This window comes from Rhizobium sp. LEGMi-198b (assembly GCF_054114205.1).
This window is the reverse complement of the sequence record NZ_JBSYVH010000006.1, coordinates 343,316-448,676: the sequence shown is the minus strand read 5'-3', so window position 1 is coordinate 448,676 and position 105,361 is coordinate 343,316. Positions and strand designations below refer to the sequence as shown.

At 59.7% G+C, this 105,361-nt stretch carries 76 protein-coding genes (1 of these 76 only partly in view); 31 read left to right on the top strand and 45 right to left on the bottom strand.

Going from position 1 to position 105,361, the window contains the following annotated elements; translation table 11 throughout:
- From ACXHXG_RS23715 to ACXHXG_RS23705, 3 genes are all read left to right on the top strand, one after another.
- Positions 1-135 (top strand): Rieske 2Fe-2S domain-containing protein (locus ACXHXG_RS23715; protein ID WP_457900909.1); only part of this gene is annotated, 135 nt, incomplete at its 5' end.
- 109 nt (positions 136-244) lie between these two features.
- The gene (locus ACXHXG_RS23710; RefSeq protein WP_457900898.1) at positions 245-802 is read left to right on the top strand and encodes an NADPH-dependent FMN reductase; all 558 of its coding nucleotides are present in this window, start codon (positions 245-247) and stop codon (positions 800-802) included.
- A gap of 129 nt (positions 803-931) precedes the next feature.
- On the top strand, positions 932-1,819 hold the full coding sequence (locus ACXHXG_RS23705) for a DMT family transporter (protein ID WP_457900897.1): 888 nt from the start codon (positions 932-934) through the stop codon (positions 1,817-1,819).
- Positions 1,820-1,920: 101 nt separating this feature from the next.
- Here the strand turns inward: ACXHXG_RS23705 and ACXHXG_RS23700 are convergent, their stop codons facing one another.
- From ACXHXG_RS23700 to ACXHXG_RS23665, 8 genes are all read right to left on the bottom strand, one after another.
- Positions 1,921-4,260, bottom strand: a complete 2,340-nt coding sequence (locus ACXHXG_RS23700; RefSeq protein WP_283054171.1) for a polysaccharide biosynthesis tyrosine autokinase — start codon at positions 4,258-4,260, stop codon at positions 1,921-1,923.
- Positions 4,261-4,344: 84 nt separating this feature from the next.
- Positions 4,345-5,250: a UTP--glucose-1-phosphate uridylyltransferase gene (locus tag ACXHXG_RS23695; RefSeq protein ID WP_260305025.1), complete on the bottom strand. Its 906-nt coding sequence runs from the start codon at positions 5,248-5,250 to the stop codon at positions 4,345-4,347.
- Between the two features lie 4 nt (positions 5,251-5,254).
- The gene (locus tag ACXHXG_RS23690; RefSeq protein ID WP_285168717.1) at positions 5,255-6,307 is read right to left on the bottom strand and encodes a glycosyltransferase family 2 protein; all 1,053 of its coding nucleotides are present in this window, start codon (positions 6,305-6,307) and stop codon (positions 5,255-5,257) included.
- Complete coding sequence (locus ACXHXG_RS23685; RefSeq protein ID WP_457900896.1) at positions 6,304-7,245, bottom strand: glycosyltransferase family 2 protein; 942 nt, start codon at positions 7,243-7,245, stop codon at positions 6,304-6,306. Before ACXHXG_RS23685 ends, ACXHXG_RS23690 begins: the two co-directional genes overlap by 4 nt.
- Positions 7,242-8,240 (bottom strand): glycosyltransferase family 2 protein, encoded by a 999-nt coding sequence (locus tag ACXHXG_RS23680; protein WP_260305028.1) that lies wholly within the window; start codon positions 8,238-8,240, stop codon positions 7,242-7,244. Before ACXHXG_RS23680 ends, ACXHXG_RS23685 begins: the two co-directional genes overlap by 4 nt.
- Positions 8,237-9,445: a glycosyl transferase family 1 gene (locus ACXHXG_RS23675; protein ID WP_260305029.1), complete on the bottom strand. Its 1,209-nt coding sequence runs from the start codon at positions 9,443-9,445 to the stop codon at positions 8,237-8,239. The genes ACXHXG_RS23680 and ACXHXG_RS23675 overlap by 4 nt, the downstream gene beginning before the upstream one ends.
- Before the next feature lie 107 nt (positions 9,446-9,552).
- Positions 9,553-10,356, bottom strand: coding sequence for an endo-1,3-1,4-beta-glycanase ExoK (gene exoK / locus ACXHXG_RS23670; RefSeq protein WP_260305030.1), 804 nt, complete (start codon positions 10,354-10,356; stop codon positions 9,553-9,555).
- A gap of 9 nt (positions 10,357-10,365) precedes the next feature.
- On the bottom strand, positions 10,366-11,478 hold the full coding sequence (locus ACXHXG_RS23665; RefSeq protein ID WP_260305031.1) for an acyltransferase family protein: 1,113 nt from the start codon (positions 11,476-11,478) through the stop codon (positions 10,366-10,368).
- 654 nt (positions 11,479-12,132) lie between these two features.
- On the opposite strand from ACXHXG_RS23665, the gene ACXHXG_RS23660 reads away from it, so the two are divergent.
- Entirely contained in the window at positions 12,133-13,092 is a 960-nt protein-coding gene (locus tag ACXHXG_RS23660) for a glycosyltransferase family 2 protein (RefSeq protein WP_260305229.1), read from the top strand.
- 88 nt (positions 13,093-13,180) lie between these two features.
- Positions 13,181-14,125, top strand: coding sequence for a polysaccharide pyruvyl transferase family protein (locus tag ACXHXG_RS23655; protein ID WP_260305032.1), 945 nt, complete (start codon positions 13,181-13,183; stop codon positions 14,123-14,125).
- A 12-nt stretch (positions 14,126-14,137) separates the two neighbouring features.
- Here ACXHXG_RS23655 and ACXHXG_RS23650 read toward each other — a convergent pair whose 3' ends face one another.
- Together ACXHXG_RS23650 and ACXHXG_RS23645 are read right to left on the bottom strand one after the other, a co-directional pair.
- The gene (locus tag ACXHXG_RS23650) at positions 14,138-15,148 is read right to left on the bottom strand and encodes a glycosyltransferase family 2 protein (RefSeq protein ID WP_457900895.1); all 1,011 of its coding nucleotides are present in this window, start codon (positions 15,146-15,148) and stop codon (positions 14,138-14,140) included.
- Positions 15,149-15,235: 87 nt separating this feature from the next.
- Positions 15,236-15,526 carry an exopolysaccharide production repressor protein gene (locus tag ACXHXG_RS23645; RefSeq protein WP_260305034.1) on the bottom strand — a complete coding sequence of 97 codons (291 nt, stop codon included), beginning with the start codon at positions 15,524-15,526 and terminating at the stop codon, positions 15,236-15,238.
- A gap of 749 nt (positions 15,527-16,275) precedes the next feature.
- On the opposite strand from ACXHXG_RS23645, the gene ACXHXG_RS23640 reads away from it, so the two are divergent.
- The 4 genes from ACXHXG_RS23640 to ACXHXG_RS23625 all read left to right on the top strand — a co-directional run bounded on the left by ACXHXG_RS23640 (position 16,276) and on the right by ACXHXG_RS23625 (position 20,612).
- Positions 16,276-16,956, top strand: coding sequence for a sugar transferase (locus ACXHXG_RS23640; RefSeq protein ID WP_260305035.1), 681 nt, complete (start codon positions 16,276-16,278; stop codon positions 16,954-16,956).
- 81 nt (positions 16,957-17,037) lie between these two features.
- The gene (locus tag ACXHXG_RS23635; RefSeq protein ID WP_457900894.1) at positions 17,038-18,312 is read left to right on the top strand and encodes a polysaccharide biosynthesis/export family protein; all 1,275 of its coding nucleotides are present in this window, start codon (positions 17,038-17,040) and stop codon (positions 18,310-18,312) included.
- Between the two features lie 9 nt (positions 18,313-18,321).
- Entirely contained in the window at positions 18,322-19,614 is a 1,293-nt protein-coding gene (locus tag ACXHXG_RS23630) for an O-antigen ligase family protein (protein WP_457900893.1), read from the top strand.
- Entirely contained in the window at positions 19,611-20,612 is a 1,002-nt protein-coding gene (locus ACXHXG_RS23625) for an acyltransferase family protein (protein WP_457900892.1), read from the top strand. Before ACXHXG_RS23630 ends, ACXHXG_RS23625 begins: the two co-directional genes overlap by 4 nt.
- Before the next feature lie 216 nt (positions 20,613-20,828).
- On the opposite strand, the gene ACXHXG_RS23620 is transcribed toward ACXHXG_RS23625, so the two are convergent.
- The 5 genes from ACXHXG_RS23620 to ACXHXG_RS23600 all read right to left on the bottom strand — a co-directional run bounded on the left by ACXHXG_RS23620 (position 20,829) and on the right by ACXHXG_RS23600 (position 27,255).
- The gene (locus tag ACXHXG_RS23620; protein WP_104826629.1) at positions 20,829-21,800 is read right to left on the bottom strand and encodes an ABC transporter permease; all 972 of its coding nucleotides are present in this window, start codon (positions 21,798-21,800) and stop codon (positions 20,829-20,831) included.
- Positions 21,801-21,839: 39 nt separating this feature from the next.
- Complete coding sequence (locus ACXHXG_RS23615) at positions 21,840-23,390, bottom strand: sugar ABC transporter ATP-binding protein (RefSeq protein WP_457900891.1); 1,551 nt, start codon at positions 23,388-23,390, stop codon at positions 21,840-21,842.
- A gap of 102 nt (positions 23,391-23,492) precedes the next feature.
- Positions 23,493-24,482 (bottom strand): ABC transporter substrate-binding protein, encoded by a 990-nt coding sequence (locus ACXHXG_RS23610; RefSeq protein WP_104826631.1) that lies wholly within the window; start codon positions 24,480-24,482, stop codon positions 23,493-23,495.
- A gap of 214 nt (positions 24,483-24,696) precedes the next feature.
- Positions 24,697-25,716: an aldo/keto reductase gene (locus ACXHXG_RS23605; RefSeq protein WP_457900890.1), complete on the bottom strand. Its 1,020-nt coding sequence runs from the start codon at positions 25,714-25,716 to the stop codon at positions 24,697-24,699.
- 33 nt (positions 25,717-25,749) lie between these two features.
- Positions 25,750-27,255: a UxaA family hydrolase gene (locus ACXHXG_RS23600; protein ID WP_457900889.1), complete on the bottom strand. Its 1,506-nt coding sequence runs from the start codon at positions 27,253-27,255 to the stop codon at positions 25,750-25,752.
- 252 nt (positions 27,256-27,507) lie between these two features.
- Between ACXHXG_RS23600 and ACXHXG_RS23595 the strand changes: the two genes are divergently transcribed.
- On the top strand, positions 27,508-28,434 hold the full coding sequence (locus ACXHXG_RS23595; protein WP_260305041.1) for a GntR family transcriptional regulator: 927 nt from the start codon (positions 27,508-27,510) through the stop codon (positions 28,432-28,434).
- 63 nt (positions 28,435-28,497) lie between these two features.
- Here the strand turns inward: ACXHXG_RS23595 and ACXHXG_RS23590 are convergent, their stop codons facing one another.
- From ACXHXG_RS23590 to ACXHXG_RS23575, 4 genes are all read right to left on the bottom strand, one after another.
- On the bottom strand, positions 28,498-29,265 hold the full coding sequence (locus ACXHXG_RS23590) for a response regulator transcription factor (protein ID WP_104826635.1): 768 nt from the start codon (positions 29,263-29,265) through the stop codon (positions 28,498-28,500).
- Between the two features lie 279 nt (positions 29,266-29,544).
- Positions 29,545-30,216, bottom strand: coding sequence for a Crp/Fnr family transcriptional regulator (locus ACXHXG_RS23585; protein WP_260305042.1), 672 nt, complete (start codon positions 30,214-30,216; stop codon positions 29,545-29,547).
- Positions 30,217-30,488: 272 nt separating this feature from the next.
- Complete coding sequence (locus tag ACXHXG_RS23580) at positions 30,489-31,754, bottom strand: polysaccharide pyruvyl transferase family protein (RefSeq protein ID WP_457900888.1); 1,266 nt, start codon at positions 31,752-31,754, stop codon at positions 30,489-30,491.
- Positions 31,751-33,178, bottom strand: coding sequence for a hypothetical protein (locus ACXHXG_RS23575; RefSeq protein ID WP_457900887.1), 1,428 nt, complete (start codon positions 33,176-33,178; stop codon positions 31,751-31,753). The genes ACXHXG_RS23580 and ACXHXG_RS23575 overlap by 4 nt, the downstream gene beginning before the upstream one ends.
- A gap of 174 nt (positions 33,179-33,352) precedes the next feature.
- On the opposite strand from ACXHXG_RS23575, the gene ACXHXG_RS23570 reads away from it, so the two are divergent.
- The 6 genes from ACXHXG_RS23570 to ACXHXG_RS23545 all read left to right on the top strand — a co-directional run bounded on the left by ACXHXG_RS23570 (position 33,353) and on the right by ACXHXG_RS23545 (position 50,268).
- Complete coding sequence (locus ACXHXG_RS23570) at positions 33,353-34,183, top strand: glycoside hydrolase family 16 protein (protein WP_260305045.1); 831 nt, start codon at positions 33,353-33,355, stop codon at positions 34,181-34,183.
- A 334-nt stretch (positions 34,184-34,517) separates the two neighbouring features.
- A complete protein-coding gene (locus tag ACXHXG_RS23565; RefSeq protein WP_457900886.1) occupies positions 34,518-36,431 on the top strand; it encodes an amino acid adenylation domain-containing protein in 1,914 nt (637 codons plus the stop codon).
- A complete protein-coding gene (locus ACXHXG_RS23560; protein WP_457900885.1) occupies positions 36,428-44,548 on the top strand; it encodes an amino acid adenylation domain-containing protein in 8,121 nt (2,706 codons plus the stop codon). Before ACXHXG_RS23565 ends, ACXHXG_RS23560 begins: the two co-directional genes overlap by 4 nt.
- Positions 44,545-47,022 carry a condensation domain-containing protein gene (locus ACXHXG_RS23555; RefSeq protein WP_457900884.1) on the top strand — a complete coding sequence of 826 codons (2,478 nt, stop codon included), beginning with the start codon at positions 44,545-44,547 and terminating at the stop codon, positions 47,020-47,022. The genes ACXHXG_RS23560 and ACXHXG_RS23555 overlap by 4 nt, the downstream gene beginning before the upstream one ends.
- Positions 47,023-47,069: 47 nt before the next feature.
- Positions 47,070-48,671, top strand: coding sequence for a glucosamine inositolphosphorylceramide transferase family protein (locus tag ACXHXG_RS23550; RefSeq protein WP_283054153.1), 1,602 nt, complete (start codon positions 47,070-47,072; stop codon positions 48,669-48,671).
- Between the two features lie 88 nt (positions 48,672-48,759).
- Positions 48,760-50,268, top strand: coding sequence for an arylsulfatase B (locus ACXHXG_RS23545; protein WP_457900883.1), 1,509 nt, complete (start codon positions 48,760-48,762; stop codon positions 50,266-50,268).
- Between the two features lie 63 nt (positions 50,269-50,331).
- Here the strand turns inward: ACXHXG_RS23545 and ACXHXG_RS23540 are convergent, their stop codons facing one another.
- Together ACXHXG_RS23540 and ACXHXG_RS23535 are read right to left on the bottom strand one after the other, a co-directional pair.
- Complete coding sequence (locus ACXHXG_RS23540; protein ID WP_457900882.1) at positions 50,332-51,102, bottom strand: 4'-phosphopantetheinyl transferase family protein; 771 nt, start codon at positions 51,100-51,102, stop codon at positions 50,332-50,334.
- Positions 51,089-52,273, bottom strand: a complete 1,185-nt coding sequence (locus ACXHXG_RS23535) for a DegT/DnrJ/EryC1/StrS family aminotransferase (protein WP_457900881.1) — start codon at positions 52,271-52,273, stop codon at positions 51,089-51,091. The genes ACXHXG_RS23540 and ACXHXG_RS23535 overlap by 14 nt, the downstream gene beginning before the upstream one ends.
- A gap of 215 nt (positions 52,274-52,488) precedes the next feature.
- On the opposite strand from ACXHXG_RS23535, the gene ACXHXG_RS23530 reads away from it, so the two are divergent.
- Positions 52,489-54,204: a GMC oxidoreductase gene (locus tag ACXHXG_RS23530; protein WP_457900880.1), complete on the top strand. Its 1,716-nt coding sequence runs from the start codon at positions 52,489-52,491 to the stop codon at positions 54,202-54,204.
- 31 nt (positions 54,205-54,235) lie between these two features.
- Here the strand turns inward: ACXHXG_RS23530 and ACXHXG_RS23525 are convergent, their stop codons facing one another.
- The 9 genes from ACXHXG_RS23525 to ACXHXG_RS23485 all read right to left on the bottom strand — a co-directional run bounded on the left by ACXHXG_RS23525 (position 54,236) and on the right by ACXHXG_RS23485 (position 65,183).
- On the bottom strand, positions 54,236-54,649 hold the full coding sequence (locus ACXHXG_RS23525) for a GFA family protein (protein WP_283054148.1): 414 nt from the start codon (positions 54,647-54,649) through the stop codon (positions 54,236-54,238).
- Between the two features lie 17 nt (positions 54,650-54,666).
- The gene (locus ACXHXG_RS23520; protein WP_104826647.1) at positions 54,667-55,146 is read right to left on the bottom strand and encodes an SRPBCC family protein; all 480 of its coding nucleotides are present in this window, start codon (positions 55,144-55,146) and stop codon (positions 54,667-54,669) included.
- A complete protein-coding gene (locus tag ACXHXG_RS23515; protein WP_104826648.1) occupies positions 55,143-55,472 on the bottom strand; it encodes an ArsR/SmtB family transcription factor in 330 nt (109 codons plus the stop codon). The genes ACXHXG_RS23520 and ACXHXG_RS23515 overlap by 4 nt, the downstream gene beginning before the upstream one ends.
- A 107-nt stretch (positions 55,473-55,579) precedes the next feature.
- Positions 55,580-56,401, bottom strand: a complete 822-nt coding sequence (locus ACXHXG_RS23510) for a methyltransferase, TIGR04325 family (protein ID WP_283054147.1) — start codon at positions 56,399-56,401, stop codon at positions 55,580-55,582.
- Between the two features lie 55 nt (positions 56,402-56,456).
- The gene (locus ACXHXG_RS23505) at positions 56,457-57,977 is read right to left on the bottom strand and encodes an oligosaccharide flippase family protein (protein ID WP_457900879.1); all 1,521 of its coding nucleotides are present in this window, start codon (positions 57,975-57,977) and stop codon (positions 56,457-56,459) included.
- A 436-nt stretch (positions 57,978-58,413) separates the two neighbouring features.
- Positions 58,414-59,106, bottom strand: coding sequence for a sugar transferase (locus tag ACXHXG_RS23500; RefSeq protein ID WP_104826650.1), 693 nt, complete (start codon positions 59,104-59,106; stop codon positions 58,414-58,416).
- A gap of 148 nt (positions 59,107-59,254) precedes the next feature.
- A complete protein-coding gene (locus ACXHXG_RS23495; protein WP_260305053.1) occupies positions 59,255-60,541 on the bottom strand; it encodes a glycosyltransferase family 4 protein in 1,287 nt (428 codons plus the stop codon).
- Between the two features lie 4 nt (positions 60,542-60,545).
- The gene (locus tag ACXHXG_RS23490; RefSeq protein WP_457900878.1) at positions 60,546-63,812 is read right to left on the bottom strand and encodes a nucleotide-binding protein; all 3,267 of its coding nucleotides are present in this window, start codon (positions 63,810-63,812) and stop codon (positions 60,546-60,548) included.
- A gap of 33 nt (positions 63,813-63,845) precedes the next feature.
- Positions 63,846-65,183: a polysaccharide biosynthesis/export family protein gene (locus ACXHXG_RS23485; RefSeq protein ID WP_457900877.1), complete on the bottom strand. Its 1,338-nt coding sequence runs from the start codon at positions 65,181-65,183 to the stop codon at positions 63,846-63,848.
- A gap of 318 nt (positions 65,184-65,501) precedes the next feature.
- Between ACXHXG_RS23485 and ACXHXG_RS23480 the strand changes: the two genes are divergently transcribed.
- The 3 genes from ACXHXG_RS23480 to ACXHXG_RS23470 all read left to right on the top strand — a co-directional run bounded on the left by ACXHXG_RS23480 (position 65,502) and on the right by ACXHXG_RS23470 (position 68,011).
- The gene (locus tag ACXHXG_RS23480; protein WP_457900876.1) at positions 65,502-66,731 is read left to right on the top strand and encodes a glycosyltransferase; all 1,230 of its coding nucleotides are present in this window, start codon (positions 65,502-65,504) and stop codon (positions 66,729-66,731) included.
- A gap of 68 nt (positions 66,732-66,799) precedes the next feature.
- A complete protein-coding gene (locus ACXHXG_RS23475) occupies positions 66,800-67,081 on the top strand; it encodes a type II toxin-antitoxin system RelB/DinJ family antitoxin (RefSeq protein ID WP_457900875.1) in 282 nt (93 codons plus the stop codon).
- Between the two features lie 120 nt (positions 67,082-67,201).
- On the top strand, positions 67,202-68,011 hold the full coding sequence (locus ACXHXG_RS23470; protein ID WP_457900874.1) for a phosphate/phosphite/phosphonate ABC transporter substrate-binding protein: 810 nt from the start codon (positions 67,202-67,204) through the stop codon (positions 68,009-68,011).
- 16 nt (positions 68,012-68,027) lie between these two features.
- Here ACXHXG_RS23470 and ACXHXG_RS23465 read toward each other — a convergent pair whose 3' ends face one another.
- Positions 68,028-70,271: a glycoside hydrolase family 2 protein gene (locus ACXHXG_RS23465; RefSeq protein ID WP_457900873.1), complete on the bottom strand. Its 2,244-nt coding sequence runs from the start codon at positions 70,269-70,271 to the stop codon at positions 68,028-68,030.
- Between the two features lie 224 nt (positions 70,272-70,495).
- Between ACXHXG_RS23465 and ACXHXG_RS23460 the strand changes: the two genes are divergently transcribed.
- Both ACXHXG_RS23460 and ACXHXG_RS23455 read left to right on the top strand, forming a co-directional pair.
- Complete coding sequence (locus ACXHXG_RS23460; protein WP_457900872.1) at positions 70,496-71,902, top strand: aminotransferase-like domain-containing protein; 1,407 nt, start codon at positions 70,496-70,498, stop codon at positions 71,900-71,902.
- A 225-nt stretch (positions 71,903-72,127) separates the two neighbouring features.
- Positions 72,128-72,547, top strand: coding sequence for a DUF983 domain-containing protein (locus ACXHXG_RS23455; protein WP_104826658.1), 420 nt, complete (start codon positions 72,128-72,130; stop codon positions 72,545-72,547).
- Between the two features lie 6 nt (positions 72,548-72,553).
- Here the strand turns inward: ACXHXG_RS23455 and ACXHXG_RS23450 are convergent, their stop codons facing one another.
- Positions 72,554-73,456, bottom strand: a complete 903-nt coding sequence (locus ACXHXG_RS23450) for an AraC family transcriptional regulator (protein ID WP_285168694.1) — start codon at positions 73,454-73,456, stop codon at positions 72,554-72,556.
- Between the two features lie 213 nt (positions 73,457-73,669).
- Here ACXHXG_RS23450 and melA (ACXHXG_RS23445) point away from each other — a divergent pair, with 213 nt between their 5' ends.
- The 7 genes from melA (ACXHXG_RS23445) (at position 73,670) to ACXHXG_RS23415 (ending at position 84,058) form a co-directional block, all read left to right on the top strand.
- Positions 73,670-75,136, top strand: coding sequence for an alpha-glucosidase/alpha-galactosidase (melA, locus tag ACXHXG_RS23445; RefSeq protein WP_457900871.1), 1,467 nt, complete (start codon positions 73,670-73,672; stop codon positions 75,134-75,136).
- Between the two features lie 137 nt (positions 75,137-75,273).
- Positions 75,274-77,361, top strand: coding sequence for an ABC transporter substrate-binding protein (locus ACXHXG_RS23440; RefSeq protein WP_104826661.1), 2,088 nt, complete (start codon positions 75,274-75,276; stop codon positions 77,359-77,361).
- Positions 77,362-77,520: 159 nt separating this feature from the next.
- A complete protein-coding gene (locus ACXHXG_RS23435; protein ID WP_457900870.1) occupies positions 77,521-78,531 on the top strand; it encodes an ABC transporter permease in 1,011 nt (336 codons plus the stop codon).
- A complete protein-coding gene (locus ACXHXG_RS23430; RefSeq protein ID WP_457900869.1) occupies positions 78,531-79,661 on the top strand; it encodes an ABC transporter permease in 1,131 nt (376 codons plus the stop codon). Before ACXHXG_RS23435 ends, ACXHXG_RS23430 begins: the two co-directional genes overlap by 1 nt.
- A gap of 13 nt (positions 79,662-79,674) precedes the next feature.
- On the top strand, positions 79,675-81,345 hold the full coding sequence (locus ACXHXG_RS23425) for an ABC transporter ATP-binding protein (RefSeq protein ID WP_457900868.1): 1,671 nt from the start codon (positions 79,675-79,677) through the stop codon (positions 81,343-81,345).
- 19 nt (positions 81,346-81,364) lie between these two features.
- Positions 81,365-82,735, top strand: a complete 1,371-nt coding sequence (melA, locus tag ACXHXG_RS23420) for an alpha-glucosidase/alpha-galactosidase (protein ID WP_283054134.1) — start codon at positions 81,365-81,367, stop codon at positions 82,733-82,735.
- Between the two features lie 180 nt (positions 82,736-82,915).
- Complete coding sequence (locus ACXHXG_RS23415) at positions 82,916-84,058, top strand: fumarylacetoacetate hydrolase family protein (RefSeq protein ID WP_457900867.1); 1,143 nt, start codon at positions 82,916-82,918, stop codon at positions 84,056-84,058.
- Between the two features lie 719 nt (positions 84,059-84,777).
- Here ACXHXG_RS23415 and ACXHXG_RS23410 read toward each other — a convergent pair.
- The 11 genes from ACXHXG_RS23410 to ACXHXG_RS23360 form a co-directional block, all read right to left on the bottom strand.
- Positions 84,778-85,254, bottom strand: coding sequence for a cyclic nucleotide-binding domain-containing protein (locus tag ACXHXG_RS23410; RefSeq protein ID WP_104826668.1), 477 nt, complete (start codon positions 85,252-85,254; stop codon positions 84,778-84,780).
- 52 nt (positions 85,255-85,306) lie between these two features.
- Positions 85,307-88,021 carry an ABC transporter transmembrane domain-containing protein gene (locus ACXHXG_RS23405; protein WP_457900866.1) on the bottom strand — a complete coding sequence of 905 codons (2,715 nt, stop codon included), beginning with the start codon at positions 88,019-88,021 and terminating at the stop codon, positions 85,307-85,309.
- 233 nt (positions 88,022-88,254) lie between these two features.
- The gene (locus ACXHXG_RS23400) at positions 88,255-89,412 is read right to left on the bottom strand and encodes a glycosyltransferase family protein (RefSeq protein ID WP_457900865.1); all 1,158 of its coding nucleotides are present in this window, start codon (positions 89,410-89,412) and stop codon (positions 88,255-88,257) included.
- Positions 89,394-90,653, bottom strand: coding sequence for a glycosyltransferase (locus ACXHXG_RS23395; RefSeq protein WP_457900864.1), 1,260 nt, complete (start codon positions 90,651-90,653; stop codon positions 89,394-89,396). The genes ACXHXG_RS23400 and ACXHXG_RS23395 overlap by 19 nt, the downstream gene beginning before the upstream one ends.
- A gap of 17 nt (positions 90,654-90,670) precedes the next feature.
- Positions 90,671-91,885, bottom strand: coding sequence for a glycosyltransferase family protein (locus ACXHXG_RS23390; RefSeq protein ID WP_104826671.1), 1,215 nt, complete (start codon positions 91,883-91,885; stop codon positions 90,671-90,673).
- A gap of 100 nt (positions 91,886-91,985) precedes the next feature.
- Positions 91,986-93,161 carry an ABC transporter permease gene (locus ACXHXG_RS23385; protein WP_104826672.1) on the bottom strand — a complete coding sequence of 392 codons (1,176 nt, stop codon included), beginning with the start codon at positions 93,159-93,161 and terminating at the stop codon, positions 91,986-91,988.
- On the bottom strand, positions 93,158-94,156 hold the full coding sequence (locus tag ACXHXG_RS23380; RefSeq protein WP_104826673.1) for an ABC transporter permease: 999 nt from the start codon (positions 94,154-94,156) through the stop codon (positions 93,158-93,160). The genes ACXHXG_RS23385 and ACXHXG_RS23380 overlap by 4 nt, the downstream gene beginning before the upstream one ends.
- Positions 94,149-96,065, bottom strand: a complete 1,917-nt coding sequence (locus ACXHXG_RS23375; protein ID WP_457900863.1) for an ABC transporter substrate-binding protein — start codon at positions 96,063-96,065, stop codon at positions 94,149-94,151. The genes ACXHXG_RS23380 and ACXHXG_RS23375 overlap by 8 nt, the downstream gene beginning before the upstream one ends.
- Positions 96,059-97,957, bottom strand: coding sequence for an ABC transporter ATP-binding protein (locus ACXHXG_RS23370; RefSeq protein WP_104826675.1), 1,899 nt, complete (start codon positions 97,955-97,957; stop codon positions 96,059-96,061). The genes ACXHXG_RS23375 and ACXHXG_RS23370 overlap by 7 nt, the downstream gene beginning before the upstream one ends.
- 162 nt (positions 97,958-98,119) lie before the next feature.
- On the bottom strand, positions 98,120-99,460 hold the full coding sequence (locus tag ACXHXG_RS23365) for an adenylate/guanylate cyclase domain-containing protein (protein ID WP_199773648.1): 1,341 nt from the start codon (positions 99,458-99,460) through the stop codon (positions 98,120-98,122).
- A 345-nt stretch (positions 99,461-99,805) separates the two neighbouring features.
- Complete coding sequence (locus ACXHXG_RS23360; RefSeq protein ID WP_104826676.1) at positions 99,806-101,011, bottom strand: DUF3095 domain-containing protein; 1,206 nt, start codon at positions 101,009-101,011, stop codon at positions 99,806-99,808.
- A gap of 134 nt (positions 101,012-101,145) precedes the next feature.
- On the opposite strand from ACXHXG_RS23360, the gene ACXHXG_RS23355 reads away from it, so the two are divergent.
- The gene (locus ACXHXG_RS23355; RefSeq protein ID WP_104826677.1) at positions 101,146-101,625 is read left to right on the top strand and encodes a class I SAM-dependent methyltransferase; all 480 of its coding nucleotides are present in this window, start codon (positions 101,146-101,148) and stop codon (positions 101,623-101,625) included.
- Positions 101,626-101,628: 3 nt separating this feature from the next.
- Here ACXHXG_RS23355 and ACXHXG_RS23350 read toward each other — a convergent pair whose 3' ends face one another.
- Together ACXHXG_RS23350 and ACXHXG_RS23345 are read right to left on the bottom strand one after the other, a co-directional pair.
- Positions 101,629-102,507 carry an FkbM family methyltransferase gene (locus tag ACXHXG_RS23350; RefSeq protein WP_457900862.1) on the bottom strand — a complete coding sequence of 293 codons (879 nt, stop codon included), beginning with the start codon at positions 102,505-102,507 and terminating at the stop codon, positions 101,629-101,631.
- A 28-nt stretch (positions 102,508-102,535) separates the two neighbouring features.
- Positions 102,536-104,260, bottom strand: coding sequence for an adenylate/guanylate cyclase domain-containing protein (locus tag ACXHXG_RS23345; protein ID WP_457900861.1), 1,725 nt, complete (start codon positions 104,258-104,260; stop codon positions 102,536-102,538).
- Positions 104,261-104,450: 190 nt separating this feature from the next.
- Here ACXHXG_RS23345 and ACXHXG_RS23340 point away from each other — a divergent pair, with 190 nt between their 5' ends.
- Positions 104,451-105,361, top strand: the 5' portion of a protein-coding gene (locus ACXHXG_RS23340; protein WP_457900860.1) for a glycosyltransferase family 4 protein. It continues 193 nt past the right edge of the window; only the first 911 of its 1,104 coding nucleotides appear in the window; the start codon lies at positions 104,451-104,453; its stop codon lies beyond the right edge, outside the window.

Here is a 105,361-nt window from a genome sequence, read left to right as displayed (position 1 = left end):
AACATCATCGAATGTCCCAAGCACAACGGCCGCTTCGACTACCGCACCGGCGAGGCCAAGGGCGCCCCCGTCTGCGTCAACCTCAAAACCTATCCCGTCAAGGTCGAAAACGGTGCCGTTTTTATTGATATCTGAGGGGCAGGCGATATTCGACTTGGGCTATCCGCATTCACATGACCATCGGTCCTTGACGAATGGTATCGAGCTATAAATCTCTCCCCATCCAATTCTTATGGGGGACACGATGAAAATTCTCGGCATATCGGGCAGCCTTCGCAAGGGCTCATTCAACACGGCACTGCTGCACGCCGCTGTCGCGCTCGCGCCGCCGGGCGTTGAACTCATCGCCGGGACGATCCATGGCATTCCGCTTTATGACGCCGATGTCGAGGCCGAAGGTATTCCGGAAAAGGTGAGCGAGCTCAAGGAGCTGGCCGCAGCCTCCGACGGCCTGATCCTGTTCACGCCGGAATACAACAATTCGCTTCCCGGCGTTTTCAAGAACGCGATCGACTGGATGAGCAGGCCGCCCAGCGATATTCCCCGCGTCTTCCGGGCAAAACCCGTCGCCGTTCTCGGCGCCTCGCCCGGCAATTTCGGCACGATCCTTAGCCAGACTGCCTGGCTGCCCGTGCTGCGCACGCTCGGCGCCAATCCCTGGTTCGGCGGCCGGCTGATGGTGTCGCGCGCCGGCAGCGTGTTCGATGCGGAAGGTCAAATCGTCGACGAGAAAGTGAAGCAGAACCTCGCCGCTTTCGTCGAGGGTTTCGCCGCCTTTATCGAAGGCACGCAAAAAAGCTGATCGACACATTTCGTGTAGTAAGGCAGATGCGGGAGCCTATGATCGAAAGATCGAATGGCCTATTATGATCGGCAGCGTCGGTTCGGCCGGCGCTTCCGGGGCCGCATACCATCCTTCCTTCGAGCCGAAATGAAATCCAATACTGCCGGTTATGTCTTCACGCTGTTGGCGATCAGCATATTCGCCATACAGGACGGCATCTCAAAACATCTGGTGAGTGCCTATCCGCCGCTCTTCGTGGCGATGATCCGCTACTGGGCCTTCATGCTTTTTGCCGTGGCGTTGGCGTCGCGCTCACCCGGCGGATTGCGTGTCGCCATCCGCACCAAACGGCCGCGCCTGCAGATCGCCCGAGGGCTGCTGCTAGCCGCGCAGATCGTGGTCGCCATCTCGTCCTTCGTCATCGTCGGCCTTGCCCGTTCGCAGGCGATCTTCTCGTCCGGACCATTGATGGTCGCGTTATTGTCCGTGCCGATCCTTGGCGAAAGGGTCGGTTGGCGGCGCTGGCTGGCAATCTGCATCGGCTTCGTCGGCGTGCTGCTGATCCTGAAGCCGGAAAGCGGCTTTTTCGACATTCGTTTCCTGCTGCCGCTTGCCGGTGCCCTGTTGTTTTCGCTGTATGTCGTTCTCACCCGCTATGTCAGCCGGGACGATTCCGCGATGACGAGTTTTCTTTACACCGGCGTCGTCGGCGCCGTTGCCATGAGCTGCATCGGACCGTTCTTCTGGGCACCGGTTGTGCCGTATGACTGGGCTTTCCTGGGTGTGCTCTGCCTCACGGGCATGTCGAGCCACTATTTTCTCATTCGCGCCTATGACCTTCTCGACGCGGTGGTGATCCAGCCGCTCACTTATCTGCAGCTCGTCTTCTCGGCGATCATCGCCGTCTCGATCTTCGGCGAGACGCTCAATGTCTATACTGTGATAGGAGCCATCATCGTCGTGGCTGCGGGCATCTTCACGATTTGGCGCGAACACGTCCTGGCACGCGCCGGTGCCAGGACGTTGAAAGCGTAGGGGAGAGCGGTTCAGCGTTTTACGGAATCGCTTTCCCGCTCTATCACTTTGTTTTTACGCATTCCGGACCGAAAACCGGTTCGCACTTTTCCTGGATTGCTCTAGGCGTCGATTTCTGCCTTCGGTTGTTCCTCGGTGTAGTAGCTGGTGTATTTCTGCCGGTAGCGCTCCGTGCCGCCGAAGTCGCTGTAGCGCGACAGTTCCGACATATCCGTCTTGTTGAGGATGACGCCGAGAACACGCGAATTGATCTGCGGCTCCTGTTCCAGCAAATCCCTGACGAGATTGGTCGGCGTCGCGCCCCACTCGGCAACAAAGAGGAAGGCGTCCACCTGCGGCGCGAATGCCTTGGCGTCGATGACCGGGCCCAGCGGCGCAAGGTCGACGACGATGTAGTCGAACATCTTCCGCGCGCTTTCCATCAGGTTCAGCATGCCCTGCGAAGACAGGAGCTCGCTGGTGTGCAGGAGATGATCGCGTAGAACCACCGGTAGAATAGCAAGCTTGGTGCGCGGATCGACCCTGACGGCACTTGCCCAGGGAATTTCGCCGAGAGCCGCCTCGATGAGGCCGGTCTGCGGCGGTGATTTCAGCATCCGGCTCAAACCGGGATTGCGCAAGTCGGCATCGATCAGCAGCGTGCGTTTGCCGCTGCTCGCGAGCAGCGCGGCAAAATTGGCGGCCGTCGTCGACTTGCCTTCGCCGGGCAATGCCGAGACAACACCGATCACGCGGTCAGCCCGTCCTTGCAGCATGACATCGCTGGCAAGCTTGGCGTTGCGCAGGGTTTCGGCGAATATCGAGCGCGGGGCCTCGACCGAGACACGCATGATCCGTTCGAAAGCGACACCGGTCTCGGCATCCTCGGCCGTTGCCGGCCCGACTTTGAGCTTGCGACCCTTCTTTTTCTTCTTGTCGAATGTCTGTTGGCCGAGCAGCGGCAAATAGCCCAGGAATTTGAGGCCGAGCGCTGCGCGCACATCGGCTTCGACCCGGAAGTACCGGTCGCGGAATTCCTGCAGCGCGGCAAAGGCACCGCCGGCCATCAAGCCGAGCACGATCGAAAGTGCCAGGACGAGTGTCTTTTTCGGGCTTGACGGCGCGGATGGCACACCGGCGGCGGAGATGACGCGGGCCTTGGCGATCGGGAAGGAGCGTTGCTGCGATGCCTCCTCATAACGGCTGAGATAGGATTCGTAGAGCGTCTTCAGCGCTGTCGCTTTCTGGTTCAGCGCATTCAATTGCACGAGGGATTTATTGGCCTCGGAGTTCTTGCCGACCACGCCTTCGATGCTGTTGCGCAGCGACACCGCACGCGATTGTGCTACGTCGAATTCATTCTTGTAGCTCGCCGTCAGTTGCTGCAGTTCCTGGTAAATCTGCCGCGTGATGTCTTCGCGCTCCGCCTTCAGCGCCACGGCCTGGGGATGACTGGCGCCGAAATTCTGCGTCACGTCCTGCTCGCGCTTCTGCACATTGAGATAACGCGTCTTCAGATCCTGCAATACGCTATTGTCGGTCTGACTGGACGAGATCGTCGCGTTTTTCACCGCATTGTCCGGTCCCTGATCGATGATCGATTTGTATTGATAATAGCGCGCCGAGGCGCTGGCAGTATCGGCCTGAGCGATGATCAATTGCTTGTTGAGATCGGAAATCTGCTGTTCCGACATCAGTTCGCCGCCGGTCGAGGTCAGACCGTTCTCGGCCTTATATTTTTCGACATCGAGCGAAGCCTGTTGCGAACGCTCGCGCAGGTCGTTCAGCCGCTCCTGCAGCCAGACGGATGCCCGCTCGGTCGCATCGAAATTGGCATTGAGCTGATCCGTCAGATAGGCGTCGGCATAGGCCGCAGTGACCTTGGCGGCCAATTGCTGATCGGTCGAGCCGAAGGATACGGAGACGACGGAACTGCGGGTGACGCGCTCCACCTTGAGAGCGTCCTGCAATGTCGCGGCGATTTGCTGACGTTGCGCCTCGCGCGCCTCTTCGGCAGTTAGCGGCGGCTTCGCCGGTTTAAAGGCGCTGGCAATCAGCTTCACGCCGGATTTGATCAGCGCTACCGGCGACTGCGGCGGATTGAGGATCGCGTCATTGTTGACGAGGCCCGCCGCATCGACGACGCGCAAGGCCATCTCGTTGGATTTCAGGATTTCGACAGCGCTGGCGATCTCCATGTCGGCCTGCTGGCTGCTGGCCTGCGGCGGCTGGTCCTCCGCATATTTGGTCATGGTTTCGTCGAGCAATATCTGTGTCGCTGACGTATAGGTCGAAGGTGCGGTCAGCAGATAAGCGACCGCCAGTGCGACGAAGATGACCACACCGGCGAGGATGGTGCGGATGCGACGGGTGATGACCGCCATCAGCCGGTCTAGGTCAATGAAACCATCCTGCTCCTCCTTTGGAAGAGCGCTGTGGAAGGTGAAATTCTTCTGATGCATGGCGACCACCTTGTCGGAGAAGCCTAAATGAATAGCGGCAATGGCCTGCGGCCATCGAGGCCGCAGGCGAAAGTGTGAAGCGGCTTAAGCTGCGGTCATCTGCGCTTCGTGCGAGAGAACCAGGCTTCGGATCGAGTCGTAAACGAGACCGCCAATGTCCGCGCGTGCCAGCGCGAAGGCGACGTTCGCCTCGATAAAGCCTTGCTTCGAGCCGCAATCGAAAGTCCGTCCGCTATAAGCCTGGGCATGGAAGTCCTGTGTTTGAGACAGGCGCAGCATGCCGTCGGTTAGCTGGATCTCGTTGCCAGCGCCGCGTTCCTGCCGCGCCAGGATGTCGAAGATCTCAGGCTGGAGAATATAGCGCCCATTGAGGTAAAAGTTAGAAGGCGCCTCCGACGGATGCGGTTTCTCAACCATTTTGGTCACACCGAAGCCGTGGCGAACCGGCGCTCCACGGCCGATAATGCCGTATTTCGAGGTCTCTTCCGGCGCACATTCCTCGACCGCGACGATATTGCCGCCGACTTCGTCATAGAGTTCCATTAGCCCGGCCATGCAGCCGCGCAGGCCATGGCAGACCATGTCGGGCAGCAGCAGCGCAAACGGCTCATTGCCGATCAGGTCTCGAGCGCACCATACGGCATGGCCGAGGCCGAGCGGCGCCTGCTGGCGGGTAAAGCTGACCGAGCCGGCCCGCGGCAGAAGACGCTCCAGTTCGGAAACCTGCTTTGTCTTGCCCGCTCTATGCAGCGAGGAGATCAGCTCCGGCGTATCGTCGAAATGATCCTCGATTGCCGATTTGTTGCGGCTGGTGACGAAGACGATGTGCTCTATGCCGGCCTCGATGGCCTCGTCGACGGCGTATTGCACCACCGGACGATCGACGATCGTCAACATTTCCTTGGGCATCGCCTTGGTGGCCGGCAGGAAACGGGTTCCGTTGCCAGCAACTGGGATGATTGCTTTTCTCACACGATGCTTAGGGTCCATAGCTCTATCCTTTGTTAGAGTGAGGGCCTGCGCCCAAACTGGGGAGGGAGGGGGAGATCGGGGACGCCGACGCGACTTCGCCGCCGCCCTGCAGGACGGTTGTCTCGCCGTTGCCCCGAAGAAGGGCGGCAAGACGACGCAGACGGGCCGCGATCGGCATGCGCAAATGACGAACCGCGCCCGGATTGCAGCAGGCAATTTTCAGCGCGTTCGGTAAGGAACCGTCCTTGATGCTGTCGACAAGCATTAGGAAGGATAGTGTTTCTTTCAGGTTGCGCGTCCGTCGCCGTTGGGCGGCCAGAGCGGCGGCACCGAAAGGATGTGTAGAGAAAAACTTCTGGTCGGCGGCAATCATCGCCTCGACATCTTGCCGCTTCAGCACGCGCGAGATCGAACCTTCGCGAATGTAATAGAGATAACCGGCTGTAGGTTCGACAGCGCAGACGCCGCCTTTAGCCAATGCGGAGGCGAGAAAAATATAGTCCTCGCCGATCCTGAGGGCCTCGTCGAAGCGCAGGTGGTGCTTCTCGAGAAAGGCGCGCTCGAAGACGGGCTTCATGTAGCCGAAATTATGCTCGGAGCGGAAAATCATGTTCGACATGATGAATTTCTGCAGCGTCAGAACCGGCAGACGCGCGAGCACGGCTTCCGGAAACATCGTGCCCGCCGCCTCATCCGCTCCCCTGATAACATCGAGATTGTCGACGACGATCTGGGCCTCGGCCTTTTCGGCCCGTGCAATCAGCCGTGCCATGCGGTCCGGGCGTAGCGCATCGTCGGAATCAAGCACGGCAACCCAACGGCCGCGAGCGGCGTCAAGGCCGGCATTGCGTGCCGCGGCGGGACCGCCGTTACGGGGCATGGCAACGAGCCGAACGCGCGGATCGGGGTGGTTGCCGGCAATCGTCGGGGTATTGTCGCTGGAACAATCGTCGACGACGATCACCTCCATGCTGACGGCACCCTGCGCCAACGCGCTGTCAATGGCGCGCTCCAGGGTGTCCTCGGCGTTGTAGGCTGCGATGACGAAACTGACATCAGGGATGAAATCCGTCATTGCGGTGCTTTCTCCAAATTTCCGTATTGTTCGATTTCGCGGACACCGAACAGGCCGCTGACGACGCCTGCGTGCATGATACCGCGCAGGCCGTAGCGGTGGCGCTGGACGGGGAAAGCGGCAAGAAGCGCAGCGGCGGCAAAGCAATAGCCGGATTTGGCGCCAGCAAGCGCGATCGCCTTCCACCGGCCAAGACCGGCCGACGTCTCCAGCAGCATCCGCCCATGCGTCTGCCCCATACGGAACCGCCGCTTCGTGAGCCAGGCAACCGTCGCCCGCCCGTTCGGCACGGGTTCGTAGACCATGGCATCCTCGGCAAAGGCGATCTTTCCGCCCGCCCTGTGCATGTGGGCGAAATATTCCGTATCCTCGCCACCGCTGCGCCCCAGCGCGATGTTGAAGCGGCGGCCGGCAAGCGACGGCGCGTTGCGCCGCAGCAGGACATTGCAGGTATAGCCCGTGCGGATATCGCCGGAGACCCAGACCGGCAATGTCGAATGGAAATCGCCGCGCCGCATCCAGCCCGGCGCACCGTTCGGATAGACGGCGCTGACGGGGCCGAGCACCGCGTCGGCTCCGGTGGTATCCGCGGTCACCAGTAATTCAGCCAGCCAATCCTCTGATGCGGTCTCGTCGTCGTCGATGAAGGCCACGAAATCGCCGGTCGCATGCTCGAGGCAGGCGTTGCGGGCGATCGAAATGTTCGAAGCGGGGCAATGCACATAGGCAATCTCGAAAGGCACCGCCGAACGCATGGCTTCGACGCGGTCGCGCGCACTTGGCATCACGTCATTGTCGGCAACGATGATACGGACAGTAACGTCCACAGGAACGGTCAAGACCGCCAGCGACAACAGCGTCTGGTCCAGTTCGGCGCGGCGATAGGTGCAGACAGCGATATCGATCCTCACGGATCGGCGCTCCGGGTTCCGCGTCATGACACCACCTTGCGTGCACGGAAGCTGAAGACTTCCATCCAGAAACCCATCGACCAGGCAAAATGCATGACCATGGCCGAGACGGCGGCGAGAGGTCCGTACGGATTGCGCTCGCCGAGCGCGATCCAGAAGCCATAGGCTACGCATGCAAAAGCCCAAAGGCTGATGGGAACGACCGCAATCCAACTGAGGATCGCCAGAAACGCGCCGACGAAGATCGGCACCACCGCCAGCGGCAGCATCTGGCGGACGCTCGGCATGCTGCGATGCTTGAGGATATTGCGCGCACGGCCGCGGCCATAGCCGAGATACTGTCGGAAAAGCGTCGGAACGCTGGAGCGCGGATAATAGGTCATTGCCGTCTTGTCGGTGAGCCAGATGCGATAACCGGCCTTCCGTAGGCGATAGTCGAGCTCGGCATCCTCATTGTGGCTGAAGGCTTCGTCATAGCCGCCGACGGCGCGGAAGGCAGAGATGCGCATCAGCGCATGGTGACCGTGATCGGCCCAATGCCCCTTGGCGCCTTCGCGGTGCTTGGAGCCGCCATTGCCGAGCTTGGAATTCTGCGCCACCGCCGTCGCCTTCTGGAAAGCGCTAAAGCCCATGGTACGCATGGCGACGACAACCGAATCCGCCCCAGTCGCCTGCGCCTCCTGCGCGAGGATCTGGCAGTAGTCGCTGGGATAATCGCCATGGGCGTCGATGCGAATGAAATAGTCGTAGTCGCGGCCAAAGGTTTCGATGGCGAGATTGATCGCAGCACTTTGCAGCCGCTTCGGGTTGTCGAGCAGGAGAATGCGCGGATCGGTCGCGGCGATCTCCTTGACGATGTCGCGCGTTCTATCCGTGCTACCACCATCGGCAACCACGATCCGGGCATCAAGTTCGTCCAGAGCACTACCGAGCTTGGCAATCAGCGGCTCGATATGCTTCTCCTCATTGAGGCAGGGAATAACGATTAAGCAACGCATATCCATGGGAATTCCGGTCTTCATTGCAATCCACCTCTATTGCGATGCATTTGTGGGAGGGCTTTTAATTCGGCGGTTTGGCCACTGGCGCGGGTAAGGGAGGCCAGCCGCTGCACCAATCCTTGGCATTCGGCGCGGTCGGTCATCCATTGCCTGCGGTCCTGCGCGGCCAAGGCGTTGAAAGCGGCGAGGTAGCGCTCCTTATTTATGTCGCCCAGGAGGGCGACAAGGTGCGCAGCATCCGCCTTTTCGAGCGTCAGCCCAATTTTTCGGTTTGCCAGGAACCGTGCGGTTTCAGTGCCATTGAAGGCGATCGGCACGGCGCCATGCAGGCCGCCTTCATAGAGACGGTTCGGCAATAGCCAACTGGAATTCAGTCCTTCTTCGAAGAAGTCGATAGCCCAGGAGAATTGCACCTCGCCATAGATCGCCGCGAGATCCTCGGGATTTTTGTATGGGCCACCGAAGCGCATGAAGGGCGCATCGCGCACGAAGCCATCGAAATCACTGAACTCGGAATAGGCCGGCCGGCCACGCAAGACGATCTCGAAGCGGCCTTCCATCTGACGTGAAAATTCAGCAAGCATTTCCAGTGATTTGCGACACCGAAGCGCACCGAACCAGCCGATCTTCCAGGGCTCGTTGGCGGCTGGCAATCGCGGCGCAACGGTAATTTCAGCCCCGATACCCTCGATCGCCAGGACTTTGTTCTCGAGAAGGAGGATCGGCAGGTCGAGGCCCGAGCGAGAGCGGAAATAATGCTCGACAAAGGCCGGCGAACTGGTCAGCAGCAGCGCCGCATCCGCGCCGAAATGGCGCTCGATGCCACGAAGGGCGCCGCCAAAGACGTCCTTGCGCAGCAGCAGCCGGTGAATATCGAGGCACTCGTAGACAACGGGCATATCGCCGCCGAAGATCGACTTGGCGCGATTGGCCACGGCCAGCATTTCAAGATTGCGGCCGATGATCACGTCTGGCTTTTCAATCGAACGCAGCAATCCGCGCAGTTGCAGAGCAGACTTGGCAACGGCAGCGATACGCTGTGCGAACTGCGCATCACGCGTCCGCCCGAGTTCGATCGGTTCGACACCGTGCACGGCAGCCAACGCGTTGTCATCGCGCCGAAAGCCTGCCAGCGTTACTTTCGCCCCACCCGCCTGCAGCATCAGCACCCGCCTGCGGACGGCGGGATCGGCGAGATCGTGGACGAAATAGAGAATATGCAGCATGAAAACTTCCGCTCTCGTACCCGGCCGGATGCCAGGCGCCTCGTTTCGTTCGTGTTGCACCACGTTCATTGCTCCGGCTGCGAAATCCGCTTCGCAGCCGGAATGTTTCAGTTGATCTTGCAGGCGACCGATTCCGGGAACTGGCACTTATCGCCCGCTGCCGTGAAGGCAACGCGATCGATCTGCATGGTCGCCGGCCCACCGCCATAGGCGAACTTGCCCATCCAGCCGCTCAACGTGTCTGTGCCCCAAAGGCTGAAGAAGATCTTCTGCGCATGCGTTGGGATCTTCGACGGATCGGTTACCTCCTGGACGAGCTTGCCGTTCAGGTAGTAGCGGAGCCGATCCTTTTCCCAGACGAAGGCGTAATCGTTGAAGCCTTGATCGGCGCCGCCGGCGACCGGGACGAGTTTCTCATTGCCGCCTTTGGCGCCAATATATTGATTGACCTGAACCTGTCCGAGGTTCTTGCCGAGCACTTCGAAATCGATCTCGTCGTGCGGTTTCTTGTCGGTCGGACCTATATAGGTGAAGAAAGCCGAATTAAGGCCGGAGCCGGTCGCGGTGCGATAACGCGCCTCATAGGTGCCGTAGCCATAGGTCTTGGTCGTCTGGATCTCGCCGCAGGCATAGTCCCGTTGGCCGGTCTTGGCCTGCGTGAATTGAAGCTGCAGCATGCCGCCCTCGACACTGACCTCCTTCTTGGACCAGGTGCAGTTCTGGTGCGGGCCGTTGTTCCAGCCATCCGAAACGAACCACCGGCCGCTGTCGATCCGGTCGAAATTGTCGACGAAAGACTTGCCGTTCGGCTGATCCTCCTGCGCGGAAACTGCGCAAGGGATGAGACCGACGCTCAAGACTGCGAATGCAACAAGGTTAAGTCCCCGGGAATGGAAGATCGGTTTCGTCATGTGTCACCTTTACTCGGAGGTTGCCCGCCGGCCATCGGCCAGGGCTTCGACACGCGGCCGCATGCGGCTGCCGGTCAGTAGATTGTAGAAAGAGGGCAGGGCGTTGCGCGCCATGCCGTTGGTCAAAGGCAGCACCGTCAGGGTGATGGCGGCGGCCAGCAGGTAGAAGACGGGATAGAGATCCACGCCGGTTCGGTTCCACAGAATCCAGAGGCTCAACAGCAGCGGGTGATGGGCGCAGAAGATCCAGAAGCTCAAGCCGCCGGTTTCCGCCAATTGCTGACCAACCTTGCTCTTGATCAGGATTGCCGACAGCGCCCAGAAGCCTGGAATACCGGCGAGCACCATCATATCCCGGCTGAATTCCAGCCACACTGGCGGTTCCGGCGCGGTCAAATAAGCCACTGTCGCCCACAAAATCGCGAGTGCGAGAAAGGCTGCGCCGATGGGGGCCGCGTATCGGTCGATGATGGTTAGATCGATGCGATAAAGGCTGAGATAGATGCCGAAACTGAAGCTGAAGAGGATGGAGTTCCTGAGCACGATGCCAAGCGGTACCGGCAACGCCGCAAGCATCAGCAGAAATACCAGCGTCGGCAGCGGGTAGTGGCGGATCAGCATCGCCAGCAACGGCGAGAGCAGGATGCAAACGAAGAGATCGCGCAGAAAATAGAGGGGCAAATCAATCGGCGCGCCTTCGGTGGCAAACAGAAGTGTAGCGAGGGTGCGCGGGCTGGCATTCGTCAGATCCGGCAGATAGCCATCGCCGATACCGCTGGCCTGCAGGATCAGCACAAAAAGAAAAAAGGCGCTGTTCCATAGCAGAAATGGCAGGAGAACGGTCCTTGTCTTGCGGCGGACGGTCTTGCCGTAGTCCAGCGAGGCCGCGCCGTGGCGGAAAAGCAGATAGCCGGAAATGGCGCTCAAGCAGGGAACGCCCACGCGAAACAGGCTGTCGCGCAGGAAGACCCGAAGCCAATCAAAGAGGCCATAGGCGCCGTTGAATGGGCTGGAATCCGTATCAAACGGGATATGTACAAATACGATGCCCGAGATGAGCACGATGCGCATGAGATTGATCCGCGAAGACACGTTGGCAGTCACATTCACGATAGCTGTCACCCCTTTTTCGGACCGCTCCCCCCTTGCAGCCGTTTCAACCAGAGCAGACTAGAGCCCGCAGACGTAAGCTAGGGCGATCTGGCGAAAGGAAATATGGCACTGCAGCAAAAAACCGGGATATATGGCCTCGCAGACGTGTCCTGGCGCGATGAAAGAGATGAAGAAACATCTAATTCAATCGGATTAATACCTATGGAAGTGGTTGGTTTAAAACGATTTTAAGAGTGGTATAATGTTAACGCGATAGCGTGGAATTACACGCTGCGGCAGCACCAAATTTTTTTCCACCGGCCGAGGATTTTTTTGCATTGCCGCAGATCGCACGATCAATCGTGATCAAAATAGGGCGATGATGCAAGCTTATTGAGAAAATGCGAATAAGATCACTCACTTATGGGTTGCGATTTCGTTTTCGACCTTCTGCTTGAGCCGACGAAGGTTACGATGTCGACGATGGCAAATGCTCTCGTTCTCGATAAAACGCACTCTCCGTCATTGTTCGGAACAGATCGGGCACTAACTGTTGAGGCCACGGCGACATCCTGTCTTTCGGGACCGGCTGAAAATTCAGCGATGGAGAGTGTCGAAAAGCGCATGGCGGTCCCTGTGAAAAGGGGCCACAAACTCTTTATTGAAAACCGTAAAGGCTTGAAAATGGCGTCGATCACGATTGTTATCCCCTTCTATCAGAGGCAGACAGGCATTTTGCAGCGTGCATTGACATCGATATCCAAGCAGGTGTTTCAGGATTTCGATATCCTCATTGTCGACGATGAATCGCCGCTTCCGGCAGAAAACGAGCTTCAGGCGCTTAGCGAAAAAGAGCGGGCGCGAATTACGGTTATCCGTCAGGCCAATGCGGGACCGGGTGGCGCACGCAATACCGGCCTCGACAACGTGCCGGCTTCAAGCCGTTTTGTCGCCTTCCTGGATTCCGACGACGAATGGGCGCCGCAACATCTCAGCAACGCCTTCGAGGCCCTGACGCGGTACGATGCTGATTGTTATTGGGACTCGATCCATGGCGGCGAGGAATTCTCCTACCATTTCAGCATGGCGGAACTGGCAAAATCAGTGAATGCCACCCGTCTCTCCCAAACGCCGTCGCTTATCGAAGTTCCTGATATCGCCAGCGTCATGCTGAAAGATTGGAGCTTTCTGCATCTCTCCTGCATGGTGATCGGCCGACCACTGTTCGAGAAAATCCGTTTCGAGGCCGCATTGCGGCTGGCGGCAGAGGATGTGTTGTTCTTCTGCGACTGCATCCTTGCGGCCAAACGCGTGTTGTTGTGTGAAGATACCGGCGCGCTGCGTGGCGAAGGCATGAATATCTTTCACAGCATTGATAATGATTCACCGCAATTCCTCCGGCAGCAATTCAACACCTGGACCGCGCTTAATACGCTGGAACAGCGGTTCTTGCGCCGGCCGCAGGATATAGCGGCCATTCGCGCCTATAAAAACCGCGCCCGCAAACAGGCGCTGTGGAGCCAGGCGCGGCAGTTGCGGCGCAAGCGTTTGCCGCAACTTGGGCTACTGGCGCAATGGGCGTGGAAAGACCCGGCAATATTGCAGAGTGCGGTGCAGCTTGCCGCGGGCAAGTTGGCGCCCTAGTTTTCGCACCTGCAGCAAAGCTGTCCATACCTGTTACTGAAGAGCCAACGTATGTTCAGCTATTATCTAAATCACCAAGGAGACCTGCATGAAGCCGTTCCACTGGGAATCCACCCATGGTAATTTCGGTGACGATCTCAATCTCTGGCTCTGGGATTTCCTGCTTCCCGGCCTGCGCGACGTTCATAAAGAAACACTGCTGGTCGGTGTCGGAACCGTACTCAACACCCTGATCCTGCCGCTCGACGGCCACAAGCTCGTGATTGGCAGCGGCTTCGGCTACGGCTCGCTTCCCGACATGAGCGACAGGACCAAGTGGGATATCCGCAGCGTTCGCGGCCCGCTGACGGCGGAAAAGGTAGGCCTTCCGCAGGACATGGGCGTCATCGATCCGGCCGTGATGGTGACCGAAATGCCGGAATTCAAAAACCTGCCGAAAAGTAATCGCCGCACCTTCGTCCCGCATTGGGAGTCGGCGGCAGCGGGCCTATGGCCGGAGATCTGCAAGACCGTCGGCCTCTCCTATCTCGACCCCCGCGGCGAGGCAAAGGCGGTGATCCGCGAGATCGCGACCTCCGAGCTGATTGTCGCCGAGTCCATGCATGGCGCGATCCTGGCCGATGCCTTCCGGGTACCGTGGATCGCCGTCAGTACGTCACGGGCGATCAATAGCTTCAAGTGGAACGACTGGGCTCGCTCGCTCGGCGTCACCTATGCGCCAAAACACATTCCGGTTTCCACCCGCGCGGAAGCGATTGCCAAGGGTGCCCGGTTCTGGGGCGTCGGTTTCGAACGGGACGAGCACGCCACAGAAGAGCTGGAGAAGCACCGGCATGGGGGAACGGTGGTCCTTGCCGATCCCGAACAGACCCGCCTCAGAGTGATGGCGAAGCAGGCACTTGCTGTGCCCTCGGCGCTCGCGCTTTGGCAGGCCAGCAAGGCGAAGCCGCAATTGAGCGCCGACTCCGCCCTTGCCAGCCGAAAGCAACGCCTCTTCGACGTTATCGAAGGCGTGCGCCGCGACTACTTCTGATAGCGAGAAGCATTATTCAGGAGCGGCCTGCAGCAGATAGCGCAGGCCGTTCGTTCCCGAATGCGCGATCGGCACCCCGCCGCCCTTCCGGAAACGTTCCGTTTTGTCGGCAAGAATGCCGCCGGCAATGGCCGGAATGGCGGTGGGCTTGCCCAATGCGTAAGAGGCGGCCGCTGCCAGGCCCGATTGTCCCTTGATATCGAGAAAGCGCCGCAGCTCATAGCGGCTGCGAACATGCTGCTCATGGCGGCGGATGGCGGCTGCGTCGGCCGGGGAAAGCCCGCCGGCTGACAGGATCGCCCGATCGGCTTGGTAAAGCCGATGCAGATCCTCGGTGCGATGCTGGCCGCTCAGGGAGTTGCTGCGCACCACTGCGCCATAGCCGCAGCTATGGATGACCTTGTAGCGTGCAGCCTTTGCAAGCGCCCGTACATAGAGATCGTAGTCCTCACCGAGACGCAGGGCTTCGTTGTAGCGCAGGCCATGAGCATCCAAAAACGATCGGCGCATCAACGGCTTCAGGAAGCCGATCTCGCCGCGCCGGACGCCGCGCTTGGAAATGTTGCCTTCGACAAAGGCGACAAGATCGAGAAAACGCGGCTTCGGATCGAAATGATCGAGCATTGTAATCGCATCGGGAACCGTATCGGCATTGACGAAAGCGATGTTGTCAGCGACGAAATCCCAATCGTCGCTTGCGAGCAACGGCTTGAACCGCCCTGGAAAAAAGAAATCATCGGCATCGAGGATGCTGATCAGGGGAGCGCGCGAAACCTCGATCGCATGGTTGCGTGCTGCCGCTGGGCCGCGATTTTTCTCGAATTCATGGATGATCAGACGCCCGCTGCCGTCGTCCGCGAGGCCGGCGGAGGCGGCGGTGCCATCTACCGAGCCATCGTCGATAACAACGACTTCTGCCACTTCGGGCTCGCGAAGTGCAGAAGCGACGGCAAGGCCAATGGTGTCGCTGGCATTCTTCGCGGCAATAATTACACAGACATTGTTTTCGGCACTGTCAGTCACATCAGCCTCCATTATTCCGCGGGAGACTTAGGACGACATCAGCCATAGGCAAGCACGTCACCGTCAAAAGATGCGCTGGCGGCGACCTCAGGGGTTGAAGCGCTCGGAGCGATTGAGATTTGAAGCGTGTAGGCCGGTGACCTTTTCGTCATCACGCAACGATGTGGCAGCCGTGTTTTGACGCAGCAATGCCTGTCGCGCAGTCCGCTCCTTCCATACGAGGAAGAGGATGCCAATAAAGTAACCGATCTGCAGTAGCACGGCGCAAATTACCGTTTCGACCAACGTGGTCGAAAAAGAATGCGTCAGGAAGTAGGTCGCGATGGCAAATACCGCCAGGGCGCCGAGCATGCTGATGAAAACGCGTGGCGCATACATGGCGTTACCTCGCGCACACAGTCATCAGGAAAAGAGCGATCAAGGCCTTGCCTCCCTTAATAAGACCCACAAGCCAAATATATTTAATGAATCTTTTAGATTCAACTAAATGACTGCGGTCCGTTTACGATTTTGAACGAATACGACTTTAGCGCATCACCTGTTAAAACTACTCCTCCATAATACGTGCAATTGCAGCCCATATGTTTTCTCTTTCTCCATATTTCTTATTAAAGTTGTCCAGTTTGTAAATATATACAATTTTAATGACCTTAGTGATCGGACGCGGCCGAGCCAGAATTTAATCAATTCAATCAACTTTTATTACAAAGTTCGGCCGTCGCGACCGGCAATATGTGCGCCGCAATATGGTGTTGCAACGCAATATTTTCGGTGAAAAATCAAGATTGCGCATGAACGCTCAAGAGTGAGCAAAGCCTATTCCAACAAGACCGGATGAACAAATCCGCGCTATAGCCGTTAACATTCTCTCCCATCGCCATCCGTAACGTAAGATGCGCATTTTTTAGCCGTCTATACAATACATTCTTTAGTATAAATATTATATAAGGAATGTCTAAACTTAAGAAATCTAATGCATCGGGGGTAAAACCCGACCCCGATTCCGCGTTGCCACAAAAATTTGGCTTAAAAAATCATAATCGCCACCTACACTCCTCACTGCATAGCCCTAACTAGGCGACCGAGACATTTCCGACCAATTCGCCAACATGAATGGAGTCATCTCTATGAAGTCTGCGACGAGATCGGCCACATCGGCTTTTTTCAGCGCTCCGGAACGTGACGTCTTTCCGCCAACAGGTGGATTCTTGAAGAGGACGTTCGACGTCACCACTGCATTAACGGCGCTGATTTTCATCAGCCCCATCTTCCTTATGCTTATGCTCCTGGTAAAGCTTTCGGATCGGGGTCCCGTTTTTTACGGACATCGCCGCATCGGACACAACGGCAAGACCTTCCGTTGCCTGAAGTTCCGTACCATGGTCGTCGATGGCGACAAGGTTCTGAAGGCCTATCTGCAGGCCAATCCCAGAGCAATGGAAGAATGGCGTGCAACACGCAAACTGCAGGACGACCCCCGCGTCACCCTTGTCGGCGCGGTGCTTCGCAAACTCAGCCTCGACGAGCTGCCGCAGCTTATCAATATCATTCGCGGTGAAATGAGCGTCGTCGGCCCGCGTCCTGTCGTCGAAGACGAACTGGAGCTCTACGAACACGCAGCGATCTACTACCTCCAATCCCGCCCGGGCCTGACAGGCCTCTGGCAGGTGAGCGGTCGTAACGACGTGTCCTATGCCAGCCGTGTTGCCTTCGACACCCACTACGTCAAGAACTGGTCTCTGAGCAGCGACGTGGTCATCATCGCCAAAACCATTCCCGCGGTCTGCCTATCGCGTGGCAGCTACTGATGGCGAACGCAGATACCGCAGGGAAGCGCCTGCGGTTTTCCCGCAAGTGCGGGCTGCATCCAATAACAGGAAAGATCCTGCATGATTGAAATTCAGTCTCCTGGTAAGTCCGTTGGCACGGCTACACCTTTTCGCTGCACAGCTCTTATGCTTCTCAGCCTCTGCATGCTGTCGGGTAATGCCGGTGCCGATAATCTTCCCGGATATCACCTGGGAGTCATGGACAAGCTGCACATTCGTGTTGCCGAATGGCAGACGGCGGAGGGCTCGGTCCGCGATTGGTCGATGATCTCGGGTGATTACACCGTCGGCCCCTCCGGCTCGGTTTCCATCCCCTTCATCGGTGATATGCCGGCCAGCGGCAAGACGACGGACGAAATCGCCGAAGCGATCGGCGTCGGGCTGCAAAAACAATTCGGCCTGCGCGATCGCCCCTCGGCTTCCGTAGAGCTTTCGCAATTCCGGCCCATCTATCTCACCGGCGAGGTTCAGAATCCGGGCCAATATTCTTTCGTGCCCAACCTCACAGTCCTTAAGGCGGTCAGTCTTGGCGGCGGCCTGCACCGCGCCGATGCCGGCCAGCGCTTTGCCCGGGACTACATCAATGCCAAGGGCGATGCCGTCGTCCTCATGGCCGAGCGTGGACGCCTGTTGATCCGCAAGGCGCGTCTGCTGGCAGAAGTCGCCGGCAAAGATCAGATCGATGTTCCGCCGGAGCTGCAGAAATTGCCACAATCGGCCGACCTGCTCGCCAGCGAAGAAGCCCTGATGAAAACGCGCGGCGAGCGCATGAAGACGCAGTTGCAGGCGCTGGCAGACTTGAAGGTGCTGCTGCAAAGCGAAGTCGAGGCGCTGGGGAAGAAGACCGATACGCTAAGCCGCCAGCTCGACCTGGCTAAGGCGGACCGCGACAAGGTCGAAAGTTTGGCCGAAAGAGGGTTGGAACTTGCCTCCCGCAGAATCTCGGCCGAACAGCGCGCCTCCGACGTGGAGACCAACCTGCTGGATACCGACACGGCATCGCTGAATGCCAAGCAGAGCATCAGCAAGGCCGACCAGGATGAAAATACGCTGCGCAACGACTGGCAAAATTCGCTCGCGCAGGATTTGCAGGACACCGATACCCAATTGGAAACACTGCAACTCAAGCTCTCCACCAGCCAGGCATTGATGCAGGAAGCGGTCGCGCAATCGGCCGATGCCAGCAATCTCGATGCCAACGGGCATAGCGTCAATATCGTCTATGCCATCGTGCGGGATGATAACGGGCAGCCGAAGGAAATTCCGGCCGATGAGAACACCCAGGTCCTGCCTGGCGACCTCATCAAGGTCAGCGCCGGTCTTGCCATGCGTTAAGGAGGGTCGATGCAGATCGCGAAATCGACCTTTATTCGTCCAGGGAGCAACGCCACCTACGGTATGGTGGCGGTTGCGCTCTCTTTCTTCGTCTTCGCTTATTCCTCCCGCTTCGGGCAGGCCTCTATTCTTGCCTACTATGGCCTCTGGTTTCCGCTGGTCCTGATCGGCTATCGCAGCACGCTCGGCAACTATCAAAAGCAGCTCTGGCTCTTCGCCTTCGGCGTGTTTACCTGCCTGTCGATCTTCTGGTCTGCCGTGCCATCCATTACGGCACGCGCTGCGATCCAGTACATGACGCACATCATCTGCGCATTGATCGCCATGCGCACGCTGGATATTCGCACTCTCACACGCGGCGGGATTGCCGGCGTGGGCCTCGTGCTGCTCTATTCGATCCTCTTCGGCTATTACGCCTATGACCCGCTCGACGGCACCTACAGCTTCGTCGGCGCCTTCGACTCGAAGAACCAGCTCGGCTTCTACGCCTCGCTCGGCATTTATTTCGCCTTCGCCGCCGTCTTCATCCTCGGCGAGCGCCGCATCTGGCTGCTGGGCGGTGGCATTGCCGGCCTGCTATCCGCCTATTGCCTGCTCGCCTCGCAATCGGCGACCTCGGTTTTGACCACAGGCTTGGTCGTCGTGCTCAGTATCGGCATGCGGGGCATCCTGTTCCTGTCGCCTCGGCAGCGGAAGAGGCTCTTTGTCGTTTTGGCCGTAACCGGTTTGGCGGTCGCTGTAGCCGGTGTCAATTTCGGTGGCGTTGACCTCGTCCTCGGTGCCTTCGGCAAGGACTCGACGCTGACGGGTCGCACCTATTTGTGGCAACAGGGCATCGAAGCAATCTGGCAGCATCCCTTCTTCGGCGTCGGCTACCAAGCCTATTGGGTACAGGGCTTTTCAGAGCCGGAGCGCTTGTGGGACGAATTCTACATCGCCTCTCGTGCGGGCTTCCATTTCCACAACACCTTCATCGAAACGACTGTCGAGACCGGCCTGATCGGCGTCTGCCTGCTCGTCGCGATCCTGCTCACCGCCGTCATCGGCCATATCAAGCGGTTCCTGAGCGACATCAGAAATGATGAATCCTATGTTCTGCTCGGCGTTGCGACGCTGCTTCTGATCCGCGCCTTCGTCGAGATCGACATTCTCAATCCATATCATGTCGGCTCGTTCCTGTTTTATTTCACGGCGGGCAAGCTGACGATGAAGACGCGGGCGCCGAAGGCCGCCCCGCTCATTCCCGACGATCGGATGGAGTTTACGCCATCGATGAATTGGGAGCCGCGGATCAGCAGATGAAGACCCTCTATGGCATTCAATATCTGCGCGGCTTTGCCGCTCTCGCCGTGGTCCTGTTCCACGCCGCAGAGCGCACCGGCAGCCATTTCCGCATTGGAGCGGCTGGCGTCGACGTCTTTTTCGTCATCAGCGGTTTCATCATGTGGACGATGAGCGAGCGCCGGCCGGTGACGCCATTGCGTTTCCTGCTCGATCGCTTGCAGCGCATCGCCCCGTCTTACTGGATCGTCACCAGCATCATGATCGCGGGTGGGCTTGCCGGCCTGTTTCCGAATATGAAGCTGACGGCCGGGCATGTCTTAGGCTCGCTGTTCTTCATCCCCGTGCGCTCGCCGAGCAATGGAGAGATCTGGCCGGTTCTCGTGCAGGGATGGACGTTGAATTTCGAGATGTTCTTCTACGTCATCTTCGCCGCGACCTTGCTGTTGCCGCGCCGTCTGCAGCTTGCCAGCATGGCCGCCATCTTCCTCGCCTTCGTCCTCGCCGGCAACATTTTCAACCCGCAATCCTCCCTGTTTATCACCTATACGCAGCCAATCGTCCTTGAGTTCGTCGCCGGTGCAATCCTTGGCCGGCTGTGGCTAGCGGGGAGGACGCCGGGCGCCGGCCTTGGCCTTGCCTTGGCGATCGCCGCGTTGTCGGGTTTTGCCGCCATCGAGCTTATCGGCCTCGACTTCAATGAAGTGACCTGTGCACCGCTCGCCCTGGCGCTCGTGCTTGGCGTGGTATCGCTGGAGAGGAGCGGAAAGCTGCCAAATATTCCGCTGCTCACCTATCTCGGCAACAGCTCCTATTCGATCTATCTCTGGCACACGCTGGCGATCTCGGTGGTCATCAAAATGGTTGCGTCCACGCAGATGCCCTACGACGTCGCGACGTTCCTCGGCGTCATCTCGGGTACCTTACTCGGCGTCTGCGCCTACGAAGCGGTCGAAAAGCCGCTCCGCAACCTGTTGAGGAACTTGAGCTGGCAAAGATCACGCCCATCGCCGGCGTGATCGATGCTCAAACCTTGGTCTCGATCTGATGCCGGATGTCATTCGCTAGGGGATGCAAATCCCTCGATGTCGAGGGGCCGACGAGGCTATAGCCATGCCGTCGCTCGCCCAGGTGACGCCGGTAGCCGCATCTTCGAAATGTTTGACCACGTGATGCCAACGTGAATCGGCGAGCCATTTCGGCCCGCCGACATCGTCATTCGATTTTGATAGTCCTCAGAGACGCCGCCGCCGCAACTGATCGAAATAGACGATCACGATGATCAGCACGCCGGTGATGATGCGCTGCCAGAAGGAATTCAAGTTCAGCAGGTTGGCGCCGTTGTTGATGGTGGCGAGGATGAAGGCGCCGATCAGTGGGCCGTAGACGGAGCCGACGGCGCCGAAAAGGCTGGTGCCGCCGATGACCGAAGAGGCGATTGCCTGCAATTCCCAGCCATCCGCCTGCGTCGCATTGCCGATGGCGATGCGCGAGGCGAGCAGGACACCGACGAAAGCGGCGCAGGTGCCTGACAGAATATAGGCGAGGTAGATCATCCAGGTGACGTTGACGCCGGAGAGACGCGCGGCTTCGCGGTTCGAACCGACGGCGAAGAGATAGCGGCCCCAGCGGCTGAGATGCAGGAAGATGAAAGCCGGTATCGCCACCAGGATGACCATCCAGAACAGGCTCGGAATCCCCAAGAAATCCGCGACGGCGAAATTGGTGAAATCGTCGTTGACGATATTGATCGTCGAGCCGTTGGTGATGAGCAGGCCGATGCCGCGCAGAGACGTCAAGGTCGCCAGCGTGATGATGAACGGCGGCAGGCCCATGCGGACGATGCCGAAGGCGTGGAATGCGCCGATCAGCACGCCGAAGGCCAGCGTAATGAGAATGGCGGCGGAAACCGGAAATCCGGCCTGCAGCAGCCAGGCGATGATAACGGTGCAGAAGCCGACAATGGCGCCGACGGATAGGTCGATGCCCGCGGTGATGATGACGAAGGTTTGACCAAGGGCCAGGATCGCCGTCATCGAGCCCTGGCGCATCAGGTTGGTGATGTTGAGCGGCGTCCAGAATTTGTCTGTCCAAAAGCCCAGGACGACCCAAAGAGCAAGTAGAAGAAGGATCAGCGTCAAGCTGAAGAGGATATTCATCTTGCGCCGCGGTGCGACGGTGGGGCCTTCTGTAGTATTGGCGGCCATTGTTGTTCTCCCTCTTTCTATCCTTATCTTATGTGTCGTTCAGACGCCGATCGCCTCGCCGAGGACTTCCTCATGCGTGGCAGCGTGAAAATCATGGCTGGCGACGAGCTGGCCGCGGCGGAAGACATGGAGCCGGTCGGCGAGCTCGTAGACTTCCGGTAGGTAGGACGAGATGACGATGATGCCCGCGCCGCCCCGCAAGAGCTTGGCGAACAACCGGTAGATCTCCGCCTTGGTGCCGACATCGACGCCCACGGTCGGCTCATCGAAAATGAAGAGCTTGGCGCCGTGGCTGAGCCACTTGCCAATGACGACCTTCTGCTGGTTGCCGCCGGACATGGCCGAAACAAGAACCCGCCGGCTCGGCGTCTTGATGCTGAGATCGCGGATCTGCCGATCGGCATTGGTCGCTTCGCTGCTATTGTTGATGATTGGCCCCTGGCTCAGTCGCTTAAACACCGGCAGGTTGATGTTGAGTCCGATCGGCAGGTTGAGGCAAAGCCCCTGATCGCGGCGGCTTTCCGGCGCGAGTGCAATGCCGAGGTCCATGGCATCCCGCTCGCTGCGAATATCGACCTTCCGGCCCTGCCAGTAGATCTCGCCCGCAGACAGTGGCTGACGGCCGTAAAGCCCAAGCGCGAATTCGCTGCGGCCGGCGCCGATCAAGCCATAGAGCCCGACGATCTCGCCGGCCCGGACGCTCAGTGAGACATTTTCAAAGCCGGGGCCGGAGAGACCGCGGGTTTCCAGGATGGTCTCGCCGATCGGAATCTCTTCCTTATGATAGATCTGCTCGATCGAGCGGTTGATCATCAGCTTGATCAACTCGTCCTCATTGGTCTCGCCGACCGCGCGCGTGCCGACATGGGTGCCGTCACGCAGGACCGAGACACGGTCCGCCAATTCGAAGACCTCTTCCATACGGTGGCTGATATAGACGATGGTGACGCCCTCGGCCTGCAGGCGGCGGATCAGCTTGAAGAGCTGCGCGGATTCTTTGCGGGTAAGGTAAGCCGTCGGCTCGTCGAAGATCAGGAATTGGGTACCGCGCATTGCGGCGCGGGCGGTGGCTACGAGCTGCTGCTGGCCGATGGTGAGCGAGCTTAGCAGCGCGGCTGCCGGCAGGCCAAAGCCAAGATCGTCAAGCACGGTCTGCGCCAGCTTCTCCATCTGCTTCTTGCGCATCAGCCCCAAGCGATTGACCTCGTCGCCGAGAAAAAGATTGGCCGCGACGGTCAGATGGGGGCAGAGCACCACCTCCTGATGCACGGCATTGATGCCGCGGGCGATCGCCTCGTTCGGATTGGAAAGTCCGACCGGATGACCGCACCAGAATATTTCACCCGCCGTCCTGGTGATGACACCGGTCAGGAGTTTGATAAGTGTCGACTTGCCGGCGCCGTTTTCGCCGACGATGGCGTGGATTTCGCCCGCCAGAAAGGTGATCGTCGCGGGCTTCAGCGCCTCGACATAGCCATAGCGCTTCTGCAGCCCCCTGAGTTCGAGGATGGGCGAACCCGCCGGAACGCGGTTTGCTTCCGTCCGGATATTGTCATCGTGTCGATGACTGATCTCTTCGAGGTTCGTCATGGCTCTCCTCCCTTAACTGATCACTCGCTCCGTTCGTCTCCGCAAACGAAGCTGGAATGAAAACAGGCCGCGCCCGGCCTCCCAGGCGCGGCCCTCAGCTCGTTACTTGACCTTCGGATTGATCAGGGCGTCGATCTTCGGATCGCTCATATTCGCCTTGGTCACGAGGTTTGCGCCGGTGTCGACATTAGCCTCGACCTTTTCCTTCTTGGAGGCGGCGAGCGCCGTCTTGATGCCGTCATAACCCATGCGATAGGGGTCCTGGACGACGAGGCCGGCGAGAACGCCGGACTTCAGGAAGCCGACGGTCTTGTCGTCATTGTCGAAGCCGATGACCTTGATCTTGTCGCCGAGCTTGTTTTCGGCAATCGCTTGGCCGACGCCCTGCGCCATGATCAGGTTCGAGGCGAAGACGCCGACAAGCTTCGGATTGGCCGTGATCAGGTCGGTCATGATGTTGAGGCCGGTCGTGGCCTGACCGTCGGCATATTTATCGGCGACGACCTTCAGGCCAGGATACTTGCTCTTGATCTCGTCCAGAAAGCCCTGGCGGCGCTGATCGAGTGAGCCGACACCCGGCAAGCTGGTGATGATGGCGACTTCGCCTTCTTCCTTGCCGGTCATACCCTTGATCGCTGCGGCAAGACCGTCAGCGGCGATGCGTCCGCCGGCCGTATTGTCGGTGGTCAGGAAGGATACGAAGGCTTTGGAATCGGCCGCCGAGTCGATACCGACCACTGGCACGGACTTCGCGGCCTCATCCACCGGCTTGCCGAGTGCTTTGCGTTCGGTTGGCGCGATCACGACGGCGGCCGGTTTGCCTGCAACGGCGTTTTCGAGAATGCTGATCTGACCGTTGATGTCGGATTCCGACTGGGCGCCGAGTTCCGGCACCTTGACGCCAAGATCCTTGCCCGCCTGGCGAGCGCCGGCAAGAACGATCTGCCAGTAGAAGGATGTCGTATCCTTGACGATGATCGGGATGGTCACATCGGCCGCAAAGGATTGCACCGGCATGGCGACGGCAATGATCGCCGCGCCGGCAAGACCGGCAAAAGTGCGGCGGGACAGAAGGGATTTGGCGATGTTCATTGATTTCTCCTCTCAACGCGCTCTGCTCCTGCACACCGGCCGTTGAACGCTTGCGGCTCGGTATCGTGAGCCCTGACGGGCTCACGCATCGCGGAGATGTTTGTTGCGCAATCCTCATATTTTTCGGGACCACGCGGTACCATCCACGCCAAAACAGGCTTTCCTCCTCCTCGGAGCCGCCTCTCGCGGCGGCCCGATAGCTCCTTATTCTTTTTCAAACCCGGACAGCTTCGTCTCCCAAGGGTGGCGCGACCAGGGTCAATCCTTCGAATTCTGCATAGAAGCTGGCCGGAAGCTCAGGCTCCACGAGCTGCATATTGCGGATGAGACTTTCCGGTTTCGCCGTGCCGATCAGCACCGAAGCCACCGACGGATGGCGAAGCGGAAACTGGATCGCCGGTGCGGCAAGCGGCAAGTCATGGCGGCGGGCGATATCTTCCATCGTCTTGACCTTGGCCAGAACGTCCGTTGTCGCCGGAAGATAGTCGAAATGCGCGCCGGGCACGGGGCCGGTCGCCAGAATGCCGGAATTGAAGACGCCGCCAACCACAAGCGACGTGCCCTTCCTCTCGCAGAGCGGCAGCAACTCAGCCACCGCCGAACGGTCGAGCAGGGTATAGCGGCCGGCAAGAAGGATGCAGTCGATGTCGGCCTCATGCATGACGTCGAGGCAGACAGGCACTTCATTGACGCCGAGGCCATACGCCTTGATCGCGCCCGAGGACTTCAGCTCCTCCAATGCCTTCAGCCCAGAGCCCAGGAGCTGGCCGAGGTGATGTTCATTCAGCGCCTTGCCGTGGGTGTAGCCGCCAATATCGTGGACGTAGAGAATGTCGATGCGGTTGAGGCCGAGGCGGGCATAGCTGAAGTCAACCGACCGCATGATACCGTCATAGGAATAATCGTAATCCGCATCGAAGGGCAGGGGGTCGACATAGCCGTAGTTCGGGACCTTGTCGCTCGCAACCGGCCGCATCAGCCGCCCGACCTTGGTCGAAAGGACATAGCTGTCTTCCGGCTGGTCGCGCAGGAAATCGCCGACGCGGCGTTCACCGAGACCGAAGCCGTACCAAGGCGCAACATCGAAATAGCGGATACCGCTATCCCACGCCGCCTGCAGGGTGTTCATGGCCTGGTCACGTGGGCAGGTGCGGTAAAGACCGCCGAGCGCTGCGGCCCCGAAACTGAATTCGGTGACCTCCAGGCTTGTCCTGCCGATTCTTCTCCTCTTCATCACCTCTCCCTTGTGATGGCATGCATTACCTATTTAAAGCGTCGCTCCGAGGTGCCAGGGAACGAACTCGTTGTCGCCATAGCCGAAGGTTTCGCTTTTCGTCTTCTTGCCCGACGCAATCTCGATGATCAGTTCGAAGATCTCGCGGCCTTTGCCCGATATCGTCGCCTCGCCAGTGGCTATGGTACCGCAATCGATATCCATGTCCTCTTCCATAGATCGGTAAAGCGCCGAATTGCTCGACAGCTTGAACGAAGGCGCTGGGCGAGAGCCAAAACAACTGCCGCGACCTGTCGTGAAGGCGATCATATTCGCTCCGCCTGCCACCTGGCCGGTTGCCGAAACTGGATCATAACCGGGCGTGTCCATAAAGACGAGGCCATGGTCCGTTACCCGTTCGGCGTAGCTGTAAACGGCTGTCAGGGGCGAGCGACCGCCTTTGGCCACAGCGCCGAGCGACTTTTCCAGAATGGTCGTAAGCCCGCCGCGCTTGTTGCCGGGTGAGGGATTATTATCGAGTGAGGCGCCGTGCATGGCGACATATTTTTCCCACCAGTCGATTTTCGCATCGAGTTTGGCGGCGACCGCGTCGCTGACCGCGCGGCTGCGCAGCAAATGCTCCGCACCGTAGATTTCCGAGGTCTCCGACAGGATTGCCGTGCCGCCCGCAGCCGCCAGCAAATCGGCCGCGGCACCCAGCGCCGGATTGGCGGTGATGCCAGAGAAACCATCGGAGCCACCACATTGCAGACCGACGATGATCTCGCTGATCGAGATGGGCTCGCGGCGAGCCTGACCGACTTCCTCAGCGATCTCCTTCAGGACACCCATGGCAAGCGCCACAGCGCGGCGCGAGCCACCGGCATCCTGAATGTTGAAATGCCGCTTGCTGGCGCCGGCGCCGCTCTGGCCATAAAGCGTGAGCTGGTTGACCTCGCAGCCGAGGCCGATCATCAGCACGCCACCAAAATTCACATGACGGGTGTAGCCGGCAAGCGTGCGATGCAGCGTCTGCATGCCGTCGCCGGTCGAACTCATGCCACAACCCTGGTCGTGGACGATCGGCACGAAACCATTGATGCCGTCATAATGGGGCAGGAGCGTCCGGTTTGCCTCTTCTGCAATGGCGCGGCAAACCGTGGTGGAACAGTTCACGCTGGCAATGATGCCGATATAGTTGCGCGTTGCCGCCCGGCCGTCGGCACGGCGAAAGCCCATGAACGTCCGAGTCTTGTCGGCCTCAGTCGCTGCTTCCGGTGCCGCATTGGCGGTCGCAGCAAGGCGATCATTTTCGAAGTGAAGGTTATGGCTGTGGACATGATCTCCAGCCTTGACCTCGGCCGTCGTGCGGCCAATTGCCTGGCCGTATTTCACGACGGGCATGCCGATGGCGATGTCTTGAATGGCGAACTTATGGCCGGGATCGATCTTGTCGCGTGTCACAACCCCATTGGCGACCGTAGCACCAGCCGCAATCGCCGCCGTCGCCACCGCAACATTGTCGCCTTCCGACAGAAGGATCCAAGGTTGGCTGTTCAATGTCCTCTCCCTGAACAATCTTGTTTTTCGGCATCGGCCTGGAGGCCATTGCCGATTGATTTTGTTTTTTATCTACAATAAACATTTTGGTGTCAACGAGGAAATCGCTCACCAACCTGGGAGGAGGTCGGGCGCGACAGGAGAGGACACAATCGCGGCGCATCCGGCGGCATTCCCGAATTTGACTGCCACTCGATCATGGGTCAGACATCGCCGTCGACGTGGGGCCGCGGACTATAAAAGAGGGGGAAAATGGCGAGACAAAACACGCTCTTCAAGGATGCGTATAATCGCTATGTCGCCGGACTGAAGCTGGACGCCGCCTTGCCGACCGAGCCTGAAATCGCTGCCGAGCTTGGTATTAGCCGCAGCACGGCGCGCGCCATTCTGCTGCGTCTAAGTGACGCTGGCATCATCCGCTGGAACAAGCGGCAAAAAACCGTGCTGCGTCAGCCGACCGAAGCCGATTTCTTTCCGGAAGAAGAGACCAATTCGCTGCACGACATCATCGAACGCAGCTTCATGCTGCGCATCCTCTCCGACGAAGCGCAGCCCGGAATGCAGATCAACGAATTGGAACTGGCGCGCGAAATCGGCACGGGAACGTCTGTCGTGCGCGAATTCCTCATCCGCTTCAGCCGCTTCGGTCTGATCGAAAAGCGGCCGAACAGTCATTGGATCTTGAAGGGGTTTACCAGCGAATTCGCTCTGGAGCTTGCCGAGGTGCGCGAAATGTTCGAGCTGCATTCGGCTGCCGAGTTCGGGCGCCTGCCGGCAGGGCATCCGGCCTGGGCCGCTCTGGCGGCCATCAAGCAGGAACACTATGACTTGCAAGAGGATTTCGAGGCGCGTTATCGCGATTTCTCGCAGCTCGACGAGCGCTTTCACCTTCTCATCCATCGCGCCTCGAACAACCGCTTCATCGCCGATTTCTACGACGCGATCGCCATCGTTTTTCACTATCACTATCAGTGGAACAAGGCCTTCGCCCGAGAGCGCAATGCGCGCGCCATCACCGAACATCTCGATTATATCGAGGCGTTGCAATCCCGCGATCCGGAGCGGATCGACAGGGCTTGCCGTACCCATCTTGCCTCGGCGCGACAGACGCTGCTGCAATCCATTCCGCAGAATGCAAGCGAGGCTGCAGGTTCAAGCGTTCCGAATATTCGAGGTTAAAAAGTATTTCGCCAGCGCCGCGTTTAAACGGCACCGGCGAAGCTTGTTGGCACGAAGCTGATACTATCTCACGAATTCCCTGATCTTGTAGGCGACTTCCGTCCGGTTCGTCGCATTCAGTTTCTTCATGATATTGCGGATATGTACTTTGACCGTGCTTTCGCAAAGGTCCATTTCATAGGCGATGATCTTGTTGGCCTTGCCGCGCCGAAGAGCTTCGGCGACGACGACTTCACGCGGCGTAAACAGACTGTCGGCGCAGCGTGTTCCGCTGGTTACAGAGGCGATGACCTCCTTGGCAGCGAGAATGCTGCTGGCCGGCACGAACACGCCGCCTGCACGGGCGAGCGCTACGGCTTCGGCGGCGACATTGATTCCGACGCTGGTCGGGATGTAACCGCGAGCGCCGCATTCCAGCGCTTTGAGAAGTTGCGCAAGTTCGTCGCTCTCAGCCCCGACAATAACGGGGCTTGCCTTGAACCTCTCCGCAAGGGCGGAGATCTTATCGCAGACGTCTGCATCCGAAACCTTGCGTCCGCCGATCATGAAAAGAATTGCGGACGGTTCGCTCTGCATACGGCGCTTCTGCCATTCCTCGAATGATCCGACGGTGACGATATTCATGCTTTCGTCATATTCCGTCAGGCTCCGGGACAGGCATTCCCTGTCCAAAGCTCGGGCATCGATTAGGAGAAGATAGTCCTCGCATTCGTCGGTGCTTACCGCGCCTGCCGCGGTGAAAGCCCGCAATGAATCCGACGCGCGGACTGAAATAAGACGGGTTGCTGTTTCTGTCCCAAATTTCTCATTCGCTAAAGACTGCCTGTCCATGGCCGTTACTCCTTACTCCACACTTGGCCTCTATTCTTCAGAATCCATATGAGTAGGTATTATTTCAAAGTAACTGAATAGATATACCGAACCAAACCGATAAATTTCGTGTTGACTCATAGCATTCCTCCTGTCCTTGAAATGTAACTTACCTGATCACAAGAAGGATAATCGCTGATTCTATTTAGTCGGACATTAACATATGTTAATAAAGTCTAAAAATATTCGCCTCACGATTGTTATCGACTTGAAATAACGCGAGCGCGCTCGCGCCGGACTTTAAATCATATGCGGCGTGAAATAGGATTCGTCGAAATCGACGAGTTCCGCGAGCTTGTGGCGGTCGAGAAATTCGACGATGCCATTGCGGAACGACAAAAGTCCGCCCAACCTCATATCCCTGAGGACGCGGTTGATATGTACCGTCGACAGGCCGACGGCATCGCCGATATCGGCTTGCGTCAGCGGGCATTCGAAACCATCGAAGTTCGGCTTTAGCCGCGACGGACCAAGCCGGGTCGCCAGCTCGAGCAGCAGGTGGCCAGTGCGCTCCAGAGCGTCACGGCGGCCGATATTGGCGAGCCGCTCGGACATGCGCGCCTGCCGCCGCATCATCTCGGTGAGTACGATGCGATAGAGTCGCGAAGAAACGTCCAGGGTTGTATGGGAGGTGAAATCCGGGAATTCCATGACGGTGACTTTGGAGAGAGCCTGTACCGTCTCGCGCGCCAGTTCTACCGAAGGAGTGGAGATCATGTCACCACGGAGCGCAAACTCGATGACGATGCGCGTGCCGTTTGGCAGCATCTTGCTGGAAACCGCCCATCCGCTGACGAGAAAAAGAAGACGCGGCGTATCGTCGTCATAATCGTAGATGGTTTCACCGGGAGCATATGTGCGCGGAATGCCGCCCGTCAGTTCTGATTTCTGACGATATAGATCAGGACTCACGGCCTGTTGTAGACGCCCTATGGAAACCTGCGTTGTCATACGTGCCCCCGAACCAAATACCATATCGGGAAGGTTCTCAATAACCTGTCCCTTGAAGGTATATCACGTTACGTATGGCAAGTATATAGCACGCAACTTTCGGCGTGGCTCGTAGTCTATATTGCTTATGTGAATTCTCTTCGAAATCACACGGCGATTAATTTGCCTGTCATATGATTAAAGCATCTAACATCGCTCATTATACATGGTAATTACCCCGGAATTTCTTGGTATTAATTCGATGCCGCCGCGCGATGATCATTTCGTATTACGGATGACATCTCCGCGGCGATATTCTGATCCCTCCGGGTGAGATTCCGACGCATATCGGCAATTCCAGCTTCTGCCTCGGCCATAATCACCCGATGGTGGTGCGATTCGATTCCTTCCGAATCGGCCGCCCTTAACAATCGAGCAATATCAGATACCGACGTCCCGCTGCCGTTGAGGAAGTAGGACTGCCGGCCAACCGATCGGAAGAAGCCCTCGACCTTCTTGTCCCAGCCCAGCCCGACATGAGGAATCCCCAGGGAATAGGCGGCGATACAGGCATGCAGCCGATGGGCAAGGATGACATTGGCCGACCGAAGGATCCGAATCAGCTCTTCCGGCGCGCGTGGACGCGGGGCGAGCTGCAGCGCGCCGGATAGGGCGAGACGGTGCATCAGGACCTCGTCCATTATTCGTTGGGCGAAGATCTGGTCCTCGCTGGCGCCGTTGCAGAACAAGCACACGCGATATCCATCCTGCACCAACAGTCGAATGAGATCCCGATATTCGGCGATGTCCTGCAGCGGAATGGCAGAGGCCTTCTGGCTGGCATGCCGTTGCAGAATGACCGGCTCCGTCACGCACAGGCCGATGATTGGCCGGCGCTTCGGCGACGCTGGACTGTAATCATCACTGACGAGCGTCCGTGCGAGCAATCCTGGATCGTGAACGACCGTCGCTTCCGGCCCATTAGGAAAGTGCCGGCGCCAACTGTCTTGGGCGAAGCTGTCGCGCACGGAGAGGTGGACGAGATTGGTCTGCTTCAGCCGGCCAAAGAGGCGCGCCGCCGGTGCGGACCAATGGCCGCTGACACCGACTGCATAGATCGCCAATGGCCGATTGTGGCGCCGGACGCTATCGAGCACGGTGCCGACTTTCAGGGGGAAATTGAGATCGTCATCTTGAAAGAGATTGCCGCCGCCAATCACCACCGCATCCGCGGCAGCGATCTTGGCATCCCATCGGCCTCGCAATTTCCGAAGCGAGCGTCCGAGAACATAGCCCACGGCCCAACGTCGTGCGAAGCCGGGCAGCCGGTGCAGCACCTTCAGCGCCTGCTGACGCCGGCCGCTTCCTCCGCTCGTCCCGAAACCTTCCCGTCCGGCGAGATCGATCGTCTCCACCTCGATATGGCCGCCTTCCTTGGTCAGCCCAGCCTCGACGCATTGCGCCAGCAGACCGTCTCCAAGATTTTCGCTGTATTTGACGTTGAATACGACAATCTTCACGGCAATCTCCCGACAATACCAATTTGCCGCATGCGCGCCGCCGGCGCGTCGTGCGCGCGAACCAGAGATGGGACCGTGAGGGCGGAGACGCTGCCTGCGAGAATGTAGAACATCAATCCGAGATCATAGACGGTGCCTGACGTGGCCGCGGACACCAGCACGGTGATGAACCCGGCCTTGGCGGCCCGGGCAACGGCCGCGGCTTCCCGGGATGGCAGGTTCCTCGGCCGGGTATCGGCTTTCAGGATCAGCAGCACGAAGAGCGCAAAGATCAGCGCGCCGGGAATGCCGAGATTGGAAAGCAGCACGAGGCCGAAGCTCGATGCACGCGCGCTGCCCAATCCCGCGCCGAAGCCTTGGGTGTCGATGAATGTCTGATAGGCCATGGAATTCCACATGAAGCGTTCGCGACCGGACTGGCTGTCGGCTTTCGAGAACAGCATCTCGTCGAGGAAGTCGTGCAAGCCGTTGGCAAGATCGGGCATGGCGATCAGGACGAAGAGAATGACAAGCGGCATTGCCGCCATGATGGCGACGATCATAACCGGCCGCCCGGTGCCTGGTTCGTTGCGCGAAGCCAGGAAAGATTGCAGGCAAAGCACCGGCAGGACCAGGCCAAGGCCGACGAGGGCTGTTGCCGATGTCGAGAGGATCAGGGCCACCAGAAGCAGGCCGGCGATGATGCCGGTCGCGCGGGATCTGATGCCGCTTAGCCATAGACTGGCCGTCATCGCAAAAAGCACGAGCGTGAAATCCGCAAAGGCCGACGCTTCAGGAAATGTCCCCGAGATCCGCTTCAGTCCGCCTTTCTCGGCGTTGGTCAGCAGCGCATAGTTGGCGGTTCGCACGAAACCGAGAAGGAATTCCGTGTGACTGAAATAAGTAATAATGTCAGCAAGGGCGAAGCCGAGATTGACGCTGGCGACCACCAGCATTCCATTGATCAGATTGGTGGGAGTGCCGCCTTTGCGAATGAAGGCAAAAGTGGCCGCAAAGCAGACGAGGCCACCAATCGCATAGACGGATTGGGTGATATTGTTTGACGAAAACTTCAGCGGCACCAGCGAAATGAAGTTGCGCCCGCCTACCGCCCGCTCGACGGTCATCGTCTCCGTCATGCCCTGGAACAGCCGCGGGAAAAAGACGGCTGTTGCCAAGCCGAAGAGGGTCAGCACCAGAAGGCAGAAACCGGGACGCGGCGGCGCCAAGGCAGCAAAAAGCGGTCCTTCGCCATAGGCCAGGAACAAGCGCACGCCGAAGAACAGCAGGAAAAGGCTCGGCACCAGAACCGATGCGCCGCCAAGGCCCGGCACGCTGAAGGCGGCAGCCGCACCGAACACCGTAGACAGGATCATGACGGTAAACGACCATCGAACGGGCGCAGCCAGCATGGCCACGCCGACGACAAACGTTAGTAAACCCATGAAATTCATATGCCGTCCGCTCCGAAATATCGTCTATTTCATCAGGACAAAAACTATCACGGCGCCGGCTGGCTTGTATTTCCGCCGCGCTTAAGCCCTTTGGGGTACCGCATAAACCGAAATGGGTTCTGTACCGGATAGGCGCCGCCGCGTTAGCGTCAGAGTATGGATCACTTGTTCAAACATAGACGACCATGGTCGATCGGCCGCCGCGGATTTCTGCGTGCAGGCTTTGGCGCCACGCTTGCATTGCTCGGCAGCGATCTTGCCGCGCAAGCGGGCGACACGGGAGACGCGCTCGACATCAGCAATATGACGCTGACCTTCGAGGATAATTTCGACAGCCTCAGCGTCTCACCCTGGGGGCCGGGCACCCGCTGGATCGCGCACACACCCTGGAACGGCGATTTCGGCGGCGCGCGCTTTACCGACCCCAAGGGCGATTTCCCCTTCAAGACGGAAGACGGCATGTTGCGCATCACGGCGGCGCGCGACGGCAAGGGCGAGTGGCGCTCCGGTCTGCTCGCTTCGGTCGATGCGAAGGGCAATGGCTTTTCACAGGAATACGGCTATTTCGAAATGCGCGCTCGCTTGCCGGACGGCCCCGGCGTCTGGCCGGCCTTCTGGCTGATCGGCAAGGACCGCTCGAAATCCACGGCCGAAATCGATGTCATCGAATACTATGGCGACAAGCCGGGCGCCTATTCCTCCACCGTGCATGTCTGGCACCGCGGCGGCAAGCATGAGTCCGATTTTTCGCGCATCAATGTCTATGAAACGACAAGCCCGACGGACATGCATACCTACGGCGTAAAGATCGATACCGATTTCATACGCATGTATTTCGACGGCAAATTCGTTTGGAAGACCAAAGTCCTGCCGGAACATCGCCAGCCGATGTATATTCTTTTGAATCTGGGCATCGTCGACAGCGTCACCAAAATGGTCGCCCCGGATCCCTGCTTCATGTTTGTCGACTATGTCAGGGCCTATCAATTCAAATAGGCGCCTGGCCTTGGTGCATTCTCTCTGCAGAGTCGCCTCGTAGTCTGCACTCCTTGATATGCGCGGAAATAAAGAAACTTCCTTTTGAGGCGGGGTGCGTTCGCACGACCCGCCCAATCTTCTTCACCCGTAATGCTTTTGGCCAGCTCGCGGCCGCCTCGGCGGCCTCCTCCGACGAAATGTCTACGTCGGCTAAGGCTTAAGACTTTCGTTGAGGAGGGCAGTCATCCCAATGATCAACTGGTGATTTTCCGGCAGCGTGAAATTCTGCAGGCGACGATAAGGCACAGATATCGTGCCGTCGCAGGCAGCAAACGTAGCCCGGAGCACAGCGATGATCGATTTCGATTCTGAAGAGAAAGCCAATTCTCCCGTAATCATGCATTACGACCGAGACCGCAACCTTCATGACATGGTGCATGAACAGGCGCTGGCCGCGCCGCACGCCACCGCTGTCGTTTTCGGCGATTCGGCACTCAGCTACCGCGAACTTGACCGGCTCTCCGACTCATTGGCGGCCTATCTCGTAAAACTCGGCATCCGCAAGGCCGACATCGTCGGCCTGTTCCTGCCACGCAGCCTCAATGCCATCGTCTGCAAGCTCGCCATTCTCAAGGCCGGCGGCACCTATCTCCCCCTCGATCCTGCTTTTCCGATCGAGCATCTCGATCACGTCATCGGCGAATGCGAGCCGAAGGTCGTCTTTGTCGATTCGGCCTATGGCGACAAGATCAGCATCGTTCCCAGCATGCGTGGCCGCGTCATCGAGGCGAGCGCCATCATTGCGGAAATGACCATCCGTCCGCCCCAGCCGCGGCCTTCCGTCAAGATCGGCGGCGATGATGTGGCCTATGTCATGTACACCTCCGGTTCGACCGGCCGCCCGAAAGGCACCGCGATCGCGCATCGCAGCATCTCGCGGGTCGTCCTGGATCAGACCTATGTCGAATTTCGGCCGGATGATGTGGTCCTGCACACGGCAACGATCGCCTTCGACGCGGCGACCCTGGAGATCTGGGGAGCATTGCTCAACGGCAGTGTGCTTGTCGGCATGCCGGACACTAGCTTCTCCGTCGCTCGGCTCTGCAATCTCATACGCGAAACCGGCGTCAGCATCATGTTCCTGACGACAGGGCTCTTCAACGTCTTTGCCGACCACGCGGACGGCGACCTGCCGCAGCTTCGCCATGTCCTGTTCGGCGGCGACGTCGGATCGGCGGTTCATGCGCGCCGTTTTCTCGACCGCTTTCCTGGCTGCAAGCTCACAAATGCCTATGGACCGACCGAAACGACGGTTTTCGCGACAGCATTCGAAGTGCCTCCGAATTTTTCCGGGCAGGAATTGCCGATCGGCAGAGCCATCGCGCATACGGGCATTGCCGTTCTCGACGAGGAATTGCGGGAGGTCCCGTACGGGACCGAGGGGCAGTTGGCGATATCGGGCGACGGGCTTGCGATCGGCTATTTCAAACGTCCGGAGATGACCGCGGAGAAGTTCGTGACGATCGGCACGAACAATGGACAAAAGCGGTACTATCTGACGGGCGATCTCGCCGTTCTGCATGCGGACGGCATGGTCGCCTTCAAGGGACGTCGCGACCGGCAGGTCAAGATCAATGGCAAACGTATCGAGCTCGATGAAATCGAGGCCACGCTAAGACGCGATCCGCGCCTTGCCGACGGCATCGTCCTTTGCCACGTCCAAAGCGCGACGCTGAAGCGCATCGTCGCCTACCTGTGCCCCCGTCAGGGGAGCGCAGGTCCCGATTTCGTGCCAAGCGTCATGGCAGCGCTACGCGCGGCACTTCCAGCCTACATGATCCCGAGCGCGGCCGTGGTCGTCGACGCATTTCCGCTGACGCCGGCCGGCAAGGTCGATCGCTCCAAGCTTCAGCCGCCGCCTATGGAGCAGATCGAGATTGCGCCTGATGCCATCGCCAAGAGCCAGACAGAGACACTTCTGACAAGGCTCTGGCAGGACGCGCTGGGCACGGGAAAAATCGATCTCGACAGAAACTTCTTCGACCTCGGCGGAACTTCGCTTCAGCTCATGGAAATCCATGCAGGTCTTGAGGCCGAGCTCGAACGTTCCGTCGACGTCGTTGCCTTGTTCAAGCATCCGACGATCCGCGAATTGGCGCGCCACGTCGACGGCAAGGCTTCGGGTTCGGCACGGGCGATCGCCGCCGCCCAGCGCGCAGCTCTTCAGAGAAAGACCATGTCCCAATTCCGCAGGAGTTCTTCATGACGAGAGATTATGAAACCGGTCATGCCAATGGCGATGAGAGTGATTTCGATAGCAATCAGGATTGGGACAATCAGGATTCGGGCGGTATCGCAATTATCGGCATGTCCGGTCGCTTCCCGGGAGCGCCTTCGGTAGAAGCGCTTTGGCAACTGATTTGTGAGGGGCGGAATGCCTTCTCGCAATTCTCGCCGGAAGAACTCGAAGATGCCTTTACCGACGAGGAGCGCGCGCAGCCGAATTTTGTTCCGGCCCGGCCGCATCTTCGCGATGTCGAGCTGTTCGATGCTGATTTCTTCGGAATGTATCCGCGCGAAGCGGCGCTGACTGACCCGCAGCACAGGGTCTTCCTGGAAATCTGCTGGGAAGCGCTCGAAGATGGCGGCTACGATCCGCAGCGTTATTCGGGAATGATCGGCGTCTTCGCCGGCTCCTCGATGCCGACCTATCTGATCAACAACGTTCTGGGCGATCGCGCCAAGGCGGAGGAATTTACCTCCAACTATCAGATCGGCTGCTTCCAACATCTTGTCGGTGCACTCAACGACACGCTTGCGACACGCATCGCCTATAAATTCAATCTGCGTGGTCCCGCCTTTACGCTGCAATCGGCCTGCTCGACCTCGCTGCTGGCCGTGTCGCAAGCCTGCCAGAACCTGTTGACCTATAGTTGCGACATGGCGCTTGCCGGCGGCGTCTCGATCACCATCCCGCAAAGGCGTGGCTATATTTATCAGGAAGGCGGCATGGCCTCGCCTGATGGCACCTGCCGTCCCTTCGATGCAAACGCTGCCGGGACCGTCTTCGCGAGCGGCGCCGGCGTCGTCCTTCTGAAGCGTCAGGAAGATGCGCTGCGGGATGGCGACCATATCTATGCGGTTATCCGAGGCTATGGCGTCAACAATGATGGCTCCGACAAGGTCGGTTTCGTCGCACCGAGCGTCGAAGGCCAGGCCGAAGCGATTTCGGCAGCCTTTGCCAATGCCGCCGTCTCACCAGCAACCATCGGCTATGTCGAATGCCACGGCACCGCGACGCCGCTCGGCGACCCCATCGAATTCAGCGGCCTCAAGGGTGCCTTTTCGGAGGATCCGCCCGCGCCGGCAAGCTGCGCGCTTGGATCGGTGAAAGGCAATATCGGCCATACGGACGCCGCCGCCGGCGTTACCGGCCTCATCAAGACCGCGCTTGCGCTGGGCAAGGCGAAGATACCGCCCATGCCCAACTACGAGAAACCGAATCCGCGCATCGATCTCGATCACAGCCCCTTCTATATTCCGACCGAGATGATCGATTGGCCGGAAACGGAAGGGCCACGCCGCGCCGGCGTCAGTGCGTTCGGTGTCGGCGGCACGAACATTCACGTCATCGTCGAGGAACCGCCGGTTCGTCACGATGAGCCTGTCGATGAGCAGGAAGGACCATATCTTCTGCCGCTTTCGGCATCCAATCCGGCCGCCCTGTCGGCCATGCGCACTAACCTCGCTGACCATCTCGACAAGAATCCCGGGCTGCCTCTAACGCGGGTGGCTCATACGCTGCAGGCCGGCCGGCGTGAGTTCAACCATCGCCTTGCCATTGCCGCCAGCACTACGGAGGAGGCGATCGATCGCCTGACGGCGGAGCGCTACCAACCGCTCATTACCTCGGATCAACCGCCCGTCGCCTTCATGTTTCCGGGGCAGGGCGCTCAATATGCCGGCATGGGCGCCGGCCTCTATAGCGCGGAGCCGGAATTCGCCCGCTGGATCGACCGCGGCGCCGAGCTGCTGAAGATGACGCTGGGCGTCGATCTGCGCGACTATATCTGCCATACCGGTCCGGTGACCCAGGCCATGGCCGACGAGCAGCGTGAGACGCGCATCGCTCAGCCCTGCCTCTATCTCGTCGAATACGCGCTGGCGCGGCTGTGGTTGAGCCGTGGTGTCAAGCCCTATGCGATGATCGGCCATAGCGTCGGCGAATTCGTCGCCGCAACGCTCGCCAATGTCATCTCCTTCGAAGACGGCTTGCGGCTGGTCGCCAACCGGGGGCGGCTGATGCAGAACCAGCCGCAGGGTGCAATGGTGTCGGTTCGCGCCGATGCCGAAACCGTCGCCATGCATCTGCGGGGCAAGGTCGAGATCGCTGCGATCAATGCGCCGAAACTCTCCGTCATTTCGGGGCCGTTCGAAGATATCGATACGGTCTGCACCGTGCTCGAATCCGCCGGCATTGCCTTCAGCCGGCTGCATACTTCGCATGCCTTCCACTCGGCGATGATGGATGAAGCCGTTATTGCCCTGCGCGAAGAGACGGCAAAGACCACCTATGGCACTGCCACCATGCCGTATATTTCCTGCGTCACTGGCGACTGGCAGACCGGTGAACGCGGAACCTCGCCGGACTATTGGGCAACGCATTGCCGCGACGCAGTTCACTTCGCCGATGGGCTCATGACGCTCTGCCGTGGCCGCAAACCCGTGCTCTTGGAAGTCGGCCCCGGCCGAACGCTATCGGTCTTTGCCGCGCAGACGATTGCCCGTGACGGTGTTGCCGCCATCGTGCAGTCCTTGCCTGAGCATGACCGTGCTTTTGCTGCTTCCGAGACCCTGGCGGAAGCACACGGAAAACTCTGGATGGCCGGCTACCCGCTGGAATGGCCGGCTCTGCCCGCCAGCGCCCAGCAGCGCCTGGGCCTGCCGACCTATCCATTCCAGCGCCAGCGTCACTGGATCGACGCTCCGCAATCCTCCCGCCGCGCGGCGAGCCAACCGGCTCTGCCCGCTCAAGTTCCTGTGCCCGCTGCCTCTTTCGCAGCCGATGTCAACCTTGTCGATGAGAACAAAGCCATGAACGTCGTAACACCACTCTCCCTTTCCGATCGCGTCCTCACACTTGAAACCTCCCTGTTGACCTTGCTCAGCGAAATGTCAGGGGAGACGTTGGGGGTCACCGAGCGGGCCGTGACTTTCCTCGAACTCGGTTTCGACTCACTGTTCGTGGGCCAGTTCGCGCAGCGTATTGAGAAGGAATACAAGGTTAAACTCTCCTTCCGTGAGCTGCTCAGCAACATTCCCTCGGTCGCCGATCTGGCACTCCATCTCGACCAGCAGATGCCGCCGGATGCCGTGAAACCAGTCGCGGCGCCGCTGGCGGCGCCGGTTGTCGCTCCCGCTGCGCCGGCTGCAGCGGCACCCTCACCAATCGCTATTCCGGCGGCTCTTCCCGTCGCGCCGATGCCGATGATGTCTGCCGCGTCGCCGGATTTGGCAGCCGTGCTGCAATCGCAGATCCAGCTCGCACAGTCGCTATTTGCCCAACAGTTGCTGATCCTGCAGGGCGGTACGGCGCTGGTTCCGGCCGCCGCTGCGGCAATCCCAGCAGTTGCACCGCCGGTTTCTGTGCCCGCCATCACTCCTGCTGCCGCGCCTGCCGCTCCAGCAGCCGTCAAGCCGGCGTCGGACACAGCGGAGACCGAATTCGGCACGGAGCGTATCAAGCTCTACCGTCCCGGCGCAAAGAGCCTTGCGCCGGAAATGTCCAATGCGAAACGGGCCTTCATCGCCGATCTGACCGCCGCCTATGAAGCGAAGAACGCCAAGTCCAAGGCCTTCACCAAGGCCAATCGCCATTGGCTTGCCGACCCGCGCACGGCTTCGGGCTTCCGCGCCGACTGGAAGGAAATGGTCTTCCCGATCGTCTGCGACCATTCCAAGGGCGCACATATTTGGGATGTCGACGGCAACAAATACGTCGATCTGGTCAACGGCTTCGGGCAGACCGCCTTCGGTCACGCCCCGGATTTCGTCATCGATGCGATCAAGGCCCAGGCCGATATCGGCTTCGCCATTGGCCCGCAAACGCCGCTCGCCGGCGAGGTCGCCGGAATGATCGCCGAAGTGACTGGTCATGAGCGCGTCACCTTCTGCAACACCGGTTCGGAAGCCGTCATGGCCGCCATGCGTCTCGCCCGTGCCGTCACCGGCCGTGACCGCATCGTGGTCTTCGCCAATGACTACCACGGCCAGTTCGACGAAGTGCTGGTCAAGGGCCGCAATCGGGCCGACCGGCCGATCGCCTTGCCGATCGCTTCCGGCATCCCGATGGGCTCGGTATCCAACATGACCGTGCTGCGCTACGGCGCACCGGAAAGCCTCGATTTCATCCGCGCCAATGCTGAGGAAATTGCGGCCGTTATCATTGAACCTATCCAAAGCCGTCATCCCGAACTGCAGCCGATCGAATTCGTTCGTGAGCTGCGTGATGTCGCCACCAAGTCTGAATTCGCCCTGGTCTTCGATGAAGTCGTCACCGGCTTCCGTGTCGATCCCGGCGGCATGCAGGCGATCTGGGGCATCAAGGGCGATATGGCGACTTATGGCAAAGTTGTCGGCGGCGGCATGCCGATCGGAGTCTTGGTTGGAAGCGCACGTTTCATGGATGCTCTCGACGGCGGCCACTGGAATTACGGCGATGACTCCGTTCCCATGACCGCCCCGACTTTTTTTGCCGGCACATTCGTACGTCACCCGCTGGTGCTTGCCGCGGCACATGCCGTCCTGCATCACATCAAGGGTGAGGGTGCGGAACTTTATGGACGCGTCGCCGAACGAACCCAGGCACTCGTCGCCGAAATGAAGGCGGAACTCGCAAGGCGCGGCATTGCCGATGTCGTTCACGGCTATAAGAGCTGGTTCGCCGCCGACTTCAGCAGCCAGGATTCGCTGGGATCGCTGTTCTACGCCCAGATGCGCCTGAACGGCGTCCACATCCAGGAAGGCTATCCATGCTTCCTGACCACGGCCCATAGCGAAGAGGATTTCCAGACGATCGCCAAGGCCTTCCGCGACACTCTCGACGCGCTGCAGTCGGTGGGAATCCTCGCCCCTGCCGAAGATAGACCAGCCCCATCGGTTGAAACGAAAGTACCCGTGGTAGCGCGCGCTCCGCGGCCGCAATCCGCACCGCTGACGGAGGCGCAGACGGAAATTTGGCTGGCGGCGCAGGCTGGCGACGAAGCCTCGTGCTCGTTCAACGAATCCTTTTCATTGAAGCTCGAAGGCGCTTTCGACGAGAAAGCGTTCCGCAAAGCCATCGATACCGTCGTTGACCGCCACGATGCCTTCCATATCCGTTTTGATCGCAGCGGCCAGTTCTTCCATTTCATTCCGGATTTCAAACTCGATCTGCCGCTGGTCGATGGTGCCAACGAAGCTCATCTGCGTCAGATCATCGAAGACGAGGCGCTGACACCCTTTGACCTCGTGAACGGTCCTCTGGTCCGTGCCAGCATCGTGAAGCTCGGTCACGACAAGCATGTCTTCGTCTTCACCGGCCACCACATCGTCTGCGATGGCTGGTCGATCAACGTGTTCGTCGATGAGTTGTCGACGGCTTACGCCGCCTACCAGCAGGGCGACACGCCGCACTTCGAACCGGCTCTGTCCTTCGCCACCTATTCGACCGACTTCGCACCGAAGCCGGAGAAGTCCGGGGCTACGGAGCAATTCTGGCTCGACCAGTTCAAGACGGTTCCCGATCTGCCGGAAATGCCGCTTGATCGGCCGCGCCCGGAATATCGCAGCTTTGGCGGCGGAACCTGCACCGGCTTCATCGGCGAGGAAGTCTATAAGACCCTGAAGAAGGCGGGAGCAAAATCGGGTGCAACGCTGTTCTCCACCCTACTTGCCGCCCTGCAGGTGACGATCTCGCGGCTTTCCGGCCAGGAGGACATCGTCATCGCCATCCCTTCTGCGGGCCAGAGCCTGGTCGGTGACCAGATCCTCGTCGGCCACTGCGTCAACCTCCTGCCGCTGCGTCAGACCGTGACGTCAACAGAATCCTTCGTCACCCACCTGAAGGCAACGCAACAGTTAGTCTTCCAGGCGTTTGAGCATCAGGACTACACCTACGGCACGCTGGTGCGCAAACTCGGGATCAAGCGCGACTCGCGGCGCCTGCCGCTCACCGAAATCCAGTTCAACCTGGAGCGGATGGCCGGCGGCGGCGCCTTCGGCAACCTGAAGCCGACGATCGAGCCGAATGCGAAGGCCTTCTCCAACTTCGACATGTTCTTCAACATGATCGAGGCCGCGGATCACATTCGCATCGATGTCGACTACAACGCCGACGTCTTCGACCGCGCCACCATCGAGCGCTGGATAGGCCATTTCTCGACGCTGGCTGCGGCACTCGCGAAAGATATGGAGCGCAAGGTTTCCGAACTGTCGCTGCTGACGGCGGACGAGAAATCCTGGCTGATCGAAAGCCTCAATCATACGGCGATGGACTACAATCATGATGAGTTTGCCTTCTCGCTCTTCGCCCGCAAGGCAGCAGAACATCCGCATGCCGTCGCCGCCGAACATGACGGCCATACGATCACCTACGGCGAACTCGAAACCCGTTCCAACCAGCTTGCCCTCTATCTGCAGATGGCGATCCCCGAGCCCGGCCAGCGCATCGCGCTTCTCGTCGAGCGCTCGCTGGAAATGATCGTCGCTCTCTTGGCGGTCATGAAGGCCGGGCACACCTATGTGCCCATGGACCCGGCCCATCCTGAGCCGCGGTTGCGTCAGACTCTGGATATCGCCCGCGTCGGCGGCCTGATTTGCGATAGCGACGAGATGGCACGGCTTGCAGCCTCAGGCACGCCGATCATCCGTACCGACAAGGACGCGAAGGCGATCGGCTCGATGACGGGGGCCACCCTGAAGAGCCTGCCGACTGACACCACGGCGCCGGCCTATATCATCTTTACCTCCGGCTCGACCGGTATGCCGAAGGGCGTCGAAGTGTCCCACCGGGCGCTGACGAACTTCCTCCTTTCCATGGCGAAGGAGCCGGGATTCACCGCCGATGACACGCTGATTGCGGTAACGACGATCTCCTTCGATATCGCCGGGCTGGAAATCTATCTGCCGTTGATATCGGGCGGAAAGGTCGTCGTCGCCAACCGCTTGCAGGTGCAGGATGGCTTCGCGCTGGTGCGGCTGATCAATGAGCATAATGCGACGGTGCTGCAGGCAACCCCGACGCTCTGGCAGATGCTGACGGAGGCGGGCCTCAAGGAGCGGCCGAACCTGAAGATGCTCTGCGGCGGCGAACCCTTGCCGAAGGAGCTGGCGAAATCGCTGCTGGCGATCGGGGGCGAGCTCTGGAACATGTATGGCCCGACGGAGACGACGATCTGGTCTTCGCTGCAGCGGATCACCGATGCGGATCAGCCGATCACCATCGGCCACCCGATCGCCAACACCCAGCTCTATATTCTCGACCAGAACAACAGCATCGCGCCGATTGGCGTAACCGGCGAGCTGCATATCGGCGGCGATGGCCTGGCGAACGGTTATTTCGACCGGCTTGACCTTACCGAGAAAGCCTTCGTGCCGTTCTGCTTCGCCACCGGCAGGCCGAAGCGGCTCTACAAGACCGGCGATGTCGGCCGGCGCCTGGCCGACGGGTCGCTGCAATTGCTTGGACGGCGCGACCAGCAGATCAAGCTTCGCGGCTTCCGCATCGAACTCGGCGATATAGAAGCCGTCGTCTCCAAAGCCGAAGGTGTTCGCCAATGCGCCGTCGTCGCGGCAGAGAACCAGAAGGGCGACCGCTCTCTCGTCTGCTATGTCGTACCCACGATCAGCGGCATCGAGCTTTCGCCGGCCAATCTTGCCGCACATGCCAAGGCCAATCTTCCCGGCCATATGGTGCCGAGCTTCTGGGTGACTGAAAGCGAGCTGCCGCAGACCGCTAATGGCAAGCTCGACCGGAAGACCCTGCAGTTGCGCGGCGTGCCACAGCGCGAGGCTGCAGTCGTCAAGGTTCAACCCAAGACAGAGACGGAGCGGCGGATCCTGACGATCTGGGAGGAGGTGTTGAACCTCGGAGATATCAGCGTCGACGACAATCTCTACGCGCTGGGTGCCGACTCGCTGACTATCTTCCGCATCGCCGCCCGCATGCTCGACACCGGCCTGCCACTGGAGGCGAAGCATCTGCTGCGTCATCCCTCGGTAGCCGAACTGGCGGCCTTTGCCGACAGCCAAGGGGAGATCAAGGCTGACCCGGCTCAGTTCCACGTTCCATCATTGAAAGACTTCCGTAACGGCGCACGCCGCGGATTGGAGAGGGCAATATGAGTAGTGTTGAAAACAGCCCCGTAGGCCAGGTTGCCGATCTGGAGATCATCGGCGAGTTTCCCTGCACGCAGACGCAATTGCGCTGCTGGATTCTCGACCAGTTGCTCCCCGGCAATCCAGCGCTCAATGTTGCGGTTCGCTGGGAAATTCGCGGCGCGTTCAAAGCCGCGACCATCGAGGCGGCCTTTCGCAAGGTGATCCAGCGTCATGAGATTCTGAGGACGCGATTCATCGAAAGGGAAGGCCGCCCCTTCCAGCAGGCGGTGGACCGGATCGATTTCAAGATGTCGGTGATCGATCTTCGCAGCATGGCGGCCGATCAGCGCCAGACAAGAATCCTGTCGATCGGCGAGGAGACGGCACAGGCTCCTTTCGACCTCAGCAAGCCCGGGCTCTTTCGAGTCTCGCTGCTGATGGCCGAAAATGACCGCGGGGTTCTCCTCATCACCGCCCACCAGAGCTGCTTCGACGGTTGGTCGATCCGCGTGCTAGGACGGGAAGTGGGGGAAATCGCCGCCGCCATCGATGCCGGCCGGCAGCCTGTCCTCCCTGATTTGCCGCTCCAATATGGCGACTATGCTCTCTGGCAGCAGGAATATCTGCAGAGCTACGGTTTCGAGACGGAGAAGACCTTCTGGCGGGAGAAGCTCACCGGCGCGCCTTACTTCGAAGTGACGCCGGACCATCCGCGCGGCCGTGTGAAGACCAATCACGGCAATATTCTCTCCGTCGCGCAGCCTCTCGCCTTCAGCGAGCGCATGGATGCCGCCGCACGCGCTCATCGCGTCTCGCAATACAGCTACGGCGCCGCCATCATCAGCGCCATGCTGCATCGGCTGACGAATGCCGAGACCGTGATGTTCGGCTCACAGGTGGCAGGCCGCGAACATTCCGATCTCGAAGATCTGATCGGCGTCTTCATCAACAATCTTGTGCTGCGCTTCGATTTTTCTTCCGACATCTCGTTCGCGCAGCATATCCATTCGGTCAGCGAGACGGTGGAGGGGGCGCTGAACCATCAGCGTATGCCGTTCAACAAGCTGGTGGAGCTGATCAACCCGGTCCGCGATCCCTCGCGTAATCCGCTGATCTCCGTGAATTTCAACCTGCAGAAGGCGTTTCTGGAGGATCATCGCTATGGCGGCTTCGAGCTGATCAGCTCGCCGTCGCAATCGCCCGGCGTCATCTACGATCTGAGCTTCATCATGATCGGCCGACCGACGGGCTGGCGCATGTCGATCGAATACAATGCCGATCTCTTCGATGCGCGCACGATCGAAAGCCTGCTGCAGCTCTGGCAGAAGGCGTATGAGGTCGCCCTCGACCATCCCGAGGCAATGCTGTCGTCGCTGACCGTGCCCGAACGGCAAGCAGTTGCTGCCGCCAAGGACGCATCGGCAACGGAGCTTTCCGGGAGCCAGGCTTCGGCCGATACGCCGGTGGCGAAGAAGATGGCTGCGCTGGCGGCCCTCTGGCAGGACATTCTCCAAGTTCCGCAGGTACGGCCGAAGGACGATTTCTTCGCGCTCGGCGGTCATTCCCTGCTGGCGCTGCGGCTGCTGTCGGCCGTGCGGGACAAATTCAACGTCAAGCCGACGCTGGAACTTCTGTTCAAGGAGCCGACGCTCGAGGGCTTTGCCGCCGCGATCTTCGACACGCCGAAGGCGGAGGAACCCGCCGCCGCGATCGCCAATCCCTGGGAAATGATCACCTGCAAACGCGGCACAGGGCCGGCCTCGGTTTATACGCTCAACCATCCCTTCCTCTATTACCGCCTGGCAAACGAATTGCCGGATACGGTGTCGGTTCACAACATCAACATGTTCAATACCGATCTCGGAAACCTGGCTGGTATGCGGCTCGAGGATATTGCCCGCTATGCGGTCGATGCCATGCAGATCGATGTCAGCGCCGGGCCTGTTGGCCTCGCCGGGCTGTGCGTCAACGGGACGCTGGCGATGGAGGTAACCCGGCAGTTGCGGGAGAAGGGGGCTGATGTCAGCTTTACCGCCATCATCGATACATGGGCGCCAGGCTACTTCCGCTCGCTGCCGAAAAGGGAGCAGAAACGATGGAACAGGGAGCGGCGCGTCAAACGCCTCGTCTACTTCACGAAGAAGGTATTGTCGGGCCGGATGCCGCTGATCGTGTTCCTCAAGGAGTTCAATTTCTCGCTCGCGCTCCTGAAAATGTTCGGCGTCAAGGCTGGGAAATATACCCCTGAGGAAGAGGCCAATGCGGCGGTGACGGATCTGCTGGTGGAGGCTGCGCGCAGCTATAAGCCGGTGCAAAACAAGGATCCTTCGGTTATCTTGCTGCGCAGCCAGGCCAACCATCCCCGCGCCCGCAAACTGCTGTTCGGCTGGGGCGATGCGGTGGCGGCAGATACGACCGTTCTCGATATCGATGGCTGGCATGAGGACTCGGTGGCCGAACTCGCATCGGTCATCTCCAAGAAGTTCGGCGGCGCTTAGGCGCCGCCTCGAAAAATATCCGGCGAAACCGCATAGGAAACGCGATCATGGATATGACCAGGCCTTTGAGGATCGGTGTTCTTGCCGGGCATAAGGACGGCTTTGAGAATTGGGAGCTGATGGTTTTTGACCGGGTTCTTGCCGATCCGCGCTTCGAACTCGTTACGCTGCTCGTTCATCCACGGGCTTTCGGTAACCGGAAGACGTCGTCGCTGTTTGCCTTGGAAGCACGGCTGGAGGGTAAACTGCTAGCCCGGCAGCCTGCCTATATCCCGAAGCATTTCGATGCCGGCCGCCAGCGCGTCGACTATCTCGAAGCCATTGGCGGCCGCAACACGACCAATGGCAGCGTCGCTTCCGCATTACTCAAGCGTCTCGATCTCGATCTGGTCATACGCACTACGCCGGAGGGCTTGCCCGACGATGCGATCCGGGCACTGCCGTTTGGCGAATGGGCCTTCAATTTCTCCGATCAGCGATCGGAACATGTCGATTGGTACAGCTATGCCGATGTCATTGCCAGGGCACCGGTGACGGACCTGACGCTTTATGCCAAGCGCGGCGATGAAACCCAGCTTGCCCAGATTGCTACCTCCTCATTCAACATAAAATTCAGCGCGGCGCGCAATGCCGCTTTCGTGCGGGAGCGTGGCGTGACGCTTTTGATGCGCGAACTTGGGCGTTTGGCCGATACGCGTCAGCTCGACACAACGGTATTGGCGCGCCCGCCAGTCACTTCAGCCCCATCATTCGGCGATCTCTTCCGCTATACCGGCGCATTGTCAGGTTATCTCTCAGCAAAAGCGCTTAAAGCATTGAAATCAAAACTACGCTTCGGTTCGTCCATTTGGACGCTCTATACCGGTCGTGGGCGGATAGATGATTTCGATCCTAGCCAGGCGATCGAAATCCCGCCGACCAGGGGCGACATCAAGGCCGATCCCTTCCTCTTCCAGCATGATGGTGAATGCTACCTGTTTTACGAAGCCTATGCGGATGGCGACCGCAAGGCGCATATCGCGGTTGGCCGCTTCAACGGCGACAAGATTGAGCGGCTCGGCGTAGCGCTCGATTGTCCGCACCATCTCTCCTATCCATTCGTGTTCCGCGACGGCGACGACATCTTCATGATGCCGGAGGCGCATCAGTCGCACCGTCTCGAGATCTGGCGTTGCACCGAATTCCCATTGAAATGGGAGCTTTATTCCACCGCCCTCGAAGGCCAATCGGCTGCCGACAGCATTCTGACGCGTCACGGCAACAAATGGTGGCTCTTCACCAATCTCTCGGATCATCACGCCTATGAAGATCACTGTAACGAGCTCTATGTCTTCGAGGTCGACGGTCCGGAGCTGAAGCGCGTCGTGCCGCATAAACGCAATCCCGTCGTCATCGGCAGCACCGTGGCCCGCAATGCCGGGCGCATCTTCGAGCGCGATGGCAAGATCTACAGGCCGTCGCAGCGAAATTCCCATGGCCTCTACGGCTACGGGCTGAACATCATGGAGATCGAAGAGCTCACGCTCGATCATTATCGCGAACGCTGCATCCGCACGATCACGCCGGACTTCAAGACCGGGCTTCTCGGCTGCCATCATTTCGATGCAGCGGGCGGGCGCTATATCATGGATGCGAGATTGAGCATTTAAAACCTGTCGCGCGGGTGATGATCATCAAAGAACTGTTCTTGCACGAAATGCTGGGCAAAGGCCGTCCAGCGAGGGGGAGGCAGAACTGATGGACAAGGACGCTGACAACAAGGCCGATCATGTCGGCCCACAAGGGTTTACGCGCAGGGCGGTGCTCACGACTGGCGGTTCGCTGGCGGCGGTGCAAATCGCTGGCAGGATGGGCGTGGGTGGATTGGCCGCAGCGCTTGCTTCCGGAACAGCCGCGTTGGCTCAGTCGACCAAGCCAAACATTGTTTTTATCCTCGCCGACGATTTGGGCTGGAAGGATGTCGGGTTTCACGGCTCTGACATAAGGACGCCAAATATCGACCAACTGGCGGAAAAAGGCGCCCGGCTTGAGCAATACTACGCCCAGCCCATGTGCACGCCGACCCGGGCGGCGTTCATGACGGGCCGCTACCCGTTCCGCTACGGCATGCAGACCGCCGTCATTCCCCAGGGCGGTACCTACGGCTTGGCGCTCGATGACTATCTCTTGCCGGAAATGTTGAAGGAAGCAGGCTATGCCACCGCGGCGAGCGGCAAATGGCACCTCGGTCACGCCAAAACGGCATTCTGGCCGCGCCAGCGCGGCTTCGATTCATTCTATGGCGCTCTGCTTGGCGAGATCGATCACTTCACGCATAAGTCGGCGAACGGCAATGCGGATTGGTACCGCAACAACGAAGCCATCGAGGAGGAAGGATTCGACAACGTCCTCTTCGCTACCGAAGCCGTGCGAGTGATCAACGAGCACGATCAGTCGAAGCCTTTGTTCCTGTATCTGGCCTTCACGTCGCCGCATACGCCCTTCCAGGCGCCGAAGGAGTATATTGAACGCAACAGCCATATCGCCGACGAGAGCCGGCGAAACTATGCGGCGATGATCTCGGTGATGGACGATGGCATCGGCAGAGTCATCGAAGCTCTCGAAACGCGCGGCATGCGCGAGAACACGCTCATTGTCTTTCACAGCGACAATGGCGGCGTGGTCAATGCTTTCTTTGCAGGGGAAAGCGACGTCAAGGGCAAGCTTCCGGCCGACAACGGTCCTCACCGGGAGGGCAAGGGGACGACCTATGAAGGAGGTACGCGCGTCGCTGGCCTGGTCAACTGGCCGGGAAAGATCAAGCCTGGCACCGCCGGCGGGATGATGCATGTCGTTGACATGTACCCGACCTTGGCGGCTCTGGCCGGTGCCAAGCTCGGCAAGAACAAGCCGCTGGACGGGATGGACATGTGGCCGATGCTTGGCGAAGGAAAGCCATCGCCACGCACCGAGATCGTCTACAACATCGAACCAATGACGGCCGCCGTCCGCCAGGACGATTGGAAGCTTGTGTGGAAGGCGACGTTGCCGCCGAAAATCGAACTCTTCGATCTTTCGAAGGATACGTCCGAGACCACAAACCTTGCCGATCAGAGCCCCGAAATGGTCCAGAAACTGCAGGCGCGGATCATCGAGCTCGCCTCACAGATGGCTCCGCCGCTCATCATGCAGGACGCCGTGCGATTGCTTTTGCATTCGGACACGGTGCTGCCCGACGCGGCTGAAATGTTCAATGTCGGAGATTGATGGGCAATTCTTTCGTGGCGGCAAACGCGGTTTTGCGATAGCGACACGCGTAAAATAAAGAACCTAAAGCGCGCGGAGCGAATCCCAGAGATCGCGATGCGCTTTAGGCGTCTCATCCTCATCGCTGCGATAGCGCAGGCCGACCGGACAACCCTTTGTGAGAGCAACAACAGCGCCGGCGAACGTCGCCGGTGTTTCAAGCTCTAGAATCCGCCAGTTGAAAGGCGCGTCCGGATCGCCCTCTAGCCGCTCCAGTCTCGGTTCACTTGTCCAATCGAATGTTACGTCGAAACCGTCGAGCGCCAGCGAGAGCCCCTCGCCATGCGCCTTGACGAAGGCCTCCTTGCGCGTCCAGCAGCGGTAGAAACCGTCGAGATAGGCCTCCGGCGGCAGTGCCCGCAGGGTCAGGCATTCCTTACGGGAAAAGAAACGACCAGCGATGTCTTCCTTGAGGAAGCGGATTTCCTCGACATCGATGCCGAGCTCGTAGCGATCAGAGATCGCCAGCGCCGCAAGATCGGCGCTGTGGCTCAGATTGAAGTGGAGGGGAGTGCCGCCAGGGAAAGCGACGTAAGGCTTGCCATAGTCGTTATACGTGAAGGACACTTTTTGCGGCGACAGGCCGAGATACTGCCCGAGGATGGATCGCAACCGTCCCCTTCCAACTATGAACCGTTGTCTGTCTCGTTCGCGCACGAAGCGCGCAGCTCTTGTGAGCTCTTCAGCGGACAAGAGCGCTGCGAACTCATCGATCTGCCGGGACGGCGCATCGAGGCTCCAGGTCCAGACGTCGATAACGTCTGGACCGATGATTTCGAAACTAGGTTGTTGCATAGGAGAGCTTGCCGCTGGCGGTCGGGCCTTGGCGAACCATGCGCCGTGCCAAATATGCCATCAGCGCCGCCGGATAGTTCTCGCCAAGGCTGATGCGGCAAGTGCGCTTAAGGATATCCAGCGTCTGCGCGCACATGTCAGGCGTATATTCGATCTTTCGATCCGTCCAATTATAGGGGTTCATTGCAGGGTGGCCGCTGCGCTGCTGCAGCACCGGCTGCCAATTGGTGTAGACGTGGCGGCTGGAATCGTAGAGCCGATAGACGCCACGCCTGTTTTCCTCGGCAAACTGTCTGGCGTCGTCGGGCGTTTCGAAGATGACATGCAAGCCGGCGGCGTTGGCGACATCATTGTGCGGACCGATGCGCATCCTGTCACTCTTCGACAGGATCTCGGTCATCAAGTCGTAGCGCCTACGCATCCGTGCAATCATCGGATCGAGCCGCTTCAGTTGGACGCGCAGCATGGCACCCTGGATTTGGCTCGCCTTGAAATTCACGCCGAGCATCGGCGGTTCGTTGGCATTGTCGAGATGGCCGCGAAACAGCGAGCCGATGTCGTGGTACATGCGCGCCCGGGCAAAAAGGTGCGGATCGTTGGTAACGACAGCGCCGCCTTCGCCGATATTCATGTTCTTGAACTGGTTGAAGCTATAAGCGCCGAGGTCGCCGATCGTGCCCGTCCGCTTGTTCTTGTAGGTAAGCCCGACGGCCTGGCAGGCATCCTCGATGACAAGCAGATTATGCTCGCGGGCGATGTGCATGATGCTGTCCATGTCGCAGACCATGTTCGACATGTGCACGGGAATGATCGCCTTCGTCTGCGGGGAGATTTTGCGGACGATGTCGGCAGGGTCCATCGTCAATGTCTGGTCGATGTCGACCAGGACCGGCACGGCGCCGGCGGCCAGAGGCGCGGCGGCGGTGGCGATCCAGGTATAGGCGGGCACCAGTACTTCGTCGCCGGGGCCGATGCCGGCCGCGACCAGCGCCGAAATCAGCGCCCCGGTACCGCTGCTCATCGTCAGCGCATGCTGTACGCCGAACTTGGCGCAGAAATCGGCCTCGAACCGCAATAGGGGACCGCCTGTGTCGTCGCCATAGCGCGCCAATTTTCCCGACGCAAATACCGGCGCAAGCGCCATCCATTCCCGCAATCCGACTTTAGCCATATCTTCGCTCCCGATGAAATCAGCGGCTCTCGTCTTTGAGCCTAGCGCCCGTTCGCTCTGTTTTCAGCATGGCTTTCCGGCCAGAAAGGCTTGGTGCAGAGCCAATCGACCTATCCAAAATCGGTAGCTCACATACGCATCTATGCCTGATTGGACGATTATCCGCGAAGCCGCGATTCCGATAGAAAAACAAGGAATTGTGGGAGAATGTTATCATGGCGATCCGCGACCTCAGATCAGCCCCGGACAATACGCTGCTACATGCCGATATCGCCATCGTCGGCGGTGGTCCCGCGGGCATCACCATCGCACAGGAATTTGCAAATACGCCAGTTCGCATCCTCGTCATCGATAGCGGCGGCCTCGATTACGAGCCCGAATTGCAGACACTGAACGCGGTCGAAAATATCGGCGAGCCTGTTGCGCGCGCCGGCATCGAGCCGGTTGGGCGCGGTTACAGCGGCGGCTTGGAGTGGTTGAACGAGATACCGGCCTTCGAGCTGCGCAACCGGCTTCTCGGCGGCAGCACTCATACGTGGGTCGGCAAATGTGCTGCTTTCGACGAGATCGATTTCGCAAGGCGGCCGTGGCTGTCGCTGTCCGGCTGGCCGATCGGGCGCGATGAGCTGCAGATAGCGCTGGATCGTGCCGGCGACCTCCTCAATCTCGGACCCAATCTTTACGACGAGCGCCTTTATGAACGGCTGCATTCCCGCCCGACCGATCTTGGCATGAACAGCGATCTTCTCCGTCCGTTCTTCTGGCAATTCAGCCACGAGCGGGATCGGCGCGGCGAACCGATGCGCTTCAACAGATGCGCGCGCAAGATCAATGCGACGAATATCGATTTTCTGACACATGCGACGGTGACGGAGGTCGTTCTCGACCACAATGGCCGCCGGGCCACGTCCTTGAATGTGACGAGCCTTGAAGGAAACAAGGCCATCGTCGACGCCAGGACGATCGTACTTTGCGGCGGTGGTATTGAGAATGCCCGGTTGCTGCTGGCCTCAAACACGTTGATGAGGTCCGGCATTGGCAACAGCCGGGATGTCGTCGGCCGCTATCTTGCCGATCATCCCCGCACGTCGCTTGCCCGCGTCACCGGGCGCGATATCGAGCGGATCGCCCGGCATTTCAATTTCTATGGTCTGTCGCACGAAGGGCGGACGCATTTTTATCTGCAGGGACTGTCTCTCAGTCCGGACATGCAGGTGCGGGAAGGTCTTACCAATTGCGCGGCCTATCCGGTCCAGATCCACGCTGACGACGACCCGTGGGTTGCGCTGAAGCGCGTGGCGCACGGCTCACACCGGACATTGGCGCATGATCTTTCGGCCATCGGACGATCGCCCGGAATGATCGCATCCGGCCTCTACAACAGGCTGATTCGCAAACGCGGCTTGCCGCACCGGTCGACCGAGCTGCGCTTTGACGTCATGGCGGAGCAAAAGCTTGACCCCGAAAGCCGGGTCACGCTTTCGCACACACGTGATCGCTTCGGCAGGCCTCTGCCTCGAGTGGATTGGAAGATAGGGCCTTGCGAAATCAAGAGCATAAAGCGACTGGCGCAAGTGATTTCAAAGGAATTCGGCCGCATCGGCTTGCCGCGGCCGCAACTCGCCGACTGGATCGCCATGGATGACGACGGCAGCGCGGCTTTCATGGATATGGCGCACCCATCCTGCACGACGCGCATGGGAACCGATCGCGCGACCAGCGTGGTCGATCCGAACGCGATGGTCCATGGTATCGACGGATTGTTCGTCGCCGGCAGTTCGGTCTTTCCGACGGGCGGGCACGCCAATCCGACATTGATGATGTTGACGCTGGCAATCCGCCTCGCCGATCATCTTAAGGCGAGGCATGCAATCGAGAGGCCCTATGTCATTGCTGAAGGATTATCGTCGGTCATGGTGAAGACAGTCTGATGTCTCTATTGACCTTCAGGTTCAAGCTGTCTCACCTCGGTGGCATCTTGTCGAATTTCGGCAGTGCAGGATCGAGGTGATCCCAGGCATATCCGGCCGCGGTCCAGGATACCAATTGCGGCTCATAGCGGCTTGGCTCATCGAGGCTTGCCGGCGTGACGATGAACACATCCGGCATGTCGGGAAACGTCATATAGACGGACGAGCCGCATGTCGGGCAGAAGCCGCGCCGCTTCACGGTTCCGCCGTCACCAACGGTCTGCCAGTGCGACGCTTCTCCCTCGACCTTCACCTCAGCCGCAACAAAAGTCAGATGCGATTGATGGCCGGTGCCGCTGTCGCGCTGACATTGCCGGCACTGGCAGTCAACCATGACGGCTGGTTCGCCGGCGATTTCGTAGCGGATCGCGCCGCAGGCGCAGCCGCCGACATAGTGCTTGTTCATGTCGTTCTCCTATTGCTTCAATGCGATGTTTGCGAAGACGCCTCTTCGGCGACCACCATGTCGAGCCTCTTGACCACCTTTTTCCAGCCTTCGCTCATGTTGCGGTAGGCGGTATCGTTCTTCGGAAGCACGAAGCCGGAATGGACGAGGCGCAGGCGCGTGCCCGCCTCGGCCTTGGAGAGGGTGAAGGTGACCACCGTGTCCAGTTTTGAGCCGTAGCCATCATTGGCCGCATGGCCGCCCCTCCAGGCATAGGACAGCCGCTCATTCGGCACGACCTCCAGCACTTCGCAGTGAATGGTGCCGTCCCATTCGCCTGCGGGCGTGGTTTGAAAGGTGAAGTGGCAGCCGGCCACAGGCTCGAAACCCTTCGGCGCCATCAGCCAGCGGCTGATCAGTTCGCCGCTGGTCAAGGCCTTCCAGATTATCGCCGGCGCATGCGGGAAAACTTCTTCGGCCACAATGGCCTGCGTGTCTTTACTCACGGCTTGGTTCATGGGTCGATTTCCTTCAGCAGGTTTCTCAGATCGGCAAAGCGTTCGCGCCAGAAGACGCCATAGTGGCTCATCCAGTCGACCAGCGGCTCCAGGCCATCTGGCTGGGCACGATAATAGACGTTGCGACCCTCGGGGCGCTCGCAGACAAGGCCAGCCTGTTTCAAGGACTTGAGATGTTGGGAGATGGCGCCCTGCGTGACACTGCTGCCGCGGGTCAATTCGACCACGGTGATCTCGTCGGAATTGACGATGCGCTCGAACACGGCCCGCCTCGTGGGATCGGCAAGGGCGCGCATGACGGCAGTTATGGTGTCGGTTTCGATCATGGGAAATCAAATAGCAATGACTAATCAATTAGTCAATACTATTTGATTTGACCCATGTACGAAGGGGCGGCTCTCGCCGCCCCTTCGACTGCGTTCCGGGAATATCTCTAGCCGAGGCGGAAATAGAAGCCGGCGCTTTCGCTTCGTCCCAATTCCGGATGGGTGTCGATGAGGTGAGACAGAGATGGGATCGCCCAACGGTCGACCTGCGTGTAACCGAGCTCTGTCAAATCGCTGAGGAAGGTGGCTTCGTCGCGCATCTGATAAGGCACATAGGCGCCGCTTATTCGTTCCAGCGTCACAACCGTGCCTCTCTTGTGGAGGGCGACCTTGTTGAGGATCACATGCCGGGGCAACGCCGGCAGGCGCTGCAGCAGGCTGGAGAGCGGCACATCCAGATACTGCATCAAGCCGGAGCCCAGGAAAAGCGGTATGCCGGCGGCTTCCTCGATTCGGTCGACGAAGGTGAGGCCGGTCAGACCATCGCGCTCCGCCAAACGCCGTCCAGCGCGGGTGAAGGAGGGAAGATCATAGACGACCCAACGGAAGGAGTCGTCGAACTGCAGTAACGGCCGGAAAGCCCTGTATTTCGTTCCCATATGGCCGCCGGCGTCGATTACACCGTCAACCTCCTGCATCAGGTTGCGCATCCAGAACATAACCGGATAGTCCCATGGCAAGACCTGGCACATTTTGGAAAAGCCGACATTGGTGATTTCCTCGTGGTCGTAACCGGCCATCGGCATGGTCTTGGCGGCGGCAAAGGCAGCTTCGTAGGAACTGTAAGCTCCGGTAAATCGCCGCGGAAATGGCGATAGATACCGCAGGCGCCCGCCGGCCGCACGCAGCGGCGACAAAGACCGGCCAAGACTGCGGACCGTTTCGCCAAGGATCGAGCGCTTGTTCTCTGACAAAGATGCCGTCGCCATTGTCATGTCCTCAACTGGCCTCGAACGGCCTTTCTCGTTTTGAAAATTGTCAGGCCTATCGTCGGCCGACCGCAAAGATCGGGATCGGGATCCCCATCAATTTCTGAAGGATCGCAAGGGTGAGAACGTAGGTCGCTCCGCCGGACACCACTTGGATCGCCAATGTTGCCAGGTGCCGCAGCGCAGATGCTTCGGCGAGATAACCGAGCGAATAGACCGTTGCCGCCATGGCTGCGATGGCAACGGCAACGTAGGCACAGTCGCTGATCACCCGCCTCCATGCGAGGCCGCCATAGTTGCGCTGCAGATGCATCGATACCACAAAGGAAATCAGCGATGCCAGGCATTGACTCAAAGCCGCCGCCTCGACGCCGAAGGGCGCGAAGAGAACGATCAGGCCGACCGAGATAGCGCCGTTGAGCAACAGCGCGGCAGGCATATGCCTGATATTGCCCGACAGAGAAAGCAGCGGCTCGGTGACATAGCCGGGCGTCAGCAGCACCTGCTTGACCGAGAGGATCGTCACGAGGATCGCTGCCGGCGCCCATTTGTCGCCGAGCACCACGTCGATCAAGCTGGATGAAATCAGCGACAGCCCGAGATAGATTGGCGCCGAGATCGCCATCAGAAGGGTCATGAAGGTGGTCGCGGCGGGACCGACATCGCGGGATGTTTTGCCGTTGGCATCGATCTTGACGGTCGCCCGGCGGAACAACGTCCAGGCGAGCATGCGCGCCGGCTCGCCGATGAGCTCGGAGAAGGCGGCGATGATCCGTTCGGCGACGCGATAATAACCGGCTTCCGCGAGGCCGAGAAAGCTGCCGATCGCCAGTGTGCCCGAATAGGAGCGCAGGAAGATGATCAGCCGGTTTGCCAGAATATGACGCGAGAACTCGAGGATTTCGCGCGCGAACGGCACGGTGAGGCGTGGTTTGGGACACCAACGTGCGACGATGGCAGAGGCGAATACGCCGACGAGCAGTGTCGCAAGCCTTCCCGCCACGAGGGAGAAGACGTTCCAACCTATCCACAGGCCGAGCATAGTCACGCCCAGCCCGGTAAGCTCGGATGCGATACGGATTGCCGCTTGTTTGCGCAACTGCCCCCTCGCGACCAGCAGTCCGTCATAGACGACTGAAAGCGAGGAGGGCAGGAACCAGCAACTGAAGAGGCAGAGCAGCATGCCTTCCCAGGGCTGATGGAAGACAAACCAGACGACCGCGGCAATCGAGAGGCCGACGATCGTTATCAGGATTCCGGAGATGACCGAGATCGTGCCGACCTGGTCGAGCTCGTCCCGCGTGCACTCCGTTTTCATGATGAACTCGCCCCAGCCGCCCTCGGCAACAACGACGAGCAGGATCACGATGGCGGAGCTATAGGCGTAGAGGCCGAATTCGGCAGACTCCAGCACACGCGCTGCGACGAGGAAAACGACGAGCTGCACGACCTGGGAGACGATCTTCGAAACCAAGGTCGAAGCACCGTCGCCGATGACGGACGGCAAGCGCAGGCGAAGCCATCGCGGCAAACCGAATCGGCCGGAAGATGGAGGGGGAAGGGGCATCCCGTCCATCAGCGCACCGCCTGCGTCGGAGAAAAGAAAGGCAAAACCCCTCCGTTTTTCCACCGCTGACTCATCGCGGCCCCATAATATTGTGTGGGTTTCTTTAAGAAAAACCAGATTTTCTTAAGATAAATCATGTAACGTTCCCATTCGGAACACAATCTTGCGCCAAGGGGAACGCTCCAAAAACTAAGCAAACTGGCGTTGAACGGCCTAACGTTACGTAAGTTGCGACCTGGGCCTGAGAAGATGTTTTTGGTTGGTGTTCGCCCAACAGAGGGTTTTTCGTAAACTGTCATGAGACAACATGCAGAACAGGTTATGAAGGACGTCGATCCCGATCGCACGGCAGCCGGGCGCCGGCGCTTTCCGCGCCGGAAATTCGTGCTCCGTTGGCTGCTGATACTGTTTTGTCTCGCGGTCTGGGCTGCGGTCGCCATCTTCTTCATTTGGTGAGTCGTTCCTTTTCATTGCGGGCAAGCAGCACGACGCCGACGGTCTTCCAGAGAATGGCGACGTCCGTCCAGAATGAGCATGCATGGTAGTAGTCGACATCGAACTGTACCCGCTCCTCATAGGAGGTGTCGGCGCAGCGGTTGACCTGCCATAGGCCGGTGATGCCGGGCTGTAGTGCCAGGTAGCAGTACAATTGCGATCCGTAGCGCTCAAGTTCCGCGGCCACCACCGGGCGTGGCCCGACCAAGCTCATCTCGCCACGCAGCACGTTGAGAAGCTGCGGCAGTTCATCGGCGCTGCTCATGCGCAGATATTTGCCGAGCCAGTGAACGCGCGGATCGTTCATCAGCTTCTGCGTGGCCAGCCATTCCCTCTTCCGTTCCGGCTCCCGCTCCAGCAACTCAGCCAGGCGCTTGTCTGCATCCTTGCGCATTGAACGGAACTTCAGGCATTGGAACGGGCGGCCCTCTCGGCCGACGCGCGTATGGCGGTAGATGATGGGGCGGCCATCGACCAATAGCAGCGCGATGGCGATTACAAGAAGCGCCGGGGCGAGAAACAGCAGGCCTACGGCCGAAAGCAGTATATCGACGCTACGCTTGGCGCGGCTGCGCCTTGCTGTCTGTTTCAAATCACGAAGCGGTTGCTCATCATGAGCATAGCCATCAAAAGCCGACAGCATCTCTTGAACCTCTCGACATTGCCGAACCGTTTCACAAAGCTGCCAGTTGCCCTCAAGCTTGACAATTGACCCTGCGGGTATTGCCCTAGTCCCATTGACGTAAAGCCGGGAAAGCACGGCTAGGTCGGCAGGTAATTCGTCTACTCAACTAACCGATTGGTGATTGTCCAGCAGCTTCCGGATAGTCCTCGGCGAGGGCAGCGGAGGCGGCCGTGCGCTCGAGAATGCGGTCGTAGAGGGTGATCAGTGCGTCCCGCCAGGAGGCCGGTGTATGGGCAAGACCACTGGACCGGCGCATGCAGTTGACGCTCATCAGGCGGATCAACATGTTATCGCCTGCAAGGCGGCGCATCGCGCCGGCAAGGGTTTCCACCTTGCCGCTTTGAAAGGTCAGTCCACAGCCGAGCTCGGCAATTTCGTCGCCGAGAAGCGCCGCGTCTGGAAGGATGACCGGAATACCGCTGGTCACCGCTTCCAGCGCGGCGAGCCCGAAAGGCTCCGGAACGCGCGAGGAAACGACGAGCGCTCGCGCATTGCCGATGATGTCGCGCATCTCCTCCTTGGATTTCCAGCCGTGAATGACCACCTCCGGATAGTCGCGCTCCAGCAGCGCGCGGCCCGCGCCATCGCCGATGATATGGAGACTTATGCCGGCAAGCCGCGCCGCCATGGCGGCATCTTCGAATCCCTTTTCCGGTTCGAGCCGACCGACAAAGAAGAAATCGCGTTTCTTCCATGGCTGCATCGGCTGCTTCAGAAAGGGTTCGACCGGATTGCGGATGATCTCGATATTGTCTGTTTCGATACCGCTACGGTCGAAATAGTCGCGCATGCGCTGGTGCACGATGACGATATTGGCCGGCGTTTGATGAGTGGGGTAAAAGTGCTCCCGCAGCACATGCCGCGCCGATCGCCAGACCTTCTCGTGATAACCGCGCTTGTCGCACTGCGTCGTCAGGCATTGCATCGACATGGGCGTGAGGCGGCACACATCGTTTTTTCGATAGTTCGCAAAGCCGCCGTTCGGGCAGGATAAGAAATAGTCATGGGCGTGCAGCACGACCCGCTCGCGCACCGGCCACAGCGCCCGAAAGATCGACGGCGAAAGGATCTTCGACCAGCCATGTACATGGTAGATCGTAGCTGGCGTGTCCTTTCGGGTGATGAGATCCTGCAGCGCAGTATAGGCGCTCTTGCTGTATAGTCCGCTGGCGAGGGCGTTCATCCGGCCTTGCTGGGTCAGTGGCAGGCCATCGAGATTGATGGTGTCCAACGCCGGCGGATTGTCGCCGGCGGTGTCGCCGGCGAAATAGGTGACTGGAATTCCAGCGTGTTGCAATAGATCGGCAGAAAGGATCGCCAGATTCGATGCTCCGCCAACTTTGACGGAGCGATCGTTGATGATGACGACCCGATCGGGACGGGGTGGGCTCACGAGATTACTCCAGCGCTTCGACGTTTTGCGGCGCAAGCCTGCCCTTCAGCAGATCGAGACAGGCCATCGCATTGCCCTTCAGCCGTCCCTTGCGGTCGACCCACGGCTCGGGCCGCCAGGCTTTGACGAGGTTGGCGGCTAGGTTGCGGCCGATCTGGATGGACGCGTGACGGACGCTCATGGTTCGCTTGCGCATGAGATAGACGGGATTGGCGATTTGCGAATAACCGAGCCGGACGCCGGCCGAGCGGCCGACCTTCGTGCCGAGATGTACGCCTTCCAACTGCTTGGCGCTGACCACCTGGCCGTAGCGGGCGACGATCCGGCTGAAATCGACATCCTCGAGCCAGCCATAGAAGGGCAGGTTCTCGTCGAAGCGCAGATTGCCGGCTTTGATGATCGTGGTGCGGACCGCCATGTTGCAACCATAGGCGTTGTAGACCGGCTGGAACTGCGCCGTCGGATCCGACCGCCGCCGGCTCTTCGATTCGACCATCCGCAGCCCGTCGCGAACGGAGATGCCGGGGCCGGTGATCCCGTCTGCAAGCACCGTGCCGGTGCACATGACGATGTCCGGATGGAATTGGAACAGCCGTTCCGTCTCCTCGAGGTAGTTCGGCGTCATCAGGAAATCATCATCGACGAAGAGGACGACGTCCGAATCTGGAATGTTGTCGAGGATCCGGTTGCGCTGGCGGCAGAGTCCCCGTTCGGAAATCAGCACACGTACCGGAAAATCGAGATCGCGCAGGCAGCTCGGATCGATGTCCTCCGGCGAGGCGAGGCAGACGACCACTTCGTCCGGCTTGCGCGTCTGGCGCGCCATATGCGGAAGGATCGAGGACAGGATGTCCCGCCGGCCGGCACTGGCGATGCCGACGACCAGCTTGAGCGGGCGGCCAGCCGGACGGCCTTCGAGCCGCTTGGCGGAAAAGCGGGTTTCGCGCGGCTGCGGCTTGCGCCACCAGTGATGGCGCTCGGCATGCCGGCGCTTTTCGCTGCTGCGGTTGGCGATGATGCCGAGGATATTGATCGGCGTCGTACCAAAGCTTGCAAGCGCGTCAGACAGCCGCTCCACCGTCATCTTGTTGGTATGGCCGACAACGACGACGATGCCTTCGAGATAGGAGCAGATGACGCGTGTATCGGCGGAGTCTTCGAAGGCCGACATGTCGACGATGACCACCTTGTAGCGCCGGCGCAGTAGATCGATTTCCGCCTTGAGCGCCGGCAGATGGCCATAGCGCTGGAATGCGGCAACGGATTTCTCCGTCTCGTCGACCGTGACGACGGGAATGCCGCTGCCATAGGACTGCGACGATAGCCTGTCGATCTCCGGATCATGATCGATCGTTGCGATGGACAAGCCGTTTTCATGTGCGACTGAATAACGCCGCGGCACTTCGTTCATGCGCAGCAGATCCATGCCGAAATCTGCGCCCGATTCCATTGCGACGCCGCTGAGGCGGGCATTGAGGAAATCGGCGTCGACCAGCACCACGGATGTGCCCTCGTTCTGATAGAGCTGAGCGAGATTGGTCGCGATCGTCGTCTTGCCTTCGCCTGTGCCGACCGAAGTGATGCCAATCACCATCGGCGCATTCGGCTGGAAGGCGGAGTCGACCGAATGTTTTACGCCACGCAAGGCTTCGGAAAATTGCGAGTAGGGCGTGTCGAGCACGGATCTCAGCGGTGACATGGTTCGTCGCCACGTCGAGCCACCGCCTACGATATGGCCGGGCACGAAGGACGGGCCGGCATAGACAGGCACATGGCCGAGCGAGGTGATGCCGAGTTCGCGCCGCAGCTTTTCGCTGGAGCTGACGCGCCGGTCCATGCCGTCACGCAGCAGCGCCACCCCAAGTCCCAAGGCAAGGCCGAGCATGGCGGAGAAAGGAATGACGATCGAGGATTTCGGCCAGTTCTTCGTCAGCGGCACGGCGGCAGCCGTGACGATGCGGGCATTGCCGAGCGGGAAGGATTCCTTCTGCAGCGCGCCGATCAATTGCTGCAGGATGCTTTCATACATGCGGCGATAGGTCGTTGCGCGGCTCTCCATTTCGGAAAGTTCGACACGCGCCAGGTTCTTGTCGGTACCGGTTTCCGTCAACGCGGCCAGCTCGTCGTTGAGCAGCTTCTCCCGGGTTTGGGCTACTTCCAGATTGGAGCGATAGACCGCTTGGATGCGGGAAAACTCCCTCTGCATCTCGCTTTTCAGCCGATTGATCTCGTCCTGCGCAGCCGCGATTGCCGGGTTGCCGGCATCATACCGGCTGGTCAGGTTGTTGAGCTTGGTCGTTGCAGTGCTCAGATCTTCCTGCAGTTTCTGTATGCGCGGATTGTTGATCGTCTCGTCGACATCGCCCTCGACCTTCTCGCCGGCCATAAGCCGGGTGAGCGTCGCAAGCTTGGCGGATTCTGCGGCCGTCTGTGCCCGGGCTGCCAGCGCCTGGCTACTGATTTCGGACAATTGCTGCTGATCGAGCGAGGAGGAGGCGCTGATTTCCATGATGCCGTTCTTGGCACGGAACTCTTCGACGCTCATTGCGGCCTCGCGGGCCTGCCGCCCGACCTCGATCAGCCGCGTCTCCAACCATTTCGCGCCGCTTTGTGCGGCGGAGGCGCGCTCGGTCAGCCCCGTGCGGATATAGGCGGCGGCGATCGCGTTCGCCGCCAGTGCCGCCTTACGCGGATCGGTGGAACTATAGCCGATTTCCAGAATGTAGGATTGGCCGACACGGTTGACCGAGACCCTGGAGAGAAACGAGGCCATAGTGCGGCGCATCAGATCGTCTTGGGTCGGGACAGGCTTTACTTCTTCGTCGTGGCTGTGGGTGAAATAGGCGCTGATGCTATGCAGTTTGTCACGCAGGGCTCCCTGCCACGACATGCCCCCGACGATCTCGGGGTCTTCACTGAGATTGAGCTTCTCGATCACCGCGCGGGCGATGGCCTCCGATTTGACGATCTCAACCTGGCTGGCGATTTCCGCAGCCTCGATGATGACCGTGCCGCTGAAGGCGTCCTGGGACGCAATGCGGCCTTGTTCCGGATCCATCACCAGGCGGGTTGTAGCCTGATAGATCGGCTGGGTGGTCATCACGTAGTATGAGCCGATGCCGAGCCCCATCGCGGTAAAGGTGATGAAGATCAGCACATGACGCTGCATGAACCGCCAAATATCGCGAAAGGAAATATATTCGCTTCCGTTTGATCGCTTGGCCTCGGATTGAGCTCCGGGTACGCTTTTACCAATCTCGTGAACTGCCATGATACTTCCGCCCGACCTTGCTTTTGATGGTGGTTATTGGGATTGCGTGGGATCGATCGAGGACAGCACCGTGCCGTCCAGGCTGCCGGAAACGTTGTAGCGAACATCCAGCACATCGCCCGGCTGCACCTCCGTCGTTTCTTGCACCTCGGTTGTGGTGCCTGCATCGCCGCCGCGCGTGATCCAATATTCGAGCGGCTGGAGATCGATCGCCTTCATGCTCTGGGAGCGAGACAGCGAAGCGCCGGCGATCTGCAGCAGTTGCAGCGTCGTGTTGCGCTTCAGCTTGGTGTCTTCGATTTCGGTTTCGGTCGCCTGCAATTGCTGTCCGACCTCGGTCTTGCGCTGCCCTTTGAGGTTCAGCGCATCGCGTTGGGTCTCGCTGAGCTTTTGCTTGGCCTGCATCGAGGCGACGACGAGATCGAGCTTGCCGCTCTGCATGTCAGCGACGACGCGTTCCAGGGAGGTCTTGCGCGAGGTGGTGAGGATCTTCGTGTCGACCAGCTTGGAAATGTCCTGCAATTCGTCCTGGGCGATCTTCACCTGCTCGTCCTGGGATGTCATTTTCTCGTCGAGAATATCGATCTCGTTGCGCAGCAAGGTTTCGAGCTCGGCGGCAGCTTGAAGCTGTTGGCGCATCGCCTCGGCCCTGGCATTGAAGACATCGATTTCGCTGGTCATGATCTGCTTGATGGCCGAGCCTTCGGGCGCCGCCTTGATTTCCATCGGAAAATCGATGGTCGTCTGGTCATTCAGCTCAGCCATCAACCGGGCGCGCCGAGCGCCGAGCTGCTTCAATTGCAGCTCCATCCGGTTAATCTCGCCGGCATAGCTGATCTGCTGTGCATTGTTATATTCGCCGGTCGGACTGGTGCGGCGCTCGCGGCCGCCGGCCATGGCAACGGCCTGCTTGACCGTAAGCCCCGGCCGGAATTCCAGCTCGCTCGGCTTCTCGACTGAACCGGTGACGTAGATCATCGGATATTTCACCACTTCGACGGACGCCGTCGGAGCGGTGGCAAGCCCGGTGATCTGCTTCAGCCGATCGCCGATTTCCGCGGAGACACCCACAGTGGTCTTGTCGAGGACCGTCATCTCGCCGATCATCGGAATGGAGATCGTGCCGGATTGCGAAACGACATATTCGCCGTTCAGCGCCGTCCATTCCTTATATTCGCCGGTCGCGGCGACCCATTCGACGATCGCTACCTTCATCCGCGTCTGAGGCCTGATGTGGTAGACATCGTCCGACGCGGCATTCGCTTTGTCGATAAAGGCGGTTCCCGAAAGTGCCAGGGCGAGGAACAGGCCGAGGATGGTGCCCGGCGTCTTCCGGCGGGCTTGTGCGTGAAGAGCAGAAATTGTCAACATGAGGCGCGATCTCGTTTTCGTGTCGGTCGCGCCACCGCCAACCCTGCCGCAGCGCTATGGACTGAGATCATCCCTTGAACGCTTTTCGAGTAAATCCCCTGCCGTAGGGTTACGGCTAATCCCTTCTGAGGAAGGAAAGGGTGGGGCTCAGCGTTCGGGTAACAGCGAATATAACATTGAGTTTAAACTGTTTTTGGCCGCCTAGACCTTTTGGTCATGACCTTCCACCATTTGGATGCGATGGAGGACCGATGTGGGTTCTGTCGCATTGCCCGCCGCCCGCACAATGATGTCTCGATCAACGGCGGAGGAAGAAGGATGCGGGTAGCCATCGTTCATTATTGGCTGGTGTCGATGCGGGGCGGCGAGAAAGTGGTCGAAGCGCTCTGCGACATGTATCCGGACGCCGATATCTTCACGCTCGTCTATGATGAGAGCCGCGTCTCCGAAAAGATCAGGAGACACAAGGTCACGGCATCGTTCCTGCAGCGCATTCCCGGCGCCATCAAAGGCTACCAGTCGCTGCTGCCGCTGATGCCCTTCGCGCTGGAGAGCTTCGATCTCAGCGGTTACGACCTGATCATCTCCAGCGAATCAGGCCCGGCAAAGGGCATTATCCCGCCGCCGCAAGCAACGCACGTCTGCTACTGCCACTCGCCGATGCGCTACCTCTGGGACCACTATCATTTCTATCGGTCCAATGCCGGCCTTGCCTCGCGGCTGATGTTGCCGGTGCTGGCGCCGCTGTTGCGGACCTGGGACGTCAACACCAGCTTGCGCGTCGATCGCTTCATCGCCAATTCCCACCATGTCAGCGCCCGCATCGGCAAATATTATCGTCGCCCGGCAACCGTGCTTTATCCGCCGGTCTCGGTGGACGATTTCATCCCGGCGGCGGCAACGGAGGACTTCTACCTCTGCGCCGGCCAGCTCATTCCCTACAAGCGGATCGACCTCGCTGTCCGGGCTTTTACCAAGATGAACCGCAATCTGGTCATCATCGGCGAGGGCAAGGAAATGGAGAAACTCAAACGTTTGGCCGGACCGACCATCACCTTCCTCGGCCGTGCGCCGTTCTCGGTGCTGAAGGAGAAGCTGGCTCGCTGCCGCGCACTGATTTTCCCGGGCGAAGAGGATTTCGGCATCGTTCCGGTCGAGGCCATGGCCAGCGGCCGTCCCGTTATCGCCTTTGGCAGCGGCGGCGCGCTGGAGACGGTCGTTCCAGGCCTCAGCGGTATATTGTTCGAGGAACAATCCGTGGAAGCGCTTATGGACGCGGTGCATGATTTCGAAGACCACGAGGATGCTTTCCGTCCGGACGTCCTGCGCGCGCATGCGGCTCAATTCAGCCTTCGCAATTTCACGACAGGCATGCAGGCGATAATCGATGAGGAATTGCTGGCACGTAAACCGGTTCTGCCACGCAACGACCGGAGCACCGCTGCCATCCAACGTCTGTTCGAGGGACAGTTCCCCGCGCCGGCAGCGGAAACGCCGCAACGCGTCGCCACGACCGACCCGGTGACGGTGCACGCGCCGACTTTTTGATTTATATTCGGCCACTGGAAGATGTCATTCGAATGCATGACATTGTTCCGCAGCCGAGGGAGGCTGAAATGGCATCGGATGTATTGGTCCAGACTCAAATCGACGCTGAAATCAAAGAACGCGCAGCGGCCGTTCTCGAGACCATGGGATTAACGGTCTCGGATGCCATCCGCATCCTGCTTACCCGTACGGCGAATGAGGGCGCCCTGCCACTCGAACTCGTCAGCAACAGCGCTGTCCACGATGCATGGCTGCGCGCGAAAGTTCTGCAGGCGCTCGAGGATGCCAGACCCGATGTCGATGATGCCGATGAGGAAAGGCATTTTTCCCCAGGGCGAAGGCACGCTTGACGTGCCCGACTATTGAAGGCGGACGCCTCGACGAAGCAAATGCACTTTCCGGGATGCGCCAGCATTCGGAGCGGTGTATGGGATCAGCAAGTCCTGCCGATCTCTTGAGATATCCCCGTTATGCGCCTCAGCAACATTGCCATGTATACCGGTCAGCCGCCGCTTGTTGCTGCGACGGACGCTCTCTGGGCCTATATCCGCGACCGGCTGCAAAAAGCGGGCGTGGCGGATATTCCCGAGACATTGGAGAAGGGCATCACGCATGACGAGGCCTGGGTGCAGCCTGGGCTGCTGCTGGCGCAGACTTGCGGCTTTCCCTATGTCAAACACCTGCGAGGCAGGGTCCAGCTTGTGGCGACGCCGGTCTATGACCTGCCGGGTTGCGATGGCCCGTCGATGCGCAGCTTCATCGTCGTCCGCAAGGATTCGCGGACAGAGACGCTTGCCGATCTTCGCGGATTGATCGCTGCCATCAACGATCCCGGCAGCAATTCCGGCTCCAATCTCTTCCGCGCGGCCATCGCACCGCTCGCTGAAGGCGGCAGCTTCTTCGGTCGCGTCATCGAAACCGGCGGGCATCTGCGCAGCATCGATGCCGTGACCGACGGCAGAGCTGACGTCGCCGCGATTGACTGCATCACCTTCGGAAACGCCAAACGCTTCGATCCGGACCGTGTCGCTGATATCCGCATTCTGGCGGAAACGGTCAGCGGGCCGGGCTTGCCGTTCATCACCGGCATGGAAACTTCGGCGGAAGAACTGACGCTGCTGCGCCAAATTCTCACCGACATCGCAAGCGAGCCCACGCTTGCGGATGTCCGCGATACCTTGTCGTTGCGGCGCTTTGAAGTGCTTGGCGATGCCGATTATGAGGCGCTGGCCGAGCTGGAGCGGCAGGCGATCACGTTGGGCTATCCCGTCATCGCCTGAGCCTGCTTTTAGGTCGTCACTTCGCCGCCAGCGTGACCGTTTGCGTCGCAAAGCGCGAGGATGAAACTTCGACGGTGATTGCCCCCGCTTCGCCCGTCGACTGGAGCCAGAAGCCGGTGGTACCGCCCTGGAAGGCTATCGTCTGCGGGCCGATGACCTCAGCAGGGCCGGTGACTTTTATCGTCGCGACATCGTTAAGGAAGGGCAGGCGGGAGCCTGCCTGGTCAAGAGCACGGACGATGATACGCGTCGTGTCGCGATCGCCGGCGCGAAGCGTCAGGCCATCGGCCTTTACCTCGAGCGTCGTCGGAAGGGGATTGGCGACCATGTGCAGCGTTGCCACCGCCTTGCCACCAATAAACCCGGTAAAATGCGCGTCCTCCCATTCCATGCCCCAGACGCCCAATTCGTCCTTCGTGAAATGGCGATGGTCGAAGACGACGGGCGGATGCGGCAGATGCGGGAAATTCTCCCGGTCCGGGCTGATACGCTTGACGAGCGAGCCGTAGCGCAACTCGATTTCATCGCAATTCGTGAGCACGATCAGCGGCAGCACGCCGCCGATATTGCGCTCGCCGCGTGCCCATTGGGTCACGGGCTTCATAACGACCTCGTCGGAAGGCTCGCACTGGCTGATATAGGCGTAGGCCGCGAATTTCGGCTCGCGGAACATGTCCATGACGCCGTGATAGCAGATGCGGTCGCCGGAGCCGAAATCGCTATGGGTATTGTAGTCGAACATGCACCAGCCGATGGCGCCTGATATCGACGGGTCGCCATAGGCGGCGTTCAGCACTTCCAGATGCCGGCGCACATGCTCGGCCTGCCGTTGCTCCTGATCGTAGATCTTCGTCGGATACATGTGGCCGCCGAATTCGGTGATCAGATAGGGCACGTTCTTAGAGAGGCCGGTATTCTCCTGCTGCGATCTGAGAGGTGTGCGCGGGCGGTTGGCGCCCGGCAGCTCCTCGTTGCCGAGAATGAAGTCGTTCATCGTATAGACGTCTTCAAGCAACTCGCTCTCGGTGATGTAGCGCACGCCACCGGTCTGGCGCGTCGGATCGAGTTCGCGGGCAAGCCTGTTGGTCTCGACGTAAAAATCATGGGAATCCTGCGATTCGTTGATGCGCACGCCCCAGATGATGATCGAGGGATGGTTCCAGTCGCGTTCGATCATGCGGCGGACGTTGCGGATCGATTCCTGTTTCCACTCTTCGCCGCCAATATGTTGCCAACCGGGGATTTCCTCGAAGACCAGTAGGCCGATGCGGTCGCAATGATCGAGGAACCAGGTCGATTGCGGATAATGCGATGTGCGCACCACGTTGCACTTCAACGTGTGCTTCATGATCTCGGCGTCACGCTCCTGCGCGGAGCGACCCATGGCATAGCCGGCATAGGGGAAGGCCTGGTGACGGTTGAGACCGCGCAGCTTCAGCTTGCGCCCGTTCAGCAGGAAACCTTCGGCGGTGAACTCAGCGGTGCGGAAGCCGAAATTTACCGCGTATCGGTCTGCCCCATGGTTGGTTTTCAGCTCGGCATCGATCGTATAGAGCAAGGGATTGTCGAGTTCCCACAGCGAAATGCCGGTCAGATTGTCGAAGGCGAAGGTAACGCTGCCGCCCGAGATCTCGGCGACGGCCGAGGCCAGCACCGTGCCATTCGCTGCGCGGAGGCGGGTTTCCATCGCGCCGTTGAAGGCGAGGCCCTGCGGATTGGCGATGTCGCAGCGAACGGTCGCGGATTTGGCAGCGGCAAGCACATTGCCGGTCTCGACCTTGATGTTGGCGATCGAGACGGGCGCTGCCACCTTCAGCCAGACATCACGGTAGATACCGGCATAGGTGAGATAGTCGATACGGCCGCCGAAGGGCGGGATTTCCGGGTTCTCGCTGCCGTCGATCTTGACGGTGAGGAGATTGTCGCCCTCCCGCAGGCGGCCGGTCAGCCGCGCTTCGAAGGGTGTGTAGCCGTCTTTGTGGGCGACGACTTCTTCGCCATTGAGATAGACGACCGCATCGGCCATCGCAGCATCGAACACCAGCGATACTTCGCGCCCGGCGAAATCAGCGCTCCAGGGCAGGATCTTCTGGTAGGTGAAGGCGCGCTGATAGGATTTCTCGTCGAAATAGTTGAACGGCAGCTCAACCGCGGTGTGCGGCAAGGTGACGGGCTGTCCCGCCTGAAGGCGGCCAACTTCGGCAAGCGAAAAACCTTCCTGAAAACTCCAGGATTCATTGAAAGCGACAACAGAGCGCATGTTCATTCCTATCGATGGAGCCCGTCGCAGCCTGGACGAACGCGTATTGCTTGGAAAAGGCGCGGTTGCGATGCGAAGCATGGTCGCAGCCGGGCGATATCTATACAGGCCTGTCGCGACGGTGCAACGAAATCGGATCCCGGATCGGCATTTCCCGGCGGTCACCCTCTTGCTCGCGACGCAAAAACCATACAATATGCATACATTCCTTTGGAGATACCGATATGAGCGATGATCAGGCAGCGCCCTTCTGGGCACCCTCTATCAGCAGGGTGGCCGGGCCGGTCTATCTGGCGATCGCCGATGCCTTGCAGGCTGACATCCGCGCGGGCCGTCTGGCAACTGGTGCGCGTTTGCCGCCGCAGCGCGCACTGGCCGAGGCGCTCAGCATCGATTTCACCACCGTCACCCGCGCCTATGCCGAAGCGCGTAAACGGGGTTTGGTGGAAGGCCGGGTCGGGCAGGGGACCTATGTCAGCCAGGGCCGGGCAGCGCCGCCGCCTCGACAAAAAACCGTTCCCAGCGGGCTGGTTGATATGAGTATGAACTTACCGCCGCGCTTCGATGACGAAGCCCTGACGGCGCGGATGTGGCAGGGGATCAGCGGGCTGGAATTCAGCGATGGGCTGGATCTGCTGCTGCGCTACCAACAGCCAGGCGGCGCCGTCCGTGACCGCGCGGGCGGAGCGGAATGGCTCGCAGGCCGGCTGCCCGGTATCGGGCCGGAACGCATTCTCGTCTGCCCCGGCGCTCAGGGCGCGATACTCGCCATCACCCGCATGCTGACGGCTCCAGGCGACACAGTCTGCGCCGAGCCGCTGACGTATCCAGGCTTCCTCTCCGTGGCGGCGCATTTGCGGCTTAATGTTGCTGCTATAGAAACCGACGATAAAGGTCTGATTCCAGAAGCTTTTGAGGAGCTCTGCCTGAGTAGGCGTCCAAAGGCGCTTTATTGCAATCCCACCATCAACAACCCGACGACGATCACGTTGCCGCTGTCGCGGCGCGAGGCCATTCTCGACATCGCCGCCCGTTACGATGTCGCTGTTGTCGAGGACGATGCCTATGGCGCGCTGCCGATACAGCCGGTCGCGCCGCTGGCGGCGCTTGCGCCGGAGCGGGTCTATCACATCGCCGGCCTCGCCAAGTGTCTGTCGCCCGCGCTGCGCATCGCCTATCTCGCTGTGCCGGATCTGCGCGCGGCAACCAGGCTTGCCGGCGTCATCCGCGCGACCGCCGCCATGGCTTCGCCGCTTTCCGCCGCGATCGCCAGCCGCTGGATCGAAGACGGTACGGCCGAGGCTGTGCTGGCGGCGATCCGCCAGGAGACGAAGGCACGGCAGGCGATTGCGGCGGAATTGCTGCCTGCCGCCAATCTGCTTGTCGATCCGGAAGGCTTCCATGCCTGGCTGCGGCTGCCATCCGAATGGTCGCGCGGCGAATTCACGGCGCGGCTGCGCTCTGCCGGCATTGGCGTCGTCGCGAGCGATGCCTTTGCCCTTGGTCCGGCGCCGGAAGCGGTCCGCCTTGGGCTCGGTGTTGCGGAAGATCGCGACCATCTGCGCCAGAGCCTCGGCATTGTCGCCGATCTGCTGGCAGAGACACCGGCCGCTTCGGCGATCGTCATCTGATCGGACAAATTGCCGCGCCCGTAATAGTCCCTCGAACAATATGCATACAATAATTGACAATGTATGCATATTGTGCCATACATCTTTCAACAGGACGGCAGGCGGCTTGAAGGTCGCCCACAGTGCCGCCCGGCTTCGGGACGATCCGCATGGGGCGCTTCGCCCGCGAGGCTCTCGGGCAATACGCTCCAGAGCGAATGCCCGGTTCTTGGAAGGGACAAAACAATGTCATCCGAAGATTCATGGCCGCCGCTTCCACCGCTCCAGACCGGTTTGCGCAACCGCTGCCCGCGCTGTGGGCAAGGTCATCTGTTCAAAGGTTTCCTGACGCTCCGGCCGTCCTGCGAGGTCTGCGGCCTCGACTATTCCTTTGCCGATCCGGCCGATGGTCCGGCCTTCTTCGTCATCTGCTTTGCTTGCATTCCAAGCGTCGCGCTTGCGGTCTGGCTCGAGGTGGCTTTCCAAGCTCCCTATTGGGTGCATGCCTTCACGACGCTGCCGTTCATGCTGCTCACCTGCATCCCGCCGCTGCGTCCGTTGAAGGGCTGGCTGGTGGCGAGCCAATATTTCTACAAGGCGGAAGAAGGAAAGCTGGTGCGGCTGGAAACGCCTGGTAACGACGACCTGCATCCGCATTCCGCATAGGCGGAGCTATCTTGTCCGCGCATTCTTGATGTCCTCTCCTGGGCTCCGCACTGCCGCGTACATGCCGGTGGTGCGGAATTCCGTAGGGTTGATGCCGTAGGTGCGCCGGAAAGCCTTTGAGAAATAATTGGCATCGTCGAAGCCAGACATGATCGCGACTTCCTTGACCGGAATGAACGCTGCCTTGGTCAGGAGCTTGGCGGCCCTCTGCATGCGCTGCTGCAGCACGAATTCCGCCGGCGGCAGACCTTCGCTGTCGGCAAAGACACGCGAGAAATGGGCGCGGCTGAGGCCGCTGACCCGCGCAAGATCACTGACCGGCAAAGGCTTGTCGAGGTTGGCGTCGATATAGTCGATCACCGTCTGCATGGCGGATCTATCGGCAGCGATGGCATGCGAACCAAAGACATCGTCATAGAGCGCCATCGCGGCTTCATAGGCCACCGCCGAGGCAGAGGCTGGCGTCGTGGCGCCCCTTACGAGGCGGAGGCTGCAATCGGCAAGATGATCGATCGTCGACGGCTGCAGTTTCAGGAGCGGCCCGGCGGCGGTGAGGATCAGGCGATGAATACGCAACGCCTCCTCGCCATTCATCGATATCCAGAAATATTCCCAGCGCTCGCCTTTTTCCAACCAATAGCGATGATTGTGCGGCACCAGCACCAGCAGCGTGTCACCGGGGCCGACACGGTAGTTGCGGTTTTCATAGCGCAGCCGGCCGCTGCCGCCGATCGTGTGCTGCAGCACCGTAAATGGCGTCTGGCCGCGCCTGCGTCCATCCCAATCGTAAAGCTCGTTGTCCCTTATTTCGTAGCCCGCGCTGGTCGGCATGGCGTGCAGCCGGTGGCGTCCACGCGGCAATGAGACGGTCCGCATGGTCTGGCCGTTGGCGATCAAATCTTGCAGCACAAAATTACCCTTGAAAGCATAATAGTTCTCTGGTCGACCCGACGATTATAGGCATAATTCCTCTCAGAAAACAGCATGCACCTGCCGATGAGGACCGGCAGAAGGAGGAGAAGGTGCTGATTTTACTGTGTCGCGCTGTCTCTGCGATCATGGAATGAAAACACCAGCCTCTTCTCCGCTGCTGATTGTTCGACCGACTTTAAGGTGAGGATCATGAGTTTCAAAATCGCCATCATCGGCGCAGGCAGCGTCGGCTTCACGAAAAAACTGTTCACCGACATTCTCTGCGTGCCGGAGTTCCGGGATGTCGAATTCGCGCTGACCGATATCAGCGAGCACAATCTTACGATGATCAAGGCGATCCTCGACAAGATCGTCGAGGCGAACAAGTTGCCGACGCGGGTGACGGCCACGACAGAACGGCGCAAGGCTCTCGATGGCGCGCGCTACGTCATCAGTTGCGTGCGCGTCGGTGGGCTGGAAGCCTATGCCGAAGATATCCGCATCCCCCTGAAATACGGTATCGACCAATGCGTCGGCGACACGATCTGCGCCGGCGGCATTCTCTACGGCCAGCGCAACATTCCCGTCATTCTCGACTTCTGCAAGGATATCCGCGAGGTCGCTGAAACAGGCGCGAAGTTCCTGAACTATGCCAACCCGATGGCGATGAACACCTGGGCGGCGATCGAATATGGCAAGGTCGATACGATTGGTCTCTGCCATGGCGTTCAGCACGGGGCCGAGCAGATCGCCGAAGTTCTCGGCGCCAAGGACAAATCGGAGCTCGACTATATCTGCTCGGGCATCAATCACCAGACTTGGTTCGTCGACCTGCGTCTCAACGGCCGCAAGATCGGCAAGGACGAGCTGATTGCCGCTTTCGAGGCGCATCCGGTCTATTCGCAGCAGGAGAAATTGCGCATCGATGTGCTGAAGCGCTTCGGCGTCTATTCCACCGAAAGCAACGGGCATCTTTCGGAATACCTGCCCTGGTATCGCAAGCGGCCGGACGAGATCAACAAGTGGATCGACATGTCCGACTGGATCCACGGCGAGACGGGCGGCTATCTCCGCCATTCGACGGAGACCCGCAACTGGTTCGAGACGGAGTTCCCGCAGATCCTCGAGAGCGCCTCGAAGCCGATCGACCCCGCCAAGCGCTCGAACGAGCATGCAAGCCATATTCTCGAAGCGCTGGAGACCAACCGCGTCTATCGCGGCCACTTCAACGTCAAGAATAATGGCGTCATCACCAATCTGCCTGCAGACGCCATCATTGAATCGCCCGGCTTCGTCGATCGCTTCGGCATCAACATGGTGGCAGGCATCACGCTGCCCGAAGCCTGCGCCGCGACCTGCATTTCCTCGATCAATGTTCAGCGTATGTCGGTTCATGCGGCCGTCAGCGGCGATCTCGACCTGCTGAAACTCGCGGTTCTGCACGATCCGCTGGTCGGCGCCGTATCGACACCGGAAGAGGTCTGGCAGATGGTGGACGAAATGATTGTGGCCGAAGCTCGCTGGTTGCCGCAATATGCGGATGCAGTCGAAGGCGCCAAGGACCGCCTGTCGCGCGGCAAGGTGAAAACCCGCGACTGGAAGGGTGCGGCCAGCCGCAACGTACGCTCGATCGAGGAGCTGAGAGCGGAAAAAGCAGCCGTGAAGCAGGCTGGCTAGCGAATGGACATTCGGGACAAGTTGGCTGCGGCGGGACTTTCAGGAGGAGGCCCGTCGCGCAAAGCCAACCGGTTCCCGTTCGATGGAGGAGTGCGGCGCACCCGCGGGGCGCTCGCGACAATGGGAGAGAGAAAACGATGAGACATTTTCGACCGATCAGCATTCTTGCGGCGTTGACGATTGCCACATCCGCGATCGCCATGAGCGCCTACGCGTCCGAACCGACGGTGCCGCCCGTACCGCCAGTTTTCCCGGCCGAAGGCAAGATCAAATATGTGGCACGCGATTCCATCCTGGAGTTCAAGACGCTGCCGGAATATCACGAGCCGGACTGGGTTACCGAGAAATTCGTCAAGACCGGCAAGTTGCCGCCGGTCAAGGATCGCCTGCCGAAGGAACCGCTCGTTTTCAAGACCGGCAACATGCCTGACGGCACCGGCGTCTATGGCGATACGCTGCGCCATGTCATCGGCGGCCGGCCGGAAGGCTGGAACTATGGCGCCGGCCAGACGCAAGGGTGGGGCGGCATCGATATCGGCCTCTCCGAATGCCTGACGCGCACCGCGCCGCTGTTCCAGGTCGAGGCGAAGGACACCGAACCGCTGCCGAACCTTGCCAAGGGCTGGGAATGGTCGCCGGACGGCCATAAGCTCACCATGCATCTGATCGAAGGCGCGAAATGGTCCGACGGCGTGCCCTTCAATGCCGACGACATCATGTTCTATTGGGAAGACGAAGTCATCGATCCGAACGTCTCGCCGCTCGGTGGCGGCGCATCGCCGGAAGCTTTCGGCGAGGGCACGACCCTCAAGAAGATCGATGACTACACGATCGAGTGGACCTTCAAGGATGCCTTCCCGAAACAATATCTCTACACGATGGCCTATCCCAATTTCTGCCCAGGCCCGTCGCACATCCTGAAGCCGCAGCATCCGAAATATTCGAAGAACACGTACGACCAGTTCAAGAATGCTTTCCCGCCGGAATATATGAACATACCGGTCATGGGCGCCTGGGTGCCGGTCGAGTACCGATCCGATGACATTATCGTCCTCAGACGCAATCCGTATTACTGGAAGGTCGACGAGAAGGGTAATCAACTGCCTTATCTCAACGAGCTGCACTATAAGCTTTCGACTTGGGCGGACCGCGACGTGCAGGCGGTTGCCGGCTCCGGCGACCTCTCCAATCTGGAGCAGCCGGAAAACTTCGTCGCTTCGCTGAAGCGTGCCGCCCAGCCGGACGCTCCCGCGCGTCTCGCCTTCGGACCGCGCCTCATCGGCTATAACCTGCAGATGAACTTCTCCGCCAATGGCTGGGGCAACCCGGACCCACGCGGCCAGGCAATCCGCGAGCTGAACCGCAACGAGGATTTCCGCAAGGCCGTGACCATGGCGCTCGACCGCAAGGCGATCGGTGACTCCCTGGTCAAGGGGCCGTTCACGGCGATCTATCCGGGCGGCCTTTCTTCGGGCACCAGCTTCTATGATCGCAACTCGACCGTCTATTATCCCTTCGATCTGAAGGGCGCCAAGGAACTGCTTGCCAAGGCGGGCCTCAAGGACACGGATGGTGACGGCATCGTCAACTTCCCGGCCGGCACCGCTGGCGGTAAGGATGTCGAGATCACGCTCTTGGTCAACAATGACTACACCACGGACAAGAGCCTTGCCGAGGGCGTCGTGGCCCAGATGGAAAAGCTCGGGCTTCGCGTGATCATCAATGCACTCGACGGACCGAAGCGCGACGACGCCAACTATAGCGGCCGCTTCGACTGGATGGTCCGGCGTAACACCACGGAGCTGGCCTCCGTCGTACAGAACACCGAACAGCTCGCCCCGGTCGGCCCGCGCACGAGCTGGAACCACCGCGCGCCCGAAAGTGGCCAGTTGGACCTGATGCCCTTCGAAAAGGAGATGGTCGATGTCGTCAATAAGTTCACGACCTCGCAGAATAGCGACGAGCGTGTGGCCCTGATGAAGCAGTACCAGAAAGTCTCGACCGAGCATCTCTACAATATCGGTCTGACGGAATATCCGGGCGCGCTCATCATCAACAAGCGCTTCTCGAATGTTCCTCCGGGCACGCCGATCTTCATGTTCAATTGGGCGGAAGATTCCATCATTCGCGAGCGCATGTGGGTCGCGGCCGACAAGCAAGGCAAATACGAGTTGTTCCCGCAGCAGCTTCCGGGCGCGCCGGGCAGTGCCGGCCCGATCAACTAACGGAGCAACGGTAGCCGGCCCCATTGGGCCGGCTACCCGCTAACCAAGCAAAAATTCCGGCTGCATCGCGGTGCAGCCGGGCAAGGGTGAACTCAGCCGGTCCGTGCTATCCTCAGGGGATGCAGACCTCCGGCGGCAAGAAGAGAAGCGAACCGTCCCATGTTGCGATTCCTGCTCGTGCGCATAGCCTCTGCCATACCTGTGCTCGTCATTCTGAGCGTGGTGACTTTTGCCATCATCCAGGCGCCGCCTGGGGACTATGCAGATTTCATCCGTTCGCAGTTGATGAACCAGGGCGGCGCGTCCTTCGCCCAGGCTGATGAGCAAGCGCAAATCTACCGTCGCGAACACGGCCTCGATAAGCCGCTGGTCGTGCAATACTTCAACTGGATCGGCGGCATCGTCACCAAGGGTGATTTCGGCTACAGCATGTTCTACAACAAGCCGGTCGCGGATGTCGTCGGCGAACGCTTGCCGCGCACCCTGGCGCTCGCGCTTGTTTGCCATCTCTTCGCTTCCGTTCTCGGCATCGGCTTCGGCATATGGGCCGCTACTAGGCAATATAGCTGGATTGACAGCCTGCTTTCCGGCATCTCCTTTCTCGGCATGACGGTGCCGCGCTTCCTGATGGCGCTGATCATCGTTTATATCCTCGTCTTTCAGCTCAACGTCTCGGAAATCGGTAGTTTCTATTCGCCGCAATATGGCGGCGCGCCGTGGTCCTGGGATAAGTTCGTCGATCTGGTCAAGCATGTCTGGCCGGTCGTCGCGATCGCCACTTTCGGCGGGCTTGCCTACAATATGCGCGTCATGCGCGGCAATCTGCTTGACACGCTGAATGCGCAATATGTCGAGACCGCGCGTGCCAAAGGCCTTTCCGGCGGCGCCGTCGTCATGCGTCATGCCGTGCCGAACGCTTTGCATCCGCTCGTCATGTATCAGGGTGTCGTGCTGCCTTATATGCTGACCGGCGAGATCGAAACCGCAATCATCTTCGCGTTGCCGACCGTGGGGCCTGCGATCGTTGGCTCGATGGCTGTCGGCGACGTCTATGTCACTGCCACCTTCATGATGGTGCTGTCGGCGACGCTGATCATCGGCAACATCATCGCCGACATGCTGCTCGCTTTGCTCGATCCCCGCGTTCGCCAACAGGGAGGGATCCACTGATGCTCGCCTTCAGTACATCCGCGCCACCGCTCGATGACAACAAGATCAAATCGAAAAGCGGCAATGAGAGTTACATCGCGCTTGTCTGGCGTCGCCTGAAGCGCTCCTGGACAGGCATGGGCGGCCTGATCCTCGTCATCCTCCTGCTGCTGATGTCGCTCTTTGCCGAATTCGTCGCCCCCGACGACCCCAAGGCGACCGACACCGGCTTTGCACCGCCGCAGGTGATCAGCTTCCATGACAAGGACGGCAATTTCGTCTTCCAGCCGCGTGTCTATGCGCTTGCAGAAACCGATGAGCTTGATCCCGTCACCTTTCAGCCGGTGGTCGGGCCGGACTACAACAACCCGCGTCTGCTCGGCTTTTTCGTCAAGGGCGCCCCCTATAACCTATTTGGCCTGATCCCCGGCAATCGCCATCTCTTCGGCTCAGTCGACGGCCAGCCGGTGCATTTCCTCGGCACTGATAAGTTCGGCCGCGACGTGCTTTCACGCGCCATCTATGGTTCGCGCATCTCGCTGATGATCGCGCTGACCGTCGTCTTCATCGTTACGATCGTCGGTACCACTGTCGGCATGGTCTCAGGCTATTTCGGCGGCACGCTCGACACCTGGGTCCAGCGTTTCGTCGAGCTGGTGCTCGCTTTTCCGCAATTGCCGCTTTATCTGGCGCTGACCTCGTTGATCCCGGTGACGGCGCCGACCAATGTCTTCCTCGCCTTCGTCATCATCGTCATGTCGGCGCTCGGCTGGGCGCAGATGTCGCGCGAGGTGCGCGGCAAGACCTTGGCCTTGGCGCGGATCGATTATGTCCGCGCCGCCATGGCGGTAGGGGCGACGGACTGGCGCATTATCCTGCAGCACATTTTCCCGAACGTGATGAGCCATGTCATCGTCACCGTGACGCTGGCAATTCCGAGCGTCGTACTGCTCGAATCCTTCCTTGGCTTCCTTGGTTTCGCGGTCAAGCCGCCGCTGATCTCCTGGGGGCTGATGCTGCAGGATACGTCGACCTATTCGGTCATCGGCTCCTATCCCTGGATCCTCTCGCCCGTCGCCTTCGTGCTCGTCACCGTCTTTGCATTCAATGCGCTCGGCGACGGTCTGCGCGACGCCATCGATCCCTATTGAGAGGAGACAGACCATGGCTCTCGCACTCGTCAATCCCTTTGCCCCCGATATCAGGCTTGATGCGGCCAACAAGACCGTGCCGCCCGTCATCGACGCCCGCAATGTCGCCGTCAAATTCAAGGTGGAGGACGGCATCGTCGACGCCGTCAAGGATATCTCCTTCCAGCTCTACCGTGGCGAAACCATCGCTATCGTCGGTGAATCCGGCTCGGGAAAATCGGTGACCGCCCGCACGGTGATGGGGTTGCTTACCAAACGCGCCGTCGTCTCGGAGAAATCCACCGTCAGCTACGACGGCAAGAATGTGCTGAAGTTTTCCGAACGCGCACGCCGGCAACTGCGCGGCGACCGCATCTCGATGATCTTCCAGGAGCCGATGAGCTCACTGAACCCGATCTACACGATCGGCAGCCAAATCGTCGAGGCAATCCGCGTCCATCGCAGAATTGGCCGCCGCGAGGCAGAGAAGCGGGCGCTGGCGCTGCTGCAGCAAGTCCAGATTCCCGATCCTGAGGCACGGCTGAAACAATACCCGCACCAGCTTTCCGGCGGCCAGCGCCAACGCGTGATGATCGCCATGGCGCTCGCCAATGATCCGGATGTGCTGATCGCCGACGAGCCGACCACCGCGCTCGACGTTACCGTGCAGGCGCAGATCCTGAACCTGATCCGCAACCTGCAGAAACAGCTCGGCATGGCGGTGATCCTGATCACCCACGACCTGACCGTGGTCAGGCAGTTCTCCGACTATGTCTACGTCATGCAGCATGGCGAGATGCGCGAGCACAATACGACGGAAGAGCTCTTTGCCCGTCCGCAACATTCCTATACGCAGCATCTGCTCGCCTCCGAACCGAGGGGACAGGCAAAGCCGTTGCCACCGGATTGCGACACCATCCTTGAAGGCAAATCCGTCAAGGTCGCCTTCATGCTGCGCCACGGCACCTTCCTCAAACCGGACATGCGCGAGCTGGTCGCCGTCGATGGCCTCAGTCTGGAGCTCCGCCGGCACGAGACGCTGGGGCTCGTCGGCGAATCCGGCTCCGGCAAGACCACCTTCGGCCAAGCCCTGTTGCGGCTGATCGACGCCGATAGCGGTGAAATCTATTTCGACCGGCAGGCCATCCACGGCCGTTCGCGGGCCGAGATGCGGCCGTTGCGCTCACGCATGCAGATCGTTTTCCAGGACCCGTTCTCCTCGCTCAACCCGCGCATGCCGATCGGCCAGATCATTGCCGAGGGGCTGGTGGTCAACAATATCGGTACCAACAAGGCGGAGCGGCTGGAGCGGGTGAAGGAAGCACTGGTCAGCGCCGGCATGCCCTCGAATATCCTGTCGCGCTTTCCGCACGAATTCTCCGGTGGCCAACGCCAGCGCATCGCCATTGCGCGGGCTATCGCGCTCGAGCCGGAATTCATCCTGCTCGACGAGCCGACCTCGGCGCTCGATCTCTCCGTTCAGGCGCAGATCATCGATCTCTTGCGCAAGCTGCAGGACGAACGGGGTCTGAGTTATCTTTTCATCTCCCACGACCTCAAGGTCGTCCGCGCCCTTTGCCATCGCGTCATCGTCATGCAGCACGGCAAGATCATGGAAGAGGGGCCGGTCGACGACGTACTTTCCCATCCCAAGACCGCTTACACCGAACGCCTCGTGAAGGCGGCGTTCGAGGTAGCTTCATAAGCATTCAGGAGACTTTCACATGGCAGGCAATCCCAAGATCACCTTTATCGGCGCCGGTTCGACCGTGTTCATGAAGAATATCATCGGCGACGTTTTGCAACGCCCGGCGCTTACGGGCGCGAAAATTGCGCTGATGGATCTCAATCCGCAGCGGCTGGAAGAAAGCGCCATCGTTGCCCGCAAACTGGCTTCGACGCTTGGCGCATCGGCCGTTGTCGAGACCTTTACCGATCAGCGCAAGGCGCTGGACGGAGCAGATTTCGTCGTCGTCGCCTTTCAGATCGGTGGTTACGAGCCCTGCACCGTGACCGATTTCGAGGTGCCGAAGAAATACGGCCTGCGCCAGACGATCGCCGACACACTCGGCGTCGGCGGCATCATGCGCGGGCTTAGAACCGTGCCGCATCTCTGGAAGATCTGCGAGGACATGCTCGCCGTCTGCCCCGAGGCGGTCATGCTGCAATACGTCAACCCGATGGCGATCAACACCTGGGCGATCGCCGAGAAATTTCCGACGATCAAGCAGGTAGGCCTTTGCCATTCCGTTCAGGGCACGGCAATGGAATTGGCCAAGGATCTCGACATTCCCTATGACGAAATCCGCTACCGCTCGGCCGGCATCAACCATATGGCCTTCTACCTGAAATTCGAGCATCGCCAGGCGGATGGTTCCTATCGCGATCTCTATCCCGATCTCGTGCGCGCCTATCGCGAGGGGCGGGCGCCGAAGCCCGGTTGGAACCCGCGTTGCCCTAATAAGGTCCGCTATGAGATGCTGACCCGGCTCGGCTATTTCGTCACCGAAAGTTCGGAGCATTTCGCCGAGTACACGCCTTATTTCATCAAGGAAGGTCGCGAAGACCTGATCGAGAAATTCGGTATCCCGCTCGATGAGTATCCGAAGCGCTGCATCGAGCAGATCGCACGCTGGAAGAACCAGGCCGACGAATATCGCAGCGCGGACAAGATAGAAGTGAGCCAATCGAAGGAATATGCTTCCTCGATCATCAATTCGATCTGGACCGGCGAACCTTCGGTCATCTACGGCAACGTCCGCAATAATGGCTGCATCACTTCGCTGCCCTATAATTGCGCCGCCGAGGTTCCATGCCTGGTCGACGCCTCCGGCATCCAGCCGACCTTCGTCGGTGACTTGCCGCCGCAATTGACCGCGCTGATCCGCACCAACATCAACGTGCAGGAACTGACGGTGCAGGCCTTGATGACCGAGAACCGGGAACACATCTACCATGCGGCGATGATGGACCCGCACACCGCCGCCGAGCTGGATCTCGACCAGATCTGGTCGCTGGTCGACGAGCTCTTGGCCACCCATGGCACCTGGCTGCCCGAATGGGCGCGCAGCGACCGCAAGGTTCAGGCCGCTTGAAACCACTCTCCCGGTTTTGCGGCCGGAAAGGCCTCGCAGCATCGCTGCGGGGCCTTGCTTTTTTGCCGTCATGGAGAAGGTGAAAATCCAAAACCCTGCTATCCTTCGAGCCGATCCAAGGTGGCAAAGCCTCTCTGCCTGCGCTAAAAAAATGGGGTGAACCTGGGAGAGAGCAAACACATGGCAAGTTCTGACATTTTCAGCACGGGAATCTTTGTCGGCCGCATCTGGCGTCCTGATGTTAAAGGCCCGGCTGTTGTCGTCGTCCGCGACGGCGCGCTCTGCGACATCACCTCGAAAGACACGCCGACCGTGCGTGACCTCCTCGAGAAGGACGATCCGGTCGGTTTTATCCGCGCACAAAAGGGCGAAGCCGTCGCCAAGCTCGATGATCTGCTTGCCACCAAAGCCGACCTGTCAGTCTTCCATCTGCTTGCCCCCGTTGACCTGCAGGCGATCAAGGCCTGCGGCGTCACCTTCGCCCGCTCGATGCTGGAGCGCGTGATCGAGGAGCGCGCCGCCGGCAATCCGGATCTTGCGGAGGCAATCCGAGGCAAGGTCACGGCCCTGATCGGCGACAGCCTTCGCAACCTGAAGGCCGGTTCGCCGGAAGCTGCCAAGGTGAAGGCGGCACTGATCGAGGAGGGAGTCTGGTCGCAATATCTTGAAGTCGGCATCGGCCCGGATGCCGAGGTCTTCTCCAAGTCGCAAGTCATGTCCTCCGTCGGCACGGGCGCCGATGTCGGCCTGCACCCGATCTCGAAGTGGAACAATCCCGAGCCGGAAATCGTGCTGGCTGTCGACAGCCAGGGCCGCGTCAAGGGTGCGACGCTCGGCAATGACGTTAACCTGCGGGATGTGGAGGGGCGTTCGGCGCTTCTGCTCGGCAAGGCGAAGGACAACAACGCCTCCTGTTCGATCGGCCCATTCATCCGCCTGTTTGACGAGACCTATACACTCGACGACGTGCGCAACGCCGATCTCGACCTCAAGGTCGAGGGCGAGGACGGCTATGTGCTGCATGGGCGCTCATCAATGAAGGAAATCAGCCGCGATCCCCTCGATCTCGTCTCTCAGACCATCGGTCGCCATCACCAATACCCGGACGGCTTCGTCCTCTTCATGGGGACGCTCTTTGCGCCCGTCGAAGATCGCGACACGCCCGGTCAGGGCTTCACCCACAAGGTCGGCGATATCGTCACCATTTCGAACGACAAGCTCGGCGCATTGAGGAACCGGGTGCTGTTGTCGACGGAATGCGCTCCCTGGACGTTTGGAACGTCGCATTTGATGCGCAATTTGGCTGGGCGTGGGCTGATTTGATGGAGACGTGAAGGGAGACTCGGCTGCCATAATGCCCAGGCGAAAGGAGGTACGGTTTGAGCAATCAAAGGTGATTTGCTACGGCCATGCTTCAGAAACCCAAGTAGCCGCCTGTAGCCTATGGATTGTCGGGGCCAGCGCCTCCAACAAAGCACTCAAAGGCTGTATGGCTGCACAGGGCTTTGCTCCAAAGATCCAACATGCGGTCCAGATCGCCGCGATATCGACACAAGCCGCCGACATTCCGAAACCGTCTTGTCAAGCATAGCGCCGGAGAGAAGCATACCGCTTGTTCTGGGATAGGGCATGCCGTCGTCCCGGAGTATCTCTATGAGGCGATCCAATTCAATCTGTTTCTCACGCTCGGTCATCGCTCTATAGTTCCGATCGCAAAGGATGAACACCATGACCAGTCCTTACTGCATCAGAGAATTTGAGCGCGTCGAATACTAAGGACAACGTGACAATCAAGGCAATGAGCCATCCATTATCCGTATGAAGGTTGTAGGAAATATGGGACCGAAGATCCGAAACCTCACCCGCTAAGACGTACGTTAGGGGAAAGCCTTCCTGATGTGGTCATGCGATGGAGGTAGCGGCACGCAGCATCATCTCGCCCATAGCTATGAGTAAAGCGAAAGGTGCCCATCAAAGCGGGTGCTTGCGGATGAAGTATGCACTCGCGCGAGACCTGAAAAGGTCGGCACAACGGCTCAATCTCAATGCGTCGACACTGACTGCTGCTGGTTCTGGCGGCTGCGGGCGGCGGTGAGTTCGGAGGTGGTGTGATTGAGGCGGTCGGCGAGGACGCGCATGATTTCGACGGCCATTTCGGGAAAATCGCTGAGCAGTTTCAGGAAATGCTCCTTGCTGATCTTCAGCGCCTCCAGCCGCGACGTCGCCTTGACGGTAGCGGTGCGGGAGACGTCGCAGAGAATGGCGATTTCACCGACGATGGAGTTGATGTCGACTTCGGCGACCTTGATCTCTCCAGCCGGGCTATCGACAAGAATATCAGCAGTTCCGGAAAGAACAACGTAGGCGGCATCGCCCTGGTCGCCCTGATGAAACAAAACTTGACCGGCATTGTAGCTGACGCGATCCGACGTAAATGCCAAAAGCTTCAACTTTGCGGGTGCGATGCGCGAAAAAATCGGCACCCGCTTTAGCATTTCAACTTCGTCTTTCAGAAGCATGAGCTTCAAACCCCCAGTGTCGGGCCCCAGATACCACCGTTGCAATAGGATATTACGATAACAGTTCTTTGAACATACCGTTTTTCTCTAAAAGATCGGTGGAGGTGCCGCTTTCAACCAGGCTGCCGCGATCGAAAACCAGAACGCGATCAAACAGCTCCGCAAAGCCCGGATTGGATAGGACCCAGACGACGGCGGGCGCATATTCGCTTCTGTCGAGCCCCGTCAGGACAGCGCGGGCGATCTGATCCTGAACGCGATGGTCGAGCGCCGGCAGCGGCCGGTTGCAGATGATGTAATCTGCCCGCTTCAGCAAGGCGCGGCCAAGATTGAGTTTCTGCCGCTGCACGTTGGTCAGCCGCTTGCCGCCGGAACCAACGTCGAAATCGAGGCCGATCGACAATACGCTATCCTGCATGCCCAGCCGTTCGAAGACATCATACAGGATGGTGTGGATACGCTCGGGCGCATCGGCCTGCTGGTGGGCAATTCGGCCGAAAAGCACGTTGTCCATCAATGTCGCCGAGGCGGTGAAGCGCTCGGGGTCGTAGCGCTCGATCACGCGCGCGAGATCAGCCGGGATATGTTCATGGAACTTGGCGCGCGCCTTGACGATCTTGTCCATCAGCGTCTGCGTCAGGAGACCGAAGCGGTGACGGGGTTCGATGTAGGAGAAGCTGAGGCGGATGATGGCCACTCGCTCATCGGGCGTCGCGGCGCTGAAGCCCTTGCCGTTCAGCTTCTGCAGCAACGCTTCGTATGTCGGGATATCCTCCGCAGTCATGAAGGTGAGTTGCTGGAAGAAGGGGTGATCCGGCGGCAGATCGGTGAAGAGTTCGACGGCGTTCTCGGCGATCTCCAGGCCCATGTCGTAGAGGTCGGTCTCGAGCCCGGTATCCGTAAACAGCTTCTGGAAATAAGGATGGGCGGCGAGCTTGCGGTTGGTCATCAGCGGCCGCTTCAGCGTACCGAACAACAGGTTTTCGCCGACGGTTGCCTGCGGATTGTAGGCGTCAAATTCGAACGGCACGACAAGCCCGTCGAGATTCTCCTCCTGCAGCCTGAGACGCAGCGCCTGGCGCAGCTCGACGATACGAGAGGTAAGATCATCATGCGCGGCCGTATCGACATTCGAGCGCAGCGCCATGTCGAGAATATCCTGGGACATGGCGACAGCATCGAGAACAGGGCGGATGACCGAGTAGATATCATCCGGACCGGTGGCGCCGGCAGCGCCATAATCGACCCAGTCGCTGCTGAGATCCAGCTCTGGATTGCCGGCGCGCCGTGCCTCTGCCATCTGCCATTTGAGCTTGGTGGCCGCCTCGTCGTCATAATCGGCCGCGGTCAGCGGCGCATGCTTCAGGCCATAGAGAAGATTGTTGCGCAACGTACCGTGGAAGAAGAAGGTGTCCGACGAGGCATAGGCGATACGCCGCCCCGTCAGCGATTCCGGCAGTTCCAGCAAGTCGCGGCCATCGATGGAGATGCGGCCGGTATCCGGCCAGACCAGTCGACCGAGCGCTTCGGCAAGGTATTCGCCACCAGCGCCGCTGTCGCCGACGATCGCGACCGTTTCGCCGGGATGGATCTCGACGGAGACGTGATCCAGCACGCGGGCACCGCTGTCGTCGATCACCGTGAGATTGGTTGCGACCAGCGGATGGGTGATGCGGCCGGCGGGCGCGGGCGAGATAACCTGGATCTTCGGTTCGATCAGGCCATCCACGCTGAACTGCTCGACGACCTGATTGTATTTGACCTGCACGTCCTGGCGCGATTGATCCCAGTCGATGAGTTCCTTCAGCGGCCCCGGCAAGTCCTTGTAGGCGTTGATGACAGCCACGAGCTGTCCGATATCGAGCCGGCCCTGCAGCGCAAAGAAGCCACCGATGGAATAGAACAGGAAGGGCGTGACCTGAGCGAGGAAGTTGTTGATGAATTTCACCAGGAACTTCCACTGATAGAGGTCGTAGCGGATCGAGAAGATCAGCCCGAGACGGTAGGCGATGTCGGCACGCTCCAGGTTGGTGGTATCGTTGGCATGGATGGTGCCTATGCCTTCGACGATTTCGCCGACACGGCCGGACAGTTCGCGCGCAGTGAGCTGCCGTTGACGTCCAAGTTCCAGCAGCCGCTTGCGCATGCGCGGGATGACGACCGCCTGCACTGCGACGATGCCCGCGGCGATCATGCCCAGCCAGAAATTCTGCATGATGATGAACACGAGCGCGGTGATCGCCTGGCCACCGAGAAGCGCCGGCTGCACAAAAGCGTCGCCGGTGAAGCCGCCCATCGGCTCCACCTCGTCCTTGATCATGGTGGCGATTTCGGCCGGCTTCACCCGCTTGAAATGCGCGGGCGGGAAACGCAGCACGCGGTCGATCAGCTCGAAGCGAATGCGGCGCAGCATGCGCTCGCCCAGCCGGCCCTTATAGGTGTTGATATAAAGCTTGAAGAGACCATTGAGGATGACAAGCGCCAGGAAGACCAGGCTGAGCGCGATCAGCATCCAAAAACGGGTGAGCTGCAGGCCCTGAAAGACTTCGAAGTGCCCGAGCACCGGCACGTCGAAAGAAATGTGCATGAAGGTCTGGGTTTGCCCCGGACGCTCGAAACCCTTGCCCTGGATTGGTCCATTGACGATCTGCTTCGGCAAGTCGAAGGACAGAAAGTAAGGGATCATCGAAGCGGCGACGATCGTCAGGATCCAGATTTGCTCCAGCCGGGTATTCGACCAGATGTAACGCGCTAGACTTTTTTCCATCGCTTATTGCATGCTTCCAAATTCAACAGTCTTCGCCGCCGGTGTTGACGCCGATGTTGCAGAGGTGCGGGAGGAGTTCATCGTGAATGCGCGCCCCATCTTGAAAACGAAACGTCGCCCGGTCTTCGTCCAGGTGCCCTTCCGATTCATTGATTTTTCAATTTATATCACAGGATCGCAGAAAACGAGGGGGCAAAACGATAGGTATTGCGACGGACGCATTGCTGCAACCGTTATGTCTGGCGAATGACCGCCGAGGTTCGCTCGGCGCCGGCAAGATCGATATCAGGGTTTGACGGTTTCGGCCGCGACAGCGCTGTCTCCACCGCATTGGCGAGCTGATCCGTCGTCAACCCCGCTTCCGGCAAGGCCAGTGCTAGCCCGAGCTTCTCCAGCCGCTCGGCGCGCACCGATTGCTCCGTCTCGCCGCCCGCCGTGAACGGAACCAGGATAGAGCGGCAGCCGGTGACGAGGAGATCGCCGACCGTGTTATAGCCCGCCTGCGAGATCGACAGTTCCGCCCCCCTCAGCAAGGACGGGAAATCCTTGCGGAAACGGACGAGGTCGACATTGCCGGGTGCGTCGCTCGTCAACGCGGCGAAGTCTTGTTCCGGCAGGTTCGGCCCCGTGACCAGCAGCCAGCGGCGATCGACAGCCACGCGACTTGCCGCCTCCAGCGAGGCGCGGATCAGGTCGCGCCCGACGGCACCGCCGCCGGCGGAAACCACGATATCGAAGATCTCGGTCGGCTCGGGCGGCAGTGGCGGCGCTACCAGGCCGGTATAGGTGATCTTGTCAGATATCGCCGAGGTGAGCGGAAATGTCTCCTCCAGTCGAACGAAATTGGGATCGCCATGGACGAGAACGCCATCGAAATGATCCCGCAGCAGCGCCACCGTCTCTTCATCGCGCCCGGGCTTCTTCTGCTGCTGCAGGATATCGCGCACAGAAGCGTAGAGTTTCGGCTTCGGATTGGCTCTGGCGACGGCATCAAGCAGCGGCAGGAGTTCGAAGCGCATTTGACGGCGGCCGAAAGGAAATGCCTCGATGATGACGATATCAGGCGAAGCCGTCCGAAAAGCATCCAGCAATTGGTCGCGGCGCGCGGCCAGAAAGTCCTCGCCGACGGCATTTCCCAACTGATCGGCGAGTCCGGAGAAACCGGCGCTGCTGGCCACCACCGGCGGCAGGGTGACGGAGGTGACATCCGGACCAGGAAAGCCGTTCACCGGCACGCCGCCGGTAACGACCGTTACCTCGCAACCATCCTTCGCCATGGCGCTGGCGATACGGCTGGCGCGGGCGAGATGGCCGATGCCGAGCAAGTGCTGAACATAGAAAAAAACGCGGGGGGACGACGTGTGGAGGGGCGTCATGCGGATTTGCGCCATTGCTCTTCTTTTTGCCACTGTTCCTCGAACAGTCGCGTCAATTGCCAGATGCTGGAATGATGGTCGAAATGCTCGCGCACCCGTTTCTCGGCGGCGTCGCCGAGCCGATGGCGCAGCGCCGGGTTGCGTATCGCCCGTTCCATTGCCGCCGCCAGCGCCTTCGGATCTTCCGGCGGCACGACGAAGCCATTTTCGCCATCGGTCAGCAGCTCCGGCACGCCGGAAATATTGGTGGAGAGGCAGGCCAGGCGCTGGCTGGACGCCTCGACCAGCACGTTCGGCAGACCGTCGCGGTCGCCATCCGCCGCCACACGGCAGGCAAGGGCGAAGAGATCCGCCTGGCGGTAGTGCGCCAGCACATCTTCCTGCGCCATGGCACCTTTCCAGGTGACGCGGTCGGTAATGCCCAGCGTCTCGGCGAGGGCCTTCAGCTTCGCCAGCCCATCGCCACCGCCAATATGGGTAAAGCGCCAATGGAGATCGTCGGGCAGCAGCGCCAATGCCCTCAGCAGCACATCGTAACCCTTCTTCTCCACCGCACGCCCGACGCTGAGCAGCAAGGCAGGCTCCAATGCCTGCGAGCCATCGCGATCGGAGTGGTGGCCTGTGAAGGGTGCGAAACGAACAAGATCGAGGCCGTGATAGCTGAGATGCACATTCTCGGGCATTGCGGTCAGATCACGCATGTGTTCAAAGCCGCTGCGCGTGCAGGTCACCGTCCAGCGGGCGCGTTCGAGCTTTTCCGACAGCTCCCAGTCCGGCGAGGTCCAGATATCCTTGGCATGCGCTGAGCACGTCCAGGGAATACCCGTCATAATGCTGGCATAGGCCGTCACCGAGGCTGGCGTATGGATGAAATGCGCATGCAGCCACTCGCCATTGTCGGGCCATTCATGCGCCAGCACCAGCGCCTGGCCGAAACGTCGAACGCGGTTCGGCGTGATGTCGCGCTTGAGATCGGCCCAGAACTGCCTCAGCAACGGCTTGAAACCGGGCTTTCTGATCCCGGCCAGGAAGGCGCGCAGCACGCGCAACGGCTCGTTGTGCAGATATTCCGGCAGGTAAACGACCCGCGCCTTGATCTCATCATGGACAGGATGGCGCTTCTTGTCCGTCGGCTTACGCATCGAGATCAGCGTCAGGTCGAAGCCGGCTCGCTCCAGGCCAAGCAGCTCCTGTGCGATGAAGGTCTCGGACAAGCGGGGATAGCCCTTGAGAACCACCAGGATTTTTTTCCGCATCGATCGGTTCCGATGCTCTATTCGGCGACGATCGACAGTGGCGGATAGTGGTCGCGGTCGTCAAACCATTCGCCGACGATGCGGGAAATATGGACCAGACCTTCCAGCCGCATGTTCCCGCCGCTCGCCGATGGTGGTGCGCGGGTCGGCAAGCGCTTTAGCGCCGCCGCAAGCTGTTTCGGATCGGCAGACTCCTCCGGCAGCAGCATGTCGACAAGGCCGAGCTCGCTTGCCCGCTGAGCGCGGATCAACTGTTCCTCGCGTGGGCGCGTACGCGGAATGATCAGCGCCGGCTTGTCGAAGGACAGTATCTCGCAATAGGTGTTGTAGCCGCCCATGGCGACGACGCCTTTGGCGCCGGCGATCAGCTCTTCCATCTTGTTGTCGAACTCGATCACCTGCAGACAGGCAATTTTACTCGCGCGCTCCAGCAACTGGTTACGCTCCTTGGCCGGCATGTAGGGACCAAGCACGATCAACGTCTTGTGTTGTAGCGTATTGTCATGCTCGAAAGCGCCGATGACATCGCTGACCAGATCGGCGCCGTCGCCACCGCCGCCGGTCGTGACCAGAATGTAATCCTCGTCAGGCACATGTTCCGACTTCGTGCCCAAGGTGGATACACTGCGCTGCAGGAATCCGACGAACTCCATCTTCCGGCGCACGCCGGGCGGCACATCGAGGCCGACAAGCGGATCATGGAAATCCGGCGGGCCATAGACCCAGACGCGATCGTAAAACTGATCGATCTTCTGCAACGCGTTGTTTTTCTTCCACTCCGCTTCCAGCAGGTGCGGCGCGTCCATGACGTCGCGCATGCCGAGCACCAGCGTCGTGCCACGCGCCTTCAGATATTGCAGGGTCTCCTCGACCTCGCCCTTCAGGCCCATAGGCTCCTTGTCGACGATGAAGATGTCGGGCTGAAAGGTCTCCGCGGTGTGGCGGATGATCGACTGGCGCATCTTCAGCGTTTCCTGAAGATCGATATGGCTTGCCATCGACGTATATTCACCGTCGCGCAGTTTGATGACGCTCGGCACCTTCACGAAATCGACTCGCGCTCGATAATCGAAAGCACCGGCGATCGTCGCGCCGGAAACGATCAGGACGTTCAGCCCGCGATAATCCTCGACAAGCGCGTGCGCGATGGTTCGACACCGCCTGAGGTGACCGAGACCGAACGTGTCATGACTATACATGAGGATTCGAGCATCTTCTAAGCGCCGCTTCATGGGCAAAACCTCAGGAATGAAAGTCATTTTCGCACGTTGTCAGCAAACGACGTCCGCGGCCGCTCTTCGAATTGCAACTCATTTCTGGCCACGCTTTCCGCTATTTGTAGGGATCGGCCGCGTCGCGCAAGCCGTCTCCTAAAAAGTTGAACGCCAAAATGACCAAAATTACCGGGACCATCGGGAAAAGGAGCCACGGGTAAAATGCGATGACGCTGACGTTCTTTGCCTCCGTCAGCAGAATGCCCCAACTTGTGATCGGGGGGCGAAGACCGAGCCCCAGGAAGCTCAGCGCGGTTTCGCCAAGGATCATGCTGGGGATCGAAATCGTCGCCGTCGCGATCAGATGCGACATGAAGCCTGGTATAAGATGACGCGCAATAATACGCGGCGAGCTTGCACCCATCAATTGTGCAGCAAGTACATAGTCCTCTTCGCGCAAAGACAAGAGCTTGGAACGAACTGCGCGTGCCAGTCCGGTCCAATCGAGAATACCGAGGATGATGGTGATGCCGAAATAGACGATGATGGGGCTCCAGGTCACCGGCATGATCGCCGCTAGCGCCATCCACAAGGGCAGGCTCGGCAACGACTGCAGCACTTCGATGACCCGTTGGACGAGAAGGTCGAAAACACCGCCATGATAGCCCGCAAGCCCGCCGATGACGATCCCGAGCACGAAGCTGATGGCGATGCCGATCAGTCCGATCGTTAGGGAGATGCGCGCGCCATAGATGATACGGGACAATACGTCGCGACCCAGTCGGTCGGTGCCGAGCAGGAACATTTGGCCGCCGACGGCGGGGCAGACCAGATGGATGTTCGCGTCCACTAGACCCCAGAAGCGATAGGCGTCGCCATGACAGAAGAAGCGGATCGGCTGCACGTCCTCAGTCTTGTCGGTATAGATCCGCCGCAACGTATCGAGATTGAGCGTCATCTTGCGGCCATAGACGAAGGGGCCGACGAATTCGCCGTTGTTGAAGAAATGCACCCTCTGCGGTGGCGAATGAATGTATTCGACATTGCGGGTATGCAGGCCGTAGGGCGCCAGGAATTCCGAAATCAGAATCATGGCGTAAAGCAGCAGCAGGAAGATGCCGGAGGCGAGAGCAAGCTTGTGCCGCTTGAACTTCCACCACATCAGCCGCTTCTGCGAGGCCTGGTAGTAACGCGCCTGACCGGCCGACATGGCCTCGAACTGCTCCGGATCGAAGGCGGCGGTTGAAACGTAATGCTCTAGCGGGGCGCCTGGGCGCGGCAGGGGTGCGTTCACTTTGTGCTCCTGCCTTGCAAGCGGATGCGGGGATCGAGGAAGCCGAGGGCGATATCGGAGATCAACACGCCGATAACGTTCAGGAAAGCGAGGAACATCAGGAACGAGCCGGCGAGATACATATCCTGGCTTTGCAACGCCTTGATCAGCATCGGCCCGGTCGTCTCCAGAGACAGCACGATGGCGGTGATTTCGGCGCCGGAAATGATCGACGGCAGGATCGAGCCAATATCGGCGACGAAGAAATTAAGCGCCATGCGCAGTGGATATTTCACCAGTGCCCGGAGCGGGTGCAACCCCTTCGCGCGGGCGGTGATGACATATTGCTTCTGCATTTCGTCGAGCAGGTTGGCGCGCAGGCGTCTGATCATGCCGGCGGTGCCAGCAGTGCCGACGATGATGACGGGAATCCACAGATGCGAGAGGATCGAGCGCGCCTTTTCCCAGCTCATCGGCTGCGATAGATATTTCTGATCCATCAGATGGCCGATGGTGACGCCGAACCAGATATTGGCGAAATACATCAGGATCAGCGCCAGCATGAAATTCGGAATTGCGATGCCGAGCAGGCCGAGGAAAGTCAGGCCGTAGTCACCCCAGCTATATTGATGGGTGGCGGAGTAGATGCCGATGGGGAAGGCGACCAGCCACGTCAACATGATCGTCGTCATCGAAACAAGGATCGTCAGCCACAACCTGTCGCCGACGACCTCCGAGACCGGCAGTTGATATTCGAAGGAATAGCCGAAATCGCCATGCAGCATGCCGGCGACCCAATAGACATATTGCAAGGCAATGGGCTTATCGAGCCCGTATTCGTGGCGAAGGTCCTGGATCTCTTGCAGATTGGCACTCTCGCCCTGCGCGCGAAGTTCGGCGATCTGGCTTTCGAAGAAATCGCCTGGCGGCAACTGGATGATGGTGAAGACCAACATCGAGATGACGAGCAGCGTCGGAACCATCACCGCAAGGCGCCAAAGGATATATTTAAACACGCGGTTGATCCTCCTTCAGCCAGAAGGTGTCAGGCATATAGACGCCGAGATAGCAGGTCGGATCGAAACCGTAGAGCGCTTTTTCCGGCACATTCTGCAAACGTGACGCACGCACGACCGGCTGCAGCGTGCCATTGATCAGGCCGATGGAAAAGACCTGATCGGTATAGATCTCCAGCATCTGATGCCAGATTCCGGCCCGCTCGAAGGATGAAGTCGACTCGCCCCATTTTCCCAGCAGCTCGACGAGCTTCTTGACCTCCGGCAGATCGGGTGCCGTGCCCTGAGTGCCGCGGGAGAGATAATACATGCCCCAGAGCGGCCATTGCATCTGGTCGTCCATGGTCGGCGCAAGCTGGCCGGGATTCATGTCGGCGGTCGCCACTCCATTGTCGAGGCCGTACCAGATCGACATCATGACGCGCCCGCCCATGGCGCGGCTGCGGAAGATATCGCGCTGCGATGTGCGGGTGAAGAGCGCGATGCCGACTTTGCGCCAGTGGTCGATGACGAGCTCCAGCACATCGGTGTCGAGGGTGCTTTCGCCGGCGGTCTCAACGGTGATTTCTGCCCGTCGACCATCCGGCAGCAGGCGAATGCCGTCCGCATCGCGCTTATCGAGGCCGGCGGCATCGAGCAAGGTGTTGGCCTGGGCCGGATCATGGGCGATCCAGGCCTTGGCATATTCCGGCTTATAGAGCGGGCTTTCCGGCAGCACGGTGTCGGCGCTTTCGGTGCCGAGGCCATAGAAAACCGCCATATTGATCTCGTGGCGGTCGATAGCCAGCGACAAGGCGCGGCGCACTCGCACGTCGCACAACACCTGCCGCCAGACTGGATCGGCGCTATTGAGGTTTGGCATCAGCGCCACGCGCGACCCGCGCGTCGCCTTCCAAAGATTGACCTTGATCGGGTAACGTTTCTCCGCGTCCCGCAGGAAAGTGTAGTCGTCGAAATCGATACCGGTCGCCTGCAGATCGCTTTCGCCGGTGCCGGCCTTGGCCGAAATGATCGCCGATGAGCTGACGTTCAGAACAAAGCGATCGACATACGGCAATTGCTTGCCGTTTTCATCGATGCGATGGAAATAGGGATTGCGTTCAAACACGAATTGCTCGGCCGGCGGTGCGGTCGTGTTGTGCCAGGGATCCAGCACCGGCAGCTCGGGATTTTCCTGACGATAAACGCGAGCCATCTTGATGTGCAGGTCAGCGACTTTCTTGACGCGATACTGCTTCATCAGCGCCGAAAGGCGGATATCGTCCTGATATTTCGGATGGAACTGCTTGAGATAATGGCTGGGGCCGACCAGCACCAAGGCCTGCGGCGCGGCAAGGTTTGGCAGGAAATACGGATTGGGCTGGTCCCAACTATAACGCACCGTCAGCTCATCGATGACTTCGAAGCGCGGCAGATCGCCGTGCGGGCGCAGTTCCAGCGCGCCTCCGCCCGGCGTCAATTTCTTATTGAGAATGACGTCTTCCCACCAGTAACGGAAATCGTCTGATGTGAACGGATGGCCGTCCGACCACCTATGACCCTCACGCAGCTTGAAGGTGAAAATACAGTCGTTTTCCACCGTGTAGGATTCGAGAATATCCGGCTGCAGCGTCAGCGTCTGATCATAACCCACCAGACGGGCATAACCGTAGACATTCATAAGACGCAGATCGTTCTGGCCGCCGATGAGCATGCGTATCGAGCCGCCATAGCGGCCGGGCTCGCGACCGAGTGCGGCGAGATTGATGATACGGGGCATCTTCGGCAGGCGCTGCGCCAGCGGCGGCATCTGGCCGGCCCGCAGCCAGTCGTGCAGGAAGTCGGGTTCATTGTCGGCATCCGCCGCGACAGCCGGCAGCGGCAACACGGAAGATGCAAGAAAACCGAGAAAGGTTCGACGGGTTACCACGTGCGTAATTCCTGAACATCGGCGCCGCGGCGAGCGCGCACGAAATGACCGCCGCCAAGATCGGCGTAGGCGAGGTCACCGCCTTCGTCCTCTGCAAATTGCGGTCCCCAACTCTGCTTGGCGGCCGGACCTTCGGCATTCAAGGCGGAGAAATCAAGCGGCCGGTCGAGATCGGGGAAGGGGACTGCTGCGAGCAGAGAGCGGGTGTAGGGATGGACAGGATCGCGCAGGATGATCTCCCGCGGCGCGATTTCGACGATGCGACCGCGGGCCATGACGGCGATGCGGTCCGCCATATAGTCGACGACGGCGAGATTGTGCGAGATGAATAGATAAGTGAGGCCAAGTTCCTTCTGCAAATCCTTGAGAAGATTGAGGATCTGCGCCTGAACTGAGACGTCGAGCGCCGAAACGGGCTCGTCGAGGATCAGGAGCTTCGGCCCGAGCGCCAGGGCGCGGGCGATGCCGATGCGCTGGCGCTGGCCGCCGGAAAAGCTGTGGGGGTAGCGGCTCAAATAATGCTGGTCGAGCCCGATCGCCTGCATAAGTCCCTTGACCTTCTCCTTGCGCTCACTGCTGTCGCCGTGCTCATGGATTTCAAGGGGTTCGCTCAGAATATTGCGGATGGTCATGCGCGGTGACAGGGATGAAACCGGATCCTGGAACACCATCTGGATCTTGGTCCGGAGCTCCATGAGATCGTCGCCCTTGACGGCCAGCACATCGATCTTGCCGTCGCCGTCGTCGAACGTCACCGAACCGTCATCCGCGCTGACGGCGCGCATCAAAATCTTGCTGATCGTCGTCTTTCCGCATCCACTTTCACCGACGAGACCCAGACATTCGCCGCGGCGGATGTCGAAGCTGACATCGTCGACGGCGCGGAACTTCGTGCCCGCCCGCCGTCCGAACAGCCCCCTTCCTTTCGAGGTATAGGTCTTGGTGAGATTGCGCACCGAGAGCAGCATCTGCGCGGCGTCGCCGTTGGTCTTGGCCGATTTCTTCTTGCCCGAGAACGTGCCGATATTGACCGGCACGTCGCGAAGCGATTTCAGCCGCTCCCCGGGTTTCATGTCGAAATGCGGCACCGCCGACATCAACGCCTTCAGATATCGATGCTGTGGCTGGCGGAAGATCGTATCGACCGGTCCGACCTCCATGATCTCGCCATGATAGATGACCACGACCTCGTCGGCCATATTGGCGACGACGCCAAGATCATGGGTGATCAGCAGTATGGCCATGTTGAACTTCTGCTGCAGGTTGCGCAGCAGGCCGAGGATCTGCGCCTGGATCGTAACGTCCAATGCCGTCGTTGGCTCGTCGGCGATGAGAAGCGCCGGATTGCAGATCAGCGCCATGGCGATCATCGCGCGCTGACGCATGCCGCCGGACAGTTCGAACGGGTACATGTCGAAGGTGCGGTGCGGGTTCTGAAAGCCGACGAGGCCCAGCATCTCCTCGGTCTTTTCGCGCTGCTCGGCCTTGCTGATGGCCGGATTATGGATGCGAAGCGCCTCGCTGATCTGATTGCCAACCGTATGCAGCGGCGAGAGCGAGGTCATCGGCTCTTGAAAAATATTGGCCATACGCGCGCCGCGAAGCTGGCGCATCTCCATGCTGTCGCGTGGCAACTGCAGAACGTCGGTTGTCACGCCATCGAGCGGATCGGTAAAAAGAATGCGGCCCGTTGCCTTAGCCGGTGTCGGCAGGATACCCATGATCGACTGGCTGATGATCGATTTGCCGGAACCGGACTCGCCCACCAGCGCCGTTACCTTACCGGGAAGCACCCGGAGATTGGCGCTTTTGACCACCCGCAACTTGTCGCCGTAGATCGAGAACGAGACGTCGAGGTTCTCGATACGCAATAAATCAGTCCCTGACGCCATACTATAGTAGTTCCCGCTTACACGACCTTATGGCCCCGTATGGCACACTAACGTAGCCCATAACGGGTGTCCAGTTAGTCAAAGGGCTGTGCATCAACCGTTAAAAAACTGTCGCTTTTCCAGTGATCTATAGGAGGATGCTCAACTATGAGCTCCTGAATGTCACTGGATGAACTTCTCGACTTGCTGGCGGTTCTCGAACTTCTTGGCATCCCGGTGCAGCAGGATGACCTGTTCCGCCTCCGACAAGCCGTCGGCGGCCACATCATGAAAGACTTCCGTCGTCCCATTTGCATCGGCTATGGCTTTCGGATGTACGACCGTGAAGCGTTGGCGGACGCCGCGCAATCTCTCTTCGCCGAGCGTTACCCATTCGCCGCCGGTGTAGCCCGCAAAGGCCTGGCTTGCGACCACCTCCGTCGAATACTTTTTGGTCAGCGATTGCAGCCGCTGCACTTCATTGACGGCGGCGCCGAAGGCGGAGAAGGTCAGGCGATCCTTCAGCCCGACATTGCCGAACATGACATTGCCGACATGCAGACCGATGCCGTAGCGCACTTCGCTGAGGCCCCGCGTCTTGCGATCCTTGTTGAGGGCGGCAACACGGCCCTGCGCATGGAAAACGGCTGACAGTGCCGCCTCGCAGGCGACCTTGGAGGGGTCCTTGTGCCGCCCGCAGGGATAGACGGCAAGGAAACCGTCGCCAAGGAAACTCAAGATCTCCCCGCCGTTACGGTTGAACGGCGCAGCGATGGCGTCGAAGAATTCGTTCAGCGTATCGATATAGGCTTGGCGCCCTTCTTTCTCGGCATAGAGGGTCGATTGCCGCATGTCGCCCATGACGAGGGCGGCGCGGATCGTCTCGCCGTCGCCGCGGCGGATTTGCCCATTCAGCACGCGCTTGCCGGCGTCGCCGCCGAGGTAGGTGGTGAGCATATTGTTGGCGAGCTTGCCAAGCACCGCCATCTTGGCGGCCATGGCAAGATGATTCTGCATGCGCATCAGCGCGCCGATCATCTCCTCACTGAAGCCGCTGATGCTGTCGGTTGACCATGAGCCCATCATGCCCTGGGCGGAACCGGCGCCGAAGGTCTGCACGAAGGCGATATAGTCGGTGATCTTTTCCTTGCGCAGGTCCTCGAAGACGGGAAACTCCAGCGGCCCGTCGACATCGACGCGACGGCGCAGGTGCAGGAGATTGTTGGAGAGCAGATAATAATAGGGGCTCTGCACGAAGCGCTCCGGCTTGTCGTTCACATGCCGATAGCCTTCGATCGTCAGGCCACCGGCGCGGCGCCAAGTGAAGCCGAGGGCATCATAGAGCGGATGCAGCATCGAGAAGGTCAGGTGCACGCGGGCGATCGGCAGGCCTGAAGCGGCGATGCGTTCGCAAAAGCCGCGAACGATGCTCTCCAGATTTTCGCCTGTCAGCGCCGACTGTGTCAGCCATTCGGCGACCTTGTCGAGAAAAATATCGGAAACACTCGAATGAACGGTCATCATCCCGTGGCCTATTCCTTGCAATCCCAAATGCTCCGACCCGGCAACGCGCCATCTACCAAATGATATGGGCGCGGCGTTAAGGTCGTGTCCAAGCATTTTGGCACAGGTCGAATGAGCGAACCATGCAACAGACGACGGCACATTTCCCAGAAGGTTTGAGTTTTGCCGGCGCCGTGAAAAATTTGCTGCGCCTTCTACGCGTCCTGGTGGACACATGGCACAACAAAAAAGGGCCGCCAGAACTGCCGGCTCTCGTTTTGTTCTTGTTTAGATAAGCCTCTCATGCCGCTGAAACAATGGCCAAAAACGATGCGATCCAAGAAAATTTTCCCATAGAGAAGAACCTCATGGTGTGCCGGGCGAGGCCAGCGGTGCATCCAACGCCGGGGAAACGGCGGCACACAACTTTTCCCGCAATGCCATAGCCGCCATCGCATAGCCGCCGCTGGCCCCGTCGATGAAATGCATGTGATCGCGCATCAGCGGCGTCGGCACGAAACATGTCATCAGTGCGCTTTGCTGCCGATGCAGGCCGTAGCGGCAGACGCCTGCGGCTTCGGCCTCGCGCAACCGAGCTTCAATCCGGGAAAGATGCGCGGCGTCCACGTCGATGGTCATCTTCAGGCCATCGTCGAATTTGCGAAAATCGGAATTTGCGGCAAGGTCACGCCGGTAGATCTTGGCATCGAAGGTTGCCGCGCGAATGCCGAACTTGTCGAGGATATAGATGACAACGATCTGGGCGGCGATCGAAAGTTTCCGCAGCCAGCGATTGGCGACCGACGCCGTTGCGCGGGCCTCGATATCGGCGCCTTCGAAGGCAAGTGCCGGTGTCGGCCCTTCGACCGGCACGGGATGGCCGCCGCGGTTCTGCTCCATGGAAATGGCGATGATATCGGCAACGAGGCGTTGGAATTCGGGGCCGTTGCCGGCAGCATCGGGAACGGCGATGATCGAGACGATCTCGCCATTATGCGCGTCGATCGGATTCCATCGGCAGGAGAGACCGGTCAGATCCGGCCGCGTCTCCTGTGGCGCCGCTTCGACCGCAAAGCGTCCCGCCTTCATCTGCTTTTCCGCCCAGCTCGCGCCGCCGCCGGAAAACATGGCATAGGAGACAAAGTCACTGGGGCTGAAGCGGGCGACCCGCACATCCAGCCCCTCGGCGCGAACGTCCGCCATCGGCACCAGCGCGGTACGCAGGCTGAGCTCCAACTCCTCCGTGACCCATGTCCGCACCGCGGCCAGTGCCTGCCGCACACGATCCTCACCGGAGGGAGGAATGGCCACCAGAGCGCCGTCGCCGCCAAAGACAAAGGGATAGTCGCCATTGTCCAGCGCGTTGAGCACGGCTGAAATCACGCTGGCGCCAGCCATGTTGACGGATTTGTAGTGGCCCGATGCGATCGCCTTGGTCGAGCTGACGATATCGGCCACTGCCAGGAGCCAGTCATCGGGAAGCGGCTGATAATTATTGCTGTCGGTGACGCCTTCGAAATCGGTGAAAACCGGCAACGTACGGAAGAAATCGTCGTTCGATAGATCGGCCATGACATCCCCCTTAAGCGCGCGACGCATATCCCTACAACAACTGCATCGAAAAACCAGCAGGCGGTCGACGCGGTATCATTCGCCATGCTACTCCGGCTGCGGGAGAGACACCACGACGCCAAGGACGTATACGAATGAGCCGCCTGGATAGTTTCATCCGCCGCCTGACCGCACAACGGGATATTCTCAATGCCGTTGTCGATGAGGTCAAAGCGCTGGACGGCCCCGTATTGGAGCTTGGGCTCGGCAACGGCCGCACCTTCGATCATCTGCGCGAGCTTTTTCCGGACCGCCGCGTCGTCGCCTTCGATCGGGCTGCCCATGCATACGGCTCGTCAATGCCGGAGGACGGCAATCTCGTGCTCGGCGAAATCAAGGATACCGCCAGAGATTTCATCGGTATCGGCGCGTCGCTCGCCCATGCCGATATCGGCACAGGTTACGAGGACAAGGACGCGGTGACACTGACTTGGCTGCCCGAAATCATGGCCGGTGTTCTCGCATCGCATGGTCTCGCTGTCAGCGGCCTGCCGCTCGATCATCCCGATCTCGAAGCACTGTCCTTGCCGTCAGGTGTGAAAGAGGGGCGCTATTTCATCTATCGCCGCAGATAGCCGTCAGCGCAGGAACAACACGTCGAACTGGTCGCCTTCGACCGGCAGGTCGGTAACCTTCATCGCCACGCTGCGGTCCTCGAAAAAGACGAGGCATTCGGCGTAATAGCCGGCGAGATCGGCGACGAAGGTGATCGCCTGATCCCGGCCGTAAAAGGTGGGCGTAAACTCCATATAGAGCGGCACTTTGCGGGCCATCAACGCCTGCATCGACCTGACGGCAACGGGCTCGTAGCCCTCGATATCCATCCAGATCAGCCCGATATCGGCGGCCTCGACGCCGGCATCGGCAAGAATATCGGCGACGGGACGGACGGGTACGGAGATCTTTTCGTCACTTGCGCTCTGGCGAAAGACGCTGCTTTTGCCGTGGTTCTTATGGTTCAGGTAGAAATCGAGCTGTCCTTCGCGATCGCCAGCGGCGCAATTGACCGCCGTGACCATATCCTGCATGCCGTTATCGGCGATATTGACGGACAGAAGCCGAAAATTACGCGGGTCCGGCTCGATGGTAACGATATGGCGATACGCGCCGCTTAGGGCGAAATAGCTGGTCTGCGTGCCGATATTGCCCCCGAGTTCGAGCAGCACCGTGCCCTTTCTCAGCAGACCGCTCTCGCGCAGAATCGTCAGCAACCGGTCGACATGGTCGCGCTCGAAATGGCCCTTGCGAAACACTTTACGGCCGATGTAGTCAGCGGGCGAGAAGGTTAGAACATGATCACCGCAATCGACCGTCATCGTCTTCACGCGCGGGCCGATGGCGCTGATCAGGATCTCACGGCCGAGACGTGTATCGAATAAGCGTGTGGCGATGCGATCCCTGATCTTGCGAAGGGTTCGTCTCCAGTACTTGGCGGTCAAAATCTTACGGTCGGACATGGTGGCCATCCCTACACGCCCGAACGGCCTATGCAAAGCGACCGCTCTCCTCCTTCGGAACGATATAGACGCGCAAAGGCTCGCCGCGGCCGCGAACGGCGATCTCCCGGCTTTCGATGCCGGCGATATCGATGCCGGAAAGGGTCGCCACCGGCTCGGAGAAGACCAGGGCGCGGCTGAATTCTTTGGCGACGCTTTCCAGGCGGCTCGCCACATTGACGGTGTCGCCGATCGCCGTCACGTTCTTGACGTTGCCATAGCCCATCGAACCGACCACGGCCAAGCCAGTATGAAGACCGACGACGACTTCGAGGGGGACCGATAGCTCGACTGCCAGCTCCTCGCCGAGTTTGCCGATCTCCCTGATGATCTCGGCGGCTGCTTTGAGCGCCTGCCGGTTGGCTTCCTGCGGCGTGGTGCGCAGGCCGAACAAGGCCATGGCGCCGTCGCCGATAAACTTGTCCATCCGGCCGCCATTACTCTCGATAATACGCCCGACGATCGCGAAATAGCGGTTGAGCAGGAAGACGATATCGAAGGGCAGGCGCGATTCGGTCAGCGTCGTGAAATGCCGCAGATCGCAGAAAAAGACGACGATCTCACGCTCGCGGCCAGGGCTTGCCGTTTGGCTGTAGACGGGAATGTTCGATTCCGCCATCGGCGTCAGAAGGGGCAGGACGCTGACGTTTCCTGTCGGACGTAACTGGCAGGCGAGGCGGACGTCCGGCGTGGCGCCGATGCGGTTCAGCGTCTTCTGTTCCAGCGCTTCGGGCGGCGGCAGATTATCCGCGCCCTCGATGATCTGGACGCGGCAGGTGGAACACTGACCCTTGCCGCCGCAGACGGAGTAATGCGGGATGCCGCCGAGGCGGCTTGCTTCGAGCACAGTAAAGCCGCGCGGCGCATGCACGACTTCGCCGCCGGCATAGCGGACCGCGAACTGATGCTGCCGTTCGCGCAGCCTGCGATGGGTGCGGAAAGCGAAAAGGCTGATGATCGATGCGCTGAAGGCGCCGTAGAAACCGACGCGATAGGGCCATATGGCGCTGACCATCTGCCTGCCGGGTATAGACCCGGCTTCGCCATAGCTGCGCATGTCGCTGTAATAGCCGCCTCGAAAACCGCGTTCGTCATTTTGCGCCGCCTCATGCGACACAGTTCGGCCCATGGCGGCGAAACCGAGCAAAGCGAGAACGGGCAGGACGATGGCGAAAGACAGCATGAGGGGTGCGATAGCCGTATACCAGGAGCGGTATCGCAGCCAGAAATGGATACCGATACAGCCATGGATCCAGACGACCACCAGCACGACCGCCTGGCGCACGCCGTTTGCCGGCGATGTGATCCAGAGACTGTGGACGATAGCGCGGTAATTGTCCTGATAGCCGTAGATATCATGCAGGATGCGCGTACCGATAATGTGGTCGATCAAAAGAACCGGAACCAGCAAACCGGTGACGATCTGGAAGGCCTCGCCGGCCGGCATGACCAGAGTGCGGCGCTTGTAAAGCATGCGCAGGACGAGCAGGATATGAACGATCAGCGCGCCGTAGAGAAGAACGGTGCCCACCGGATTGCGCCAGACGGCCATGAACCAGTGCTGTGCGTGATCGGCGACGCTCAGTGAAATCAGTCCGAGCGAGTGATTCGCCAGGTGCATGATTACGAAGACGAAGATGATCAAACCGGAGCCGAGGCGGAACTTTCGCGCAAGACGATCGGAGATGATGGGTTTTCTCGCCTCGGTGGTCATCAAATCCAGATCATATTGCCCGTTCACAAAAGAACGGAAAGCGGTTATCGCCTAAATCATCTAGCTCCAATGCCGCATGCTGTCGAGGATGCGGCTTTTGAAGCGGGAGCCTTATTGTCAAGCAACCTGTCGGAATTCGGGCAATTTCCGGGCCAAACTATCACGTTTTTGTCAATTATTCGCTTGTGCCATGAAGATCGCCTTCTATGCTCCATTGAAATCGCCCAATCATCCGGTGCCGTCGGGTGACCGGCTCATGGCGCGCCTGATCATCGCGGCCCTGGAGATGGCGGGACATAAGGTCGAGATCGCCTCTGAGTTGCGCAGTTTCAGGCCGACGCCGGAGGACGCATCGTCTGCCGAGATCGCCCGGAAAGCGGCGGAAGAAACAGATAGATTGCTGGAGAAATGGCGGACAGAGCCGCGGCCGGATTTATGGTTTACCTACCATCCCTACTACAAGACGCCCGACCTGATCGGCCCCCCGGTTACGGCGTCGCTCGGCATTCCCTATGTCACCGCCGAGGCATCCTATAGCAGGCGGCATGATGCTGGCGGCTGGGGCGAAAACCAGCGCCTGATCGCCGAAGCCGTACGGCAGGCTGCCGTCAATCTGTGTTTTACCGAGCGCGACCGGATCGGCCTCTTGGACGCCGTTCCCGAGGGGCGCTACGAGCGCTTCCTGCCGTTCATCGATACGGCGCACTTTGGGCCACCTGCCGATGAAGTCGCTCCGCACCGGCTGATAACCGTCGCGATGATGCGGCGCGGCGATAAGTTCGACAGCTATGTGATGCTCGCACAGGCGCTGGAACTGATCCGGGATCGCGAGTGGACACTGACCGTCATCGGCGACGGGCCGATGCGAGGGGAGGTGCGGACGCTGTTCTCCGCCTTCGATGCCGGCCGCATCACCTGGCTCGGAGAGCGTTCAACGCCCGAGATCGTCACCGAGTTGCGGACAGGGGGCATCTATGTCTGGCCGGGCTGCGGCGAGGCCTACGGCCTTGCTTATCTGGAAGCACAGGCCGCCGGCCTGCCCGTAGTAGCGCAGGCAACCGCGGGCGTGCCGGAAGTGGTGATGGATGATGTCACCGGGTT

Excerpts from the sequence above, each read along its gene's own strand:
- ACXHXG_RS23575 (WP_457900887.1), bottom strand. The coding sequence starts at position 33,178 with ATGGGTTTACTAACGTTTGTCGTCGGCGTGGCCATGCTGGCTGCGCCC.
- ACXHXG_RS23365 (WP_199773648.1), bottom strand. The coding sequence starts at position 99,460 with ATGATGACCGTTCATTCGAGTGTTTCCGATATTTTTCTCGACAAGGTC.
- ACXHXG_RS23415 (WP_457900867.1), top strand. The coding sequence starts at position 82,916 with ATGGCAAGTTCTGACATTTTCAGCACGGGAATCTTTGTCGGCCGCATC.
- ACXHXG_RS23560 (WP_457900885.1), top strand. The coding sequence starts at position 36,428 with ATGACGAGAGATTATGAAACCGGTCATGCCAATGGCGATGAGAGTGAT.
- ACXHXG_RS23690 (WP_285168717.1), bottom strand. The coding sequence starts at position 6,307 with ATGACGGATTTCATCCCTGATGTCAGTTTCGTCATCGCAGCCTACAAC.
- ACXHXG_RS23535 (WP_457900881.1), bottom strand. The coding sequence starts at position 52,273 with ATGGCTAAAGTCGGATTGCGGGAATGGATGGCGCTTGCGCCGGTATTT.
- ACXHXG_RS23695 (WP_260305025.1), bottom strand. The coding sequence starts at position 5,250 with ATGGACCCTAAGCATCGTGTGAGAAAAGCAATCATCCCAGTTGCTGGC.
- ACXHXG_RS23530 (WP_457900880.1), top strand. The coding sequence starts at position 52,489 with ATGGCGATCCGCGACCTCAGATCAGCCCCGGACAATACGCTGCTACAT.
- ACXHXG_RS23460 (WP_457900872.1), top strand. The coding sequence starts at position 70,496 with ATGAGCGATGATCAGGCAGCGCCCTTCTGGGCACCCTCTATCAGCAGG.
- ACXHXG_RS23510 (WP_283054147.1), bottom strand. The coding sequence starts at position 56,401 with ATGGCGACGGCATCTTTGTCAGAGAACAAGCGCTCGATCCTTGGCGAA.
- ACXHXG_RS23410 (WP_104826668.1), bottom strand. The coding sequence starts at position 85,254 with ATGCTTCTGAAAGACGAAGTTGAAATGCTAAAGCGGGTGCCGATTTTT.
- ACXHXG_RS23625 (WP_457900892.1), top strand. The coding sequence starts at position 19,611 with ATGAAGACCCTCTATGGCATTCAATATCTGCGCGGCTTTGCCGCTCTC.
- ACXHXG_RS23680 (WP_260305028.1), bottom strand. The coding sequence starts at position 8,240 with ATGAAGACCGGAATTCCCATGGATATGCGTTGCTTAATCGTTATTCCC.
- ACXHXG_RS23595 (WP_260305041.1), top strand. The coding sequence starts at position 27,508 with ATGGCGAGACAAAACACGCTCTTCAAGGATGCGTATAATCGCTATGTC.
- ACXHXG_RS23540 (WP_457900882.1), bottom strand. The coding sequence starts at position 51,102 with ATGCAACAACCTAGTTTCGAAATCATCGGTCCAGACGTTATCGACGTC.
- ACXHXG_RS23610 (WP_104826631.1), bottom strand. The coding sequence starts at position 24,482 with ATGAACATCGCCAAATCCCTTCTGTCCCGCCGCACTTTTGCCGGTCTT.
- ACXHXG_RS23655 (WP_260305032.1), top strand. The coding sequence starts at position 13,181 with ATGAAGCCGTTCCACTGGGAATCCACCCATGGTAATTTCGGTGACGAT.
- ACXHXG_RS23405 (WP_457900866.1), bottom strand. The coding sequence starts at position 88,021 with ATGGAAAAAAGTCTAGCGCGTTACATCTGGTCGAATACCCGGCTGGAG.
- ACXHXG_RS23355 (WP_104826677.1), top strand. The coding sequence starts at position 101,146 with ATGAGCCGCCTGGATAGTTTCATCCGCCGCCTGACCGCACAACGGGAT.
- ACXHXG_RS23620 (WP_104826629.1), bottom strand. The coding sequence starts at position 21,800 with ATGGCCGCCAATACTACAGAAGGCCCCACCGTCGCACCGCGGCGCAAG.
- ACXHXG_RS23480 (WP_457900876.1), top strand. The coding sequence starts at position 65,502 with ATGCGGGTAGCCATCGTTCATTATTGGCTGGTGTCGATGCGGGGCGGC.
- ACXHXG_RS23360 (WP_104826676.1), bottom strand. The coding sequence starts at position 101,011 with ATGGCCGATCTATCGAACGACGATTTCTTCCGTACGTTGCCGGTTTTC.
- ACXHXG_RS23710 (WP_457900898.1), top strand. The coding sequence starts at position 245 with ATGAAAATTCTCGGCATATCGGGCAGCCTTCGCAAGGGCTCATTCAAC.
- ACXHXG_RS23615 (WP_457900891.1), bottom strand. The coding sequence starts at position 23,390 with ATGACGAACCTCGAAGAGATCAGTCATCGACACGATGACAATATCCGG.
- ACXHXG_RS23455 (WP_104826658.1), top strand. The coding sequence starts at position 72,128 with ATGTCATCCGAAGATTCATGGCCGCCGCTTCCACCGCTCCAGACCGGT.
- ACXHXG_RS23685 (WP_457900896.1), bottom strand. The coding sequence starts at position 7,245 with ATGACGCGGAACCCGGAGCGCCGATCCGTGAGGATCGATATCGCTGTC.
- ACXHXG_RS23430 (WP_457900869.1), top strand. The coding sequence starts at position 78,531 with ATGCTCGCCTTCAGTACATCCGCGCCACCGCTCGATGACAACAAGATC.
- ACXHXG_RS23475 (WP_457900875.1), top strand. The coding sequence starts at position 66,800 with ATGGCATCGGATGTATTGGTCCAGACTCAAATCGACGCTGAAATCAAA.
- ACXHXG_RS23515 (WP_104826648.1), bottom strand. The coding sequence starts at position 55,472 with ATGATCGAAACCGACACCATAACTGCCGTCATGCGCGCCCTTGCCGAT.
- exoK (WP_260305030.1), bottom strand. The coding sequence starts at position 10,356 with ATGACGAAACCGATCTTCCATTCCCGGGGACTTAACCTTGTTGCATTC.
- ACXHXG_RS23520 (WP_104826647.1), bottom strand. The coding sequence starts at position 55,146 with ATGAACCAAGCCGTGAGTAAAGACACGCAGGCCATTGTGGCCGAAGAA.
- ACXHXG_RS23345 (WP_457900861.1), bottom strand. The coding sequence starts at position 104,260 with ATGACCACCGAGGCGAGAAAACCCATCATCTCCGATCGTCTTGCGCGA.
- ACXHXG_RS23675 (WP_260305029.1), bottom strand. The coding sequence starts at position 9,445 with ATGCTGCATATTCTCTATTTCGTCCACGATCTCGCCGATCCCGCCGTC.
- ACXHXG_RS23630 (WP_457900893.1), top strand. The coding sequence starts at position 18,322 with ATGCAGATCGCGAAATCGACCTTTATTCGTCCAGGGAGCAACGCCACC.
- ACXHXG_RS23645 (WP_260305034.1), bottom strand. The coding sequence starts at position 15,526 with ATGTATGCGCCACGCGTTTTCATCAGCATGCTCGGCGCCCTGGCGGTA.
- melA (WP_457900871.1), top strand. The coding sequence starts at position 73,670 with ATGAGTTTCAAAATCGCCATCATCGGCGCAGGCAGCGTCGGCTTCACG.
- ACXHXG_RS23525 (WP_283054148.1), bottom strand. The coding sequence starts at position 54,649 with ATGAACAAGCACTATGTCGGCGGCTGCGCCTGCGGCGCGATCCGCTAC.
- ACXHXG_RS23545 (WP_457900883.1), top strand. The coding sequence starts at position 48,760 with ATGGACAAGGACGCTGACAACAAGGCCGATCATGTCGGCCCACAAGGG.
- ACXHXG_RS23465 (WP_457900873.1), bottom strand. The coding sequence starts at position 70,271 with ATGCGCTCTGTTGTCGCTTTCAATGAATCCTGGAGTTTTCAGGAAGGT.
- ACXHXG_RS23485 (WP_457900877.1), bottom strand. The coding sequence starts at position 65,183 with ATGTTGACAATTTCTGCTCTTCACGCACAAGCCCGCCGGAAGACGCCG.
- ACXHXG_RS23390 (WP_104826671.1), bottom strand. The coding sequence starts at position 91,885 with ATGAAGCGGCGCTTAGAAGATGCTCGAATCCTCATGTATAGTCATGAC.
- ACXHXG_RS23400 (WP_457900865.1), bottom strand. The coding sequence starts at position 89,412 with ATGGCGCAAATCCGCATGACGCCCCTCCACACGTCGTCCCCCCGCGTT.
- ACXHXG_RS23440 (WP_104826661.1), top strand. The coding sequence starts at position 75,274 with ATGAGACATTTTCGACCGATCAGCATTCTTGCGGCGTTGACGATTGCC.
- ACXHXG_RS23565 (WP_457900886.1), top strand. The coding sequence starts at position 34,518 with ATGATCGATTTCGATTCTGAAGAGAAAGCCAATTCTCCCGTAATCATG.
- ACXHXG_RS23660 (WP_260305229.1), top strand. The coding sequence starts at position 12,133 with ATGGCGTCGATCACGATTGTTATCCCCTTCTATCAGAGGCAGACAGGC.
- ACXHXG_RS23705 (WP_457900897.1), top strand. The coding sequence starts at position 932 with ATGAAATCCAATACTGCCGGTTATGTCTTCACGCTGTTGGCGATCAGC.
- ACXHXG_RS23470 (WP_457900874.1), top strand. The coding sequence starts at position 67,202 with ATGCGCCTCAGCAACATTGCCATGTATACCGGTCAGCCGCCGCTTGTT.
- ACXHXG_RS23700 (WP_283054171.1), bottom strand. The coding sequence starts at position 4,260 with ATGCATCAGAAGAATTTCACCTTCCACAGCGCTCTTCCAAAGGAGGAG.
- ACXHXG_RS23395 (WP_457900864.1), bottom strand. The coding sequence starts at position 90,653 with ATGCGGAAAAAAATCCTGGTGGTTCTCAAGGGCTATCCCCGCTTGTCC.
- ACXHXG_RS23555 (WP_457900884.1), top strand. The coding sequence starts at position 44,545 with ATGAGTAGTGTTGAAAACAGCCCCGTAGGCCAGGTTGCCGATCTGGAG.
- ACXHXG_RS23640 (WP_260305035.1), top strand. The coding sequence starts at position 16,276 with ATGAAGTCTGCGACGAGATCGGCCACATCGGCTTTTTTCAGCGCTCCG.
- ACXHXG_RS23370 (WP_104826675.1), bottom strand. The coding sequence starts at position 97,957 with ATGGCGTCAGGGACTGATTTATTGCGTATCGAGAACCTCGACGTCTCG.
- ACXHXG_RS23635 (WP_457900894.1), top strand. The coding sequence starts at position 17,038 with ATGATTGAAATTCAGTCTCCTGGTAAGTCCGTTGGCACGGCTACACCT.
- ACXHXG_RS23590 (WP_104826635.1), bottom strand. The coding sequence starts at position 29,265 with ATGGACAGGCAGTCTTTAGCGAATGAGAAATTTGGGACAGAAACAGCA.
- ACXHXG_RS23550 (WP_283054153.1), top strand. The coding sequence starts at position 47,070 with ATGGATATGACCAGGCCTTTGAGGATCGGTGTTCTTGCCGGGCATAAG.
- ACXHXG_RS23425 (WP_457900868.1), top strand. The coding sequence starts at position 79,675 with ATGGCTCTCGCACTCGTCAATCCCTTTGCCCCCGATATCAGGCTTGAT.
- melA (WP_283054134.1), top strand. The coding sequence starts at position 81,365 with ATGGCAGGCAATCCCAAGATCACCTTTATCGGCGCCGGTTCGACCGTG.
- ACXHXG_RS23350 (WP_457900862.1), bottom strand. The coding sequence starts at position 102,507 with ATGTCCGACCGTAAGATTTTGACCGCCAAGTACTGGAGACGAACCCTT.
- ACXHXG_RS23500 (WP_104826650.1), bottom strand. The coding sequence starts at position 59,106 with ATGCTGTCGGCTTTTGATGGCTATGCTCATGATGAGCAACCGCTTCGT.
- ACXHXG_RS23505 (WP_457900879.1), bottom strand. The coding sequence starts at position 57,977 with ATGGACGGGATGCCCCTTCCCCCTCCATCTTCCGGCCGATTCGGTTTG.
- ACXHXG_RS23435 (WP_457900870.1), top strand. The coding sequence starts at position 77,521 with ATGTTGCGATTCCTGCTCGTGCGCATAGCCTCTGCCATACCTGTGCTC.
- ACXHXG_RS23605 (WP_457900890.1), bottom strand. The coding sequence starts at position 25,716 with ATGAAGAGGAGAAGAATCGGCAGGACAAGCCTGGAGGTCACCGAATTC.
- ACXHXG_RS23490 (WP_457900878.1), bottom strand. The coding sequence starts at position 63,812 with ATGGCAGTTCACGAGATTGGTAAAAGCGTACCCGGAGCTCAATCCGAG.